Annotated in this window: 96 protein-coding genes, 1 pseudogene and 1 riboswitch (1 of these 98 running past the window's edge); of the genes and pseudogenes, 48 read left to right on the top strand and 49 right to left on the bottom strand. The window is 74.2% G+C overall.

Annotated features, from left to right (window positions below):
• Positions 1-121: 121 nt before the first annotated feature.
• Positions 122-610 carry a ribonuclease E activity regulator RraA gene (rraA, locus tag ACFSHS_RS21190; protein WP_376880536.1) on the bottom strand — a complete coding sequence of 163 codons (489 nt, stop codon included), beginning with the start codon at positions 608-610 and terminating at the stop codon, positions 122-124.
• A gap of 81 nt (positions 611-691) precedes the next feature.
• Between rraA and ACFSHS_RS21185 the strand changes: the two genes are divergently transcribed.
• Positions 692-1,882: an MFS transporter gene (locus ACFSHS_RS21185; protein ID WP_376880534.1), complete on the top strand. Its 1,191-nt coding sequence runs from the start codon at positions 692-694 to the stop codon at positions 1,880-1,882.
• Here the strand turns inward: ACFSHS_RS21185 and ACFSHS_RS21180 are convergent.
• From ACFSHS_RS21180 to ACFSHS_RS21165, 4 genes are read right to left on the bottom strand one after another with little or no spacing between them, the layout of a single operon-like run.
• Positions 1,879-2,976 carry an isocitrate/isopropylmalate dehydrogenase family protein gene (locus ACFSHS_RS21180; RefSeq protein ID WP_376880532.1) on the bottom strand — a complete coding sequence of 366 codons (1,098 nt, stop codon included), beginning with the start codon at positions 2,974-2,976 and terminating at the stop codon, positions 1,879-1,881. The two genes, ACFSHS_RS21185 and ACFSHS_RS21180, sit on opposite strands and share 4 nt — an antisense overlap.
• A 13-nt stretch (positions 2,977-2,989) precedes the next feature.
• The gene (locus ACFSHS_RS21175) at positions 2,990-4,402 is read right to left on the bottom strand and encodes an NAD-dependent succinate-semialdehyde dehydrogenase (protein ID WP_376880529.1); all 1,413 of its coding nucleotides are present in this window, start codon (positions 4,400-4,402) and stop codon (positions 2,990-2,992) included.
• A complete protein-coding gene (locus tag ACFSHS_RS21170; RefSeq protein ID WP_376880527.1) occupies positions 4,399-4,872 on the bottom strand; it encodes a cupin domain-containing protein in 474 nt (157 codons plus the stop codon). The genes ACFSHS_RS21175 and ACFSHS_RS21170 overlap by 4 nt, the downstream gene beginning before the upstream one ends.
• On the bottom strand, positions 4,869-5,186 hold the full coding sequence (locus ACFSHS_RS21165; RefSeq protein ID WP_376880524.1) for a putative quinol monooxygenase: 318 nt from the start codon (positions 5,184-5,186) through the stop codon (positions 4,869-4,871). Before ACFSHS_RS21165 ends, ACFSHS_RS21170 begins: the two co-directional genes overlap by 4 nt.
• Before the next feature lie 83 nt (positions 5,187-5,269).
• Here ACFSHS_RS21165 and ACFSHS_RS21160 point away from each other — a divergent pair, with 83 nt between their 5' ends.
• Both ACFSHS_RS21160 and ACFSHS_RS21155 read left to right on the top strand, forming a co-directional pair.
• Complete coding sequence (locus tag ACFSHS_RS21160) at positions 5,270-6,331, top strand: Ldh family oxidoreductase (protein ID WP_376880522.1); 1,062 nt, start codon at positions 5,270-5,272, stop codon at positions 6,329-6,331.
• Positions 6,328-7,056 (top strand): GntR family transcriptional regulator, encoded by a 729-nt coding sequence (locus ACFSHS_RS21155; RefSeq protein ID WP_376880520.1) that lies wholly within the window; start codon positions 6,328-6,330, stop codon positions 7,054-7,056. Before ACFSHS_RS21160 ends, ACFSHS_RS21155 begins: the two co-directional genes overlap by 4 nt.
• Positions 7,057-7,115: 59 nt before the next feature.
• Here the strand turns inward: ACFSHS_RS21155 and ACFSHS_RS21150 are convergent, their stop codons facing one another.
• From ACFSHS_RS21150 to ACFSHS_RS21140, 3 genes are all read right to left on the bottom strand, one after another.
• Positions 7,116-7,511, bottom strand: a complete 396-nt coding sequence (locus ACFSHS_RS21150; RefSeq protein ID WP_376880518.1) for a universal stress protein — start codon at positions 7,509-7,511, stop codon at positions 7,116-7,118.
• A 152-nt stretch (positions 7,512-7,663) separates the two neighbouring features.
• The gene (locus ACFSHS_RS21145) at positions 7,664-8,365 is read right to left on the bottom strand and encodes a response regulator (RefSeq protein ID WP_376880515.1); all 702 of its coding nucleotides are present in this window, start codon (positions 8,363-8,365) and stop codon (positions 7,664-7,666) included.
• Positions 8,362-9,966 carry a sensor histidine kinase gene (locus tag ACFSHS_RS21140; protein WP_376880512.1) on the bottom strand — a complete coding sequence of 535 codons (1,605 nt, stop codon included), beginning with the start codon at positions 9,964-9,966 and terminating at the stop codon, positions 8,362-8,364. The genes ACFSHS_RS21145 and ACFSHS_RS21140 overlap by 4 nt, the downstream gene beginning before the upstream one ends.
• A gap of 186 nt (positions 9,967-10,152) precedes the next feature.
• On the opposite strand from ACFSHS_RS21140, the gene ACFSHS_RS21135 reads away from it, so the two are divergent.
• The 8 genes from ACFSHS_RS21135 (at position 10,153) to ACFSHS_RS21100 (ending at position 19,387) form a co-directional block, all read left to right on the top strand.
• Entirely contained in the window at positions 10,153-11,166 is a 1,014-nt protein-coding gene (locus ACFSHS_RS21135; RefSeq protein ID WP_376880510.1) for a Bug family tripartite tricarboxylate transporter substrate binding protein, read from the top strand.
• Complete coding sequence (locus ACFSHS_RS21130; RefSeq protein WP_376880508.1) at positions 11,163-11,675, top strand: tripartite tricarboxylate transporter TctB family protein; 513 nt, start codon at positions 11,163-11,165, stop codon at positions 11,673-11,675. Before ACFSHS_RS21135 ends, ACFSHS_RS21130 begins: the two co-directional genes overlap by 4 nt.
• Positions 11,675-13,309 (top strand): tripartite tricarboxylate transporter permease, encoded by a 1,635-nt coding sequence (locus ACFSHS_RS21125; protein WP_376880506.1) that lies wholly within the window; start codon positions 11,675-11,677, stop codon positions 13,307-13,309. The genes ACFSHS_RS21130 and ACFSHS_RS21125 overlap by 1 nt, the downstream gene beginning before the upstream one ends.
• 122 nt (positions 13,310-13,431) lie before the next feature.
• Complete coding sequence (locus tag ACFSHS_RS21120) at positions 13,432-14,118, top strand: gamma-glutamyl-gamma-aminobutyrate hydrolase family protein (RefSeq protein ID WP_376880503.1); 687 nt, start codon at positions 13,432-13,434, stop codon at positions 14,116-14,118.
• A 105-nt stretch (positions 14,119-14,223) separates the two neighbouring features.
• The gene (locus ACFSHS_RS21115; RefSeq protein ID WP_376880501.1) at positions 14,224-15,777 is read left to right on the top strand and encodes an amino acid permease; all 1,554 of its coding nucleotides are present in this window, start codon (positions 14,224-14,226) and stop codon (positions 15,775-15,777) included.
• 4 nt (positions 15,778-15,781) lie between these two features.
• The gene (locus tag ACFSHS_RS21110) at positions 15,782-17,158 is read left to right on the top strand and encodes a glutamine synthetase family protein (protein WP_376880498.1); all 1,377 of its coding nucleotides are present in this window, start codon (positions 15,782-15,784) and stop codon (positions 17,156-17,158) included.
• 73 nt (positions 17,159-17,231) lie between these two features.
• Positions 17,232-18,602 carry an aldehyde dehydrogenase family protein gene (locus ACFSHS_RS21105; protein ID WP_376880495.1) on the top strand — a complete coding sequence of 457 codons (1,371 nt, stop codon included), beginning with the start codon at positions 17,232-17,234 and terminating at the stop codon, positions 18,600-18,602.
• 2 nt (positions 18,603-18,604) lie between these two features.
• Positions 18,605-19,387, top strand: a complete 783-nt coding sequence (locus tag ACFSHS_RS21100; protein WP_458199562.1) for a 3-oxoacyl-ACP reductase — start codon at positions 18,605-18,607, stop codon at positions 19,385-19,387.
• 27 nt (positions 19,388-19,414) lie between these two features.
• On the opposite strand, the gene ACFSHS_RS21095 is transcribed toward ACFSHS_RS21100, so the two are convergent.
• The 3 genes from ACFSHS_RS21095 to ACFSHS_RS21085 all read right to left on the bottom strand — a co-directional run bounded on the left by ACFSHS_RS21095 (position 19,415) and on the right by ACFSHS_RS21085 (position 22,356).
• Positions 19,415-20,779 (bottom strand): MFS transporter, encoded by a 1,365-nt coding sequence (locus tag ACFSHS_RS21095; RefSeq protein ID WP_376880492.1) that lies wholly within the window; start codon positions 20,777-20,779, stop codon positions 19,415-19,417.
• Between the two features lie 174 nt (positions 20,780-20,953).
• Complete coding sequence (locus tag ACFSHS_RS21090) at positions 20,954-21,853, bottom strand: SDR family NAD(P)-dependent oxidoreductase (protein WP_376880490.1); 900 nt, start codon at positions 21,851-21,853, stop codon at positions 20,954-20,956.
• 89 nt (positions 21,854-21,942) lie between these two features.
• A complete protein-coding gene (locus ACFSHS_RS21085; RefSeq protein WP_376880487.1) occupies positions 21,943-22,356 on the bottom strand; it encodes a hypothetical protein in 414 nt (137 codons plus the stop codon).
• A 139-nt stretch (positions 22,357-22,495) separates the two neighbouring features.
• On the opposite strand from ACFSHS_RS21085, the gene ACFSHS_RS21080 reads away from it, so the two are divergent.
• The 5 genes from ACFSHS_RS21080 to ACFSHS_RS21060 all read left to right on the top strand — a co-directional run bounded on the left by ACFSHS_RS21080 (position 22,496) and on the right by ACFSHS_RS21060 (position 25,365).
• The gene (locus ACFSHS_RS21080) at positions 22,496-23,188 is read left to right on the top strand and encodes a hypothetical protein (protein WP_376880484.1); all 693 of its coding nucleotides are present in this window, start codon (positions 22,496-22,498) and stop codon (positions 23,186-23,188) included.
• Between the two features lie 95 nt (positions 23,189-23,283).
• Positions 23,284-23,553 (top strand): DUF2277 domain-containing protein, encoded by a 270-nt coding sequence (locus ACFSHS_RS21075; protein ID WP_376880482.1) that lies wholly within the window; start codon positions 23,284-23,286, stop codon positions 23,551-23,553.
• An 88-nt stretch (positions 23,554-23,641) separates the two neighbouring features.
• Positions 23,642-24,187, top strand: coding sequence for a hypothetical protein (locus ACFSHS_RS21070; RefSeq protein WP_376880480.1), 546 nt, complete (start codon positions 23,642-23,644; stop codon positions 24,185-24,187).
• Between the two features lie 154 nt (positions 24,188-24,341).
• Entirely contained in the window at positions 24,342-24,860 is a 519-nt protein-coding gene (locus ACFSHS_RS21065; protein WP_376880477.1) for a DUF6328 family protein, read from the top strand.
• A 46-nt stretch (positions 24,861-24,906) separates the two neighbouring features.
• Positions 24,907-25,365 carry a GNAT family N-acetyltransferase gene (locus ACFSHS_RS21060; RefSeq protein WP_376880475.1) on the top strand — a complete coding sequence of 153 codons (459 nt, stop codon included), beginning with the start codon at positions 24,907-24,909 and terminating at the stop codon, positions 25,363-25,365.
• On the opposite strand, the gene ACFSHS_RS21055 is transcribed toward ACFSHS_RS21060, so the two are convergent.
• Positions 25,314-26,357: a Brp/Blh family beta-carotene 15,15'-dioxygenase gene (locus tag ACFSHS_RS21055; RefSeq protein ID WP_376880473.1), complete on the bottom strand. Its 1,044-nt coding sequence runs from the start codon at positions 26,355-26,357 to the stop codon at positions 25,314-25,316. The two genes, ACFSHS_RS21060 and ACFSHS_RS21055, sit on opposite strands and share 52 nt — an antisense overlap.
• Before the next feature lie 2 nt (positions 26,358-26,359).
• Positions 26,360-27,280, bottom strand: coding sequence for a bacteriorhodopsin (locus ACFSHS_RS21050; RefSeq protein ID WP_376880471.1), 921 nt, complete (start codon positions 27,278-27,280; stop codon positions 26,360-26,362).
• Between the two features lie 122 nt (positions 27,281-27,402).
• Here ACFSHS_RS21050 and ACFSHS_RS21045 point away from each other — a divergent pair, with 122 nt between their 5' ends.
• The 4 genes from ACFSHS_RS21045 (at position 27,403) to ACFSHS_RS21030 (ending at position 28,992) form a co-directional block, all read left to right on the top strand.
• The gene (locus ACFSHS_RS21045) at positions 27,403-27,717 is read left to right on the top strand and encodes a hypothetical protein (protein WP_376880468.1); all 315 of its coding nucleotides are present in this window, start codon (positions 27,403-27,405) and stop codon (positions 27,715-27,717) included.
• A gap of 122 nt (positions 27,718-27,839) precedes the next feature.
• Positions 27,840-28,064 (top strand): hypothetical protein, encoded by a 225-nt coding sequence (locus ACFSHS_RS21040; protein ID WP_376880466.1) that lies wholly within the window; start codon positions 27,840-27,842, stop codon positions 28,062-28,064.
• Positions 28,065-28,081: 17 nt separating this feature from the next.
• The gene (locus ACFSHS_RS21035) at positions 28,082-28,510 is read left to right on the top strand and encodes a MarR family winged helix-turn-helix transcriptional regulator (RefSeq protein WP_376880463.1); all 429 of its coding nucleotides are present in this window, start codon (positions 28,082-28,084) and stop codon (positions 28,508-28,510) included.
• A gap of 104 nt (positions 28,511-28,614) precedes the next feature.
• Entirely contained in the window at positions 28,615-28,992 is a 378-nt protein-coding gene (locus tag ACFSHS_RS21030; RefSeq protein WP_376880460.1) for a hypothetical protein, read from the top strand.
• Here the strand turns inward: ACFSHS_RS21030 and ACFSHS_RS21025 are convergent.
• Both ACFSHS_RS21025 and ACFSHS_RS21020 read right to left on the bottom strand, forming a co-directional pair.
• Positions 28,977-30,272 (bottom strand): RNA polymerase sigma factor, encoded by a 1,296-nt coding sequence (locus ACFSHS_RS21025; protein WP_376880458.1) that lies wholly within the window; start codon positions 30,270-30,272, stop codon positions 28,977-28,979. The genes ACFSHS_RS21030 and ACFSHS_RS21025 overlap by 16 nt on opposite strands.
• Entirely contained in the window at positions 30,272-30,697 is a 426-nt protein-coding gene (locus tag ACFSHS_RS21020; RefSeq protein WP_376880455.1) for a YciI family protein, read from the bottom strand. Before ACFSHS_RS21020 ends, ACFSHS_RS21025 begins: the two co-directional genes overlap by 1 nt.
• Before the next feature lie 242 nt (positions 30,698-30,939).
• On the opposite strand from ACFSHS_RS21020, the gene ACFSHS_RS21015 reads away from it, so the two are divergent.
• Positions 30,940-31,335, top strand: coding sequence for a PaaI family thioesterase (locus ACFSHS_RS21015; RefSeq protein ID WP_376880452.1), 396 nt, complete (start codon positions 30,940-30,942; stop codon positions 31,333-31,335).
• Between the two features lie 72 nt (positions 31,336-31,407).
• Here the strand turns inward: ACFSHS_RS21015 and ACFSHS_RS21010 are convergent, their stop codons facing one another.
• From ACFSHS_RS21010 to ACFSHS_RS20995, 4 genes are all read right to left on the bottom strand, one after another.
• On the bottom strand, positions 31,408-31,575 hold the full coding sequence (locus ACFSHS_RS21010; RefSeq protein ID WP_376880450.1) for a hypothetical protein: 168 nt from the start codon (positions 31,573-31,575) through the stop codon (positions 31,408-31,410).
• A 488-nt stretch (positions 31,576-32,063) separates the two neighbouring features.
• Positions 32,064-32,474 (bottom strand): hypothetical protein, encoded by a 411-nt coding sequence (locus tag ACFSHS_RS21005; RefSeq protein WP_376880447.1) that lies wholly within the window; start codon positions 32,472-32,474, stop codon positions 32,064-32,066.
• 254 nt (positions 32,475-32,728) lie between these two features.
• On the bottom strand, positions 32,729-33,703 hold the full coding sequence (locus tag ACFSHS_RS21000; RefSeq protein ID WP_376880445.1) for a ferritin-like domain-containing protein: 975 nt from the start codon (positions 33,701-33,703) through the stop codon (positions 32,729-32,731).
• 216 nt (positions 33,704-33,919) lie between these two features.
• Positions 33,920-34,678: a TetR/AcrR family transcriptional regulator gene (locus tag ACFSHS_RS20995; protein ID WP_376880443.1), complete on the bottom strand. Its 759-nt coding sequence runs from the start codon at positions 34,676-34,678 to the stop codon at positions 33,920-33,922.
• 103 nt (positions 34,679-34,781) lie between these two features.
• On the opposite strand from ACFSHS_RS20995, the gene ACFSHS_RS20990 reads away from it, so the two are divergent.
• Positions 34,782-36,998 carry an MMPL family transporter gene (locus ACFSHS_RS20990; RefSeq protein WP_376880441.1) on the top strand — a complete coding sequence of 739 codons (2,217 nt, stop codon included), beginning with the start codon at positions 34,782-34,784 and terminating at the stop codon, positions 36,996-36,998.
• Positions 36,999-37,066: 68 nt separating this feature from the next.
• Here the strand turns inward: ACFSHS_RS20990 and ACFSHS_RS20985 are convergent, their stop codons facing one another.
• Both ACFSHS_RS20985 and ACFSHS_RS20980 read right to left on the bottom strand, forming a co-directional pair.
• A complete protein-coding gene (locus tag ACFSHS_RS20985; protein ID WP_376880438.1) occupies positions 37,067-37,270 on the bottom strand; it encodes a hypothetical protein in 204 nt (67 codons plus the stop codon).
• 145 nt (positions 37,271-37,415) lie between these two features.
• Entirely contained in the window at positions 37,416-37,889 is a 474-nt protein-coding gene (locus ACFSHS_RS20980; protein ID WP_376880436.1) for an NUDIX hydrolase, read from the bottom strand.
• A gap of 58 nt (positions 37,890-37,947) precedes the next feature.
• Here ACFSHS_RS20980 and ACFSHS_RS20975 point away from each other — a divergent pair, with 58 nt between their 5' ends.
• Entirely contained in the window at positions 37,948-39,204 is a 1,257-nt protein-coding gene (locus ACFSHS_RS20975) for a hypothetical protein (RefSeq protein ID WP_376880434.1), read from the top strand.
• Positions 39,205-39,336: 132 nt separating this feature from the next.
• On the opposite strand, the gene ACFSHS_RS20970 is transcribed toward ACFSHS_RS20975, so the two are convergent.
• The 3 genes from ACFSHS_RS20970 to ACFSHS_RS20960 all read right to left on the bottom strand — a co-directional run bounded on the left by ACFSHS_RS20970 (position 39,337) and on the right by ACFSHS_RS20960 (position 42,075).
• Positions 39,337-39,861, bottom strand: coding sequence for a DUF4234 domain-containing protein (locus tag ACFSHS_RS20970; protein WP_376880432.1), 525 nt, complete (start codon positions 39,859-39,861; stop codon positions 39,337-39,339).
• 147 nt (positions 39,862-40,008) lie between these two features.
• Positions 40,009-40,797, bottom strand: a complete 789-nt coding sequence (locus tag ACFSHS_RS20965; protein ID WP_376880430.1) for an enoyl-CoA hydratase/isomerase family protein — start codon at positions 40,795-40,797, stop codon at positions 40,009-40,011.
• Between the two features lie 36 nt (positions 40,798-40,833).
• Positions 40,834-42,075 (bottom strand): 3'-5' exonuclease, encoded by a 1,242-nt coding sequence (locus tag ACFSHS_RS20960; protein ID WP_376880427.1) that lies wholly within the window; start codon positions 42,073-42,075, stop codon positions 40,834-40,836.
• Positions 42,076-42,466: 391 nt separating this feature from the next.
• Here ACFSHS_RS20960 and ACFSHS_RS20955 point away from each other — a divergent pair, with 391 nt between their 5' ends.
• The 10 genes from ACFSHS_RS20955 (at position 42,467) to ACFSHS_RS20910 (ending at position 56,096) form a co-directional block, all read left to right on the top strand.
• On the top strand, positions 42,467-48,445 hold the full coding sequence (locus ACFSHS_RS20955) for a DUF4011 domain-containing protein (RefSeq protein ID WP_376880424.1): 5,979 nt from the start codon (positions 42,467-42,469) through the stop codon (positions 48,443-48,445).
• A gap of 171 nt (positions 48,446-48,616) precedes the next feature.
• The gene (locus tag ACFSHS_RS20950; RefSeq protein ID WP_376880422.1) at positions 48,617-49,129 is read left to right on the top strand and encodes a hypothetical protein; all 513 of its coding nucleotides are present in this window, start codon (positions 48,617-48,619) and stop codon (positions 49,127-49,129) included.
• 10 nt (positions 49,130-49,139) lie between these two features.
• A complete protein-coding gene (locus ACFSHS_RS20945) occupies positions 49,140-49,688 on the top strand; it encodes an RNA polymerase sigma factor (RefSeq protein WP_376880419.1) in 549 nt (182 codons plus the stop codon).
• A complete protein-coding gene (locus tag ACFSHS_RS20940; RefSeq protein ID WP_376880417.1) occupies positions 49,685-50,530 on the top strand; it encodes a cupin domain-containing protein in 846 nt (281 codons plus the stop codon). Before ACFSHS_RS20945 ends, ACFSHS_RS20940 begins: the two co-directional genes overlap by 4 nt.
• The gene (locus ACFSHS_RS20935) at positions 50,527-51,405 is read left to right on the top strand and encodes an ABC transporter ATP-binding protein (RefSeq protein WP_376880414.1); all 879 of its coding nucleotides are present in this window, start codon (positions 50,527-50,529) and stop codon (positions 51,403-51,405) included. The genes ACFSHS_RS20940 and ACFSHS_RS20935 overlap by 4 nt, the downstream gene beginning before the upstream one ends.
• Entirely contained in the window at positions 51,402-52,208 is an 807-nt protein-coding gene (locus tag ACFSHS_RS20930; protein ID WP_376880412.1) for a hypothetical protein, read from the top strand. The genes ACFSHS_RS20935 and ACFSHS_RS20930 overlap by 4 nt, the downstream gene beginning before the upstream one ends.
• The gene (locus ACFSHS_RS20925) at positions 52,190-53,023 is read left to right on the top strand and encodes a hypothetical protein (RefSeq protein ID WP_376880410.1); all 834 of its coding nucleotides are present in this window, start codon (positions 52,190-52,192) and stop codon (positions 53,021-53,023) included. Before ACFSHS_RS20930 ends, ACFSHS_RS20925 begins: the two co-directional genes overlap by 19 nt.
• Positions 53,020-53,811: a hypothetical protein gene (locus ACFSHS_RS20920; protein ID WP_376880407.1), complete on the top strand. Its 792-nt coding sequence runs from the start codon at positions 53,020-53,022 to the stop codon at positions 53,809-53,811. The genes ACFSHS_RS20925 and ACFSHS_RS20920 overlap by 4 nt, the downstream gene beginning before the upstream one ends.
• A complete protein-coding gene (locus ACFSHS_RS20915; RefSeq protein ID WP_376880405.1) occupies positions 53,808-54,215 on the top strand; it encodes a nuclear transport factor 2 family protein in 408 nt (135 codons plus the stop codon). The genes ACFSHS_RS20920 and ACFSHS_RS20915 overlap by 4 nt, the downstream gene beginning before the upstream one ends.
• A gap of 180 nt (positions 54,216-54,395) precedes the next feature.
• Positions 54,396-56,096, top strand: coding sequence for a PHA/PHB synthase family protein (locus ACFSHS_RS20910; RefSeq protein ID WP_376880402.1), 1,701 nt, complete (start codon positions 54,396-54,398; stop codon positions 56,094-56,096).
• 7 nt (positions 56,097-56,103) lie between these two features.
• Here the strand turns inward: ACFSHS_RS20910 and ACFSHS_RS20905 are convergent, their stop codons facing one another.
• Both ACFSHS_RS20905 and ACFSHS_RS20900 read right to left on the bottom strand, forming a co-directional pair.
• Complete coding sequence (locus ACFSHS_RS20905) at positions 56,104-58,314, bottom strand: SpoIIE family protein phosphatase (protein ID WP_376880400.1); 2,211 nt, start codon at positions 58,312-58,314, stop codon at positions 56,104-56,106.
• A gap of 10 nt (positions 58,315-58,324) precedes the next feature.
• Positions 58,325-58,687, bottom strand: a complete 363-nt coding sequence (locus ACFSHS_RS20900) for an STAS domain-containing protein (protein WP_376880397.1) — start codon at positions 58,685-58,687, stop codon at positions 58,325-58,327.
• A gap of 73 nt (positions 58,688-58,760) precedes the next feature.
• On the opposite strand from ACFSHS_RS20900, the gene ACFSHS_RS20895 reads away from it, so the two are divergent.
• Positions 58,761-59,189, top strand: a complete 429-nt coding sequence (locus tag ACFSHS_RS20895; RefSeq protein WP_376880395.1) for an ATP-binding protein — start codon at positions 58,761-58,763, stop codon at positions 59,187-59,189.
• A 39-nt stretch (positions 59,190-59,228) separates the two neighbouring features.
• Here ACFSHS_RS20895 and ACFSHS_RS20890 read toward each other — a convergent pair whose 3' ends face one another.
• The 3 genes from ACFSHS_RS20890 to ACFSHS_RS20880 are packed head-to-tail and all read right to left on the bottom strand — an operon-like array spanning position 59,229 to position 60,453.
• The gene (locus tag ACFSHS_RS20890; protein WP_376880392.1) at positions 59,229-59,627 is read right to left on the bottom strand and encodes a type II toxin-antitoxin system VapC family toxin; all 399 of its coding nucleotides are present in this window, start codon (positions 59,625-59,627) and stop codon (positions 59,229-59,231) included.
• A complete protein-coding gene (locus ACFSHS_RS20885) occupies positions 59,624-59,860 on the bottom strand; it encodes a FitA-like ribbon-helix-helix domain-containing protein (protein ID WP_376880390.1) in 237 nt (78 codons plus the stop codon). The genes ACFSHS_RS20890 and ACFSHS_RS20885 overlap by 4 nt, the downstream gene beginning before the upstream one ends.
• Positions 59,861-59,913: 53 nt before the next feature.
• Positions 59,914-60,453: a flavodoxin family protein gene (locus ACFSHS_RS20880; RefSeq protein ID WP_376880389.1), complete on the bottom strand. Its 540-nt coding sequence runs from the start codon at positions 60,451-60,453 to the stop codon at positions 59,914-59,916.
• Positions 60,454-60,553: 100 nt separating this feature from the next.
• On the opposite strand from ACFSHS_RS20880, the gene ilvA reads away from it, so the two are divergent.
• Positions 60,554-61,846 (top strand): threonine ammonia-lyase IlvA, encoded by a 1,293-nt coding sequence (gene ilvA, locus ACFSHS_RS20875; RefSeq protein ID WP_376880386.1) that lies wholly within the window; start codon positions 60,554-60,556, stop codon positions 61,844-61,846.
• Between the two features lie 50 nt (positions 61,847-61,896).
• Here ilvA and ACFSHS_RS20870 read toward each other — a convergent pair whose 3' ends face one another.
• The 3 genes from ACFSHS_RS20870 to ACFSHS_RS20860 form a co-directional block, all read right to left on the bottom strand.
• On the bottom strand, positions 61,897-62,967 hold the full coding sequence (locus ACFSHS_RS20870; protein WP_376880384.1) for a hypothetical protein: 1,071 nt from the start codon (positions 62,965-62,967) through the stop codon (positions 61,897-61,899).
• 109 nt (positions 62,968-63,076) lie between these two features.
• Positions 63,077-63,775: a maleylpyruvate isomerase family mycothiol-dependent enzyme gene (locus ACFSHS_RS20865; protein ID WP_376880381.1), complete on the bottom strand. Its 699-nt coding sequence runs from the start codon at positions 63,773-63,775 to the stop codon at positions 63,077-63,079.
• 141 nt (positions 63,776-63,916) lie between these two features.
• Positions 63,917-64,135 (bottom strand): hypothetical protein, encoded by a 219-nt coding sequence (locus tag ACFSHS_RS20860; protein ID WP_376880379.1) that lies wholly within the window; start codon positions 64,133-64,135, stop codon positions 63,917-63,919.
• A gap of 429 nt (positions 64,136-64,564) precedes the next feature.
• Positions 64,565-64,654: riboswitch (cyclic di-AMP (ydaO/yuaA leader) on the top strand.
• 32 nt (positions 64,655-64,686) lie between these two features.
• Here ACFSHS_RS20860 and ACFSHS_RS20855 point away from each other — a divergent pair.
• Both ACFSHS_RS20855 and ACFSHS_RS20850 read left to right on the top strand, forming a co-directional pair.
• Complete coding sequence (locus ACFSHS_RS20855; protein ID WP_376880376.1) at positions 64,687-65,196, top strand: C40 family peptidase; 510 nt, start codon at positions 64,687-64,689, stop codon at positions 65,194-65,196.
• A gap of 90 nt (positions 65,197-65,286) precedes the next feature.
• Positions 65,287-68,526, top strand: a complete 3,240-nt coding sequence (locus ACFSHS_RS20850) for a BTAD domain-containing putative transcriptional regulator (RefSeq protein WP_376880373.1) — start codon at positions 65,287-65,289, stop codon at positions 68,524-68,526.
• Here the strand turns inward: ACFSHS_RS20850 and ACFSHS_RS20845 are convergent.
• Complete coding sequence (locus tag ACFSHS_RS20845; protein ID WP_376880370.1) at positions 68,523-69,221, bottom strand: hemerythrin domain-containing protein; 699 nt, start codon at positions 69,219-69,221, stop codon at positions 68,523-68,525. The two genes, ACFSHS_RS20850 and ACFSHS_RS20845, sit on opposite strands and share 4 nt — an antisense overlap.
• Positions 69,222-69,400: 179 nt before the next feature.
• On the opposite strand from ACFSHS_RS20845, the gene ACFSHS_RS20840 reads away from it, so the two are divergent.
• Positions 69,401-70,024: a hypothetical protein gene (locus tag ACFSHS_RS20840; RefSeq protein WP_376880368.1), complete on the top strand. Its 624-nt coding sequence runs from the start codon at positions 69,401-69,403 to the stop codon at positions 70,022-70,024.
• Positions 70,025-70,122: 98 nt separating this feature from the next.
• Here ACFSHS_RS20840 and ACFSHS_RS20835 read toward each other — a convergent pair whose 3' ends face one another.
• The 3 genes from ACFSHS_RS20835 to ACFSHS_RS20825 form a co-directional block, all read right to left on the bottom strand.
• Positions 70,123-71,073, bottom strand: coding sequence for a D-2-hydroxyacid dehydrogenase family protein (locus tag ACFSHS_RS20835; protein WP_376880365.1), 951 nt, complete (start codon positions 71,071-71,073; stop codon positions 70,123-70,125).
• Between the two features lie 89 nt (positions 71,074-71,162).
• Positions 71,163-71,318, bottom strand: coding sequence for a hypothetical protein (locus ACFSHS_RS20830; RefSeq protein WP_376880363.1), 156 nt, complete (start codon positions 71,316-71,318; stop codon positions 71,163-71,165).
• Positions 71,319-71,472: 154 nt separating this feature from the next.
• Entirely contained in the window at positions 71,473-72,678 is a 1,206-nt protein-coding gene (locus tag ACFSHS_RS20825) for an HNH endonuclease signature motif containing protein (protein ID WP_376880360.1), read from the bottom strand.
• Between the two features lie 140 nt (positions 72,679-72,818).
• Here ACFSHS_RS20825 and ACFSHS_RS20820 point away from each other — a divergent pair, with 140 nt between their 5' ends.
• Positions 72,819-73,718 carry an SMP-30/gluconolactonase/LRE family protein gene (locus tag ACFSHS_RS20820; protein ID WP_376880358.1) on the top strand — a complete coding sequence of 300 codons (900 nt, stop codon included), beginning with the start codon at positions 72,819-72,821 and terminating at the stop codon, positions 73,716-73,718.
• A 64-nt stretch (positions 73,719-73,782) separates the two neighbouring features.
• Here ACFSHS_RS20820 and ACFSHS_RS20815 read toward each other — a convergent pair whose 3' ends face one another.
• The 3 genes from ACFSHS_RS20815 to ACFSHS_RS20805 form a co-directional block, all read right to left on the bottom strand.
• Positions 73,783-75,273 (bottom strand): amidase, encoded by a 1,491-nt coding sequence (locus ACFSHS_RS20815; protein ID WP_376880355.1) that lies wholly within the window; start codon positions 75,271-75,273, stop codon positions 73,783-73,785.
• Positions 75,270-76,334 carry a class I SAM-dependent methyltransferase gene (locus ACFSHS_RS20810; protein WP_376880353.1) on the bottom strand — a complete coding sequence of 355 codons (1,065 nt, stop codon included), beginning with the start codon at positions 76,332-76,334 and terminating at the stop codon, positions 75,270-75,272. The genes ACFSHS_RS20815 and ACFSHS_RS20810 overlap by 4 nt, the downstream gene beginning before the upstream one ends.
• A 74-nt stretch (positions 76,335-76,408) precedes the next feature.
• Positions 76,409-79,564, bottom strand: a complete 3,156-nt coding sequence (locus tag ACFSHS_RS20805; protein ID WP_376880351.1) for an ATP-binding protein — start codon at positions 79,562-79,564, stop codon at positions 76,409-76,411.
• 151 nt (positions 79,565-79,715) lie between these two features.
• Here ACFSHS_RS20805 and ACFSHS_RS20800 point away from each other — a divergent pair, with 151 nt between their 5' ends.
• Together ACFSHS_RS20800 and ACFSHS_RS20795 are read left to right on the top strand one after the other, a co-directional pair.
• Positions 79,716-80,399, top strand: coding sequence for an SMP-30/gluconolactonase/LRE family protein (locus ACFSHS_RS20800; RefSeq protein WP_376880348.1), 684 nt, complete (start codon positions 79,716-79,718; stop codon positions 80,397-80,399).
• Positions 80,396-80,683 carry an SMP-30/gluconolactonase/LRE family protein gene (locus ACFSHS_RS20795; protein WP_376880346.1) on the top strand — a complete coding sequence of 96 codons (288 nt, stop codon included), beginning with the start codon at positions 80,396-80,398 and terminating at the stop codon, positions 80,681-80,683. Before ACFSHS_RS20800 ends, ACFSHS_RS20795 begins: the two co-directional genes overlap by 4 nt.
• Here ACFSHS_RS20795 and ACFSHS_RS20790 read toward each other — a convergent pair.
• The 6 genes from ACFSHS_RS20790 to ACFSHS_RS20765 form a co-directional block, all read right to left on the bottom strand.
• The gene (locus ACFSHS_RS20790) at positions 80,674-81,153 is read right to left on the bottom strand and encodes a (2Fe-2S)-binding protein (protein ID WP_376880344.1); all 480 of its coding nucleotides are present in this window, start codon (positions 81,151-81,153) and stop codon (positions 80,674-80,676) included. The genes ACFSHS_RS20795 and ACFSHS_RS20790 overlap by 10 nt on opposite strands.
• Positions 81,150-83,450, bottom strand: coding sequence for a xanthine dehydrogenase family protein molybdopterin-binding subunit (locus tag ACFSHS_RS20785; protein ID WP_376880342.1), 2,301 nt, complete (start codon positions 83,448-83,450; stop codon positions 81,150-81,152). Before ACFSHS_RS20785 ends, ACFSHS_RS20790 begins: the two co-directional genes overlap by 4 nt.
• Before the next feature lie 8 nt (positions 83,451-83,458).
• Positions 83,459-84,328, bottom strand: coding sequence for an FAD binding domain-containing protein (locus ACFSHS_RS20780; protein ID WP_376880340.1), 870 nt, complete (start codon positions 84,326-84,328; stop codon positions 83,459-83,461).
• A 13-nt stretch (positions 84,329-84,341) separates the two neighbouring features.
• The gene (locus ACFSHS_RS20775; protein WP_376880337.1) at positions 84,342-85,589 is read right to left on the bottom strand and encodes an NRAMP family divalent metal transporter; all 1,248 of its coding nucleotides are present in this window, start codon (positions 85,587-85,589) and stop codon (positions 84,342-84,344) included.
• 92 nt (positions 85,590-85,681) lie between these two features.
• Positions 85,682-86,524, bottom strand: a complete 843-nt coding sequence (locus tag ACFSHS_RS20770) for a polysaccharide deacetylase family protein (RefSeq protein ID WP_376880335.1) — start codon at positions 86,522-86,524, stop codon at positions 85,682-85,684.
• Positions 86,521-87,207, bottom strand: a complete 687-nt coding sequence (locus ACFSHS_RS20765) for a GntR family transcriptional regulator (protein ID WP_376880333.1) — start codon at positions 87,205-87,207, stop codon at positions 86,521-86,523. Before ACFSHS_RS20765 ends, ACFSHS_RS20770 begins: the two co-directional genes overlap by 4 nt.
• Before the next feature lie 66 nt (positions 87,208-87,273).
• Between ACFSHS_RS20765 and ACFSHS_RS20760 the strand changes: the two genes are divergently transcribed.
• The 5 genes from ACFSHS_RS20760 (at position 87,274) to ACFSHS_RS20740 (ending at position 92,089) form a co-directional block, all read left to right on the top strand.
• On the top strand, positions 87,274-88,167 hold the full coding sequence (locus ACFSHS_RS20760) for a fumarylacetoacetate hydrolase family protein (protein WP_376880331.1): 894 nt from the start codon (positions 87,274-87,276) through the stop codon (positions 88,165-88,167).
• Between the two features lie 35 nt (positions 88,168-88,202).
• The gene (locus tag ACFSHS_RS20755) at positions 88,203-88,919 is read left to right on the top strand and encodes a hypothetical protein (RefSeq protein WP_376880328.1); all 717 of its coding nucleotides are present in this window, start codon (positions 88,203-88,205) and stop codon (positions 88,917-88,919) included.
• Between the two features lie 58 nt (positions 88,920-88,977).
• Positions 88,978-89,496 carry an HAD domain-containing protein gene (locus ACFSHS_RS20750; protein WP_376880324.1) on the top strand — a complete coding sequence of 173 codons (519 nt, stop codon included), beginning with the start codon at positions 88,978-88,980 and terminating at the stop codon, positions 89,494-89,496.
• 395 nt (positions 89,497-89,891) lie between these two features.
• Entirely contained in the window at positions 89,892-90,677 is a 786-nt protein-coding gene (locus ACFSHS_RS20745) for a transglycosylase domain-containing protein (protein WP_376880322.1), read from the top strand.
• Positions 90,678-90,706: 29 nt separating this feature from the next.
• Positions 90,707-92,089, top strand: coding sequence for an ADP-ribosylglycohydrolase family protein (locus tag ACFSHS_RS20740; RefSeq protein WP_376880320.1), 1,383 nt, complete (start codon positions 90,707-90,709; stop codon positions 92,087-92,089).
• Between the two features lie 6 nt (positions 92,090-92,095).
• Here ACFSHS_RS20740 and ACFSHS_RS20735 read toward each other — a convergent pair whose 3' ends face one another.
• Positions 92,096-92,266 carry a hypothetical protein gene (locus ACFSHS_RS20735; protein ID WP_376880317.1) on the bottom strand — a complete coding sequence of 57 codons (171 nt, stop codon included), beginning with the start codon at positions 92,264-92,266 and terminating at the stop codon, positions 92,096-92,098.
• Positions 92,267-92,511: 245 nt separating this feature from the next.
• Between ACFSHS_RS20735 and ACFSHS_RS20730 the strand changes: the two genes are divergently transcribed.
• Complete coding sequence (locus ACFSHS_RS20730) at positions 92,512-93,414, top strand: HNH endonuclease (RefSeq protein ID WP_376880314.1); 903 nt, start codon at positions 92,512-92,514, stop codon at positions 93,412-93,414.
• A complete protein-coding gene (locus tag ACFSHS_RS20725) occupies positions 93,411-93,986 on the top strand; it encodes a very short patch repair endonuclease (protein ID WP_376880311.1) in 576 nt (191 codons plus the stop codon). Before ACFSHS_RS20730 ends, ACFSHS_RS20725 begins: the two co-directional genes overlap by 4 nt.
• 365 nt (positions 93,987-94,351) lie before the next feature.
• Here the strand turns inward: ACFSHS_RS20725 and ACFSHS_RS20720 are convergent, their stop codons facing one another.
• The 3 genes and pseudogenes from ACFSHS_RS20720 to ACFSHS_RS20710 form a co-directional block, all read right to left on the bottom strand.
• Positions 94,352-95,143, bottom strand: coding sequence for an enoyl-CoA hydratase/isomerase family protein (locus ACFSHS_RS20720; RefSeq protein ID WP_376880309.1), 792 nt, complete (start codon positions 95,141-95,143; stop codon positions 94,352-94,354).
• Positions 95,144-95,200: 57 nt separating this feature from the next.
• Entirely contained in the window at positions 95,201-97,129 is a 1,929-nt protein-coding gene (locus tag ACFSHS_RS20715; RefSeq protein ID WP_376880306.1) for a DEAD/DEAH box helicase, read from the bottom strand.
• Between the two features lie 55 nt (positions 97,130-97,184).
• A pseudogene (locus ACFSHS_RS20710) lies at positions 97,185-97,201 on the bottom strand (TM0106 family RecB-like putative nuclease) (its annotated part continues 1,099 nt past the right edge of the window); the annotation flags it as partial.

Genomic DNA, 97,201 nt, shown 5'->3' with positions numbered 1-97,201 from the left:
GCCGGTCCGGAACCGGCCACCGAACCGGCGCCCCCGACGCCGGCGGAGCTCACTGCCGGCCGCACCCACCGGCTGACCCGTCTCCTCCGCCGGGGCTGACATCCCGCCGGGTTCCGGCCCGTCAGGTCCCGGCGGGCGCCTCCGGCAGCACGACGATCCCGTCGCGGTCGGCGCACAGCCACGCGCCCTCCCGGAAGGTCACGCCGGCGAAGACGACCGACCGGCCCGCCTGTCCCGAGTGCAGCCCCCGCTCGCTCTTGCGCGGGAACGCACCGAGCGCACGGATGCCCAGGGGCTGTTCGGCGAGCTCGTCGGCGTCCCGGATGTATCCGTACACGACCAGGCCGGCCCAGCCGTTGGCCGCGGCGGAGACGGCGAGGTTCCCGCCGACCAGGCCGCAGCGCCGCGATCCCCCGCCGTCCACGACCAGCACGCGGCCCTCGCCCGGGCTCTCGACCGCCTGCTTGATCAGCGTGTTGTCCTCGAAGACCTTCAGCGTGGTGATCGGCCCGGCGAACCGGAGGTTGCCGCCGAAGATCTGGAACACCGGGTCGCAGACCTGGATCTCGGGGTGTGCGTCGCACAGGTCGGTGGTGGCGGGGGTGGTCATCCGGCCATCCTGCCGCCCCGGCCCGGGGGGCGTGCCCGGCCGGTGCCGACCGGCGCCCGCCGCAGCCCATAGATTTCCGTCGTGACTTCGGGGGAACGGGCGCCGGGCGGACGGCGACTGCTCGTGCTGCTCCTGCTGCACTCGGCGCTCACCCAGGTGATCACCTTCGTCCTGCGGCCCACGTCGGCGTACCGGGCACTCGAACTGGACGTGCCCGCCGCCTGGCTGGGCGCGCTCACCGCCTCCTTCGCCGTCGTTCCCCTGGTGCTGGCCGTGCCGTCGGGTCAGGCGACCGACCGCTTCGGGGAGCGGCGGGTGATGCTCGTCGGGGCGGTGCTCATGGCGGCGTCCGGCGCGGTGTTCGCGACCGAGCGCGGAGGCGCGGCGGGGCTGGTCGTGGGCAGCGTCGTCCTGGGCACCGGGCACCTGCTGTCGGTGGTCGGGCAGCAGGCGGCGGTGGCGAACTCGGCGGGCCCGGGCCGGTTCGACACGGCGTTCGGCTACTACACGTTCGCCGCATCGCTGGGGCAGGCCGCCGGGCCGGCCCTCATCACGCTGATCGGCGGCAGCGGGGCACTCCCCGACACGACCCCGATCTTCCTCACCGCCACGGCGCTGGGGGTGGTGCTGCTGGTCTGCACGGCATTCCTGCGGATGCCGGCCCGGGAACGGGCCGTCGGCGCGGCGGAGAGCGGCGGCATGGGCGTCCTGCTGCGTCTGCCCGGGCTGCTGCGGGCCCTGCTGATCAGCTGCGTCGTGCTCGCGGCCGTGGACATCACCCTCGTCTACCTACCGGCGCTCGGCAGTGATCGCGGCCTGGCCGCGGGCGTGGTGGGTCTCCTGCTGACGCTGCGCGCCGTCGCCTCGATGACCTCGCGCCTGTTCCTGGGTCACCTGGTGCGGCTGGTCGGCCGGCGCCGGCTGATGATCGTCAGCGTGGCCCTGTCGGCGGGGTCGATGGCGGTCCTCGCCGTTCCCATGCCGACGCTGGCGATGGCGGCGGTCGTGGTCCTGCTGGGCCTGGGCCTGGGCGTCGGTCAGCCGCTCACCATGTCCTGGCTGGCCGAGGTGGCACCGGCCGGTCTGCGGGGACGGGCGATGTCGCTGCGGCTCACCGGCAACCGGCTGGGCCAGGTGCTCATCCCGAGCGCGGTCGGCCTGGTGGCCGCCGGGGTGGGCGCGGCCGGGGTGCTGGCGGCCACCGCCGGGGCCCTCGCGGCCGTCGCGGTCGCGGCCCGCCGGCTGGCCGTGGACGGCGGTCCGGGCACCTAGTTCCGTGCAGGAGCCGCCGCAGCGATCCGCCCGACCAGGGCGTCGGTGAACTCGCCGGTCGAGGCCTCGCCGCCCAGGTCCCGCGTGCTGACCCCGCCGCGGACCGCCGCCCGGACACCGTCCTCCACCCGCACCGCGGCGTCGACCGCCCGCTGGTCGCCGTGCCGGCGGCCCAGCCAGTCGAGCAGCATGCCGGCGGACAGCATCATCGCGATCGGGTTCGCCAGTCCCTCGCCGGCGATGTCGGGCGCGGACCCGTGCGCGGCCTGCGCCATGCACCGGTCGTCCGAGGCGTTGATCGACGGGGCCATCCCCAGCGAGCCGGCCAGCTCGCCGGCCATGTCGGAGAGGATGTCGCCGAACATGTTCTCGGCCACCAGCACGTCGAAGGCCGCCGCGCGCCGCAGCAGGTGCACCGTCATCGCGTCGATGTGGAAGTCGTCCACCACGACGTCGGGATAGCCCTCCGCGACCTCCAGGCAGATCCGCTTGAACAGCCCGGAGCTCAGCTGCAGGACGTTCGCCTTGTGGACGATCGTCAGCCTCTTCCGCCGGCGCCGCGCCAGGTCGAACGCGGCCCGGGCGATGCGCTCGACCGCCGGCCGGGTGAAGACGCCGTGGCAGATCGCCACGTCGGCCGTGGGCATGAACTCGCCCGTGCCGGCGTGGGTGTTGCGGTCGGCGTAGAAGCCCTCGGTGTTCTCGCGGACGATCACCAGGTCCGTGTCGGGCGCGATCGCCGTCCCGCTGCCGAATCCGCGGGCGGGGCGGATGTTCGCGTACAGGTCGAAGTGCTTGCGGATGGCCCCGCTCGGGTTCAGCTGGCTCCGGAACGGCTCGGGGTAGGCGGCGCTGTCGTGCGGCCCCAGCAGCCAGCCGTCCATGCCGGCCAGCGCCTCGAGGGTCGCCGGCGGGATGGCGCTGCCGTGCTCCTCGATGGCCGAGGCGCCGAGCGGCAGCTCCTGCCAGTCGACGGGATCGGCGCCCGCCGCGGCGAGGGCGGCGTCGACCACCCGCACGGACGCGGGGACGATCTCGGGCCCGATGCCGTCGCCCAGCATCACGCCCAGGCGGTAGCGGCGGTTCGTGGTCATCTCTCTCCTCGGGCTACTCGGACGCGGGGGCGGTGACGGCGGGCTCGTCCAGGACCCACCAGGTGCGGACGTTGACGAACTCGCGGATGCCGGCCGCGGCCAGCTCCCGGCCGTAGCCGCTGGCGCGGGTGCCGCCGAAGGGCAGGCGGACGTCGGAGGCGACGACGGCGTTGACGAAGACCGCGCCCGACCGGATCCGCCGCGCCACGGCGATCCCCCGCTCCGGATCGGCCGTCCACACGCTCGCGCCGAGGCCGAACCGGGTGTCGTTGGCGACGCGGACGGCCTCGTCGTCCCCGTCGGCCACGATCACCGTGGCGACCGGGCCGAAGATCTCCTCGTCGTAGGCCGGCTGACCGGGCGCGACGTCGGCGAGCACGGTGGGCGCGTAGAAGGTGCCCGGGCCGTCGAGCCGGCGGCCGCCGGCCAGCAGCCGGGCGCCCTTCGCGACCGAGGCCTCGACCTGCCGGTGCACGCCGTCCAGGAGGTCCGCGCGGGCCATCGGGCCGACGTCGGTGCCGGGCGCCTCCGGATCGCCGACGGTGAGCGACTCCACCTCGGCGACCAGCAGCCGGGTGAACTCCTCGGCGCCGGACGCCTCGACGACGAACCGCTTCGGCGAGATGCAGCTCTGGCCGGCGTTGAGGTAACGACCCCGGGCGGCCATGGCGGCGACCCGCGGCAGGTCGGCGTCGGCCAGGACGACGAACGGGTCCGAGCCGCCCAGCTCGAGCACCGACTTCTTGATCGCGTCGCCCGCGGCGGAGCCGACGGCGCGGCCGGCCCGCTCGCTGCCGGTGATGGTGACGGCGCCGATGCGCGGGTCGCCGATCAGCCGGCGGGTGACGGCCGGGACGTCCGGCTCCGCGATCACCAGAGCCGCGAACAGCCCGTCCGGTGCGCCGGCGTCGGCCAGGACGCGCTGCACCGCCAGTGCGCAGCCGGTGGTGTTGGGCGAGTGCTTGAGCAGCGCGGCGTTGCCGGCCATCAGCGCCGGGGCGGCGAACCGGAGCACCTGCCACAGCGGGAAGTTCCACGGCATGACGGCGAGGACGACTCCGACCGGCTCGTAGCCGATCCAGCTGCGGTCGGCGGAGGTGGCCACCGGCTCGTCGGCGAGGAACTCCCCCGCGTGGCCGGCGTAGTAGTCGCACGCCGTCGCGCACTTCTCCACCTCGGCGCGGGACTCGGCCAGCGGCTTGCCCATCTCGCGGGTGACCAGGAGCGCGAGCTGCTCGACGTCGGCCCGCAGGATCTCTGCCGTGCGGCGGAGGACGGCGGCCCGCTCGGGGTACGGCAGCGCCGCCCAGTCGACCTGCGCGGCGGCCGCCCGGTCCAGGGCGGCGTCGACGTCGGCGTCGGAGAAGGCCGGGTACTCGGCCAGGCGTTCCCCGGTCGCGGGGTTCACGGTGACGACGGTGCTCATGCCGACGTGGCGCTGTCGCCCTGGCGCACGGGTCCAGCGCCGCGGTCGCTGTCGGACAGGTGCTCGAACGTCTCACCGGTGGCGGTGATCGTGCGGGTGACATCGCGGCCGCCGTAGACCCAGTAGATCGTCATCGACCCCTCGCCGCGATTGCGGAAGCAGTGCGGGACGCCGGCGGGCACCCAGGTGGCCTGGCCGGCGACGAGGTCGAACTCGTCGTCACCGACGACGGCGGTGGCCTCGCCCTCGAAGACCAGGACGGTCTCCTCGACGTTGTGCGAGTGCAGCGGGATGCCGGTGCCCGGCGAGAACACCGTCATCCCGGTGGTGACCCGGTTCTCCGCGCAGTTCCACTTGCCGACGAACGGGATGGTGACGACACCGTTGCCGCGGTTGAAGCGCTCGATGTGCTCCGGTCGCAGGACCATCGACGGCGGGGCCGGCTGGCCGGAGGGGCCGGCGGCGGTCATGCGGACACCTCCGACGTGTGCGTGGACAGCAGCTCGCCGGCCGTGTTGACCTGGCTGCCGGGGACGAGCACGCGCTCGGCGACCTGCCGCCACCGCGCGAAGTGCGGGGACGCCTTGTGGGCCTCGAAGGCCTCGGCGTCGGTGTAGAGCTCGTACAGGAAGAAGCGGTTCCCGTCGGCGGCGACCGCCGAGACGTCGAAGCGCAGGCACCCCGGTTCGTCGCGCACGGAGGCCTCGGCGTTCGCCGCCATACCGGCGAGGAACTCCTCCCGCGCGCCGGGGCGCACCTGCATCTGGACCACCAGGCTGAACATTCGCCGTTCTCCGCTTCTGTCGGGGTAGCTGTATGCCGTACTGTATACAGCAACAAGTACAGCTGAGCGCGCAAGGGGTCGACATGCAGGAAGCACGGATCGCGCCGCCCACCCTCCGGGACTTCGGGACGCGGGTGCTCTCCTCGCTGGGCGTCCCGGCCGAGGACGGCGCCCTCGTCGCCGACAGCCTCGTCCATGCCGATCTCTGGGGGCACCAGTCGCACGGTTTCCTGCGCCTGCCCTGGTACGCCGCCCGGCTGCGGTCCGGGGCGATGCGCGCCGTCACCGACCCGGCGGTCCTCTCCGACACCGGGCCGCTCGTGCTCCTCGACGGCCGCGACGGGATCGGTCAGGTGCTCACCGAGCGCGCCCGCCGGCTCGCCGTGGAGCGGGCGCGCACCCACGGGGTGGGCGTGGTCGGGGTGCGCAACTCCAACCACTTCGGCACGGCCATGTACTTCACCCGCCGGGCCGCGCGGGACGGGCTCGTCGCCGTCCTCACGACCAACGCGAGCCCGGCGATGGCGCCCTGGGGCGGGCGGGAGAAGGTCCTGGGCACCAACCCGTGGTCGATCGCGGCACCCGGGCCCGACGGCCGCGTCGTCGTGGTGGACATCGCGAACACCGCGGTGGCCCGGGGCAAGATCTACCTGGCGAGGAACCGCGGCGCGGCCATCCCGGAGACCTGGGCCCTCACCGCGGACGGGGCGCCGACCACGGACCCGGCGGAGGGGGTGCTGGGCGTGATCCTGCCCATGGCCGGGCACAAGGGGTACGCGATCACCTTCCTCATGGACGTGCTGTCGGGCGCCCTGACCGGCAGCGCCGTCGGCACCGGGGTGCACGGCCCGTACGAGGCCGGCGAACGCAGCGGCTGCGGGCACCTCTTCCTCGCCCTCGACCCCGATGCCTTCGGCGACCGGGCCGGGTACGAGGCGCGGGTGCGGCAGCTGATCGACGAGGTGAAGGCCGTTCCGCTGGCCCAGGGCTTCGACGAGGTGTTGTACCCCGGCGAGCTGGAGGACCGCGCCGAGGCGGCGAATCTCGCCGCCGGCGGGGTCGTGCTGGCCGAGCAGTCCCTGTCCGACCTGCGTGCGCTGGCCGCCGAGGCGGGGGTGCCCTTCCCGGCGGAGGAGGACCGATGACCGCTGCGTCCGAGGGTGTCGAGGCCCACGCCGGCAGGACCGACGTCAGCAAGGCCGATCTGGTGCACCGCCGGCTCAAGGAGGAGATCGAGCTCGGCGAGCTGGCGCCCGGCACGCCGCTGTCGGAGCTCGGGCTCGTCGAGCGCATGGGCGCATCCCGGACCCCCGTGCGGGAGGCGCTGCGCCGGCTGGCCGCCGAGGGCCTGGTGGACCTGGTGCCCCGGCAGGGCGCCCGGGTGTCGCGCGTCTCGCTGCGGAGCGTCCGCGATCTGTTCGACTTCCGCGGGCTGCTCGAACCGGCGGCGATGCGTCAGGCCACCGAGGCCGCGGCGGCCGACCCGGAGCTGCGCCGGGCCTTCGCCTCGATGCGGACCGAGTTCACCCGCATCGCGCGCCGGGCCCCCTCGCAGGCACGCTCGCGCGCCTTCTACGACCTGGCCGACCGGTTCGACTGGGCGATCATCGGCGCCACCCGCAACGAGCACCTGCGGCGCACGATCGCCGAGCTGCGGCCGCACACCGCGCGGCTGCGGAACCTCTCGCACGTCGACCCGCAGCGCGTCGAGGTCTCGGTCGGCGAGCACCTGCGCATGTGCGACGCCCTGCTGGCCGGGGACGCTGACGGCGCGGCGGCCGCGATCGCCGAGCACCTGGCGCAGAGCCTCGAGACGATCTTCCGCAACCTCGCGCGGGGTCCGGGCGAGGGCCTGGACCTCCTCGGCTGAGGAAGGACCTCGTCTCCCCCACCCTGCGCACGCTCAGGCCGGGACCCGGGACAGGGGCTCTAGGAGGAAGCCTTCACCGCCAGCACCGGGCAGTGCGCGTCGAGCAGGACCCGCTGCGCCTGGCTGCCGGTGATCAGCTTGCCGGTGGGGGTGCGCCGGCGCAGGCCGATCACGATCAGGCTCGCCTTGACCCGGTCGGCGATGTCGACGAGCTCGTCGGACGCCTCGTGCCCGCTGACGTGCTGGTCGATCTCGTACACCACCCCGGCGCCGTCGAGCTTCGCGCGCACGGCGGCGAGGGCCTCCTCCGAGGCGAACCGGCTGTCGACCAGGGAGTCGCCGCGCGAGGTGTTGACCACGTGCAACGGCTCCTCCCGCAGACGCGCCTCGCTGATGGCGGCGGTCAGCGCCGCCTCCCCCTCCGGTGTGGGGACGTAGCCCACGACGATCGTCATGCGGGCAGCGTCGCCGACCGCGGGGACGGCGTCAGCATTGCGGACCTAACGGACGTTTCGGTCGTTGCGTCCACGCCGGGAAGGTGTCATCGGATGGCCCCCGCGGAGTCACGCCGCGAGCGTGCGAGCGGTGAGGGGCAGGTGGTCCTCCGTCAGCCCGGCCGGCGCTGTCCCCGCAGGGTGAACCGGCGCTCCGGCCGGCCCGCGGTCCCGTACCGCTGCCGCACGTCGGCCTCCTGCAGGGCGACCAGCTGCTCCAGGTAGCGCCGGGCGCTGACCCGGGCCAGCCCGGTCCGTTCGCTGCACTCGGTGGCGGAGAGCCCCTCCCCGCCGGCGGCGGCGAGCGTCGCCCGCACCAGCTGCAGCGTCTCGGGCGCGATGCCCTTGGGCGTCGGCGGCCCGGCCGGCCGGTCCGCGGAGCCGCGGGAGAGGCCGAACAACCGGTCGACGTCGACCTGACCGGCCTCCTCGAGCTCGCCGAGGTCCTCGCGCAGGGCGGCGTAGTCGCGCAGCCGCGCCGCGAACGTCGCCCGGTCGAAGGGCTTGACCAGGTAGTGGAGGACGCCGCCGTGCAGGGCACTGCGGATGCTCTCGACGTCGCGGGCCGCGCTGATCACCAGCACGTCGACCTGGGACCCGCTCGCCCGCAGCCGCCGGAGCACCTCCAGGCCGGTCATGTCCGGCAGGTAGACGTCGAGCAGCACCAGGTCCGGCCGCAGGCGCTCGACCTCCTCCAGCGCCTGGGCGCCCGTGGACGCCGTGCCGACGACCTCGAAGCCGGGGAGCGCCGTCACGAACCCGGCGTGGACCTTCGCGACCATGAAGTCGTCGTCGACGATGAGGACGCCGATCATGCGTCCACCAGCGCGCCGTCGACCGTCTCGGGATCGGCGGGCAGCCGGGCGGTGAACGTGGATCCGCCCGTCGAGCTCGCCGTCACGTCCCCGCCCCGGCGGGTGCACACCAGGTGCACGAGCGAGAGCCCGATGCCGCGCTCCCCCTGGCCACCGGCCTTGGTGGACACCCCGCGGCGGAAGATCTCCCGCTCCATGCCCGGGGGCACGCCCGGGCCGGAATCCCGCACCACCACGTCGACGTCCCCGTCGACCAGCCCGAGGCCGACCTCCACCCAGCGCTGCGGCGCGGTGGACGCTGCGTCCAGCGCGTTGTCCACGAGGTTGCCGACGACGGTGGCGACGTCGCTGCTGAGCTGGTCGCCGAGGACCGGGAGGGCCGACTCCGGCGCGATCCGCAGGTCGACGCCGAGCTCCGCGGCCTGGCTGGCCTTGGCGATGAGCAGCGCCGCGACCGAGGGGTCCCGCACGGCCGCGGTGACCTCGCTGCTGAACTCCGACCGGCTGGAGCTGACCCGGTGCACGAACCGCACTGCCTCCTCCGCCTCGCCCAGCTCGATGAGGCCGGCGATGGTGTGCAGCCGGTTGTCGAACTCGTGGGCCTGGGCGCGCAGGGTGTCCGTGACGTGCCGGGTGAGGTCCAGCTCGCGCCGCAGCTCCAGCAGCTCGGTGCGGTCCCGCAGGGTCGTGACCGAGCCGATCGGCCGCCCCCGGCTGGAGATGGGCAGGCGGTTGAGGATCAGCACCCGGCCGGCGCTGGGCACCGGGCGGTCACGCTCCACGTCCGAGGAGAGCAGGGCGTCGAGCAGCTCCTCCCCCACCCCGAGCTCGGTCAGCGTGCGGCCGATGGCGTCGCCGGGGATGCGCAGCAGCCGGATGGCCTCGTCGTTGACGAGGGTCACCCGCCCGCGCAGGTCCAGCCCGACGATGCCCTCGCGGATGCCGTGCAGCATGGCATCCCGGTGCTCGACCAGGCCGGCGATCTCCAGTGGCTCCAGGCCCAGCGTCTGCCGCTTCACCCGGCGGGCGACGAGCAGCGATCCCCCGATGCCGAGCGCGCTGGCCAGCCCGAGATAGGTGAGCAGGTTCGGGGCCGCGGCGGCCAGCCCGTCGAGCACCGAGGGATAGCGACGGGTGACCACGACGAAGGCGGCGGCCTCCCGCCGGGGTCCGGTCAGCACCGGCACCATGGCGACGGCGGCCGGGCTGCCGGCGACCTCGCGCTCCCCCAGCCATGCCCGGCCGGTGAGGACGGTGCTGTCACCAACGGGGTACCGGTCCCCGAGCTGCGCCGGGTCCGCGCTGGCGATGACGGTGCGGTCGGCGAGTGCCACCACGACCGACTCGGAGCCGGAGACGCTGCGCGTGCTCTCGGCGGCGATCCGGACGTAGGCCACGCCACGCTCGGCCACCGCCTCGCGGAAGATGCGGGCGTTGGCCAAGGTCTCGGCGACGGCCAGGGCCCGCCGCCCCTCCGTCTCCTCCGCCCGCTGGGTCGACTGGGCGACGGTCACGGCGGCGACGCCGGCGAGCACCACGCAGATGATGACCACCTGCAGCGCCAGCAACTGGCCGGCCAGGGAGAGCCGCCGCCGGGTCACCTGCGTCTCCTGACGTCACGAGGGAGGAACGGACGGGATGCGGCCAGTCCAGCACGGCCGCGGCGCCGGCCGGGCGTGGACACAAGGACCACAAAGCTCATTGCGCACTCAAGGGTGACACGGCCCACTCCCGTCGCCATCTTTCCTTCAAACGGCGGGAACCCGCCGGACACACAGGAGGACACAATGCGCACTGCTTCCCTGCGGAAGCTCACCGTCGGCGCCCTCAGCGGGCTCGCCGCCGGGCTCGTGCTCACCGGGTGCGGCACCACCGCCGAGGGCGGCTCGGCGTCCGAGGGCGGCGGCGAGGGCCCGATCAGCGGCCTGCGGCTGATGGTCCCGAACTCCCCCGGCAGCGGGTACGACACGACCGGCCGCGAGGTCGCCAAGGTCCTGGAGGAGGAGGAGCTGGCCGCCAACATCGAGGTGTTCAACCTCGAGGGCGCGGGCGGCACCGTCGGCCTGCAGCGCCTGGTCAACGAGGAGGGCAACGCCGAGCTGCTCATGCAGATGGGGCTCGGCGTCGTCGGCGCCCAGTTCAGCAACCAGTCCGAGGCGACCCTCGACCAGACGACCCCGATCGCCAAGCTGATCGAGGAGGCCGAGGCGATCGTCGTCCCCGGCGACTCCCCGTTCCAGTCGATCGACGACCTGGTCACGGCGTGGAAGGCCGACCCGGGCAACACCCCCGTCGGCGGCGCCTCCAACCCGGGTGGCCCCGACCACCTGACCCCGATGCTCCTGGCGCAGGAGGTCGGCGTGAAGCCGGCCGACGTCAACTACGTGCCCTACGACGGCGGCGGCGAGCTGCTGGCCGGCATCCTCGGCGGGGACGTGGCCTTCGCCGCGACCGGCGTCGGTGAGGTGACCGAGTCCGCCGCGGCCGGTGACGTCCGCATCCTCGCGGTCACCAGCGAGGAGCCCGTCGAGGGGGTCGACGCCCCGACCCTGACCGAGGAGGGCGTGGACCTGGTCTTCGCCAACTGGCGCGGGATCGTGGCCGCCCCGGGCATCTCCGACGAGGACCGGCAGCGCTTCGTCGACGCCATCGAGGAGATGCACGGCAGCGACGCCTGGCAGCAGGTCCTGGAGGACCAGGGCTGGACCGACGCCTTCCTCACCGGTGACGAGTTCGGCGACTTCCTCACCGAGGAGAGCGAGCGGGTCCAGTCCGTCATGAGCGAGCTGGGCCTGGCATGAGTTCTGCCGCTCCCGGCGGCGCCAAGGAACAGGGCCGCTCCGAACTCGGGGTGGCCCTGTTCCTGGGGGCGCTCGGTGTCCTCGTCGTCGTGCAGGCGCTGCTCCTGCCGGAGAGCCGGATCGCCCGCGGTCCGGTCGGCCCGGCAGCGGTGCCGCTGGTCGTCGGCGGCCTGCTCGTGGTCGTCGCCGTCTTCCTGGCCGTCGACGTCTGGCGGGGTGGCCGCGGCGAGCCGGAGGGCGGCGAGGACATCGAGCTCACCGGCCGCAGCGACTGGACGACGATCGCGCTCCTGGCGGCGGCGTTCGTCGCCAACGCCCTGCTGATCGAGCCGCTCGGCTGGCCGATCTCCGGGGCGATCCTGTTCTGGGGCTCGGCGTTCGCGCTGGGCAGCCGGCACTACGTCCGCGACGCGATCATCGCCGTCGTCCTTGGCGTCGGCTCCTGGTACCTGTTCGTCCTCGGCCTGGGCATCGCCCTTCCCGTGGGCATCCTGAGGGGGATCCTCTGATGGGCGCGCTGACCGATCTGGCGGGCGGGTTCGCGACCGCCCTGACGCCGACGAACCTCATGTTCGCGCTGCTGGGTGTGCTGCTGGGCACCGCGATCGGCGTGCTGCCGGGCATCGGCCCGGCCATGACGGTCGCGCTGCTGCTGCCGCTGACCCGCAGCCTGGACGTCACCAGCGCCATCATCATGTTCGCCGGCATCTACTACGGCGGCATGTACGGCGGATCCACCACCTCGATCCTGCTGAACACCCCCGGCGAGAGCGCGTCGGTGGTCACCGCGATCGAGGGCAACAAGATGGCCCGGGCGGGCCGCGCGGCCCAGGCCCTGGCCACCGCCGCGATCGGCTCTTTCGTCGCCGGCACCATCGCCACGCTCCTGCTCGCGCTGGTCGCCCCCACCGTCGCCGACCTGGCCGTCGAGGTCTCGCCCGCCGACACCTTCGCCATCATGGTGCTCGCGTTCATCGCGGTGACCTCGGTCCTCGGCAGCTCCCGGGTCCGCGGGCTGGCCGCCCTGGGCCTCGGGCTCACGATCGGGCTCATCGGCATCGACCGCACCTCCGGGCAGCAGCGGCTCACCTTCGGCATCCCGCAGCTCGCCGACGGCATCGACGTGATCGTCGTGGCGGTCGGGCTGTTCGCCGTCGGCGAGGCGCTGTGGACGGCGGCCCACCTGCGCCGCCGGCCGATCGACGTCATCCCGGTGGGCAACCCCCGGATGAGCGGCGAGGACTGGCGGCGCTCCTGGAAGCCGTGGCTGCGCGGCACCGCGATCGGCTTCCCCTTCGGCGCCGTCCCCGCCGGTGGCGCGGAGATCCCGACGTTCCTCTCCTACGTCACCGAGAAGCGCCTGTCCAAGAAGCCCGAGGAGTTCGGCAAGGGCGCCATCGAGGGCGTCGCGGGCCCGGAGGCGACGAACAACGCCTCCGCCGCGGGCGGTCTGGTCCCCCTGCTGACCCTGGGCATCCCGACGACGGCGACGGCCGCGGTCATGCTGTACGCGATCCAGAGCTACGGGATCGAGCCCGGGCCCCGGCTGTTCGAGACCGAGCCGGAGCTGGTGTGGGGCCTGATCGCCAGCCTCTTCATCGGCAACACGGCGCTGCTGCTGCTCAACCTGCCGCTGGCACCGCTGTGGGCCCGGCTGCTGCGGATCCCCCGCTCGTACCTCTACGCGGGGATCCTCTTCTTCGCCAGCCTGGGGGCCTACGCGGCCAACGCCTCGTCGTTCGACCTGATCCTGCTGCTGGTGATCGGCGCCCTGGGGTTCACGATGCGGCGGTACGGGTTGCCGCTGCTTCCGGCCATCATCGGCGTCATCCTCGGCCCCTACGCGGAGGAGGAGCTCCGCCAGGCGCTGCAGATCAGCAACGGCCAGCTCGACGGGCTCGTCACGCCGATGTCGACGATCGTCTACGTGATCGTCGCGCTGGTCCTGCTCTGGCCGCTGGTCCGCCTGGCGCTGCCCCGCAAGGCGGCGGTGCCGGTGCTGGCGGAGGCGGTGCACGAGATCGAGGAGGCGCACCACCACACCGGGCTCACCACCGCCGTCTCGGTGGAGCGGCACGTCGGCGACCACGTCGGCGACCCGGCCGGCAGGAAGCCCGACTCCGGGGAGCCGAGCGGCCCCTGAGGTCGGTGTGCCTGCGTGCACGGAGCGGAGGCCGGGGGCGCAGGAGACTGCGTTCCCGGCCTCCGTGCCGTCGCACGGGGCAGACTGACCGTCATGGACCACGGCCGCGAGCAAGGGGTCTCATGCGCCCGCTGATCGGCATCACCACCTACCGCGAGACGGCGCAGTGGGGCACCTGGCACGTGCCCGCGGTGCTGCTGCCGGCCTCCTACGCGGACGCCGTCGCCGAGGCCGGCGGGGAGCCCGTGCTGCTGCCGACGGGCGCGGTCAGCGCCGCGGTGGTCGACCGGCTGGACGGGCTGGTCGTCGCCGGCGGCGCCGACGTCGACCCCGCGCGTTACGGCCAGTCGGCGGGGCCGCACACCACCGTCGTCCGGCCCGAGCGTGACGAGTCCGAGCTCACCGCGCTGCGGGCCGCCCTCGACCGCGACCTGCCGGTGCTGGCCATCTGCCGCGGCATGCAGCTGCTCAACGTGGCGCTCGGCGGCGACCTCGTCCAGCACCTGCCCGACGTCGAGAACACCGGGACGCACGATCCCGGCCCGGGGCGGTACCAGCAGCGGCAGGTGCGCACGCAGCCCGGGACACGGCTGCACCAGCTGCTGGGCGCGACGGCGCCCGTGGCCTGCCACCACCACCAGGCGGTCGCCCGGATCGCGCCGGAGCTGACGCCGTCCGCCTGGGCCGAGGACGGCGTGGTGGAGGCGGTCGAGGCGGCCGACCGGAGGTTCTGCCTCGGGGTGCAGTGGCACCCGGAGGAAGGGCTGGACCACCGCTTGTTCGCAGCCCACGTGGCAGCCGCGCGGTAGCGGGCCGGGAAACTACCGCGTCCAGATCTTGTGCGGGGCGAACGCGCAGCTCTAGGGTCCGGTCCCCCACCCGGGACCAGCGAGCCGCCTGAAGGTAGGACCCGCATGAGCACCAGTGAGCCTGTGACCCGCGCCGACGAGCCGGCGCAGCACGACAGCGACACACAGCGGCTCCACCAGCTCGGGTACGCCCAGGAGCTCGCCCGGCACATGTCCGGGTTCTCGAACTTCGCGGTCTCCTTCACGATCATCTCGATCCTGTCCGGCTGCCTGACGCTGTACGCGTTCGGGCTGAACACCGGTGGGCCGGCCGTCATCGTCTGGGGTTGGCCGATCGTCGGGCTGATGACCCTCTTCGTCGGCCTGGCCATGGCGGAGGTCTGCTCGAGCTTCCCCACGGCCGGCGGCCTGTACTACTGGGCGGCCAAGCTGGCGAAGAAGAACAGTGCCGCGTGGTCGTGGTTCACCGGCTGGTTCAACTTCCTCGGCCAGGTCGCCGTGACCGCCGGCATCGACTTCGGCGCCGCCTTCTTCCTCAACGCGTTCCTGGACCTGCAGTTCGGCTTCGATACCCGGCCGTGGCACACGATCCTGCTCTTCGGCCTGATCCTGCTGGTCCACGGCGCGATTAACCAGTTCGGCGTCCGCATCGTGGCACTGCTCAACGACGTCAGCGTCTGGTGGCACGTCGTCGGCGTCGCGGTCATCGTCGGCGTCCTCGCGTTCGTCCCTGACAGCCACCAGTCCGCGTCCTTCGTGTTCACCGAGTTCGTGAACAACACCGGCTGGCAGTCCGGTCTCTACGTCGCGCTGATCGGGCTGCTGCTCGCGCAGTACACCCTCACCGGGTACGACGCCTCGGCGCACATGACCGAGGAGACGAGGGACGCGTCGGTCTCGGGGCCGCGCGGCATCGTCATGTCGATCGTCGTCTCGGTGATCGCCGGCTGGGTGCTGCTGGTCGGACTCACGTTCGCCATCCAGAGCTACGACAACGCGCTGGCGGCCCCCGACACCGGCGTCCCGCCGGCGCAGATCTTCGTCGACGCGGTGGGTGTCACGGGCGGGAAGCTGCTGCTGCTCATCGCCATCGGCGCCCAGCTGTTCTGCGGCATGGCGTCGGTCACCGCCAACTCGCGGATGATCTACGCGTTCTCGCGCGACGGTGCGCTGCCCGCCTCGCACCTGTGGCACCGCATCAACCCCCGCACCCGGACGCCGACCAACGCGATCTGGCTCGCCGCGGGCGGCGCCTTCCTGCTCGGACTGCCCTACCTGTGGAACGTGACCGCGTACGCGGCGGTCACGTCGATCGCCGTGATCGGGCTGTACATCGCCTACGTGCTCCCGACCTTCCTCCGGCTGCGCCAGGGCGACGACTTCGAACGGGGCCCCTGGCACCTCGGCCGGTGGAGCCGGCCGATCGGCATCATCGCCGTCACCTGGGTGGCCTTCATCACCGTGCTGTTCATGCTCCCCCAGGTCAGCCCGGTCACGGCCGAGACCTTCAACTACACGCCCGTCGCCGTCCTGGTGGTGCTCGGTTTCGCCGGGATCTGGTGGGTCGTGTCGGCCCGCACGTGGTTCACCGGCCCGAAGGTCCAGGGCTCGCCGGAGGAGCTGGCCGCGGCGGAGCGGGAACTGGAGAGCCTTGCCTGATCAGATGCGGCCTGACGCCCCTCGTCCGGCCCTCACCGTCGAGGACCTGCGCCGGCAGGTGGACCACGGTGACGTGGACACCGTCCTGGTCGCGTTCACCGACATGCAGGGCCGCCTGCAGGGCAAGCGGCTGCACGCCCGGTACTTCCTGGACGTCGTCCTGGAGCACGCCACCGAGGGGTGCAACTACCTGCTCGCCGTCGACGTCGACATGAACACCGTCGAGGGCTACGCGATGTCGTCGTGGTCGACCGGCTACGGCGACTTCGTGATGCAACCCGACCTGTCGACCCTGCGGCGGGTGCCCTGGAACCCCGGCACGGCGATGGTGCTGGCCGACCTCCGCTGGGAGGACGGCAGCCCGGTCGTCGCGTCCCCACGCCAGGTGCTCGCCCGGCAGACCCAGCGCCTGGCCGACGCCGGGATGCGGGCCTACGTCGGCACCGAGCTCGAGTTCATCGTCTTCCGGAACACCTACGAGCAGGCGTGGGACGCCGGCTACCGCGACCTGACGCCGGCCAACCAGTACAACGTCGACTACTCCGTCCTGGGCACCGCGCGGATCGAGCCGCTCCTGCGGCGCATCCGCAACGACATGACCGGCGCCGGCCTGGTCGTCGAGTCGGCCAAGGGCGAGTGCAACCTGGGCCAGCACGAGATCGCCTTCCGCTACGACGAGGCGTGCCGCACCTGCGACGGCCACGTCGTCTACAAGAACGGCGCCAAGGAGATCGCCGCCCAGGAGGGCATGGCGCTGACCTTCATGGCGAAGTACGACGCGCGCGAGGGCAACTCGTGCCACATCCACTGCAGCTTCCGGGGCACCGACGGGTCGCTGGTCATGGCCGACGACGGCGCCCCCGACGGCCTGTCCGACGTCGGCCGGTCCTTCGTCGCCGGGCAGCTCCGGTACATGCGCGAACTGACCCTGCTCCTCGCACCCAACATCAACTCCTACAAGCGCTACGTCGAGGGCTCGTTCGCCCCGACGGCGCTCCGCTGGGGCCGCGACAACCGCACGTGCGCGTTCCGCCTCGTCGGCCACGGGGCCTCCCTGCGGCTGGAGAACCGGATCCCGGGCGGTGACGTGAACCCCTACCTCGCCACGGCGGCCGTGGTCGCCGCGGGGCTGGCCGGGATCGAGGAGCAGCTGGAGCTGGAGCCGGCCCACGAGGGCAACGCCTACGGCGACCCGGACGCCGAGCACGTGCCGACCGGCCTCGGCGAGGCGCTGGACCTCTGGCGGGGCAGCGAGTTCGCCCGCACTACATTCGGCGACGACGTGGTCGACCACTACGCGAACATGGCCGCCGTCGAGCTGGCCGCCTTCGGCCGGGCGGTCACCGACTGGGAGCGCATCCGGGGGTTCGAGCGGTTGTGAGGGAGCTCGCGAGCTCACCGACCAGCACGGCAGCGCCGCGGACGCGGGCGACGAGCGCCAGCGAGGAGCAGGAGTGAGCAGCACGTCCTACGACGTCGTCAACCCGGCCACCGAGGAGGTCCTCACCACCGTCCCACTGGCGGACGTCGCCGCGACGGATGCGGCCGTGGCCCGGGCCCGGCGGGCGTTCGACTCCTGGCGTCAGGTGGCGCCGTCCGACCGGGGCCGCCTCCTGCGCCGGTTCGCGGAGCAGGTCGAGGACCACCTCGAGGAACTGGCCCGGCTGGAGGTGCGCAACGCCGGGCACACGATCGGCAACGCCCGCTGGGAGGCGGGCAACGTGCGCGACGTCCTGACCTACTACAGCGCGGCGCCCGAGCGGCTGCTCGGCAAGCAGATCCCCGTGGCCGGCGGCGTGGACATCACCTTCCACGAGCCGCTGGGCGTCGTCGGCGTGATCGTGCCCTGGAACTTCCCGATGCCGATCGCCGGATGGGCGTTCGCACCTGCTCTCGCCGCCGGCAACACGGTCGTGCTCAAGCCCGCCGAGCTCACCCCGCTGACGGCGATGCGCCTGGCCGAGCTGGCCACGGAGGCGGGACTGCCGGAGGACGTGTTCACGGTGCTCCCGGGCAGGGGCTCGGTCGTCGGGCAACGGCTCGTGGAGCACCCCGACGTGCGCAAGATCGTCTTCACCGGCTCCACGGCGGTCGGCAAGGGCGTGATGGCCGGCTGCGCCCAGCGGGTCAAGCGGGTGACCCTGGAGCTCGGCGGCAAGAGCGCCAACGTCGTCTTCGCCGACGCAGACCTGGAGAAGGCCGCGGCGAGCGCGCCCTACGCCGTCTTCGACAACGCCGGGCAGGACTGCTGCGCCCGCTCCCGGATCCTCGTGCAGCGATCGGCCTACGACCGGTTCATGGACCTGCTGGAGCCGGCGGTCAAGGGCGTGCGGGTCGAGGACCCGGGGCTGGACACCGCCGAGATGGGGCCGCTGATCAGCCGCGGCCAGTGGGAGCGGGTCGCCTCCTACGTCCCCGACGACGCGCCGGTGGCCTTCCGCGGCAGCGTGCCCGACGGCCCCGGCTTCTGGTTCCCGCCGACGGTGCTCGCACCGGTCGATCCGAGCGACCGTGCGGTCACCGAGGAGATCTTCGGCCCCGTCGTCGCCGTCGTGCCGTTCGAGGACGAGGCGGACGCGATCGGCATGGCCAACCAGGGCGAGTACGGGCTGTCCGGGTCGATCTGGACGCGCGACCTCGGTCGGGCGCTGCGGGTCTCCCGCGGCATCGAGGCCGGCAACCTGTCGGTCAACAGCAACTCGTCGGTGCGCTACTCCACGCCGTTCGGCGGCTTCAAGCAGTCCGGTCTCGGCCGCGAGCTCGGGCCGGACGCGCTGCACTCCTTCACCGACGAGAAGAACGTGTTCCTGGCGACGGAGGGCTGACGGTGGACGAACAGGCAGTGGTGCGGCGGCTGGTGGGCCGCGTCGCGGTGGTGACCGGCGGCGGCAGCGGCATCGGGCTGGCAAGCGTGCGCCGCCTCGCCGCGGAGGGCGCGCACGTCGTCGTCGGCGACGTCGACCCCGAGGCGGGCAAGACCGCCGCGGACGAGGTCGGCGGGCTGTTCGTCCAGGTCGACGTCACCTCGCCCGAGCAGGTCGACGCGCTGTTCCAGGCGGCCGTCGACACGTTCGGCGGTCTGGACGTCGCGTTCAACAACGCCGGCATCTCCCCGCCGGACGACGATTCCATCCTGGTCACCGGCCTCGACGCCTGGCGCCGGGTCCAGGAGGTGAACCTGACGTCGGTCTACCTCTGCTGCAAGGCCGCCATCCCGCACATGCAGGCGCGTGGGCGCGGCTCGATCATCAACACGGCGTCGTTCGTGGCGCGCATGGGCGCGGCGACCTCGCAGATCTCCTACACGGCGTCGAAGGGCGGCGTGCTCGCGATGTCCCGGGAGCTCGGCGTGCAGTTCGCGCGCGAGGGCATCAGGGTCAACGCGCTGTCACCGGGGCCGGTGAACACCCCGCTGCTCCAGGAGCTCTTCGCGAAGGACCCGGAGCGGGCGGCCCGCCGCCTCGTGCACATCCCGATGGGCCGGTTCGCCGAAGCTGACGAGATCGCGGCCGCCGTCGCCTTCCTCGCCTCGGACGACTCCTCGTTCATCACCGCGTCCGAGTTCCTGGTGGACGGCGGGATCAGCGGCGCCTACGTGACGCCGGTCTGAGCCACCGGCGGTTCGGACGAACCGCCGTCAGCGGGTCGGCGGCTCGGGGATCAGCGCTTGCAGATCGCGCACGTAGACGCCGGTCCCGTGCCCGAAACCGGACACCACGGGCTGGAGCCGGACGCCGACGGTGGCGACGGCCCGGTCGAGCAGGGTCCGCGGCCGGGGCATCCGGACCCGCTCCCCGGAGACGGTGAGCACGAGGACGGCGGCCACCACAGCCAGGACCGCGACCGAGCCGACCGCGACGGGCAGGCCGGCGGCATCGGCGAGCAGACCGATCGCGGGCGGACCACCGAGCAGCCCCGTGTAGCCCACGGTGGTGGCCAGCGCGATGCCCCGGGCGCCACCGAGCAGGCCGGCGCGGCCGATCGCCAGCGGGAAGACGTTGGCCAGGCCCAGTCCCACGAGCACGAAGCCGGCCAACGCGACCGCGAGCGAGGACGTGGTCACTGCCGCGACGGCACCCGCCGCGGCCAGCAGCGCACCGCCGACCAGGAGCCGCCGCTCCCCCATCGCCTGGAGGAGACGGCTCCCGGCCAGCCGGCCGCAGGCCATCGCGAGGGAGAAGCCGGCGTACCCGGCGGCGGCCACGGCGGCCGGCGCGCCCAGGTGCTCGCGCAGCAGCAGCGCGCCCCAGTCGGTCAGCGCGCCCTCGCCGAACGCGGTGCAGCCCGCGATCGCGCCGAGCACCACGAGCACCGCCGTCGGCCGGCGCGTCGCCCCGCCCGGGCGGGTGGCCGCATCGGGGGCCGCGCCCCGGCCGGCGCCGACGAGGGCGGGCAGGGCCCAGGCGCTGACGAACAGGCCCGCCGCGGCGACGAGCGCCAGGTGCCCGGCCACGCCGAGCACCGACGAGACCGCGCCGCCGACGAGCGCCCCGGCGAGCCCGCCAAGGCTGAAGCCGGCGTGCAGTCCGGAGAGGATCGGCCGGCCGACGCTCGCCTCCACCTGCACCCCGACGGCGTTGGCCGCGACGTTGACCATGCCGGTGGCGGCGCCGAAGGCGAAGAGGGCGACGCACAGGGCGGTCACCGAGGACACCAGCCCCGGCAGGAGGGCGGCCGCCGACACCGCGACCGCACCGGCGGCGCTCACCGGCCCGGCGCCGAACCGGGCGCACCAGGCGCCCGTGAAGCGCATGCAGACCAGCGCCCCGAGGGACAGGCAGAGGAGCGCGATCCCGAGCGTGCTGTGACCGGCGCCGACGTGGGCTGCGACGTCCGGCACCCGGGCGGCCCAGCTGCCGAAGACCGCGCCGTCGAGCACGAACAGGGCGGTGACGGCGGCACGGAGCCGCGCGACGGACGGCGGGGGGACGCGGGTGGCGGCCGACCGGACACGGCCGGGAACCGGCACGCGGGCGCGCGGCAGCAGGGACAGGGCGGGCATGGCGGACCTCTCGAAGACGCCGGCCACTCGCGTCTTCGGGAGGTGGCCTGGAGGCGGGGGACGGAGCACACGACCTCGGGCACCCGTCTCCACGGTGACAGGCATCGGGAGCCGTCGCCGCTCCACGAGCCCGTCCGACGGGGTGAGTGTGCCCACTCCCCCGTCACAGGAACCTCAGATGCTCCGCCAGCGCCCTTCCGTCGCGTTCCCGGCGGGGTTGGACTCGAAGACGTTGCCCTCGGTCGGCGGCACGTCGTCGTTCGCGACGGCCATGCGCTGGAAGAGCGGCCCGACCAGCACGTCGAAGACCCCCGGCACGAGCCGGAAACCGAGAGTGATCAGCGGGTTGAACAGGCCCGCCTGCACCACCCTGCGGGGCCGGTCCAAGGTCGACAGGACCGCCCGGGCCACCCGCTGCGGCGAGTACACCGGCGGCGGCGGCCGGCCCGTGCTGCCGGTCCAGGTCGCCCCCTGGAAGTAGATGGGCGTGTCCACGCCTCCCGGCTGGACGGCCGACACCGAGATGCCCGGCTCGTCCCGGGTCTCCTGCTGGAGGACGCGGATGAGGCCGAGCTGGCCCCACTTGGCGGTGACGTAGCTGCCCATCAGCGGTGCGGCGATGTTGCCGAGCAGCGAGTTGACGACGACGAGGTGGCCGGCGCCCTGCGTGCGGAACACCGGCAGGACCGCTCGCGCCACGTTCGCCGTGCCGTGCAGGGACACGTCGACGACCTGCTCGTACACCTCACACGGCAGGTCCTCGATGCGGCCGTAGGCCATCACCTGCGCCGAGTGGACGACGACGTCCAGGCCGCCGAACTCGGTGACCGCGTCGTCGACGGCGGCCTGGACCGCGTCCGGGTCGGTGACGTCCGCGGGCCGGACCAGCGCGGCCCCCGCCCCGGCGGCCAGCGCCTCTGCCGCTGCTTCCTCCAGGGACTCGCGGGCGCGGGCGACCAGGACCAGGCGCGCCCCCCGGCCGGCCAGCTGGACGGCCGTCGCGCGCCCGATACCGCTGGAGGCACCGGTGACGAGAACCGTCTGCGGGCGCTCGGGATCCGTCGGTGTGGGCACGGGCTCAGCTCCTCGGGGCCGGACGGGGGGCGATCGACCCGCCCGCCTCGGCTCGGCGTTCCCGGGCCGCTACCCCGGTGCCCGCCCCGTCATGCCGACGGCGCACGACCGATCTCGTCGAGCAGCGCCAGGAGCCACGTCGGCCCGGCCACCGCGGTACCCGCCGGCAGGCGCGCGCGCAGCCCGCGGTCGGCGGTGACGACGAGCAGCGCGACGGCGTCGGCCACCAGCCGCGCGGCGCACGCGGCGAGGGCGTCGTCGCCGCTGCCGGTCGCCCTCTCCACCCGCACGCCGGCGGGTGCCGGCACGTCCCGGGCCGCGCCCTCGACGACCGCGACCACGCCGTCGCAGACGACCCCTTCCCCGTCCGGTCCCGCGATGCGGCGACCGGGCAGCCCGGCGAGACGGTCGAGAAGCCGTCCGGCCGCGCCGACGCGGTCGCGCCACCAGCCGTCCGGACGCGCACCGACGACGTTGGCCGCGTCGACCAGCAGCACGGTCACGTCCGTCCTCCGTCCGGGTGGCGTTGATCACCCGGACGGGCGACCGCGCTCCCTCGTCGTTTGCTCCCGGCTCCCGGCGGCAACCGGCATCCGGATCGCAGGGGTTCCACACAGACGCACCGGCACGAAGGAGATCCAGATGGCCGGCACCGACCACACCAAGCATGACGGCAGCCAGCACGACCCGACGCGTGAGATCCGGCGCGAGGCCACGGCGCCCATCCCGGCCGAGGGCGCCACGGCGCCCATCCCGGCCGAGGGCGCCACGGCGCCGCGCGGCACGGCCCGCGAGGCGGTGGCCGCCCAGCGCGCCGTGTTCGGCGGGATCAAGTGGGGGGCGGCGTTCTTCGGCTGGCTGTCGGCCAACGGCCTGGCCGTGCTGCTGGTGGCCATCCTGTCGGCGGCCGGGGTCGCCCTCGGCCTGGCCCAGGGCGTCGACAGCGCCGACGAGGCCGCCGAGCAGGTGGAGACGCTGGGCATCGGCGGCGGGATCGCCGTCCTCGTCGTCCTGTTCGTCGCCTACCTGGCCGGTGGGTACGTCGCCGGGCGCATGGCCCGGTTCGACGGCGCCCGCCAGGGGATGGCGGTCTGGCTGATCGGGCTGCTCGTCGTCCTGGTGCTGGCCGCGGCCGGCGCCCTCCTCGGCGCGCAGTACAACGTGCTGCAGCAGCTGAACCTGCCGCGCATCCCGGTCGACGAGGGCACGGCCACCACCGCCGCGATCGTCACGCTCGTGGCCATCCTCGTGGTCACGCTCCTCGGCGCGCTGATCGGCGGCAAGACCGGCGAGCGGTACCACCGCAAGGTCGACCGCGCCGGCTTCGACGCCTGAGGAAGGACCCCCTGCCCGTCCAGGGCACCGCCCCGAGCGTGCGAGCGGGGAGAGGGACGGGGTCCTTCCGGGGCTCCTTTCCATACGCTGCGGGCATGTGCCGGAACATCCGCCCGCTGTCGAACTTCGAGCCGCCGGCGACCCACGACGAGATCCAGGCCGCGGCCCTCCAGTACGTGCGCAAGATCAGCGGCACGACCCGGCCGTCCCGGGTCAACGCCGAGGCGTTCGACCGGGCCGTGGCCGAGGTCGCCGCCGCCTCGACGCGGCTGCTCGACGCCCTCGTGACCACCGCCCCGCCCAAGGACCGCGAGGTGGAGGCGGCGAAGGCCCGGCAGCGGGCGGCCCTGCGCTACGGCACCTGAGAGCCGGCCGGCGGTTGCGGGCAACCGGCATGACGCCGGACGCCCGGGGTAGGGAGGGCGGACCCCACCCCTTTTCGAGGAGTTCGCCATGGCCCGCAACACCCTGTCCCGCACGCTGCACGACCTCGGTCTGTCCGCATGGTTCGGCGGCACGCTCGCCAACGCGGTCGCCCTGAACGCCGCCGCGGGCGAGGCCGGGACCGATTCGGCGACCGGCCGGGTGGCCAACGCCGGCTGGGACCGATGGACGCCGGTCAACGCCGTGGCCATCGGCGCCCACCTTGTCGGCAGCGTGGGCCAGCTGCGGGCCAACAAGCAGCGCGTGGCCGCCCAGGAGGGCGTCGCCGGCATGTCGACCCTCAAGACGCTGGTCACCGCCGCTGCCCTCGGCGCGACCGCGTACAGCCGGGTCCTCGGCAAGCGGGTCTCGCTGGCCGGCTCCGTGCCGTCCAAGTCGGGCACGAAGCCGAGCAAGCGGACCAAGGCCGTCCAGGCCGACGTCGCGGCAGCCCAGCAGCAGCTGGACACGCTGCAGTGGGTCATCCCCGCCCTCACCGGCACGCTCGTGGCCATCAGCTCCTACGCCGGTGAGCAGCAGCGTCCCAGTGAGGTGGCCAAGGGCGTCACCGGCTGACGCCGCTCCCCCCGGCCCGGGGGTCGACCTGTCGTCGGATCGAGTGGTCGACCTGTCACCCGTCCGCGGCCGGCCGCGTGCGAGCGCCGGCGGCCGGGGCGTACCGTCCTCGGTCGCCGGGGCACCCGGCCCCGGCCCGGGTGGAGGGGTGGCCATGCCCGAGGCGGACGGCCGGCCTGCGGGACGGGCGGGCGGCGGCGAGACACGGCAGGAGCGGATCAACCGCGAGCTGATCGAACTGCTCAACGAGCTGCGCGTGGCACTGCCCGGCGTGCAGTTCCTCTTCGCCTTCCTGCTGATCGTCCCGTTCTCGCAGGCGGCCGACCGGATCAGCGACTTCCAGCGGGACGTGTACTACGCCGCACTGCTGTCGGCGGCGGTCGCCACCGCCCTGCTCATCGCGCCGGCCGCCCAGCACCGGGTGCTCTTCCGGCAGCACGACAAGGAGGGCCTGCTCCGCCGTAGCAACCAGTCCGCCTTCGCCGGGCTCCTCGCTCTGGCGCTGGCGATCTGCTCGGCCATCCTGATGGTGGTGGACGTGCTGTTCTCGCGGACGCAGGCCTGGGTGACGGCCGGGACCGCCGCCGCCCTGCTGTTGTGGTGGTGGGTCCTGGTCCCCTTCTGGAAGCGCTCGCGGAACCAGCAGGACGAGCCCGACGAGCCCGACGACTGAGGGGGCGTCCGCCGGTGCGCCGGCCGGGGTGGGCTAGAACTCCTGCATGAGCGCCAGCACCCCCACCGACCCCTTCGTCCTGCGCCGGGCACGGTTCGCCGAGCTGACGCCGTTCGAGGTGTATGCGCTGTGCCGGCTGCGGGTGGACGTCTTCGTCGTCGAGCAGGAGTGCCCGTATCCGGAGCTGGACGGCCGCGACACCGAGCCCGCCACCGTGCACGTGTGGCTGGAGTCGGACGGCGAGGTGGCCGCGACGATCCGGGTCCTGGACGACGGGGCGACCCGGGCCATCGGCCGGGTCGCCACCGCGGCGCCCTTCCGGGGCCGGGGCCTGGCGGCCCGGCTGATGGCCGAGGGCATCGCGATGTGCGAGGGACTCCCCATCACGTTGGGCGCGCAGGCACACCTGGAGAACTGGTACGGGCAGTTCGGCTTCCGGCGCAACGGACCTGGCTACGTCGAGGACGGCATCCCGCACGTGCCCATGCGCCGAGAGCCCGCCTGATCGACCGTCGCCCGGTCCGACCACGCGACGACGAGCACGTGCGGCACCGTGAGCGCGGCCAGGAGCGGCAGGTCGGTGGCCACGAGGCCGCGCCAGCCGCCGGCCCACGACCAGAGGCAGACCAGCACGACCCCGACCGCGCCGGTCGGGCCGGCGGCGACCAGGGCGAACCGGCGCATCGGCCGGCCGAGCACTCCGGCCGCGAGCTCGGCGGCGTTGGCCGGGTCCTCGGCGACGACCCGCGCGACGTGCCGCAGGGAGTGCCAGGCCCCGAAGTACACGCCGAACGCGGCCAGGGGCGGCACGACGACGGCCAGGGCCGTCAGCACGGCGACGTCGACGGCCTCCAGCCACCGGCGCCGCCGGGCCCGGGTGGCCGCCAGCACCGCCGCAGCACCGACGCTCGCCACCAGGACGACGGAGGTGCCGGCGCCGGGCGGACCGCCCCATCCCGGAGCCACGGCGGCGGTCAGCGCGGCCACGTCACCGGCGGGGGCGTCGAGCCCCCGGAGCAGCGGCACCAGGAGGACGACGGCGCCGAGGATGAGCGAGGCCGCCGGCCGCGGACGCACCGGCCGCCCGGCACGCAGGTCGGCGAACGCGGTCTCGCCGCTGCCGAAGTGCCACACCGAGAGGAGCACGAAGACCGCGAGCGACGGGCCGGGCGCCGCCCGGAAGACGAGATACGCCACGGCGGCCAGAGCGGCGTACCCGAGGCCGAACGACGCCAGCCGGGCCGGGCGCCAGCCCAGCCGCCAGGCGGGCACCAGGTGGTCGACCGCACCGTGCGGGAGGCCGAGGAGCAGCCCGGCGACCAGCACCGTCCAGGAGGCGGCACCCCAGCCGCCGGGGACCACGAGCTCCACCGCCAGGACCGCTCCGGCGAGGGCCAGGGACAGCCGCGTGGCGGCACGGGCCGGGGCCGCGAATCGATCGCCGACGCCGCCGACGGCCTCCGGGCCGGCGTCCGCGGCGGTGGACCGCTCCGGCACGGTCAGCGCCGGGCGCGGCCGGCGTCCTCGCCCAGCAGCGCGGCGAGCACGGACGGCGACACCCGGCCCAGCTCGGGCAGCACCGCGTCGCTCTTGTGGACGTGGCTGGACCACACCGGCTCCGGATGGGTGTCGATGCCCTTGACCACGTCCTCGGCGGTGCGGAGCTTGGCGACCTTGTGCGTCAGGACGCCGAACCCGACCTTGGCGATCACGTCGGCGACGGAGTAGCCGACCTGCATCGCCGTGAACCACGCCGGGGTGACGTCGACGAAGACCGGGATGGCGTAGACCAGCGGGTACACCCCGAAGCTGCTCAGGAGCAGGACGGTCGCGTTGCGCAGGCTGGCCGCGGCCTCGGCGCCCATGGTGGGCAGCGACGCGCGCACGGCACCGATGAGCGCGACGTACAGGTAGACGAAGAAGGCCGTGCTGATCAGGCCCCACACCACCAGCGCCGTGGCGTCACGCCCCTCGGACAGCACCTGCGAGCCCATGTACCCGGTGACGATCATCAGGAAGGCCGCGGCCATGGTGGTGAAGCGCAACTTGCGCGCCGCGGCGCCGGCGACGGAGCAGACGGCGAGCAGCTCGACGGTCAGCAGGGGGACGGTGATCGACCAGTCGATGTACCGGGTGCCCAGCGTCGTCCGCGCCTCCTCGTTGGGGACGTAGACCTCGCCCTCGAGGCGGAAGCCGGTGTCCCAGTCGATGTAGAGGATCAGATAGGCCACCATCGCCACGCCGGCCAGGCAGAGGCCGGCCAGGACGGAGGGCCGGTAGCGCGGCGACACCTCGTCCTTGCTGTTCCACGAGTAGACGAAGTAGGCGAACAAGGCGAAGCCCGCGCCCAGGATCGCCAGCTGGACGACGTCGTAGAGACCCAGGGGCATCGTCTGCAACTCGGGCGTGGGGGTATCCATGGGGGGGCTCCGTGGCGAGAGGGGACTGCGAACCCGGCCCGGACCCGTGCGACCCGGCCCGGTCGACCGGCCCTACCCCCGGTCGGGACGCGCAACCGGGGCCGCGCACGGAGAGGACGAGGATGACGGGCGTGGACGCGCGGACGGAGCTGCTCGCTGCGGCCGACCGGCTCGAGCAGCTGGCCGCCCGCACCACCGGTGGGGACTGGCAGCTGGGCGGCCTGCTCGCCACCCGACCGGAGGTGGTGGCCCACACCGGCGACGGCGGCGTCGAGCACGTCGCCGAGGGCCGAGCGCGGACGGGAGCGTGGATCGCCGCCCTCTCCCCCGCTCTCGCCGCACCGCTGGCGGAGTGGCTGCGCGCCGCGGCCCGGGCCGAGCGGGTCGAGCCCGCGGCGGCCGCTGTGGCGCGGGCCCTCCTGCGCCGACTGGCCTGAGCCCTCCCCGTGATCGGGCCCCCTCCGTCGGCGGGCCACGGCGGGCGAACGCGTGGTCGTCGACGTCCCGACAGCTGCGGTGGGGTCGCCGCGCCCACGGCGGAGCGCGCAACATCGGCCGCGTGGACGACGACCCGGTGGACGGCATCGCGCTCTGCTCGGCGAAGGGGTGCCGGGAGCGGGCCCGGTGGCGGCTGGTCTGGAACAACCCCCGCGTGCACACGCCCGACCGCGAGAAGGTCTGGGCCGCCTGCGACGGGCACCGCGAAGCGCTGTCGCACCACCTGGCGATCCGCGCGTTCCTGCGCCGCGTCGAGCCGTACGACGATGAGGCGTCTAACGCTTAGATGCCTAAGGTGACTCCATGACCGGCTCCGACGAGTCCCTGAGCCTGCTGATCGGCCGCGTCGCCAAGGAGCTGGGCCGGGCGTTCGACGACGTGCTCGTCGCCGCCGGCGGGTCGACCCCGACGTGGCAGGTGCTGCGCGCGCTGTCCACCGGGCAGCACCGGACGCAGGCGGATCTCGCCGCGGCCATCGGCGTCCGCCAGCCGACCCTCACCCACCACCTCGACACGCTCGAGCGGGCCGGCCTCGTGATCCGCGAGCGGGAGACCGCCAACCGCCGCGTCCAGCGCGTCACTGTGACGGAATCCGGCGAACACCTGTTCCTGCGGCTGCGACGGGCCGCGGCCTCGTTCGACGGCCGGCTGCGGGCGGGCCTGGACGACGCGGACGTCGCGGAGCTCCGGCGCCTGCTGGCGCAGCTCGCCGAGAACGCGCGGCCCGACTGAACTCCCGTGACCGGCGAGGTGGCCGACTGCCGATGGCTGGACGGGCGGCACCGCGGGGCGGCACCGCCGTTCCGCGGACGCCGGCCCGGGTGCACGCTGACCGGATGCGCCAGGCGTTCGCCCACACCGCCGTCCTCGTCCTGGAGGACGGCGGCGACGAACGCACCCCGGGTGGGGCGATCACCCTGGCCCTGTGCGGCAGCTGGTCGCACGACCCACCGTGCCCGCTGGCGCCGCACCACACCCGCGTCCACCGGGCCGGCGGGGAGCTCACGCTCCGCCTGCTGTTCGCCGCGGAGCCCGGCGACGAGGAGCGCGTCCGCAGCGTGGTCGACGGAGTGCTCGCCCGCGGCTGGGGCGACTCCCCCGACGGCAGCCGTACGACGTGGGAGCTGGTGGAGTCGTACGCCTCGTCGGTGCTCCCGGAGGAGGAGGCGCACGCCCGGCGGCTGGTCCGGAGCGGAGGTCAGGCGCCGACCTGACGGGCGCACGCCTCGGCGCGGCCGATCAGCACTCCCCGCTCCCGCTCGTTGCGGGTGAGCGTCGCCGCCCGCTGGAACTCGGCGCGCGCCTCGTCGCGCCGTCCCAGTTGCTCGAGCAGGTCGCCGCGGACGGTCGGGAGCAGGTGGTAGCCCTGCAGTGCCGGGACGTCGGCGAGGGCCTCGACGAGCTCCAGCCCAGCGGCCGGGCCGTAGGCGCGGGACACCGCGACGGCGCGGTTGAGCTCCACGACCGGTGAGGGCGAGAGCTCCGCGAGCGCCTCGTAGAGGGCGGCGATGCGGGGCCAGTCGGTGTCCTCGACCGTGGCGGCGCGGGCGTGGCAGGCGGCGATCGCGGCCTGGAGGGCGTACGGCCCGAGGCCGGCCCCGGCCCGCTCGGCCCGTTCCAGCTCGGCGAGGCCCCGGCCGATGAGGGTGCGGTCCCAGCGGGCGCGGTCCTGGTCGGCCAGCAGCACCGGCTCCCCGGAGGGCCCGACGCGCGCCCGCAGCCGCGAGGCCTGGATCTCCATGAGCGCCACCAGGCCGTGCACCTCCGACTCCCCGGGGGTGAGCCCGGCGAGGATGCGCCCCAGCCGGAGAGCCTCCTGGCACAGCGCCGGGCGCACCCACTCCTGTCCCGAGGTGGCGGAATAGCCCTCGTTGAAGATCAGGTAGACGACCTCGAGCACCGACCCGAGGCGGGCGGTGAATTCCGCGCCGGCCGGCACCTCGAACGGCACGCGGGCCGCCGTCAACGTGCGCTTGGCCCGGACGATCCGCTGGGCCACGGTCGACTCGGCGACCAGGAAGGCGCGGGCGATCTCGTCGGTGGTCAGGCCGCCGACCAGCCGCAGGGTCAGCGCCACCCGCGCCTCGCGTGAGAGCACCGGGTGGCAGGAGATGAGGACCAGTCGCAGGACGTCGTCCTCGACCACCTCGTCGAGGGCGGCGGCCCAGTCCGGGTCCTCCTGCTCCCGCTGCACCAGCTCCCGGCCGAGCTCGGCCGTCTTGCGCTGCAGGTTCTCCGTCCGCCGGAAGGTGTCGATCGCGCGGTGCTTGGCCGCCGCCATGAGCCAGGCCCCCGGCTTGTCGGGCACGCCGGCCTCGGGCCACTTCTCCAGCGCGGCCACCAGGGCGTCCTGGGCCAGCTCCTCCGCCAGCCCGACGTCACCGGTCACCCGGGTGAGGGCACCGACGATGCGGGCCGACTCCATGCGCCAGACGGCGTCGACGACGCGGTGCACCGCGGTCGCCGACGCCGTCCGGGCGGGCGCTTCCGGCATCAGGAGCCGTGCTGGGCGGCGGTGGTCGCCCGGATCCGCGCCTCCTGTTCGCGCAGCTCGGGAGTGAACGCGTCGCCGAAGTCGTCGTCCGAGAACACCTGCCGGATCTCGACCTCGCCGTCGCGGAACGGCGCCTTCTTCACCCACTCGATGCACTCCTCGCGGGAGGACACCTCGAGGATCCAGAAGCCGGCGACCAGTTCCTTGGTCTCGGCGAACGGCCCGTCGACGACCGTCGCCCGGTTGTCCTTGTCGAAGCGGACGCGTGCACCCTTCGAGCTCGGGTGCAGGCCCTCCCCCGCGAGCATGACGCCGGCCTTGGCCAGCTCCTCGTTGTAGGCGCCCATCTCGGCGAGTTCCTGCTCGGTGGGCATGACGCCCTTCTCGCTGTCCTCGTTGCTCTTGACGATCACCATGAAGCGCATTTCCCGATCCCCTCTGTCGTGTGCTGCTCGGTGAACGGAGGCCGGTCGTCCGGGACCGGCGCGGACCCCGCTCTACTCACCCGTCGAACGACCCTCGCCCGGATCGACACCACTCCACAAGATTTTCTCCGGCGCCGTCCTCCGGCCCGGCCGGTGGGGCCGTTCGGCGCCGGAGGTCCACGACCACGCGTCCACCGGTCCCACGGTGCGTGCCCTCCGCTCCGCCGGGTAGGGCAGGCGGCGTGAGCGACGACGGAGCAGGCAGCGTGGCGGCGGGCGGATTCGCGGAGCGACTGGGCGCGCGGGCGGAGGTGGCCGACGACGGCTCGGCACGGATGTCCTTCACCGCCCGGGAGGAGCACCTCAACCAGGCCGGCACGCTGCACGGCGGAGTGCTGGCGACCCTCGTCGACACGGCCATGGGCACCGCAGTCCGGTCCACCGTCGACGACGGCGACGTGCCGGCCACCAGCCAGCTGACCGTCACCTACCTGCGCCCGGGCAAGCCCGGGGAGCTCACCGTCACCGCGCGGGTCCGCACTCGTGGCGAGCACCTGACGGTCACCGAGGCCGACGTCGAGCAGGAGGGCCGCAGCCTGGCCCACGCCGTCGCGACGTTCGCCCTGCTGCACCGCTGACGGCCACGAGGTCAGCCGAACGCGTGCGCCCGAGTCAGGTGAGCGGTCGCGGGCCGCTGAGCTGACCGGCGCTCACCTGCCGATCTGACTGACCAGCAGGATGAAGGCGAAGATGACCAGGATGATCCCCACGATGATCGCGGGGATCAGGATGCGGCCCCGCCGGCGCCCGGCCTCGGTGGGCCCGCCCTGGCGGTCGCGGGGCTGGTCGCGGTCGGGCGTGCCATCGGTCGTCGACATGGGAACTCCTCCGCGGGGGTCGGCCCGGACAGGGGCCGCCGTCGGCTGCTGCGCTTCTCATGCCCCGACAGCCGGGGGCTACGCATCCACGGCACGGGACCTCGGGACGGCACGAATCGCCGACGATGCCCCGTGCGGGGGACGCGCGGAACCGGCACGGGTGGGTAGCGTCAGGGGGCACCATCTCTGCTGCCTGGGAGGCACCCCGTCGCCACATGGTCCGGACGCTGCGCCGAAGCCCCGCTGGGCTGCCCCTGCCGGGGTGACCAGACCATCCACGAGGAACGGTCCAAGGAGATCAGCGAGGCCCGGGCCCATGCCCGGGAGACCGTCGACTGCCCGGAGTGCGGCGCGCCCACGTCGCCGCTGAGCATCGTCACCTGGGGGCACTGCCGGGCCTGCCGGACGGCGCAGTCGCGGGAGATGTACCCGCTCCGCTGGTGAGCGGCCCCGGTCGCCCGGACCGGACCGCTGGATCCCGCCGCGGATCAGCGGGAGGGACGGGCGCCGGCCAGCTCCCGCGCCGAGGCGGCGGCGTCGTCGTCGAGCGTGCGGGTGATGGCGTCCTGGAAGGCGTCGTACGCGGCGTCGGGGCTGGTTCCCAGCGCCGAGCCGATCTGGTCCCAGTCGGCACCGCCACGCAGGGCCGCCCGGATGCCGATCAGCTGGCTGTCGTGGGCCTTGCGGGAGACCACCTCGCCCAGGGCCAGCAGCTCCAACGCCTCGTAGGTGTCCAGCGAGGTGTCGATGGACATCAGGGAGCTCCAGTCGTCGTCGTCGGTGACCTGCGCGGTGTTCAGCGCGGTGTCCCCGCTGTCGCGGCGGCTGAGGAAGTCCAGGCGCGTTGCGGCCGTCGTCAGGGAGAACTCCGCCTCCAGGGCCTCGGGCGTGATGCTCATGGCCCGAGACTTCCCCGCCGGCGCCGGACCGCCAAACCCCCGCTCCGCGTGACGTTCCCGACCGGACCCGGGCCGGGCGGGGCGCTACGCACCGGACAGACCCGGACACGGGAAGGGCCCGCACCCCGACCAGGGTGCGGGCCCTTTCGGCCCCCTCCGCGCCCCGCCCCGAGACTGCGGGCGGTAGGAGGAGTCAGGCCCCCTCCCCGGCCCGCCCCCGAGCCTGCGAGGAGTGGGAAGGAGGGGCTCCTTTCTCAGCTGTCGACGCCCACGGCTTCCTTGGCCAGGGCGGCCAGCTGGGTCTGCGCCGCGCTGGCGACGTTGGACCGGTTCTTGTGGGTCTCCTCGTACCGGATGATCACCTGGATGTCGCGCGGCGTCCGCAGGCCCTTGATGGCCTTGACGGCGTCACTGACGGACAGGTTGTCGTAGTTCTTGATCGGCAGCTCGTCGGCGGAGACGTCGCCGAGGTCCTCACGGGCGGACTTGGCCGCCTGCGCGGCGTCGCGGTTGCCCTCGCGCTGCGCGATCTGCTCGGCGCGACGCAGCGAGGCGCTGCGGCCGGCGGTGAGCGTCTCGCGGACGGCCTCGGTCAGCGCGTGCGCCCGGTCGGTGACGGCGGCGAAGCGGCCGGAGGTCTCCTCACCGGCGTGCTTCACCGAGTTCACGGCGTTGTTCACCGTGTTGGCCCAGAAGCGGACGGGGGCGTTGACCGCCCGGGCCACGCCACCGGCGACCTTCTGCACCGGGGTCGGGACGAGAGCGGCGGGACCGCCCATGGCCTCCTCGGCGAGGACGACGGTCAGCCACTCGACGGTCGCCTTGTGGGCGTCGATGAGCTTCTCGGCGAGCTGACGGACCTTGATCTCGCCGGCCTGGTCGGCGAGGACCTTCAGGTAGGTGGCGCGGTCGAGCAGCTGGTGCTCGAGCTGCAGGTCGGTGAGCAGGGCCTCCTCGACGGGCGCGGCCTGCTCGAAGGTGGCCTTGATGACGGCCGACAGGCGGCCGACCGTCGGGGTCACGACGTCCGGCACGCCACCGAGGGCGCGCAGCTGCTCGGTGATCTCGAGGCTGCGGGCGGCGGCGTTGTCGGCGTTCTGGGTGAGCTCGCGGCGGACGGCGTCGGTGCGGGCCTGCGAGACGCGGGTGCGTGCGACCTGCTCCTCGGTCTGCGTGAGCAGGACGAGGGCGCGCAGCTGGTTGATGAGCTTGCTGTTGCTGTCGGTCATGACGGGGGACAACTCCAGAGATCGGGGATGACCTGACGGGTTCGTGCATGCCCCGCGTCCGCGGGGTGCTAACTCCAGCAAGCGTATTGCTAGCAGTGACCCTCGTCACCTTCTCTCGCCGCGCGCACCCGGCCGCGGGCTGGCCCACGACAGCAGCGAGACCCCAGGGGTGCACAACCCCGCGGTCGGGCAGTGCAGCCGCCGGCCACCCGGGGATCAGCCCCCCTGGGGCGGCCGGTACTCGTCGGCGACGCCCAGGACCTCGCCGAGCGCCCGCAGCTCCGCCTCGAACATGGGCTCGGCGTCATCCAGCGCGAAGCGCAGGTGGCCGAAGACCTCCATGCAGACCATGCCGTACAGCCGGATCCAGCAGGAGAGGAACACCGACATCACGCCCAGCGGCAGGGCGACCGGCAGCTTCGTGCACCAGTTGCGCAGCTGGACCTGCAGCTGGGGGTCCAGCTCGTCGTCGGCCGGGACCGGGAAGCCCTGCTCGAGGTAGATCCGCGCGACGAGCGCCGCGAAGACGCCGCCGAAGCGCCGGCTGGCCACCTGCTGGGGGCGCTCGCCGTCCCCGTGCATGGACGCGGGATCGAGCACCCGCTCCCCCGCGCTGCCGAACAGCAGCCCGAACTCGGCGTGATGGGTGGTCGCCCAGCGGCGGAAGGCGCGGGACACGCTGAGCAGCTGGAAACCGGGGGTGGCGGGATCGGCGGCGTCGCGCACCTCCTCCAGCGTGTCGGTGAGCTCGTCGTAGAGGTCGGCGACGACGTGCTCGACGAGGTCCTCGCGGCTGGCGAAGTAGCGGTAGAGACCCGGCGCGGTCATCCCCATCTCACGGGCGACCGCCCGCAGCGCCAGGCCGTCGACGCCCTGCTCGACCAGCACCCGGCGAGCCGTCGCCTTGATCTCACGCACGGTGTCGGCACGCGCGCGGTCGCGGCGGCTCAGCGGTCCGGCTGGCAGTTCGCTCATGGCTCCCTGGCATTCCCCTTGACAACGGTGAACGGTGTAAGCAAAGTGACCGCCGTTAGCTAACACCGTTTACGTCTGCGACGACGCTAGCACTGGAGACGCCATGTTCGAGGCCCTCGGCCGAGTGATGTACCGCCGTCGCCGCTGGGTGGTGGCGCTGACCGTCGCCTTCCTGGCCTTCGCCGGGATCTGGGGCACCGGGGTCTTCGGCGCGATGACCAGTGGCGGGTTCGACGACCCGGGCAGCGAGAGCACGCGGGCCTTCCAGGTGGCCGAGCGGGAGCTGGGCCGCGGTGGCGGCGACGTCGTCGTCCTGTACTCCAGCGACGAGCTCACCGTCGACGACCCGGCGTACGCGTCCGCGGTGGAGCAGAGCCTCGCCGCGCTGCCCGACGAGGTGGTCGAGGAGGCGGTGACCTTCTTCGGCACCGGCGCCCCGCAGCTGGTGAGCGAGGACCGCCGCTCGACCTACGCCGTCCTCACCCTGGCCGGCGACCCCGACCAGCGCACCGAGGGGCTGGAGCGGATCGAGGACGAGCTCACCGCCCAGCACCTGGACGAGCAGGGCCTGGAGACGCAGATCGGCGGCGGGACGACGATCAACCGCGACATCGACGAGCGGGTCAGCGCCGACATCGCCCGTGCCGAGACCATCTCCATGCCGATCCTCGCGGTGCTGCTCGTCGTCATCTTCGGCAGCCTCGCGGCGGCCGCTCTGCCGCTGGCCATCGGCGTCACCGCGATCCTGGGTGCCTTCACGGCGCTGCGCGGGTTCTCGATGGTCACCGACGTGTCGATCTTCGCCGTCAACATCGTCACCATCGTCGGCCTGGGCCTGGCCATCGACTACGGCCTGTTCGTGGTCAGCCGGTTCCGCGAGGAGATCCGTCGGCAGCCCGACACAGAGACGGCGCTGGCCCGCACGATGGCCACCGCCGGGCGCACGGTCGCCGTCTCCGGCATGACCGTGGCGATCTCGCTGGCCGGGCTGCTGATCTTCCCGCAGGTGTTCCTCCGCTCCATGGGCTTCGGCGGGATGAGCGCGGTGCTGATCGCGATGCTCGCCGCCCTCACGTTGCTGCCGGCGCTGCTGGCGATGCTCGGACCGAGGGTGGACGCGCTGTCGGTGCGGCCGTGGCTGCGCCGGGTCTTCGGCCGCGCGCCGCGTGCGACCACCGACGAGCAGGGCGCCTGGGCCCGGATCGCGCACAGCGTCATGCGGCGACCGGTGATCTACACCGTCGTCGTCACCGCCGTCCTCGTCGTCCTGGCGCTGCCGTTCCTGCGGGTGCAGTTCGGCGGGATCGACGAGCGGGCCCTGCCCGAGGGGACCGAGAGCCGGGTGGTCGCGGAGACGATCAGGGCCGAGTTCCCCACCAGCGAGGACGGCCCCATCGACGCCGTCGTGACGCTGCCCGGCGCGGTGGACTCGCCCGCCGGCGGTGCGGCGCTGCAGGACTACGTCGACGCGGTGGCCGCGGTGCCCGGCGTGGAGGGGGCGACGGTCGTCGACGCGGCCGGGAACACCGCACACGTCGACATCGCCTACGCCGGCGACCCGCTGTCGGCCGACGCCCGCGAACTGGTCGACGACGTCCGCGCCGTCCCCGCCCCGGACGGCGGGCAGGCGCTGGTCGGCGGGCAGAGCGCGGAGCTGAAGGACCTGCTCGACAGCCTCGCCGCGCTGCTGCCCTGGATGGCCGTGTTCGTGGTGGCGACGACGTTCGTGCTGCTGTTCCTGGCATTCGGCTCGCTCGTGCTGCCAATCAAGGCCGTGGTCATGAACGTGCTGTCGCTCGGGGCCTCGTTCGGCGCGCTCGTGTGGATCTTCCAGGAGGGCAACCTCTCCGGCTTCCTCGACTTCACACCGACCGGTTTCATCGAGGCCACCCAGCCGATCCTGGTGCTGGCGATCGTCTTCGGGCTCTCGATGGACTACGAGGTGTTCCTCATGTCGCGGATCCGGGAGCAGTACGACCTCACCGGCGACAACACGACCGCCGTCGCCACGGGCCTGCAGCGGACCGGCGGCATCATCACCAGCGCGGCCCTGCTGCTGCTCGTCGTGATCGGCGCGTTCTCGCTGTCGGGGATCACCTTCATCAAGATGATCGGCGTCGCGATGCTCATCGCGATCGTCGTGGACGCCACCGTCGTCCGGATCCTGCTGGTGCCCGCCACCATGCGGCTGCTGGGCCGGGCCAACTGGTGGGCACCGGGGCCGCTCGGCCGGCTCTACGCCCGCTACGGCATCCGTGAGTCCGACGACGGTGAGCCGGGGACCGAGCGCCGCGAACCGGCCCTCGCCGGCACCCGCTGACACCACCCCGCGCAGCTCTCGGTACCGAGAGCTGCGCGGGGTGCCTCCGCTTCCGGTACCGGAAGCGGTCAGACCGTCGCGGGGGACCCGTTCTCGGCCGACCGCCGGGGGTGCACCCGGAACCGGAGGACCGGCTGGGTGTCGTCGTCCTGGAGGTGCTGCGGGGCCAGGCGGACCCGGCGGGCCGGCAGCGGGGACGGCGGCAGGAGCTTCCCGCAGCCGACGCAGTACCGGCCGCGCTGCTCGACGGCGTCGCAGTGCTGGCACGTCATGGCGCCTCCTCGAACTCGGACGTCCCCCGTGGGCGCGTCGAGCGGACCTTCCCAGCCCGGGAGCCGGTGGACCCGCCGGTTCCACGCGGTTGGGACGACCTGTGACCGGACTGTCACCAAACCTGCGCGGCGTCGCGTCCGGCGGTCATCCCCGGCGGCGGGCGAGCTGGTCGCGCAGGCGGTCGAGGAACGGCACCTGGCCGGCGACCAGCTTCGACCGCGCCTCCTCCAGGCCGAACCAGGCGGCCCGGTCGATCTCGGGGAACTCCTGCAGCCGGCCCGAGCGCGGCGGCCACTCGAGCGCGAAGGTGTTGCTGCGCGCAGCCGTGGCGTCCAGATCCCCTTCGGCCGCCCACACCGCCAGCACCTTGCCGCTGGTCACCCGCAGCTCCCCCAGCGGGGCGGGTTGCCCGGCGGGAGGGGGCGAGCCCAGCTCCTCCTCGAACTCGCGCCGCGCGACGGAGAGCGGGTCCTCGTCCGGGCCGTGCTCGCCCTTGGGGATCGACCAGCCGCCGTCGTCCCTCCTCGCCCAGAACGGCCCGCCCATGTGACCGAGCAGCACCTCCGGGCCCCCGGGCCGCAGCCGGTACAGCAGGAGACCCGCGCTCGTCCTCGGCATCGCTCCATCGTGCGGGCTGCCGCCGACGGTGCGCGCGCCGCGGGGTACACCTGTCCGCATGACCGGTCGGCGGCTGGCAGCCGTCCCCCTGGCGGCCTGCCTCCTGCTGGCGGTCAGCGGCTGCCCCGCGGACGGCGGGCCGCCCGAGCCGTCGGCGACCTCGGCCGCGCCGCGGCCGGCGCTGCCGACCACCGCCTCTACCGACCTCCCTCCCTACGGCGGCCCGCCGGCCGGTGCGCCGGCGAGCGTGGGTCCGCTCACCCGGGTCCGCGCGGCCGTCGACCTGACGCCGGCCACACCGGGCGTCTTCGCGCGGCTGGTGTCCGCCGTCGCGACACCCGACGGCGGGGCGTACGCGTTGCTGAGCCCGGCCGACCGCGCCGCGCCGCAGTCCCTGGTGAGCGTGGCGGGGAACGCCGTCGCGGGCACCGTGCCCCTCCCCCGCGTCGACGACGTCTGGGGCATGCACCTGCTGGCCGGCGGCTCGGTGGCGGTCGCGGGGCGGCTCGGCGACGAGGGCTACGGCGTGCGCGTGGTGGACCCGGCGACCGGCGCGGTCCGGACGACGGTCGTGGCACCCGCCGGCGACGGCGACCGGGCGGCGGACGGCCGGGCGGCGCTGCTGGTCGGCGCGTCGACGCTGTACCTGTTCTTCTCCGTCGAGCGCGACGACGGGACCAGCGACGTGCTGGCCTCGGTCGACGCGGCGACCGGGCAGGTGCTCGAGGTCCGGGACGTCGGCGAGGACGTCGCGGCCGCGTCGCGGTACCCCGTCGGCGGGCAGCTGGCGGGGCTGGTCGCCCGGCCCGACGGCGGCGCGACGCTGGTCTTCGACGCCTCCCCGACCGACGTCGCCGAGGACCGCATCCCGACCGTCCTCACCTTCGACGCCGACCTGGCGCCGGTGGGCGAGCCGGTGCGGGTGACCGACCTGGCGGAGGGCGCGGAGACCCAGTCGGTCGCCGGTGCCCCCGACGGGACGGTGTTCCTCGTGGTGGCGGTGCGCGACGGCGCGTGGATCCTCGGCGTGCAGGACGGCGGGGGCGCGGGCCCGCTGCTGGCCCAGCTGGAGGACCGCGTCTACGGCTACGCCCTGGCGGTGGAGCCGGCGCAGGTGTGGGCGGTGCTGCCGGCGCCGACGGGCGCGCTCGCCGTCGACCTCACCACCGGCCAGACGCGGGGGCCGCTGCCGGTCGGCTGTGCGCCGCGGCTGGACGTGCGCGACCTCTATCCCGCGCCCGGCGGCGCGCTGATGATCGGCGAGTGCGACACCCCGCGGGAGGACACCCAGCTGCTGTGGTTCCTCGCCCCATGAGTTGCCGCCCCGTGAGTTGCCGCCCCGTGAGTTGCCGCCCCGTGAGTTGCCGCCCCGTGAGTTGCCGCCCCGTGAGTTGCCGCCCCGTGGGCGGGCCGGGCGACCGGTCGCGGCGGCCCGGCCCGGCGGAGCTCAGCGGGCGCCGAGGCTGCGCCAGTAGGCGTTGAGGGCGCCGTTGGTCTTCACGAACCAGACGATCGGGCCGACGAGGAGCAGGAAGCCCGGGATCACCCAGAGGCCGGTGAGGCCGCTGACCGGCCTGGCCTGTCCCCGGCGCTCGTAGAGCCCGCCGACCTCGTGGCTGAGCAGGAACGGCGACGCGACGCCCACGAACAGCGCGAGGACCAGTCCGAGGACGCCGCCGATGCCCTCGCCGCTGTGCCGCTTCATCTCCTCGTGGTTGGCGAAGTAGTAGTACAGCGAGTAGATGCCGAAGGTCACGACGCACAGCAGGATGGCCACGCCGGTGCCGCGGACCTTCCCGATCGGGCCGGTGGGCCGGGCGTGCTGCGCGTACGCCGGGGCGCCGGGCATGGGCTGGAAGCCCTGGGGCTGCGGAACGCCGTACGGCGGCTGGACCTGGCCGTAGGGCGGGCCGTAGGGCTGGCCCCGGGTCGGGTCCTGCTGCGGCGCCGAGTAGTTGCCTGTGGTGGTCATGCCCGCTCTCTCGTTCCTGGCCCGGCCGGTCCGGGGAGTGAGCGGAACGTAGGGGACCCGCTACGCCGTCGTCCGGACGCGGAGGTGCAGTCGCGTCACGGGTCGTCCCTCGCCTCACCGGCGCCCCATCCGTCCCGTCCGCGCTGCTCAGCGGCCGGTCCACCGCGGCGGGCGCTTCTCCAGGTAGGCGGCGATGCCCTCCCTGCGGTCCTCGCTGAGGTAGGGGTTGGGGCCGACGTCGAGCCGCAGCGCCTGCCAGAGCGGGAGCTCCAGGCCCTTGACGGCGGTCTCCTTCATCCGGCGGACGCTGATCGGTGCGTTGGCGGCGATCCGCTCGGCCAGCCCCAGCGCCGCGGGCAGGACGTCGTCGACGATCCGGTTGACCAGCCCCCACCGTTCGGCGTCCTCGCTGGTCACGTACTCGCCGGTCAGGAGCATCTCCATCGCGATGCCCATGGGGATGCGCTTGGGCAGGACGACGGAGCCGAAGTTGGCGCCCATGCCGATGGTCGCCTCCGGCAACCCGAGCCTGATGCCGGGCGCGGCGACGCGCAGGTCGCAGGCCAGGGCGAGCTCGAAGCCGCCGGCGACGGCCGCACCCTGCAGCGCCGCGACGACCGGCACCGGCGTCTCGGTCACGACCTCGAACAGCGAGCGGGTGGGCCGGTTCATCGGCGGGCGGAAGCGCTCGCCGCGCTGATCGCGCTCGCGGATCTCCTTGAGGTCGAATCCGGCGCAGAACGCGGGGCCGTTGCCGGTCAGCACGATCGCCCGCACGTCGCCGTCCTCCGCGCTGGAGAGCAGCTCCTCGATGAGGTCGGCCTGCAGGGCCGAGGAGAGCGCGTTGCGGCGCTCGGGGCGGTCGAGGGTGAGCACGCGGACGTGCCCGCGCCGCTCGACGACCAGTCCGGACTCGTGGCGGATCGGCTCGCTCATACCTGCAACCTCACGGCTGCGGGCGCCGTCGGCAAGTCACCGCAGGCGTGCGGCCAGCAGGTCCTGGGGCGAGGTGGGGCGCAGGTCGTCGAAGAAGTCGGCCAGGCCGAGACCGCTGGCGACCGTCTTCAGCTGCCGCAGCTCGGCCGTGGTGAGGATGACGCCCTCGAGCGCGGTCGCCCGCAGGTGGTCCAGGCAGCGCCGGTGCAGCGCCAGCACCTGCTCGGCCCCCAGGCCGGCCGATCCGCCCAGCCGGAGCAGGTGCTGCGCCTCGCCGCCGACGATGCGGCCCTCGGCGAGGGCCAGGACGAGGGCGTCCAGGTAGCGCTGCGCGTCGGCCTGCGGCGCCTCCACGACCGACCGCGGCAGCCGGGCCACCATCGAGGCCAGCCAGCCGTCGCCGCCCGTGCGCGGCTCCCCGGCCCGGATCCGGGGTGCCGCGCCCCGGTGGAGCTCCGGCAGAGCGCGCAGGCCAGTGAGGTAGCGGGGCGGAGTGCCCATTCCGCCCAGCAGCCGGGGCAGCAGGGCGGCGACGGTCCGGGCGTCGGCCCGTGCGGTGTGCGCGTCGTCGGCCGGGACGCCGGCAGCGCGCGCCAGGGTGGGCAGCCGGGAGTCGGGGGTCCGCATGGTCCGGCGGGCCAGCCAGAGCGCGCACAGCGCGGGGTTGAGCGGGAGGGCGACGTCCATCCGGGCCAGCTCGGCGGCGAGGAACCGCTCCACGAAGGCCGCGTTGTGCGCGACGACGACGGCGCCCTCCATGCGCGCCAGCACCTCGCCGGCGACCTCCTCGAACGTCGGGGCGTCGAGGACGTCGCTGTTGGCGATGCCGTGCACGAACAGCGGACCGACGTCGCGGCCGGGATCGATCAGCGTGGCGTACTCGTCCTCGACGCGGCCGCGGGCGTCGACGCGGACGACCGCGATCTCGACGATCCGGTCGCCCTTGGCCGGGGAGAGCCCGGTCGTCTCGATGGCGAGCACGGCGTAGGGCGCCTCGACGGGGAGGCCGGAGGCGTCGCCGCCGTACTGGAACAGCCCGCCGCGCAGTCCCGGCTCGGCGAAGGCCAGGGGCCCGTCGGGCTCGGCGACCGGAACCGGCGTGCGACGGGCGGGAACGGCGGGGGTCCGGGACGCGCCCGCGGCCTGCCGCTTCCTCGCCGCCCGCTTCCTCGCCGCCCGCCGGCTCGACGACCGCTCGGCGAGGAAGAGGGCGGCCAGCAGGCCCAGTCCGGTGGCCACCAGCACACCGACCAGGACCTCGATCGGGACCCCGAACATCCACCCTCCGTCCACGTGACGCGCACCCTCCGCGGGCCGGGGATGGAACCCGGCCGGCGACTCGCAGAGGGGCCATCGGCAGCATCCGGCCCGACCGGCACCGTCGGGCACCGGCGCCGCCGCGACGCGCCGCAGGAGTCACATCCGTCGCGGGCGTCGCGGGTCAGGAGGCGCCGGCGCTCCAGCCGCGGCCCTCGGCACGGTCCAGGCACACGAGATGGCGTACACCGGTTGCGCGGGTCCGCGCGATCGGCAGACGTCGCGCCGCACCGCACCGGCCGCGGCCGCCGGATCTGTGATCCGGGGCAACGAACCGCCGCATGCGTCACACGCGCCTCTCGCGTCAGGGACCATGGAGTGACCGTTCACTCGCACCCGGTAGACAGGTGGCATGGAGAGCACTGCCGACATCCAGGTGGACGACGTCGTCGTCCCGCGGGCGGCGGTCTCCATCGACGTCACGTCCACGCCCGTGCTGAGCTACGCGCTGGCCCACAACCGCGTCCCGGTCGTCTCCCGTCTGGCGATCACCAACCCGGGCGGCCCGGTGCGTGCCGCGCGGGTGCGGCTGGGCATCCGCGACGCCGAGGGCCCGATCGCGCAGACCGTCGAGCTGCTCGCGGACCTCGACGAGGGCCGGACGACGGTGCTGACCGACCTGGGCCTGGTCATGGACCCCGGCGCGATGCTGCACGTCGAGGAGCAGCGGCCCGGCGTGGTCGAGGTCGAGGTGCTGGCCGACGGCCCGGACGGCGGGACGGTGGTGCTCGGCGAGACCAGCCGTGTCGTGCAGGTGCTGGCCGCCCAGCAGTGGCTGGCCACTCCCCTGCCGCTGGCGCTGGAGATGCTCGCCGCCCACGTGATGCCCAACCACCCGGCGGTTCCCGCGGTGGTCGGCGAGGCGGCCGACGTGCTGGCGCAGAGGACCGGCCGCGGCACGATCCAGGGCTACGCCGAGGGCCCGGAGCGGGTCGACGAGATCGTCACGGCGATCGCCGCCGTCCTGCAGCGCCGCGGCATCCGCTACAGCGAGCCGCCGGTCAGCTGGTCCGACCTCGGCCAGCAGGTCCGCTCGCCCGGCGACGTCCTCACCTGGCGGGTGGGCACCCCGCTGGACACGGTCGTCCTCATGGCCGCCGCCCTGGAGCAGGCCGGCATCCGGCCGCTGCTCTGGCTCGCCGGGGGCGGGGACGGGGAGTCAGTCGGCGGGAGGGTGGGGGGATCACACGCGTTCCTCGGCTACTGGCGGGAGGAGCGCAGCGCGGAGAGCGCCGCGACCACCGACGCCGCCGCCCTGGTCAACCTTGTCGACCTCGGGCTCATCCGCCTGGTCGAGACCACGCTGCTCACGAGCATGGGCGAGCCCGGCGCGGACCTGCACACACCCGTCCACACCGCGTGGCTGACCGGCGGGCTGGACCACATCCTCGGCGTCACCGACGTCCACCGGGCCCGCAAGGACGGCATCTTCCCCCTGCCGGCCCGGGCCCGCGACGAGGACGGCGTCCTCCAGGTCGTCGAGTACCGGCCGGCGCTGCACAGCGCGCAGGCGCCCCCGCTGCCCCCGGTCCCGGTGCCGAGCAGCCGGCCCGAGGCGCCGCCGCGGGTGCAGCAGTGGAAGAACGCGCTGCTCGACCTCAGCCTGCGCAACCGGCTGATCAACTACACCGAGCGGTCCGGGCTGGCGCTCACCGTGCCGGGCCCGGCGCTGGGCATCCTCGAGAACGTCGTCCACGACGGGGCACCGGTGACCCTGCTGCCGGCCGACCAGCTGGCCGAGGTGCAGAAGGAGCGGGGCCTGACCAGCGCCCGCGAGCTGCCGCAGGAGCAGCTGACGGAGCTGCTGGTCGAACGGCGGGAGGTGCACGCCGACGTCACCACCGGCGGTTACCTGCCGAGGCTGCGCAACCTCGCCTACAAGGCGAAGACGGTGCTGGAGGAGACCGGCGCCAACAACCTGTACCTGGCGCTGGGCTCCCTGGTGTGGGAGCTCGACGGGCGGCCGCTGCGCAGCCCGCTGGTGCTCATCCCCGTCGTCCTCACGCCCGTGGGCCGCACCGGCTCCTACCGGCTGGCGCTGGACGAGTCGGGCTCCAGCACGCCGAACTACTGCCTCCTGGAGAAGCTGCGCCAGCTGCACGGGCTGACCGTCCCGACGCTCACCGAGGCCGTCGACGGCACGCTCGACCTCGACGCCGCCTTCGAGGCGGTGCGCACGGCGCTGGTCGGCCACGGCCTGCCCTACCGCGTCGAGCCGACCGCCGACCTCGCGATCCTGCAGTTCGCGAAGTTCCGTCTGTGGAAGGACCTCGACGAGCACTGGGCCGACTTCACCGACAACCCGCTGGTGCACCACCTGGTGCACGAGCCGACCGAGGCCTTCGAGGACCCGGCGCGCGACCTGGGCGGCTACGTCGACCTCGACGAGCTGGCCGCCGAGCTGCCGGCCTCCGCCGACGCCTCGCAGCTGCGCGCGATCGCCGAGGCCGCCGCCGGCCGCACCTTCGTGCTGGAGGGCCCGCCCGGCACCGGCAAGTCGCAGACGATCACCAACCTGCTCACCCGCGCGGTGGCCGAGGGCAAGCGGGTGCTGTTCGTCGCCGAGAAGCGCGCGGCGCTGGACGTCGTGGCCAGGCGGCTGGACTCGGTCGGCATGGGCATGTTCGCCCTCGACCTGCACGACAAGGGCTCGCGCGCGTCGATGGTGCGGGCGCAGATCCGGCTGGCGCTGGAGCACGCGGTCGCCGTCGACGAGCAGGGCCTGGCGACCGACGGCGAGACGCTGCGGTCGGCCCGGCGGACGCTGGCCCGCTACGCCGACCGGCTGCACGACGACAACGCCGCGGGGCTGTCGCTGTACTCGGCCCGGACGTCGGAGCTCGCCGCCGGCACCGACGTCGAGCCGCTGCCCGTGCCGCTGCCCTTCGTGGCCAACGCCTCGGCGGAGGTGCTCCGGTCGGTGCGCGCGGCCCTCGCGCTGCTGCCCGACATCGCCGACCTGACCCGGCCCTCGCCCCGGCACCCCTGGGCCTTCGTCGACAGCCCGGCGATCGACCTGCCCGCCACCCTGGCCGCCGCCGCCGCGGTGGACGCCGCGGTGCGCGAGGTGTCGGCCGTCCCGGAGCTGTCCGGCGTGCTGCGCCGGGCGCGCACCGCCGACGAGCTCGACGCGCTGGTGCACGTCCTCGGCGGCCCCGGGATCGGGCTCGACGTCATCGACGAGACGTTCACCGACTTCTGGACGGCGGCGACGTCGGCGGTCCTCGGTGAGGTCGCCGCCTTCACCGCCTTCCGCCACCCCGGCCTCGACGTCTGCACCCCCGAGGCGCTGCAGCTGCCGCTGGCCGAGATCTACGTCGCCGCGCAGACCGCCGCGGCCTCGTCGTGGTGGGGCCGGCGGCGCAAGCTCGTCGCCGTCCGCGACCGGCTCGCGCCCTACCTGCGCCCCGAGGCGAAGGTGAAGCCGAAGGACGTGCCCGCCGTCGTCGAGAACCTCTGGCGGGTGCAGACCGCGGTGCAGGCGATCGCCGGCCGCGCCGGCTCCATCCCCGGGCTGTCGGTCCCCGAGGGCTGGAACCCCTTCCTCGACGGCGACCTGCTGGCCGCGCAGGTGCAGTGGCTGCGCGGGGCGGGGGCCGCGGTCGACGGCGCCTCCCCCTTCCACGTCCAGCTGCGCAAGCTGATCGTCGCGGGGCTCCCCGCGGGCACCGCCGCGGTCGAGGCGGTGGCCCGGCTGCGGGACGCCGTCACCGCCCTGGTCGGCGAGTGCCGGGCGAGCTCGGACCGGCTGGCCGACTGGGCCGGGGACGACGGCCTCGTGCTCCGCTGGTCGATGACCCGCCCCGAGCGCGGTGTGGACAACCTGATGTCGCTGCGCCGCTGGGTCTCCTTCCTCGACACGCTGGAACCGCTGCGGCACGCCGGCCTCTTCGACGCGCGCACGCTGCTGGTCACCGGCGCCGTCCGCGCCGACGACGCCGTCCGCGCGTTCGACCGCGGGGTGGCGGCCGCGTCGGTGGCCGAGCGGCTGGACGCCACCGGCCTCGACGTGTTCGACGCGCGGGCCCACGAGAAGTCGATCCGGCGGTTCATCACCGCCTCCCGCGCGGTCCGCGCCCACCTGACCTCGGCGCTGCCGGCGCGGGTGCTGGCGGCGCGGCCCTTCGACGCGGCGTCGGGGTCGGGGCAGGTGGGCGCGCTGCAGCGCGAGCTCGCCAAGCAGCGCCGCGGGCTCGGCGTCCGGCAGCTGCTGGCCCAGTACGGCGAGCTGATCACCCAGGTGATGCCGTGCGTGCTCGTCTCGCCGGACTCGGTGGCGCGCTTCTTCCCCGCCGTCTCCGGGCTGTTCGACCTGGTGGTCTTCGACGAGGCGTCGCAGATCCGGGTGGCCGACGCCGTGGGTGCGCTGGGCCGGGCCAAGGCCGCCGTCGTGGTGGGCGACAGCAGGCAGATGCCGCCGACCTCGTTCGCCGAGCCGTCGTCGGTGTCCGACGAGGCCGGTGACCTGGCCGAGACCGCGGTGGAGGACGAGGAGTCGATCCTCTCCGAGTGCGTGCAGGCGCGGGTGCCGCGGCAGTGGCTGTCGTGGCACTACCGCAGCCAGGACGAGTCGCTGATCGCCTTCTCCAACGCCCAGTACTACGGCAACCGGCTGTCGTCGTTCCCGGCGCCCACGCACGGGCGGCCCTCGGCGGAGCCCGACGGGCGCGGCGTCTCGCTGGTGCGGGTGCCCGGGACCTTCCACCGCTCGGGTGCCGGCCGGCTGCTGCGCACCAACCCGATCGAGGCCAAGGCGATCGTCGCGGAGATCCGCCGGCGGTTCGACGCGGTGCCGACGTGGGCGGGCGCCGACGCCGTCCCGTCGATCGGCGTCGTCACCTTCAACGCCCAGCAGCGGGCCTACATCGAGACGCTGCTCCGCGACGCCGACGACGACCGGCTGGCCCAGGCGCTCGACCGCACCGACGGCGAGGGCCTGTTCGTGAAGAACCTGGAGAACGTGCAGGGCGACGAGCGCGACGTCGTCTTCTTCTCCACCGGGTTCTCCCCCACCGCCTCCGGCGAGCTGCCGCTGAACTTCGGGCCGCTGAACCGGACCGGCGGGGAGCGGCGGCTGAACGTCGCGGTGACCCGGGCCCGCCGCCAGGTCGTGGTGTTCTCGTCGTTCGACCCCGAGCAGCTACGGGGCGAGGAGACGTCGTCGGTCGGCATCAAGCACCTGCGGGCCTACCTCGACATGGCCGCGCAGGGCACCGACGTGCTGCCCCGCGACGCCCGCTCGTCGGCGGTGGTGGACCGCCACCGCGAGGAGATCGCGGTGGCCCTGCGCGAGCGCGGGCTCGTGGTCCGCAGCGACGTCGGCCTCTCCGACTTCAAGGTGGACCTGGCCGTCGCCCGGCCCGAGGACCCGGAGTCGCCGGTGATGGCGGTGCTGCTGGACGGGCCCGCGTGGGCGCGCCGGGGCACCGTCGGCGACCGCGACGGCCTGCCGCGCGAGCTGCTCGGCGACCTGCTGCGCTGGCCGGTCGTCGAGCGGGTGTGGCTCCCCTCGTGGCTGGCCGACCGGACCGCCGTGCTCGACGAGCTGGTAGCCGCGGTCGACGCCGTGCCCAGCGCCGCGCCGGTGGAGCCGATCCCGCTGCCGACGGCGGCGGTCGAGTCGTTCAAGGGCGAGTCGTTCAAGGGCGAGTCCTTCAAGGGCGAGTCCTTCAAGGGTGTGGCGGCGCTGCGCTCGGCGGTGACCGCGTCGGTCGCCGTCCCGGCGGTGACCACCCCGGCGCGGAAGCCGGCCGCCCCGAGGAAGCCGGCCGGCCCGGCCGCGATGGACGGCGAGATCCCGTTCGTGCCGTGGCTGCCCAAGCCCGCCGGGGACAAGACGGTGCTCGACGAGCTGCCGGCGTCGAAGGCGGCCCGGTCGGTGCGCCGGGTGCTGACCGCGGGGATCAAGGCCGAGGGGCCGATCCACGTCGACCGGCTGGCCAAGCTCACCGTGAACGCCTTCGGGCTGAACCGGGCGTCGGAGAGCCGCAAGAAGGCGCTGCTGTCGCTGCTGCCGCCGTCGGTGGTGTCCGGTGACCACCTGTGGCCCGAGGGCGTCACCCCCGAGAGCTACACCGGGTTCCGCCGGCAGACGTCGAGCACGGACCGGCCGATCGACCACGTCGCTCCGGAGGAGATCGGCAACGCCATGGCGGCGCTGTGCCGGGCCGGCGCCGGGATGATGGCCGACGAGCTGCTCACCCAGACGGCGGCGGTCTTCGGCTACAAGCGGCGGACACCGGCCATCACCCCCCAGCTCGAGGCCGCGCTCGAGCTGGCGCTGCACCGGGGCCGCCTGGTCGAGCAGCCCAACGGGATGCTGACCGTCTGAGTCGGCGACGGCCCCGGCCGGACGTCGGTCGGCGGAGTCCCGGCGTCCGGCTGGACCCGTCGGCATCTCGCCGACGCGTTCGCGGTCCATGCGGCGACCCGTGAACCGGTGCGCCCGGTCCTGGCGACAGGGATGGTGACCGACCACCATGCCTCGGAGGAGACACACACCATGGACCGCCGCCAGTCCCGCACCACCCGGACCGCCGTCGCGCTGGGCGCCGCTGCCCTGCTCGTCGCCCTCGGCAGCCCGCAGGCAGCCGCGGGAGAGGTGGTCCGGGCCAAGGGCTCCTTCTCCCCCTCCGGGCCGGCCTGGACCTACGACGGCGTCGTCCCCTCCGGCGCGACCGCCGCCGTCCACGCCGTCGAGATCCCCAGCCGAGGCACGATCGCGACCCTGCACGTGCGCGGCTTCCCGGCGAGCACGGAGTTCATGGTGCACGCACACACCGGCGGGTGCGGCAGCGACCCGGCGGCCTCGCAAGGCCACTACCAGGACCAGGTCGGTGGCCCTGTCGACGACGTCAACGAGCTCTGGCTGGGGTTCACGACCACCCGGGCCGGTACCGGTTTCGCCAAGGCCGCCGTCGACTGGCACTTCCGGGAGGGCGAGGCGAACTCGCTCACGTTCCACGACCCCAGCCGCAACGGCAAGCGGGTGGCCTGCCTGCCCGTGGCCTTCTGAGGTCCCCGCCGTGCCGTCCGACCCGAGCGCTCTCCAGGACGCCGACCTGGTCACCGCCCTCGCCGGCGGTGACCGGTCGGCCCTGGCCGAGCTCTACGCCCGGCACGCCCCCTGGCTCGTGCTCCGCCTGACCCGGCGCTGCGCCGACCGCAGCCTGGTGGACGAGGTGGTGCAGGACACCTTCGTCGCCGTCTGGCGCGGCGCGGGCCGCTGGGACGGCCGAGGCGAGGTCGCCGCGTGGATCTGGGGCATCGGCATCCGCCGCCTGCTCGACGCCCTCCGGCGCCGACCCGCACCGATGACGGCCTGGGACGAGTGGCACCAGGACGAGACGCAGCTGCAGGAGTCGGCCGAGGAGCGGGTGCTGCTCGCGGTGCAGTACGGGGATCTCGGCGGCGCCCTGGACCGGCTGTCCCCCGAGCTGCGCGCGGTCGTCCAGGCGACCGTGCTCGACGGCCTCACCACCCGCGAGGCCGCACGCCTGCTGGGGATCCCCAGCGGCACCGTGAAGACCCGCATGATGCGCGCGAAGGCGCAGCTGAGGGAGGCGCTGGCATGAGCACGTCCGCCCACGACGCGATGGGGGCCTGGCACGTCGACCCGGCGCTGCTCGGCCGGTACGCGAGCGGAACCCTCGGGGGCAGCGCCGCGGTCTCCGTCGAGACCCACGTGCTCGGGTGCGCGAGCTGCCGGGCCGCGCTGGTGCCGGCGGTCGACCCGGCCCGCCTGAGCGCCCTCTGGGTCGAGGTGGTGGACCGGATCGACGCCCCGCGCCCCACCCCCGTCGAGCGGCTGCTGGTGCGGCTGGGAGTGCACGAGGCCACCGCCCGACTGATCGCCGCGGCCCCGTCCCTCACCGTCTCCTGGCTCGGTTCGCTCGGACTGGCGCTGCTGTTCGCCGTGCTCGCCTCCGACGCCGGCGACAAGGGGCTCCTGCTCTTCCTCGCCCTGGCCCCCGTCCTGCCCGTCGCGGGGGTCGCGGCCGCCTACGGCCGGGGGGTCGACCCGACGTACGACGTCGGCGCTGCCGCGCCGTACTCGACGTTCCGGTTGCTGCTGCTGCGGTCGAGCGCCGTGCTTGCCTCCAGCCTGCTGCTGATCGGGACGGGGGCCGTCCTCCTCCCGGTCGACGGCTGGCTGGCGGCGGCCTGGCTGCTGCCCTCGCTGGCCCTGACCGCGACCACGCTCGCGGCGTCGACGCGGGTCCAGCCGGCCGTCGCCGCCGGCGTCGTCGTGGCCGCCTGGCTGCTGGCCGTCCTCACCGCCGCACGGTCCACCGGGAGTGCGTACGCCGCCTTCGGAGGGAACGCGCAGCTGGCCTGCACCACCCTCCTGGTCCTGTCCGTCCTCGTCCTCGTCCACCGCGGCCGTACCGCCGCAGACCCGCAGGAGCGCTCGTGAACCCGATCCCCGGCCCCGCCGCCGTCGTCGTCGACGAGGTCACGAAGTCCTTCGGCCGCACCCGGGCATTGGCCGGCGTCTCCTTCACCGCGAGCACGGGGGTGACGGGCCTGCTCGGCCCCAACGGTGCGGGCAAGACCACCCTGCTCCGGATGCTGGCCACCGTCCTCGGGCCCGACCAGGGCCGCCTCCGGCTGCTCGGCCGTGACCCCGCCGACTCCGAGGAGCGCCTGGAGATACGCCGGCGGCTGGGCTACCTGCCGCAGGAGCCGGGGTTCCACCGCGGCTTCACCGCATTCGAGTTCGTCGACTACGTGGCGATCCTCAAGGAGATGACCGACCGGCGGGAGCGGCACGACGAGGTCCGCCGGGTGCTCGCCGAGGTGGGCCTGGAGTCGGTCAGCGGCAAGCGGATCCGGGCCCTCTCCGGCGGCATGCGCCGCCGCGTGGGCCTGGCCCAGGCGCTGCTGGGCGATCCCGAGCTGCTGGTCCTCGACGAGCCGACGGTGGGCCTGGACCCGGAGCAGCGGCTCCGGTTCCGCGAGCTGATCTCGCGGGCGGCCGAGGGCCGGTGCGTGATCCTGTCGACGCACCAGACCGAGGACGTCGCCGCGCTGTGCAACGCGATCGTCGTCGTCCGGGCAGGGCGCACCCTGTTCAGCGGCACGCCCGCCGAGCTCGTGGCCACGGCCGCCGGCCGCGTGTGGCTGGACGACGCCCGCTCCCCCGACGCGCACCTCGCCTGGCGCACCGGGACCGGGCAGCACCGCAACATCGGCGAGGTTCCCCCGCCGGGAGCCCAGCTCGTCCCGCCGACGGTGGAGGACGCCTACCTGCTCCTGCTCGGCGACGAATCCGTGGCGGTGCCGGCGTGAGCGCCCCGGCGGACACGATGGGGAGGACGGCGGTCCGGAGGGGACCTCGGCCGGTCTGGGCCGTCCTCGGGCGTGGCGAGTTGCGCCGGCTGCTCCTGCACCCGGTCCTGCTCGGCTGCCTGGCGTTCATGGTGGTCGTGTTCGGCATCGACGGAGGCGCCGGCCCCCGGGACGCCTACCTCATGACCACGGGCGGGCTGAGCTTCCTGCTCGGGCCGTTCACCTTCTTCGCCGCCAACCTGCTCGCCTCCCGCGATCGGCGGCACGGTGCGGAGGAGTGGCTGTCCTCGCTGCCGGCCGCTCGCGACCGGCGCACCGGTGCGCTCCTGCTGGCCTGTGCCGGTCCGGCCGCGGTCAGCCTGGTCTTCGCCCTGGTCCTGTGGGCCTGGTACGCCGCCGCGGACTCGCTCGTACGGGCTCCGTCGGTGCTCGAGGTCTCCAGCGGGGCGCTCGTCGTGCTCGGCGGCGGTCTGCTCGGGGTGATGGTGGCCCGCTGGGCACCCTGGCCCGGGGCGGCAGCCCTGGTCATGGTCGGGCTGGTGGCCTTCCACCTGCGGGTGGCCGAGCGGGCTCAGTTGCTCGGCGCCTACGTGGAGTTCCCCCGTTGGGGCGCGACGCCGACCGAGTGGGCCGGTGTCATCGACGGCTCGCGCGCCTGGCACGTGGGGTACCTCGCCGGCCTCTGCGCCATGGCGGCCATCGGCGCGCTGCTGGTCGACGTCCGCCGCAAGCGGCGGCTATTCCTGGTCGGTGTCGTCGTAACCGCGTGCACGGTGCTCGCCGGATGGGCGCAGCTGCCGTGACGACCACCGCCTCCACCCCGGGGGCCACCGTGCCGTCGGCGCCGGTGGCGGCCGTCGCCCTCCGGATCGCCGTCGGGGAGGCCCGCCGCATCGCGACCGGCCCGCTCGTGCTCGCCGGCGCCGGCCTGTACTGCGCGATGGTGACCGTCGCCTCCGGGCAGGGGCCGGGCAGCGGCTACGACGGGCTCCTCACCGGTCCCACGTTCTTCATCGGTGTCTTCACGTACTTCGCCGCCCACCTGGCTGCCTCCCGCCCGCGCCGCGACGGCTGCCAGGACGAGCACACGTCGATGCCGGCGCCGGCGGTGGCCCGCACCGCCGGACTGTGCCTGGCCGCCTTCGGACCCGCCCTGCTCAGCGTTGCCCTGATGGGCCTGATCTCGGCGTGGTACGCGGCCGGGCGGCTGGACCTGCCGGTGTGGCCGTCGGCCGGCGAGCTCGCCGCCGGGCCGCTCACCGTCGTGGGCGGTGCGCTGCTCGGCGTCCTGGTCGCGCGGTGGCTGCCGTTCCCGACCGCGCCGGTGCTGGTGATGGTTGCCGTCGTCGCGACGACCTTGGCGCTCAACGAGGGCTGGTCCGGGCGCTACGCCCTGCTGTCGCCCTACGCGACGTTCAGCGTCTTCGTGCCGGACGGGTCCTGGGGCGGGCACACCGCGGGCTCGCCGGCGTGGCACGCGGTGTACCTGGCGGCCCTCTGCGGCATGGCCGCCGCCGGAGCCGTGCTGCGGGACGCACGCCGGCCGGCCGTGCCGTTCGTCGCGGGCGTGGCCTCCTTCCTCGTGGCCGTGGTGGCGGGAGCGGCGCAGCTGCCATGAACGCCCCCGTACCGCAGGTCGCCGTGGCCGGTGCCCGGATCCGTCAGCTGCCCCTGCTGGTCCGGCCGTACCTGCGCGCGGTCCGGTGGCAGCCGTCGCTCGGTGCCGCCGCGCTGGCCGCCCTGCTCGTGGGATGGAAGGCCGACGACCTCGCCGAGCCGGGGACGGGGACGCTGGTCCTGCGCGGCGTGGCGGTCCTGCTCGGGCTGGGGGCGGCGTTCCTGCTGGACGACGCGGCGGCGGACACGCTCGCGTCGTCACCGACCAGCCTTGCCTGGCGTCGGTCCTCGCGCCTGGTGGTGGCGGCGGCGCTGGCCGGCGTCCCGTGGGTCCTCGCGGTCGTCTGGGTGGACACGAGGGCCGGGTCCCTGCCGATCGCGGGCCTCAGCATCGAGTTCACGGCGATGCTCGCCCTCGCCCTCGCCGCGGCCGCGGGCATCGCGCGGTGGACCGACACCCGCGAGCCGGGCGTTCTCGCCGCCCCGGTCACCTCGGGGCTCGTGCTGGTGATCGTCCGGCTGCCCGAGCGGTGGGCGCTGCTGGTCGGCCCCGGCCCGATGTGGGCGGCGGCGCACCAGCGGTGGACGCTCGTGCTCGTGACCGCCGTACTCCTGCTGCTCTGGTGCAACCGTGACCCGGCACGGACCGCGCCGGTGCGGGTCACCGCGGGCAGCGGGGCCGCCCGGCACGGGGGTGTCGGCGGCACGACGCAGGCGTGTCTGTCCCCGGACCTGATCGACGGGCATCCTGATCGGCGATATCTTCATCGACGCAGAGGCCGACCATGAACCGGACCATCGCCCGCCTGCGGGACGCGATCAACCGGCACGACCCGGAGGCCATGGCGGCGTTGTTCGCTCCGGACTACCGCAGCGAGCAGCCGCTGCACCCCGCCCGCGGCTTCAGCGGCAAGGCGCAGGTCGCCGCCAACTGGACGCAGATGTTCGCCGGCGTGCCCGACCTCCGGGCGGGGATCGTCAAGGAGACGACCGAGGGCACGACGTCGTGGACGGAATGGGTCTGGCGCGGCGCGCACCGGGACGGGACCCCGTTCCTCATGAAGGGCGTCACCGTGATGGGCGTGCGCGACGACGGGCTGATCGCCTGGGCCCGGCTGTACGTGGAGCCGGTCGAGCAGCACAGCGCGCCCATCGACGAGGCCGTGCGGCAGCTGTCCGGGACCGGCGGCTGACCGGGGCGGGTCGGGCCCGCCCGTCGCCCGGCCACCCCGCGCACGCCCGTCGTCGGTCATGGGCGCCGGCAGGTTACCCGCCGGTTGTGACGAGGTCGGCAGGATGAACAGGGCCGAAAGCCCTGGGCACGGGCGGAGAGCCCTCCTAGCGTCGGAACGCGACCCGACCTTGGAGGTTGCGTGACCGCCCTGCTGACGTCGCCCGACGTACCGCCCACCGACATCCCGCCCCCGTCCGACGACCCGGCGCCCACGGAGCGCGGCGGAGTGGGCGAGGCGGGCAGCGGGATCGCCGGTACCCGCGTGGTCGCCGGTACCCGCGCGGTCGCCGAGGAGGCCCTCCGCCTCGGCCGGGACCTCGGCTCGATCGTCCGCGGCACCGACCACATCGCGCCGGCGCCGAAGGACGCGCGCTTCGCCGACCCGGCGTGGACCTCGAACCCGGCCTACCGGCGGATCGGGCAGGCCTACCTGGCGTGGGGCTCGACGCTGGACCGGCTGGTCGACCGGTACGAGTCCGCCGGCGCGGACTGGCGGGACGTGGAGCGGGCGCGGTTCGCCGTGCGGGCGCTGACCAGCGGGATGGCCCCCACGAACACGCTGCCGGGCAACCCGGCTGCCCTCAAGCGCGCCATCGAGACGGGCGGCCTCAGCGTGCTGCGGGGCATGGGGCGCGTGCTCGAGGACCTGCGGCACAACGGCGGCATGCCCGCGCAGACCGACCGCTCGGCCTTCGCGGTGGGCCGCGACCTGGGGACCACCAAGGGGTCGGTGGTCTACCGCGACGACGTCATCGAGCTCATCCAGTACTCGCCGGCGACGGCGCGGGTGCGGGAGCGGCCCCTGGTCATCGTGCCGCCGCCGATCGGCCGCTTCTACTTCCTGGACCTCCGGCCGGGCCGCAGCTTCGTCGAGCACGCGGTCTCCCAGGGGCTGCAGGTCTTCATGATCAGCTGGCGGAACCCGACGCGGAAGCAGGCGAGCTGGGACCTCGACACCTACGCCGAGCGGGTGCGCCGGGCGGTGGGTGTGGCACGGGAGGTCACGGGGTCTCCCGACGTCAACACCCTCGGCTTCTGCGCCGGCGGCATCATCCAGACGACGCTGCTCAACCACCTGGCGGCCATCGGGGACCGGAGCGTGCACAGCGCGGCGTACGCCGTCACCCTGCTGGACTTCGACTCGCCGGCGCCCCTCGGCGCCTTCTCCGGCCGACGGCTGCTGGACCTCGCCCGGCTGTCCTCCCGCGCGCGGGGCGTGATCACGGCCCGCGCGATGGGCTCGGTCTTCTCCTGGATGCGCCCGGACGACCTGGTCTTCAACTACGTCGTGAACCAGTGGCTGATGGGCGAGGCCCCGCCGGCGTTCGACATCCTCGCGTGGAACGCCGACGGCACCAACCTGCCGGCGGCGCTGCACGACCAGTTCCTGCAGATCTTCCGCGACAACGCGCTGGTCCGGCCCGGTGCGATGACCGTGCTCGGGACACCCGTCGACCTGGCGAGCATCACGGTGCCGACCTACGTCACGGGCGCGCTCACCGACCACCTGACGCCGTGGACCGGCTGCTACCGGACCACGCAGCTGCTGTCGGGGCCGAGCACCTTCGTGCTCAGTTCCAGCGGGCACATCCAGAGCCTGGTGAACCCGCCGGGCAACCCGAAGGCGTCCTACTTCACCGGCGGCGAGGCCGGACCGGACCCCGAGGACTGGCGGGCCACCGCCGAGCGGCACTCGGGCAGCTGGTGGGAGTCGTGGGCGCCGTGGACGGTGGAGCGCTCCGGCGACCTGGTCGACGCCCCGGCGGCCCTCGGCAGCGCCGCTCACCCGCCGCGCGAGGCGGCGCCCGGCTGCTACGTGCGCGACGAGGTGCCCGCCTGACGGCTGCTCAGGTGCGGGCGATGCCGACCAGCGTCACGTCGTCCGACCCGGGCGGGTCGAAGGCCGCCAGCACGGCGTCGAGCAGCCGGGACGGGTCGGCCGGACCGGTCGCCACGAGGTCGCGCAGGCCGTCCAGGGCGGCGGCCAGGTCCTGACCCCGGCGCTCGACCAGCCCGTCGCTGTAGAGCAGCAGCCGGTCCGCGCCGGACAGGCGGACGCGGGTCTCCGGGTACCGGGCGGTCTCGAGCACACCCAGCGCCGGGCCCCGGCCCGCGGTCAGGTAGCCGGTCGCGGTCGACGAGGCGTGCAGCACCGGCAGGTGGCCGGCGTTCGCGACGACGACCGCGCCGGTGCCCGGGTCGACCTCGGCGACGACGGCCGTGGCGAGCTCTCCGGGCAGCAGCGCGGCCACCACCTCGTTGAGGCCGTCGAGCGCTGCGGCCGGGCCGTCGGCGCGCAGCAGGTGGGCCCGCAGCGCGTGCCGCAGCTGCGCGGTGACGGCGGCCGCCGCGAGGCCGTGGCCGGCGACGTCGCCGACGACGACCGACACCCGCCCGCCGGGCAGCGGGACGATGTCGTACCAGTCGCCACCGACGACGTCCTCGGCGCTGGGACGGTACCGCGCGGCGAGCTCCACCCCCGGCACCTTCGGCAGCTCGTCGAGCAGCAGGGTGCGCTGGAGGGTGGTGGCGAGCCGGTTGTCCTCCTGCGCGGCGCTCAGCGCGGCGGCGGTCAGGTGGCCCGCCAGCGCCCGGGCCGCCGCGACCTCGTGCTCCCGCCAGGGCTGCGCCGTCTCGCGGACCGTCTCGCTCCAGCTGGCGAAGGACGACCGCGGGCTCAGCCGCGGGCCGGAGTCCGTCTCCGCCACCTTCGACTGGTACGGGTTGCCGCCCCAGGTGACCTCCCGCAGCACCTCGGGGCGGAACCAGGCGACGAAGTCCCCGGTGCCCCCGCCGACCTCGACGGCCAGCACGCCGCTGGCGACGCCCGCCAGGTCCGCCGCCCCGGGGACGACGCGGCTGACCGCGTCGGTGGCGGTGGTGCCCGACGCCAGCAGGGCGCCCACCAGCGGGACGATCCGGTCGGCCGGCGGCGTCGTCCCGAGCAGGTGCAGCCGTCCGTTGATGCGCACGGCCGCGCCCGACGCGGGCAGGAGGTCCAGCGCGGTCACCTCGCCGTCGGTCAACGCCGCACCGAGCCCCCGCGGGCGCCGTCCGACGACCGCGGCCAGCTGCGCCTGCCGCTCGGCGACCGCGACGACGTCGCCCTGCTCTCCCGCCGACACCTTGGTGTGCAGCAGCAGGGACGCCGTCCGGCCGAGGAACTCCGCCGCGATGCGATCGGCGTAGGAGGGGCGGTGCGGACCGGCGTAGTGGTGGCAGGCGACGAGTCCCCACAGCCGGCCACGGTCGATGAGCGAGATCGACATCGAGGCGACCACGCCCATGTTGGCCAGGTACTCCAGGTGCACCGGTGAGACGCTGCGCAGCATCGCGCCGGAGAGGTCCAGCGGCCGGCCGGTGGACGGGGTGGTCGGCGGGTCCAGCGGCACCGGGCGGTAGGCCGCGTCGGGGATGAGCCGCATCCAGTTCGTCGCGTACAGCGCCCGCGCCTGGGCCGGGATGTCGGCGGCCGGGTACCGCAGGCCGAGGAAGGGCTCGAGGTCGGGACGCCGGTCCTCGGCGATCACCTCGCCGTTCCACTCGGGGTCGAAGCGGTAGACCATGACGCGGTCGAAGCCGAGCAGCGCCCGGACGTCGCAGGCCAGCACGTCGGTGAGCTCGTCGAGCGTCGCCGACGACGACAGTCGCTGGAGGACGGTCGGCAGGCGCCGGTGCCAGGCCGCACCCGCCTGCTCGGCCCCGGGAACGGGCTCCCACTCGGTGACCAGCAGCCCGTCGGCCCGGTGCAGGACGACGTCGACCTCGGCGCCGGCCATCCGCACGCGCAGCGGGTTGACCTCGGCGAGGTCGCCGGTCAGGCCGGCGCGCAGGCGGGCGGTGTCGGCGGCCCCGAGCAGCGCGTCGAGGGAGGCGCCGGCGACCGGCCGCCCGAACAGCTCGGCGGCGTTGGCGGAGGCCACGACGACGGCGAGGTCGTGCTCGGTGACGGCGAGCAGGACACCGTGCGGCTGGACGGCCCCGGGGATCGCGATCGGCTCGTCGGCGCAGCGGAGCAGGGCCTGCTCGATCGAGGCGGCGGGCTCGGTGGCGCTCACCCTCGCGAGGTCACGGGCGTGCTTCCCGCTCGAGGCCGGAGGGGATGTCGGAAACGGACCCGACGAGCGGCACGACCGAGCCGAGCTCCAGCAGGTCGATGGGCAGCCGCACGGCCCGGTTGGCCTCGGGAGCCACCACGTGCAGCGGAACGCCGGCGGCCGCGACCTTCCGCGCGGTGCGCACCAGCTCGCGGGCGCCCGAGGAGTCCATGAACACGGTGGGGGTGAGGTCGACGACGAGGGCGGCGGGTCCGGCGGCGAGCACGGTCTCCACGGCGACGGCGAGATCGGGGGCGGACGCGATGTCGAGTTCGCCCCGTACGGTGAGGGCCGGACGCCCGGCGACGGTCGTGCGCTCCACGTCGAACAGCACGAGACGGCTCCCTCGTCGGCGGCATCCTGCTCCGCGAGGGTAACGGCACCGATCTGCGAGGGGATGAGCCGCCGTGGACATCGCCTTCAGCGTCCGGCTGCCGGTGGACGCCCAGAGCGTCCCCCTGGCCCGTGGTCTGGTCCGGCAGGCCCTCCAGTACCTCGGCGTAGCGGGCGACTGGATCGACGAGGTCCTGCTCGCGCTCACCGAGGCGTGCGCGAACGTCGTCCGGCACGCCGCGGAGCACGCCGAGTACCAGGTCGACGTCACCATCGACGACCACGTCTGCCGGATCACCGTGCTCGACGACGGAGGCGGCTTGGACCCGGCGGCGGTCGCGGCCGAGCGGCCCGCGTCACCGCTGGACGGCGGCCGGGGCCTGGTCCTCATGCGGGCGCTGGTCGACCGCCTCGACTTCCGGGAGACCGAGGACGGCCGGCACGGCGTCGTCCTGGAGAAGCAGCTGGTCACCTCACCGCGGCTGCGCCTGCTGCCGACCTGATCGCGCGCGGCCGCCGACCGCGCTGGTGCGCGCGGCGGCTCACTCGGGGGGCAGCAGGAACGAGCAGGTCGGCCCGTCGGCCTTCGCCAGCCGGCGGTCGAGCGTCACCAGGGGTGCGGCCAGTTCCTCGGCGAGGGCCACGTACGCCGCGTCGTACGCCGTCACGTCCGGATGCAGGGCCCACGCCCGGCCGGCCAGCGTCTCGAAGGCGACGGTCCGGATGCGCATCTGCACGAGCTCGTCATGGATGAGCGCAGCCACGTCGCGCGCGAGATGTCCGGCAAGGACACTCCGCCGGAGAACGTTGGACACCTCGACGTGGATGTGGGCCGGCGCCATCAAGGTCTGCCCCCGCATGGCATCGCACGACCATTCCCCGTCGGATCGCTCGCTGACCAGCGCCGCGACGACCGCGGAAGAGTCGATCACGACCGTCATGCGCGGTCGCGGTCCTTCGCGTCGAGTATGAACTCGGTGGACACGTGCGTGTGCGTAGTGCGCAGACGATGGCGAACGCGGTCCCAGAGCTTCTCCGGCTCCGGCCGCTCCGCCAGTTCCTTCAGCTGCGCGCGTACGTACTCCTGCAACGACTGACCGCCGCGGGCGGCTCGCGCCGCAAGCACGTCACGGGTCTCGTCCGGCACATCGCGGATCGTCATGGACACGGGCACGCATGCGTTCTAGCAGCGCTGCCTGCACGATGCATGGCACCCGGGAAGCAGGTTCAGCCGTGGGCGTTGGCCGGGCGAGCCGCGACGAGCTCGCCGAGCGCTCGACCCCACCGGCGGGCGCGGTCCTCCTCGCCGTCGACGAGCGGACCCTTCGTGCCGCTGACGAAGAAGTGCTCGGCGGGGGCGGCGAGGTCGGCACCGAGACCGCGGAGGAGCTTCTCCTCGGTCCTCGCGGCGTGGTCGAGCTTCGTGATGAGCGTCGGCCGGTCCATGCGGGTGTCGAAGGCGGCCGCGTTGAGCGCGCGCGGGACCTGGGCGCGGTCGAGCCACTCGTGCAGTCCCGACCGGGTGTCGGGGATCCGGGCGCCGTGGTCCCTGACCGCGCCCTCCCGGGTGGCCGGCCGGGGCATGCCGAAGGCGTGGTTGGGGCCGCCGACGACGAGCATCCGCACGTCGGCCGGCACCTGCGCCGGCGCCTCCCGCGCCGAGACCACGTCGACGGGCAGCCGGGTCGCCAGCCCCTCGGCGATGGCCAGCGCGATCTGCCTGGCGTCGCCGAACACCGACTCGTACACGACCAGGGCTCGGGTCATGGGTCGCTCACCGCCTCGTCGCCGGACTCCCGAGGGCGCCGACGGTAGAGCCGGACTCCCCGCCGTGGGGCGCCTCGCGTCGTGGCCCAGGATTGTCACCGTGAGCACTCCGGTCCCCGCCACCGCTCCGAGCACCGCACCCAGCACGGACGCCTTTCCAGCCGGCGTCCGCGAGGCCGCGCACCGGCTCGCCGGGGTGGCGGAGCGCACGCCGCTGCAGCGCAACGCGCGGCTGTCCGCGCTCACCGGCGCCGACGTCCGGCTCAAGCGGGAGGACTTGCAGGTCGGCCGCTCGTACAAGATCCGGGGCGCCTACAACACGATCAGCCGGCTGGACGACGCCGCGCGCAGCGCCGGCGTCGTCTGCGCGAGCGCCGGCAACCACGGGCAGGGCGTGGCCTACGCCTGCCGCGCGCTGCAGGTGCGCGGGCACGTGTTCGTGCCGGGGACGACGCCGCGGCAGAAGCGGGAGCGGATCGCCGCGCTCGGCGGCGACATGGTCGAGCTGGTCGTCACCGGCGACTCCTACGACGAGGCGGCCGCCGCGGCGTCGGTGCGCGCGGCGACGACCGGCGCCACCCTCGTGCCGGCTTTCGACGCGCTGTCGACCGTGACCGGGCAGGCGACGGTCGCCGTGGAGATCCTCGAGCAGCTGGGGTCGGCGCCCGACGTCGTCGTCTTGCCGGTCGGTGGCGGCGGGCTGCTGGCCGGCTGCGGCACCTGGCTGCGCATCCACTCCCCCGGCACCCGGCTGGTCGGCGTGGAGCCGGCGGGCGCGGCGAGCATGGCCGCCGCCCTCGCCGCCGGGCAGCCGGTCGAGCTGCCCGAGATCGACACGTTCGTCGACGGCGCCGCCGTCCGCCGGGCCGGGGCGGTCACCTATCCGCTGGTGCGCGACTGCGGCGCCGAGCTGCTCGCCGTGCCGGAGGGGCAGATCTGCACGGAGATGCTCGACCTGTACCAGGTCGAGGGGGTCATCGCCGAACCCGCGGGCGCGCTGGCGTCGGCGGCGCTCAGCGGCGAGGTGGTGCGGGTCGAGCCCGGCCAGACCGTCGTGGGCGTGCTGTCGGGTGGCAACAACGACGTCATGCGTTACGCCGAGGTGGTCGAGCGGTCGCTGGTGCACCGGGGGCTCAAGCACTACTTCCTGGTCGAGTTCCCGCAGGAGCCCGGGGCGCTGCGCCGCTTCCTCGACGAGGTGCTGGGGCCCGACGACGACATCGTGCTGTTCGAGTACGTGAAGCGGGACAACCGCGAGACCGGCGCCGCGCTGACCGGCATCGAGCTGGGCTCGGCGGAGGGGCTCGCCGGGCTGCTCTCGAGGATCGAGGCGAGTCCCCTGCGCATCCAGCACGTCGCCCCGGGTACGACCGCGTACCGGTTCCTGGTCTGAGGAAGCAGCACACGCGCCGTCGCGGTCGGCGGCCAGGGCTCGGCGGCCGATCAACGACCCCGGTCCTGACGTCGTCGTGCGCCGGCGACACGGGACCGACCTGGCCGTGGTCGGGGGATGCGTCGTGCGTCCACCGGTGCGCGAGCCCGGGCCTCGTCGCCGCTCCCTCTGCTCCTTCTCAGTCGGCCACTCACGGCGACGAACCGCGCCAATATCCATCTCCGGAGCCGCGCGGCCACCGCGAGCGCGATGACACCGACGACGTAGGGCAGCAACGGCCAGGTGGAAAGGTCGTAGAGCCTCTCGCCGAACGGGCTGCGCAGCCAGGTGCCCAGCAGCGCGACGGTGACCTCGTCCGTCGAGTCGTCGACCGGCACGACCGAGCGGGCGATGCCGCCTTCGTCCGCGGTGAGGATCTCCTCGTCCGCCGGCGGCGTCGTGGCCGCCACCGCTGCACGGGGCGCCAGCAGGATCGCCGACGACTCGGAGCGTGGGACCAGCTCCACGCCGAGCACCGGCACCTGCGGGACCTCGAACACGGCCCGCGTGACCCCGAGGCGACGTTCCTCCACTGTCACCACGGTGCCCCGGACGAAGACCGGCGTGCCGTCGACCATCCGCTCGAGCTGCCACCCGGTTCCCAGTGGCAGGCGGTGCAGCAGCTCGACCACGTCCGCGCCCGACAGCCCGCCGTGGTCGTGCAGTCCCTGGATCGCCGCATCGTCCACGCGGATCTCCTCGCGCACCTCCCAGCCCCTCGGAGCGAGTCGGGCCGTCGCCTCGTACGGCACGGTGACCTGTGGTGGCGACGGGACGATGCCCGGGGAAGCGTCGCGATCCCTCAACAGCTGCGTGGCGGAGATCGCGGCCGTGATGGCGGCAGCCGCGACGGCGAGCACGCGCTTCGCGCCGCGGAGGGAGCGCTGAGGTCGGTCGTCGTCCCGCGGACCACGCCGCCACCTCCCGACGCCGGCCTCGAACAGGGCCACAGCGGCGACTCCTGCGAGAAGGCCCGTCGCGACCGCGGGCCGGAGCAGCGAGAGGACGGCCACCAGCAGGACGGTGACCCCGACGACGGCCAGCAGAGCCAGCCGGACCAGTCGCACACGACGCGGTGCCATCGCGCTCCCCGCCTCGCCTCCTCGGCGCAGCACCGGTCGTACCCCGGTCGCGCGGCGTCAGGCATCCGCGACCGAGCGACGTCCCTCGAGGGCTGCTTCCAGCGGCGACCTAGAGCCAGGCGGGCGGCGGCGGGACCTCGCCGCTGAGCCCGGAGGCGTCGGAGCGGGTCAGCCAGGCGGCGACCGCGGCCACCGGACCCTCGACCGTCCGGCCGCCGCTCCCCCACGTCCGGCCGGCGTCGGTCGCGACGACCGTGACGTCCGGCGCCTGCTCGCGGGCGGCGAACAGCCCGAGGACGTCGTCGACGAGCGCTGCGCAGAACTCGGCCGGAACGTCGGCGAAGGAGAGTCCGCCGCGCAGGTCGACGCCGTGCACCCACACCTCCTTGGCCCGCATCCACGGCACCGCGGACGCCGGCACGGTCACGCCCTGGCCGTTGCGCACCTCTGCCGTCCAGGCGCCTGCGGGCATGACCTCGACGGCCTGCGCGAGCCGTTCGCGGGCCGCGGCGTGGTCGCGGCGCAGCTCGGCCGGGGGCAGCGCGGCGGTCGCCTCGATGCCGGCGTCGCGGGCCGCACGGGAGGGGTACATCGGCGTCTCGACGCCGGTGCGGGCCCAGGTGAGCAGGTTGACCAGCGCGTCGGCGTTGCGGGCCAGGTGCGCGACGACGTGGGCGCGCGACCACCCGGGCAGGTGCGACTCCGCGGACAGCTCCTCGTCGCTGAACTCGTGGACGAGGCGCGACACGACGCGCTCCCCCTCGGTCCACCAGCGGAGCGCCTGCTCGGAAGCGGGGGTCGTCGTCACGGTCGCCGAATCTAGCCCGGTCGTGCACCGAGCGATCGCCCGCGGGACGGGGTCACGAGCCGCACGGGACCCGAGTGAGCCGCACCCGTGTCGCAGCACCTCGAACCCCGGTCATCGCCATAGCTTCCGGGGCGGTGCGGGTCAGCCCGTGGGGCCGGTCGGGTCCGGTCCGCCGGCGGCCTTGCTGTCGGCGCCGCCGTCCGGGACATGGGTGACGTCGCCGGACATGCCGCCCTGCGCCGCCCGCGGCGACTGGTCGTCGTCCGCCGTCACCTGTCCCTTCTCGGGCCGCTCCCCGGGCAGGCCCTCGTCCTGGCCCGGGTCGTTGACGCCGCCGTAGGGACGTCCGGTCTCGGTCATCGCTCCACTCCCGTTCGTCGGAGTCGCGCACTGGCTCCCCGGTGATAGCCGCGAGGGCGCCGGCGCAACCCGGGACGACGCGTCCCGGGCGTGTCCGTCGGGAGTGCCGGCGGCGCTGCCTGGCGGCGTCGGTCACCCACCGTTCCGCCGCGCCGCTCGGGCACCGATTACGTACGGCAACCGTTACCGCGCGTAACAGCCCGCCCTGCTCCGGGGCGCACCGGGATCGGACCAGGTCAGGGAGGCGGCGCCGCGGGAAGGTGCTCTCCCCGCGTCGGCAGCGGGGCTCCGCCGACCCGTTCGCGCGCCTCTGCGGACCTCCGCGCCGCGCCCTAGCGTCTTCGCCGTCCGAGCGGGCCCCCCTCGTCACGCACCTCGTGACTCCCGCCGGACGCCGCCGAACCGGCCTCCCGCAGCAGCGGGCGCCGGACCGGGGACCCACCGAAGTACCGGGGTGAAGCGCGCGCCGATCGGCCGCGCCGGGCGAGTTCCCCGCCCGAACCCGACAGCTAACTCGGTAGGCGGCACAGGAGAACAGGAGAACGTCGTCGATGACGACTACAGCCATGCCCATGTCCCGCTCGCTCCGCCGCGCCGCCGTCGTGCTCGTCGCCGGTGCGGGGGTCGCGCTCAGCCCCCTGCCGGCCCAGGCCTCCTCGGGCGCTCCCACCACCGCCACGGTCGCGGCGGCACCGGTCGCCGCGGCGACCCCCGCCGCGCAGGTCGCCGTCGACACGGCGCTGGCCCAGCAGGGCGACCCCTACGTCTGGGGCGGGAGCGGCCCCGACTCGTTCGACTGCTCGGGGCTGACGCAGTACGCCTACGCGGCGGCCGGCGTGGAGCTGCCGCACTCGTCGCGCATGCAGTCGGAGCTGGGCACGCCGGTGTCGCTGGACGCGCTGCAGCCGGGTGACCTGGTGTTCTTCTACAGCCCGGTCAGCCACGTCGGGATGTACATCGGGAACGGGCAGATGGTGCACGCGCCGACGTCCGGCGACGTCGTCAAGGTCGTGGACCTGGCGAACATGCCGGGCGCGGTCTCGGCCCGCAGGGTCGCCTGACGCACGGGTGCCCCGGCCGCCCGGCCGGGGCACCCGCCCACCCGGATGTGCTCCCGCCGGCCCCGGGGTGTGGGTTAGGTTTCGCGCGCCATGGCTGCCCCTGACGTCCCGCCGGTCGAGGTGTCGGTCCTGGGGCCGTTGCGGGTGACCGTCGGCGGTGCCGCCGCCGCGCTGGGTGGGCCACGGCAGCGCTCGGTCCTCGCCCGGCTCGCCGTGGCCGGTGGCCACGTCGTCTCGACCGACCGGATCATCGAGGACCTGTGGGAGGGCGAGCCGCCGCCCAAGGCACTCGCGTCCCTGCAGGTGCACGTGTCGCACCTGCGCCGCGCCCTCGAACCCGGCCGCCGCACGCGCACCGCGGCCGCGACGCTGGTCAGCCGCCCGCCGGGCTACGCCCTGCAGCTCCCCCGGGAGGCGGTGGACGCCTGGCGGTTCGAGGACCTCCTCGCCCGCGCCCAGGGGGAACCGGCGGCCGTCCGTCGCCGCCTGCTGGACGACGCCCTGGCCTGCTGGTCGGGGCCCGCCTACGCCGAGGTCGCCGACACGTCGTGGGCCGCCCCGGAAGTCGCCCGGCTGGAGGAGCTGCGGCTGGTCGCGCGGGAGAGCCGGGCGGACGCCGACCTCGAGCTCGGTCGTGCGGTCGCCGTCGTCCCCGAGCTGGAGCGCCTCCTGCACGACCACCCTGCCCGGGAGCGGTCGGTGCGCCTGCTGGTGCTCGCGCTGTACCGGAGCGGCCGGCAGGGCGACGCGCTCGGCGTGCTCCGGCGGGCCCGCGAGCACCTGGCCGAGGAGCTGGGGGTCGACCCGGGCCGCGAGCTGCGCGAGCTCGAGGCAGCGGTGCTCGACCACGACCCGTCCCTCGACGCCGGGCCGGCGTCCGCGCCCGCCGCCCCGGCGCCCGCCGCTCCTCCCCTCGCGCCGGCCGCCTCCGTCGGCCGGACCGCCCAGCTCGACCAGCTGCTCGCCGCCGCCGGCGAGGCGCGGCGCGGAGCGCGGGTGGTCTGGATCGGCGGCGAGGCCGGCGCGGGCAAGACCACGCTCGTCGAGGCCGCGGCCGCGGCGCTCCGGCAGCAGGGCTGGCGGGCGGCCTGGGGCCGCTGTCCCGAGGTGGAGGGCGCTCCCCCGGCCTGGCCGTGGACCGAGGTGGTCCGCGCCCTGGGCGACGCGGGTCTCCCGGACGCCGACAGCGCCTTCTGGCTGGCCCGCGCGGTGGCCGACCGGCTGACGAGGGCGGCGCGCGAGCACCCGCTGCTCGTGGTGCTGGACGACGTCCACCGGGCGGACGAGCTGACCCTGCAGCTGCTGCGCCAGGTGGTCGGCGAGCTGGCCGGCGAGCCCCTGCTGGTGCTCGCTCCCTTCCGGACCACCGAGGACGGTGACGCGCTGCGGGCCGCCCGGGCCGCGCTGACCGCGGCCAGCGCGGCGCACCTGTTGCTGGACGGGCTCGACGAGGCAGGGGTGGCCGCCCTGGCTCGGGACCACGGGCTCGCCGACGTCTCGCACGAAGTCGTCGCGCTGCTGCGCGAGCGGACCGGCGGCAATCCCCTGTTCGTGCGGGAGCTGACCCGGCTGATCGTGTCCGAGGGCACGGCCGCCGCGCGGACCAGCGTGCCGGCCGGTGTCCGGGAGGTCCTGCGGCGCCGGGTCGACCGGCTGCCCGGACCCGCGGTCACCGCGCTCCGGCAGGCCGCCGTGCTGGGCCGGGACGTCGACGTCGACCTGCTCGCCGCGGTCGCCGGCCGGGATCCCGACGAGCTGCTGGACGCGTTGGAGACCGCGGTCCTGGCCGGCCTCCTGGACGAGCCGGCGCCGGGACGGGTGCGGTTCAGCCACGCGCTCGTGCGCGACACCCTGTACGAGGACCTGCCGCTGATGCGCCGGGCGCGCGTGCACGCGGCCGCACTGAAGGTTCTGGCGACCCAGGGGGCCGACGCCACCACGCTGGCGCACCACGCGGTGGCCGCGGCGGGACCGGCGACCGCCGCCGACGCCGTTCCGCACGTGGTGGCCGCCGCGCGGGAGGCCGAGCAGCTCGGCGCGCACGCCGACGCCGCCCGCCAGTGGGCCACCGCGCTGCGGATGCACGAGCTGGCCGGGCCGCGCTCCGGCGGCGACGCGGCGCTGCTCGCGCTCCTGCTCCCGTCCATCTCCGCGCACGCGCGCGCCGGCAACGCCGTCGTGGCACGGGAGCAGCAGCGGCTGGCCGTGCGCGCGGCCGCCCGGCTGGGCCGCCGCGATCTGCACGTCGCCGCGCTGGCCGAGTGGGACGCTCCCCTGGTCTGGACCGTCCGCGACGACGGCGCCCAGGATCCGGAGCTGCTCGATCCGCTGCTCGCGCTGCTGGAGACCCCGGCCGGGGAGGACCTGCCCGACGACGTCCGTGGCCGGTTGTGGGTGGCGCTGTTCCGCGAGGTCGAGGGCGTGGACGACGCGCGCACCGAGCGCGCGAGCGCACAGGCGCTGGAGCTGGCGCGACGGGTGCCGGGAGACCTGCGGCTGCTCTGCGCGGCGCTCAACGTGCGTGCGTACGCCGCACTCGGTCCCGACCTCGCCGACCGGCGGGAGGAGCTGGCCGAGGAGCTGCTCGCGGTGGCAACGGCGGCGGGCGCGACGGACTACCAGGCGGTCGCGCACTGGCTGCTGTTCCTCGCCGCGTCGGCACGCACCGACCTCGCGGGGGCCCGCGGGCACGGCGACCGGGCCGTGGCGCTGTCGGGCAGCGGGCAGCTCGGGCACGTGCTCGGCGCCCTGGGCATCCACTACGGGGCGCTGCTGGTGCTGGCCGGGCGGTACGACGAGGGCCGGGCGCGCTACGAGGAGATCGCGGCGCGGCTGGTCGAGACCGGGCAGATGAACGGCGGCCTGCTGGCGGTGATCGGCCGCTTCGTCGCCGGCTTCGCACGCGGTGACCTGACGTCGGTGGTGGGTGACTTCGAGTGGCTGCACCGCGCGATGCCAGGAGCCCTGGGGGACGCCGTCGTCCTGACCTTCCTGGACGCCGGCCGGACGTCCGACGCGCGGGCCGCGTGGGCGACCCGCCGGCCCATCGCCCGCGACTACTACTGGCTGACCACCACGACACTGCGGGCGCACGCGGCCGCCCGGCTGGGGGACGTCCCGGCGGCGACGGAGGCGCGGGCCCAGCTGCTCCCCTGGGCCGGGCGGATCGCCGGGCTCGACTCCGGCACCCTCGTCGTCGGCCCGGTCGACGACGCGCTCGCCGCCGTCGCGGACCTGCTGGGAGACGGCCCCGCCGCCGCGGAGCACCGTGCGGGTGCGGCGGCCGTGCGCCGCCGGCTGGCCGAGCAGCTGGCCGCCGTCGGCCTCTAGGACTCAGGCACCGAAGAGACCCAGGCACCGAAGACCCGGCGCTCCCGCCGGCGGAACGGCGGCACGAGGACGGCGAGCAGCAGCCGCAGCGCGAGCCCGCCCTCGGCGGCGATCCTCCGGTACTCGTCCGGCGTGGTGACGGCGGCGACGCGGGGCGCCTCGAACGACAGCCTCGCGCGCGTGCGGATCCGCGCCTCGACGGCGGTCCAGTCGCCGACCGACACGTACTCCTCGACGGCCGGGAGGACGGTGGCCTCCTCGTCGGCGATGTGCTCGTCGAGGACGTCGCGGAGCTCGGCCAGCTCGACGGCCAGGGCGGTGGCGGCGTCCTCAGACGCGGGGCGGGCGGCGAAGGCGCGAGCGGCGGCGCGGAGCCGGGCCAGCAGCGGGTCGAGCGCGGCGTGGTCGTCGCTGAGCTCGGCGAGGTCGACGTGGGTTCCGGCGGAGGCGGCGAGCACCGGCCACAGGACGTCGTCCTCCGCGGAGTGGTGGGAGTGGATCGAGTCGCAGAAGTCGGCGACGTACCGGCCGATCGCGGTGCCGCGGGCGGGGTCGGCGGTCGCGGTTCCGGCGGCCAGGGCCTCGGCGAGCGCGGTGAGGCGGCGGGCGTCGCGCAGCATGGCGCGGTGGGCGAGGCGCATGCCGAGGGTGTCGGGGCGCGGGTCGCCCTCGGTGCGCGGGGTGACGGTGCTCATCGGGTTCCTCCCGGACGGCGTGCTGACGCCGGGGACGGTGCGCGGCCCGTCTTTCCGCCGAGTTGTCGCCGGTCATGCCCGGCCGACAAGTCGACGACAAGTGACCGGTAACCGGGCGCGGCCAGTGTCGTCGCCGGACCGGTCATCCCGACCGGCGCGACTCAGAACGAGGGAACGAAGTGACCACCACGCTCTCCGCCGGGCCGGTTCCCACTGCTCCGGCGTCCGTCCGTGACCACCGCCCGGGCCACCGGTTCCGGGCCCTGACCATGGTCGCCGGGGGCTCGCTGTTCGCCGTCGGCAACCTGCTGCACCCGCTGACGCACGACGACACCGCCCACGAGTCGCCGACCTGGGTCGCCGCGCACGTCGTGTTCGGCATCGGCGCGGTGCTGCTGGCCGCCTCGATGCCCGTGCTCACCCGGCGCTTCGCGGCCTCCCGGACCGGCCTCGCCGGGCTGGGCATCACCTGGCTCGGCATGGTGCTTATCCCCGGCGGCGCGGTCATGGAGGCGTTCGTGCGGCCGCTGTTCGACCACCACGGCTTCGCCGCGGTCGAGGAGGCGACGCTCGCGTTCACGATGATCGCCGGCTTCTCCAACCTGATCGGGCCGGCGCTGATCACGATCGCGGCGATCCGCAACCGGCTGCTGCCGCTGTGGGTGAGCCTGTCGTTCAGCGGCATCACGGTGGGGGCGCTGCTCTACCCGGTGCTGCCGAAGGAGGGCTACGGGATCATCCCGGGCACGGTCCTCTTCGGGATCGGCATGGCGGTCGCAGGGTGGTTGTCCCGCTCCGAGTGACCCCACCGGAGCCGGCACCGGGACTCCCCCGGTGCCGGCTCCCGCGCGTCACCGCCGCCGTCGCGGGTGGGTGAGCTGCCGGCTGACGAAGACGTGGCTCACGTGAGGACCCGGATCGGTGCACCGGCGAGGAAGGCGGCGACGTCCTCGACCGCCTCCCGGTAGAAGACCTCGTAGGTGCCGCGGGTGACGTAGCCCAGGTGCGGGGTGAGGACGGCGCGGCGCAGCTCCCGCAGCGGGTGGTCGCGCGGCAGCGGCTCCTGGTCGTAGACGTCGATGCCGGCGCCGGCGATCCGGTCGGTGCGGAGGACGTCGATGAGCGCCTTCTCGTCGACGATCGGGCCGCGGCTGGTGTTGACGAATACGGCGGTGTGCTTCATCAGCGCGAAGTCGTCGGCGGTGATGAGGCCGCGGGTGCGCTTGGACCAGAGCAGGTGCACGGTGACGACGTCGGCTGTGGCGAACAGCTCGTCCTTCTCGACGCGGCGGGCGCCGTGCTCGGCGGCGCGCTCGTCGGTGAGGTTCTGGCTCCAGGCGATGACGTCCATGCCGAAGGCCTGGCCGACCCGGGCGACCTGGCTGCCGATCCGGCCGAGGCCGATCACGCCGAGGGTGTGGCCGGCGAGGTCGCCGCCGATGGTCTGCTGCCAGCCGCCGGCGCGCACGGAGGCGTCCTCCTGCGGGATGTGGCGGAGGGTGGCGAGGATCAGGCCCCAGCTGAGCTCGGGCGTGGCCGTGGGGTGGGACGCGGTGCCGCACACGGTGATGCCCCGCTCGGTGGCGGCCTCGACGTCGATGGACTTGTTCCGCATGCCGGTGGTGACGAGCAGCTTCAGGTCGGGCAGCCGCTCGAGGACGTCCCGGCCGAACCTGGTGCGCTCGCGCATGGCGATGACGACGTCGAAGGTGCGCAGGCGGGCGACGAGGGCGTCGGGGTCGGCGACGGAGTCGTGGAACTCGACGACCTCGGCGGGTTCGGGCAGCTGCGACCAGTCGGTGAAGGTGTGGGCCACGGATTGGTAGTCGTCGAGGACGGCGATGCGGTGCACGGGTTCGGTCTAGCGCACGTGCGGCCGGCGCGCGACAGACGACGGCCCCCGCCCGCGGGGGGCGGGCGAGGGCCGGTGTGCCGTGGGGGTCAGTAGCCGCGGGTGCGGCCGGTGCCACCCTTGTTCTTGTTCTGGAAGTCCGCGATCATCTTCTTGATCTTGGCCTGGTTGTGCGGCTTGCGGGCCTCCTGCAGCACCTTCGCCGCGACACCCGACGCGATGAGCTTCCGGATCATGCCTGCCATGTTTCGCCTCCTCGTAGTCCGACTGACTTCCTCCGTGCCCCGACGAACGGTCGGCCAACCGCAGGGGTGCCCGCTCTCAGCCGATCGGGCGGGAACGGGGCGGCGGACGCGTCAGAACCAGCCCAGCTCGACGGCCTGGGCGCCGCCTCGTGGATCAGACCAGGAGGGGCGTGCCGATGACGATCTCGCTGTGGTCGGGGCGGAAGGTTCGCCATCGTCCGCCGGGATCTCGCTGGACGCGGAAGCCGTGGTGGACCTTGGTGTGGTGGCGTTCGCACAGCAGCGCCGAGTTCTCCAGCGAGGTGTCGCCGCCGTCGATCCAGTGCTGCAGGTGGTGGACGTCGCACCAGTGGGTCGGGGCGGCGCAGCCGGCGAACACGCAGCCTCGGTCGCGCAGTTCCGTCGCCCGCCGGAGGTGGGGCGGGACGACGCGGTGGGTGCGGCCCAGGTCCAGCGGGGTGCCCTCGGGGCCGAACACCACTCGGCTGATGTTCCCGTCGCAGGCCAGCCAGCGGGCCCGGGCCGCGGAGATGCCGGCGCCGAACCCGGTCTCGGCGGCGCCCGGGCCGGTGGCGGGGTCGACCAGGTCGGCCAGGTCGATGCGCACGATCACGTGCGGCTTGACCGTGCGCAGCAGCGGCAGGTCGCCGGCGGCCAGGGCGTTGTCGGCCAGCTGCACCAGTGCGTCGGCCAGCTGCTGGGCGCGGGTGCGCCGATCGCCCCGGGGCCGGTCGGCCTGGGTGATCGCCTCCAGGGCCGCTTGCAGCTTCTCTCCACCCACCGCGTCCAGCTGTCCGCGCAGGACGACCGTGCCGTCGGCGAACGTCGCCAGGGTCAGCGACCGTTCCTCGGTGGGGTCCGGTTCGGGGCCGTCGGGGTCCAGGCAGGCCAGGTAGTGGTGCACCACCCGGGCCAGCTGCTGCAGGGGCCGCTCGGCGGCGACGGCGGTGAGGATCGCGTCGACCTCGGCCAGGTCGACGCCCTGCGCCCGCGCCGCCCGCCGGCGGTCCTCCGTCGCCACCGGGGCGATGACGGCGACCTGCTCGGCGGTGACCGCGCCGTCGGCGAACGCGGAGGCGAGCGCGGGCAGGTGCTCCAGCGCCCTGCCGTTGCGGACCAGCTGCCCGGCCGCACCCGGGCTGAGCCGGCCGTGGCCGCGCAGCCACGACCGCATCGACGTCACACCGTCGTCCTCCGGTGCCTGCTGCAGCTCCGCCGCGCGCACCGACCGGGCCAGCTGGGCATCCAGCCGGTTGCGCGCCTCCAGCAGCTCGGTGATCCGCTCCAGCTGCTGCCGCGGCCCCAGGTTGCCGACGTCCTCGGCGGCCAGGGCCTCGAGGGCCGACCGCAGCTCGCTCACCGCCACCTCCTCAACCACTCGAACAGATGTACGAATACTACCGCCCGAGAGCCCCTGCCGCAGTACGAATCCCCAGGTCAAACGCCTATGCACACGCCCGATCTCATCCTGGCGCAGCGCACCCCGTAGCCTCCGGAGCCATGGCAGATCGGCAGTTCCGGACGGTGCTGGAAGGCGGTTCGTACTTCGAGGGCCCGCGGTGGCACGACGGCGCCTGGTGGGTCTCGGACTTCTATCGGCACACGGTGAGCCGGGTGGTCCCCGGCGCCCCGGAGACCGTCGTCCTCGAGGTCGAGAACCAGCCCTCGGGGCTGGGCTGGCTGCCGGACGGCTCGCTGCTCGTCGTCTCGATGAAGGACCACCGTCTGCTGCGCCTCGCCGATGGCCAGGTGTCGACGCACGCCGACCTCTCCGCCGTCTGCGGCGGTCTGCTCAACGACATGGTGGTCGACTCGTCCGGCCGGGCGTTCGTCGGCGACTTCGGCTTCGACCTCATGGGCGGCGGCGCCCCGCGGTCGGCCTCGCTGAAGCGGGTGGATCCCGACGGCACGGTCACCGTGGTGGCCGAGGACCTGCGCTTCCCGAACGGCTCGGTGATCACTGCGGACGGCGGCACGCTGATCGTCGGCGAGACGTGGGGCAACCGCTTCACCGCCTTCGACATCGCCGCGGACGGCTCGCTGGGCAACCGGCGGGTGTGGGCGGAATGCGGCCCCGAGCCGGTGGGCGGCTCGATCGAGGAACTGCTGGGCCAGATCGTCGTCGCCCCGGACGGCTGCACGCTGGACGCCGAGGGGCACGTCTGGGTCGCCGACGGGTTCGGGTCGCGGGTCCTCCGCGTCGCACCCGGCGGCGCGATCGTCGACGAGATCGCCGCGCCCGGCGGGATGGGTGTCTACGCCTGCGCCCTGGGCGGGGACGACGGCCGGACCCTGCTGCTCTGCTGCGCACCGGACTTCTACGAGCACACGCGCGCGCCGGCACGGGACGCAGTGCTGGTGTCGAAGGAGGTCGCGGTCCCGCACGCCGGGCTGCCCTGACCCGACCGCTGCCGCCGGGTCGCCGGCGCCTCGGTCGGCCGTCGCCCGGCGATCGGACCCACCGTCACGGCGCCGCCAGGGCGAGCTCCGGGGAGGGGGCGGCGGTCGCGCTCACCGGGGGACGGTTATCGGCCCACGGCCGTGCCCGCTCGAGCTGGCCGGCCAACCGGAAGAGGGTGGCCTCGTCGCCGAACCGGCCGAGGACGTGCACGCCGACGGGCAGGCCGTCCCCGTTCCACCAGAGCGGCACCGACATCGCCGGGTTGCCGGTCACGTTGGCGACCACGGCGGGGTACTCGACCGTCGGCCCCCCGCGGCGGAGGGCACGCAGCGGGTCGTCCGGCGTCGAGACGATCTCGCCGAGCGGTACCGGTGGCGTCGACAGCGTGGGCGTCAGCCACGCGTCGAAACCGGTCAGGAAACCGGCGACCGTGCGCGCGAAGGCCTGCAACTCCTGGACGGCGAGCAGGTAGTCCGCGGCGGACACCTCCCGGCCCCGCTCCAGGAAGGCGCGGGTGCCCGGCTCGAGTTCGCCGTCCCCGGGTTCCCGCCCGGTCGCACCGGCCGCGAGCCGGAGGAACCATGCCACCGCGGCGTAGTAGCCGGTCGCGATCGCCCGGCCGACCTCAGGCGTCAGCCCGGGCAGCTGGGCCTCGACCAGCTCGTGCCCGAGGTCGCTGAGCAGTCCGGCCGCGTCCTCGACCGCAGCCACGCAGTCGGGATGGCCGGGGTGGCCGGTCGGCGTCCGCGAGGTGAAGGCGATCCGCAGGCGCCCCGGATCGGCGGCCACCTCCGACACGAACGGCCGTGTCGGCGTCGGCGCCGGGTACGGATCGCCGAGCGCCGGGCCGCTCGTCGCGTCGAGGAGGGCGGCGCTGTCCCGGACCGACCGGGTGACCGCGTGCTCGGCCATGAAGCCGCTCACCGCGTCGCCGCAGGTGGGTCCGAGGGGGTTGCGGCCACGGGTCGGCTTGAGCCCGAACACCCCGCAGGCCGAGGCGGGGAAGCGGATGGACCCGCCGAGGTCGTTGGCGTGCGCCATGGGCACCAGGCCGGCAGCGACCGCGGCGGCCGACCCGCCGCTGGACCCGCTGGTCGACCGCGTGAGGTCCCACGGGTTGCGCGTCGGCCGGTGCAGCACCGGCTCGCAGGCCGGCAGCAGGCCGAACTCGCAGGTGTTGGACCGGCCGACGACGGTCAGGCCGGCGCACCGCAGCCGGGTCACCAGCTCGGCGTCGACGCGGCCGACGGAGTCGCGCAGGAACCGCGAGCCGTTCGTCGTCCGCACGCCGGCGATCTCGACGAACAGGTCCTTGACCAGGTACGGCACGCCGGGGAACGGCACGGGAGCGGGAGGCCCGCCGCCCAGGCGGCGGCCCTCCTCCAGAGCGGAGTCGAACAGCGGCGTGACGACGGCGTTCAGCGCGGGGTCCAGCCGCTCGATCCGCTCGATCGCGGCCCCGGTCACCTCCTCGGCCGTCACCTCCCCCCGCCGGACGAGGTCGGCCTGTGCGGTGGCGTCCAGGGTCGCCAGGTCCGCGGCCAGGGCGGTCACGGCCGGGCCTCGAGCAGGATGTTGAGCGGCGCCGCGTCGGTTCCCACCCGCCGCACCCGGCCGTAGCCGGCATCGGTGAGCACCCGGCGCACCCGCGCCTCACCGGCCATGGTCCCCAGCGCGCGGGCCCCCGGCTGCGCCAGGGACGACGGCGTGCAGACCAGCGTCGAGATCGCGTAGCCGATGCGGGCGTAGGGGTTGGCGAAGTCGTCCTCGAGCCGGTCCGCGGCCAGCGGCTCGACGACGAGCACGGTGCCGTCGGGCGCCAGGGCGGAGCGGGCGTGCGCAGCGGCCGCGACCGGGTCGCCCAGGTCGTGCAGGCAGTCGGTGAAGCTGATGAGGTCGTAGCCCGCCCCCGGGAACGCCGTGGCGTCGGCGACCTCGAAGCTCACCCGCTCGGTGAGACCGGTCTCCGCGGCGGCCTTGCGGGCCGCGGTGACCGACGGCGCGTCGATGTCGAAGCCGACGAACGCCGACGCCGGGTACGCCTCGGCCAGCACGATCGTCGAGACGCCGCGGCCGGCGCCGACGTCGGCCACACGGGCCCCCCGGCGCAACCGGTCGGCCACGCCGTCCAGTGCCTCGATCCAGCTCTCGAACGCGGCGCGGTACATCGGCCGGGTGAAGTTCTCCTGCGCGTCGTTCAGCGCCGGGTGGTGGTCACCCCAGCCGACCCCGCCGCCGGTGCGGAACAGCCTCTCCACCAGGTCGACGTCGTGCCACAGCGCGATCAGTCCGGGGAAGACACCGATCAGCGACGTCGGCCCGTCGTGGGTCGCGAGGACCTGCGCCATCTCGTCGGTCAGCGTGAAGGCTCCGGAGGCGGCGTCGTACTCGACGTAGCGGGCCACGGCCATGGCGCACAGCCACTCCCGGACGTAGCGCTCGGCGGTCCCGGTGCGGGCGGCCACGTCCCGGGGGGTGACCGGCCCGGCGCCGGCCATGGCCGCCCACAGCCCGAGCCGGTCGCCGAGCACGACGAGCGGTCCGCCCAACGACACGCCGATGTCGCTGAACACGGTGCCGACCGCCTGCTCCAGCCTGCTCTGGTCGATGCTCATGCCTGGCTCCTCTCGGTCGGTGCGGATACCGGGAGGGCGGAAGACCGGACCTCACGACCTGGGAGGAACCGGCCTCACAGCCGCCAGTGGACGGCCTCGGTCGGGCGGTAGGAACAGCGGGTGCCGGTGGCGACCGACGTGCGGAGGTGCCCGCCCAGTTCCGGATGCGCCTGCTCGATGTGCCGGAGGGCGTCCCGGATGCGGGCCGTGACGGTGCTGCGCGCCCGCTCCCCCGCATCGCCGAGGCGGCGGCGCCGGCCGCCGAGGCCGCTGGCCGCCACCAGCTCGTGGACGACGGCGGCGCGCTCCTCGGTGAGGCGCGCGCCTCGTCGGGCGTCCCCGGCGGCGTCGGCCTCGGCGAGCCGGGCGTCGAGCTCGGCGATGCGCTGCCTGTAGGCCGTCCGGGCGCGGTCGTCCAGCACCGGGTCGGCGCCGACGGTGGCCAGGTGCGGCGCACCCAGGAGGTCGGCGGCGGGGATCTCGCGGCCCGGGGCGGCGAGCAGCCGGGCGAGGTCCTGCAGCCCCTTGGCGTCGCGCAGCCGGACCGTGCGGCCGGCGTAGGTCAGGTCCCAGACGTCGCCGTCGCGGCGGAAGACGTTCTCCGGTGGGCGGTCGAGGCCGGTGAGCAGCTGCCGGGCCCGCTCGCCCAGCCGGTCCAGGCCGAGCCGGTCCGCCTCCTCGGCGGCGACCCCGAGCAGCGGCCGCGCCCTGTCCCGCTGGATCCCCGTGCCGTGCGCGAGGACGGCCGCCAGCTCGACCCGGCAGCGGACGGCGTGGAGCCGGGCGGCGATCCGGTCGGCGAGCTCGGTGGCCCTCTCGAGGTGCGCGATCGCCTCGTCCGTGCGGCCCAGGGTGGCGGCGAGCAGCCCGAGCTGGAGCGCCACCGGCCCGGTGGTGAAGACGGCGCCGCCGAGCACTCCGACCGTGTCCCCTTCCGGGAGGAGCTCGTCGTACCACCGGGCGCTCGACTCCTGGTCACCCAGCGCAGCGGCGAGCTCGGCCAGCAGCGCGAACGACGCCGTCCGGCGCCATCGGTAGCCGAGCTCGTCCGGCCGCCCGAGTCCGGCGACGAGCGCGGCGGCCGCGGCGGTCTCCCCGCGCTCGAGGTGCAGGAAGGCGCGCAGGACGAAAGCGAACCCGGGCGGCGCCAGGGGGCGGCCCCGCTCCTCGGCGATCCCCATCAGGCGGGACCAGTCCCCCCGCAGCAGGCCCAGCCCGACCCACTGGCTGGACCCGACGCCCCAGGCGTCCGGTTCACCGACGTGCTCGCCGTACTCGATCGCCTCGCCGATCAGTGCGTCGGCCCGCTCCACGGGACCGGTGAGGCAGGCACGCGAGGCGCGCCGGGACAGCGCCAGGTACCGGAAGTGCGGCACCCGCAGCTCGTCGGCCAGCCGGACGAACTCGTCCAGCGCGCCCGACCAGGCCGGGTCGGCCAGCTCCAGCAGCGCGACCATCCGGGTGAACCAGGCCTCGAGCACGAGCTCCTGCTCGTCTGCCCGCCGCGCGACCTCCTCGAGCTCGTCGGTGAGCGGCAGGCGCTCGCGGGCGGTGCCCGGCCGCCACCGGACGTCGAGCTGTGCCCACAGGGCGTGCGCCAGGACGCTCGTGTCCCCCAGGTGCTGCGCCGCCCGGATCGCCTCCCGCGCGAGCGCGTCGGCGCGGGGCTCGTCCCGGGCGGGGCCGTCGGCCAGCTCGCGGGCGAGGGCGGCCAGCAGGAGGCACCGGTCGACCGGGACGTCGTCGTGGGCGAGGGCCTCCTCGAGGAGGGCGACGACGTCGGCGTGCACGACGTCGGTGGCGGTGGCCACGCGGTGCGCGCCGAGCGCGGCGGCCGCCAGCACCCCGGCGTCCCCCTCGTCCCTGGCCCGCTCGGCCGCCGCGAGGAACCGGTCGTAGGCGGCGTCGGGCCGCCCGGCGCGCCGGAGGGCGTGCGCGTACTCGACGAGCTGCGCCGGCGGCGGGGACGGGTGGAGGTCGGTCGCCCGCCGGTGGTAGTTCACCGCCTCGTCGAAGGCGCGGCGGCCGGTGGCGTCGCGGCCGGCCTCGAGCAGGGCGGCGACGGCGCGCTCCGGGTCGCCCAGCGGCAGCGCAGCGGCGCGGTGGTGGGCGGGCTCCTGGGGCGGCACGGGCCGGCCTGCGGCCCGCTGCCGCTCCAGCTCCTCGGCGACGGCGAGGTGCAGCGCGCACCGCTGTCGTGCCGGCAGCCGGGCGTAGAGGACCTCGCGGAACAGGTCGTGACCGAAGCGCGCGCGTCCGGGTGCTGCCGCGGTGACGACGCGGGCGCGCTCGGCCTCGTGCACGACGTCGAGGGCGGGCTCGGCGCGCAGCCCCGCGGCCGTGGCGGCGACGTCGACGTCGAACTCGGTCCCGACGACGGCGGCGGCGTCGAGCAGTCGACGGGTCGGGGCGGGCAGCCGGTCCAGCCGGCGCGCGACGACGTCACCCAGCACCGGAGGCAGGTCCGAGGCGCTGCCCGACTCCAGGAGGGAGGTCAGCTGCTCGACGAGGAAGGGGTTGCCGCCGCTGCGGCGGTGGAGGTCGGCGACGAGGTCGTCGGGGACGTCGGTGCCCAGCAGGGTGCGCGCCAGCGCGGACACGTCGGCCGGTTCCAGTCCGGTCAACGGCAGGAGGCGGGCCTGCTCGGCGAGCGGCGGGAGGAGCTGGTGCAGCGGGTGACCGGGCGCGGCGACGTCGAGGTCGCGGTAGGTGCCGACCACGAGGACCGGGAGGGCGCGCAGCCGGCGGGCGAGGAAGGCGAGCAGCCTGACGGAGGAGGCATCCGCCCAGTGGAGGTCGTCGAGGACGACCATCAGCGGCCGGTCCCGGGCGGCCACGTCGAGGTGCTGGGCGACCGCGTCGAAGAGGCGGAACCGCTCGGCCTGCTCGTCCCGGACGGGGGTCCCGTCGGTGTGCTCGACGGGGCCGTCCTCCAGGAGCCGGGCTCCGGAGCCGAGGTCGCGGAGGACCTGGATCCAGGGCCAGAACCCGGGCGCGCCCTCGCCGTCCCAGCAGGTGCCCCAGGCGACGCGCGCGGCCCGGTGCGCAGCCTGGTCGGCGGCCACGGTGGCGAGCGCGGTCTTGCCGATCCCGGGGTCGCCGGTGAGCATGACCAGTCCGCCGTGCCCCGCGACGGCGTCCTCCACGGCGCGCTCGAGCGCGAGCAGCGCCACGCGGCGTCCGACCAGCCGCCGTGGCGCCGGCCGCCGGGTGGAGAGCCGCGCTTCCACCGGTGGAGTATCGCGCCGCGGTGCGGTCCCGAGAGCGGGGGGCGTCGTGCCGTCGGGTCGTCGCGCACCCGGACGCCGGTGCGCGGGGCCGTCCTGGTATCGAAGGACGCGCCGACGCCCGGCTGCCTTCACCCTTCGGACCAGGAGCACGATGACCACCCAGCGACCCGCCGGCCGCAGCTTCGCCGAGCTGTTCGGCGACAGCCCCCTCCTGGAGCGGATCGGCTCCGGTTTCGACTTCACCGAAGGGCCGGTCTGGAACCCGGTGGAGGACGCCCTCTACTTCAGCGACATGCCCGGCGACGTCCGGCGGCGGTGGAGCGAGGACGACGGCGTCCGCGAGGTCCGGCGCCCCAGCAACAAGGGCAACGGGATGGCCTACGACGCCCGCGGCGGCCTGCTGGTGTGCGAGCACTCGACGAGCCGGCTGGTCCGCGAGGAGCCGGACGGGTCGACCACCGTCCTGGCGTCGCACTGGGAGGGCCGGGAGCTCAACAGCCCCAACGACGTCATCGTGACGCTGACCGGCGACGTCTACTTCACCGACCCCACCTTCGGCCGGACGGAGGGGTTCGGCGTCGCCCGGGAGCAGGAGCTGGACTTCCAGTGCGTGTACCGCATCCCCGCGGGCACCCACCGGCTGGAGCTGGTGGCCGCCGACTTCGACCAGCCCAACGGCCTCTGCATGTCGCCGGACGAGTCGGTGCTCTACGTGGACGACACCGCCCGCTTCCACGTGCGCGCCTTCCGCGTCGGACGGAGGGGCCGAGCGGCGACGGTCCCGTGCTGGCCGAGGGCCTCGGCGGCGGGGACGACGGTGTCGCCGACGGGATGAAGGCCGACTCGGAGGGCAACCTCTACGTGACCGGGCCGGGCGGGGTGTGGGTGCTCGATCCTTCCGGGAAGCATCTGGGCACGCTGGAGGTCCCGGAGGTGGTCGCGAACCTCAACTGGGGCGGGCCCGGCTGGTCGACCCTCTTCCTGACCGCCTCCACCTCGCTCTACCGGGTGCGGACGAACGCCGTGGGAGCCCCCGTCCCCAACATGCGCCGCGGCCGGTCCAGACCGGCCGACCCACCGCGGACGCGGACGGCCGCCGGCCGGGAGCCCTACCCCTGACGGAGCCGCTGGGCCGCCGCTTCCACCGCGTCCACGATCTCGCCGTAGGCCCCGCACCGGCAGATGTTGCCGGCGAGCTGCTCTCGGATCTCTTCGCGGCTGGGCTGCGGGTTGCGGTCGAGCAGCTCCTTGGCGGTCATGATCATGCCCGGGGTGCAGAAGCCGCACTGGAACGCGAAGTGCTGGACGAACGCCTCCTGCAACGGGTGCAGACCGCCGTCCTCGAGCCCTTCCACGGTCTCGACGGTCGCGCCGTCGCTGAGCACCGCGAGCCGGACGCACGTCGCCACGGCCCGCCCGTCGACGAGCACGGTGCAGGTCCCGCACACCCCCTGCCCGCAGCTCTCCCGGGCGCCGTTCAGGGCCAGCCGCTCGCGGAGGACCTCGAGCAGGGTCTCCCCCGGGTCGACGCGGAACTCCTGCTCCGTGCCGTTGACGGTCAGGGACAGGCGCTGTTCGGCACTGGTCATGAGGAACCTCCGGCGGCGCGGATCGCGGACAGGACCCGCTCGGCGGTCAGGGGAAGGGCGGTGAGATCGGCGCCGGTGGCGTCCTGGATGGCGTTGGCGATGGCCGGTGACACCGCGAAGGTGCCGGTCTCGCCCACGCCCTTCGCGCCGTACGGGCCGTCGCGCTGCGGCACCTCGACGATGACGGCCTCCATGGGAGGGACGTCGAGGATGCCCGGCACCTTGTAGAAGCCGAGTCCCGGCGAGGTCGACTGCCCCTCGTCGTAGCGCAGCTCCTCCGACATGGTCATGCCGAACTGCATCACGGCACCGCCGGTGAGCTGGGTCCGCACGAGTTCGGGGTTCAGCGCGCGCCCGGCGTCACCGACGATGACGAGCCGGTTCACCGTGACCCGTCCGGTCTCCGTGTCCACCTCGACGTCGGCACCGGCGGCGCCCGACATCCAGAACGCCGCCGCTCGCTCGCTCTGACCGGTGTCCAGGTTCGGCGGGTCGTAGTCCGGCGTGAACTCGCTGGCCTCGGTGATGTGGCCTGCCTGGATGCCGAGCCGGGACACCATCACGTCGCGGAAGGACACCCGCGGTCCTCCGCCGCGGACCAGCACCTCGCCCGCATGGATGTCGAGGTCGTCGACCGGGACGTCGAGCATCTGCGCCGCCGCCTCGAGCAGGCGGGCGCGCACGGCCCTTGCCGCGGCGACGACCGCGTTGCCGACGTGGAAGGTCGACCGCGACCCGAGGGTCCCGGTGTCGTAGGGCGTGGTGTCGGTGTCGGCGTGGCTGACCCGCACCCGCCCGTCGGGCAGCCCGAGGGCTTCGGCGGTCAGCTGCGCCATCACCGTCGCAGACCCTTGGCCGACGTCCACGGTCGGGCACATGACCGACGCGCTGCCGTCGGCGTTGAGACGCACCACGGCGCCGGACGTCGACGGCGTCACCACGGCCTTCATGGCGATGCCGACGCCGCGACCCCGGCGGACGGGCCCGCTACCGGGGTCGAGGGGGCGGTCCCACTCCATCGCGCGGGCCAGCTCCTCGAGCACCTCCTCGTTCGCGGTGTCCTGGAGCACCGTGCCGGTGTGGTGCACCCCTCCGCGCCGCAGCAGGTTGCGGCGGCGGAAGTCCACGGGGTCCATGCCGAGCTCGCGCGCCATGAGGTCGGTGTGCCGTTCGTACGCCCAGGCCACCTGCGGCACGCCGAACCCACGCATCGCGCCGGCCGGCGGGAGGTTCGTGTAGACGGCTCGGGAGTCGATCCACACGTTGTCGATGTCGTACGGACCGGCTGCGGTGAGGCCCGACTTCTGCGTCACCCGCGGACCGATGTCGGCGTACGCGCCGCCGTTCCACCACGCCTCCACCTTGCGGGCGCGGATGACGCCGTCGGCGTCCACGCCGCTGGTCACTCTGATCGTGCTGGCGTGCCGGGTGATCGTCAGGAAGGTCTCTTCCATGGACAGGGCCAGCCGCACCGGCCGGCCGGTGATCACCGCGCAGGCAGCGACCAGCGGCTCGAGCTTGGGGTAGAGCTTGGCCCCGAAGCCGCCCCCGAGGAACGTCGTGCGGATCTGCACCATGGCCTCCGGCAGCTCGAAGAGCCGGGCGACCTCGAGCCGCACGATCGAGGGGTTCTGCGTCGCGGAGTCGATGATGAGGCCGCCGTCGTCGGCCACCCGGCCGATCGCCACGACCGGCTCCAGCGGGGCGTGCGCGATCGCCGGCGTGGTGAAGGTGTGGGTGAAGACGTGCGGGAGCGCGGCGAACGCCGCGTCGACGTCCCCTCGGCGCAGCCGGTACTCCAGCGCCACGTTGGTGGCGCGCCGGCCGGACAGGTGCTTGAGGTCGGCGAACGTGCCGCCCGGGCGCAGCTCGTCGTGCACGAGGGGCGCATCCGGCGCGCACGCTTCCACGGCGTCGAAGACCGCGGGCAGCTCCTCGTAGCTCACGTCGACGAGGGCCGCCGCCTCCTCCGCCGTGCGCGCGTCGCGGGCCAGGACGGCGACCACCGGCTCGCCGATGAACCGCACCTTGTCCAGCGCCAGCACCGGCTGATCGTGGAACGCCGGGCCGAAGTACGGGTGCGGCAGGACCTTCCGGATGTCCTCGCCGGTGATCACGGCGTGGACGCCGGGCACCGCCCGGGCCGCCTCGACGTCGATGCCGGTGATGGTCGCGTGCGCGACGAGACTGCGCACCACCCGTGCCTCGAGCATCCCGGGCACGCTCATGTTGTGGACGTACGACACGCGCCCGGTGGTCTTGGCGCGTCCCTCGATCCGCGTCGCGGACTGTCCCACGTGGGTCTTCATGACGGGTTCAGTGCCCTCTCCAGCAGCCGCCGGGTGCTCACGCGCACGACGGTCTGCTTGTAGTCGGCGCTGCCGAACTGGTCGGACGCGTAGTCCAGCCCGTCGGCGGCGGCCTCGGCGCAGTGGGCGAGATGCTCCGCGGTGGGCCGCGCGCCCACCAGCATGCTTTCGGCGTCCGTACGTCGCTCGGCGCGGTCGGTGACCGCCCCGACCGCCACGGCCGCCGTCCGGACGACGCCGTCCTGCGTGCTGATCGACACGGCGACCCCCGCCGCCGGCCAGTCCTCCACAGTGCGCGCGGTGGTCTTCGTGTAGCCCCCGACCACCCCGGGCGCTCGGGGAGGGATGCGTACCGCGGTGATGAGCTCACCGGCGCGGAGCGTGGTCTCGTAGTAGCCGCTGAGCACGTCGTCGAGCGGCCGCACGAAGTCGCCGTCCGGTCCGGTGCCCTCGATCTGCGCGTCGAGCGCCAGCAGGACCGGCGGCAGGTCCTGGTGCGGGTCGGCGTGGGCGAGGTGCCCGCCGATGGTGGCGGTGTTGCGGATGCGGACGCTGGCCACCCGACCCAGGGCCGACACCAGCACCGGGGCCTGCTCCGCCACGAGCGCGGAGGTCTCCAGGTCGCGCAGCGTGGCCAGGGCACCGAGGCGCAGTCCGCCGTCCGCCGTCCGCTGGATCCCGCCCAGCTCCTCCCGGAGCCCGCCCAGGTCGACGAGGGGGCCGGGCGGGGCGAAACCGGAGCGGAGCAGCAGGGTCAGGGCGATCCCGCCGGCGACCGGCCGGGCGTCCTCGTCGTCGACGAGGACGGCCACGGCGTCGGCCACCTGCGCGGGTCGGGTGTACGTGCACCCCCGGGGAACGAGCACGGGTCTGCTCCTCTCAGAGCGTGACGTACCAGAAGCGGACGGCGGCGGCGATGGCCACCAGCAGGCTGAACGCCAGGCCGGCGTTCAGCAGCGGGCCGGCCTTGTGCTCGCCCATCAGCGACTTCTTGTTCGCCAGGTACCACCAGGTGGCGATGCCGATCGGCATGAAGGTGCTGTTGAAGGCCGCGCCCCAGGAGACCCAGACGAAGGGATCCCACCCGAAGAACGGGATCGAGATGCCGACCGCCAGGACGACGGCCTGGACGAGCTTGAAGCGCGTCTCGGTCATCCGGACCGGCCAGCGCACGAGGTCGCTGACGACGTAGCCGGCCACGCTGGTCTGCACGACGGCCGTGGTCAGGACGGCGCCGAGCAGTCCCACCGCGAACAGCACGGCGCTGAGGTCACCGGTCACCGGCCGGAGGGACTCCGCTGCCGCGACCGCGCTCGTCGCCGGGATGCCCTGCGCGTACAGCGTCGAGCCGACCACGATGATCACCGCGAAGGAGACGAAGGTCAGCATGACGTTGATTAACCCGGTCTCGAACCGGATGAGCGGCAGCCGCTCGACACCCCACCCGCGGGCGATGCTCCCGTAGCCCTGGATGGTCGGGACGTTGATGGCCAGCGCGGACCCCAGCACGGCGGTGAAAAGCAGCACGGAGGTCGCGTCGGACGGGAGGGTGAAGGTGAACATCTCGCCGACGCCGCCCCAGTCGATCGGGACGACGAACAGGGCCACCAGGTAGGTGGCGGCGAGGATGTAGAGGAAGAACTGCAGCAGCTTCTCGATCACGCGGCTGCGGCCGGGCAGCAGCGCCATGAGCGCCACGACGATGACGAACGCCACGCCCCACGCGCGGACACCCAGCGCCGGGAAGAGCAGCTGCAGCGCGGCGGCGCCGAGCACGACCTGGACGGTGTGGAAGACCAGGTTGACCAGCAGGATCGCCACACCGTTGGCCCAGGCGATCACGGGGTGGACCTCGTCCCGCATCACCGCGATGGGATTCCGGCCCGAGACGACCGAGATCTTGACGCAGGCGTAGCCGGCGGCCCAGATCGCGATGACGGCCGGGATGATCACCCAACCGAAGACGAAGCCGGTGGCGGCGGCCAGGATGACCGCGTTGGTCACCGACGCGCCGCCGATGTTCAGCCCGCCGGCGAGCCAGGCCGGACCGGACTCTTTGAAGTAGTAGCCGTACCGGGCCAGGCGGCCGGACGGCGCCTGACCCTGCAACTCCGTGGAAGTGCTCACGCGCTTACCTCCTTGCAGCGTGGACGCCGTCGTCGCACGCGGTGGACGGCCGGCCGCGGGTGCGGGGCCGCTGCTACCTGCTGCGGAACCGCTCAGCGGGTCTGCTTCCCATTGGTGCGGAACCACTCCGCGTACTCGCGGCGGGTGGGGGCCCAGATCTCGGGACGACGAGCCACCTCGGCGCAGATCTCGTCGAAGACCCAGGCGCCGTAGGGACGGCCGAAGACATGCGCGTGGACCGTGACGTCGAGGTGCGCGACGCCCTGCTCGTGGCGCTCGGTCCAGGCGAGGGTGTCGGCGAATGTCTCGAGGAGGCGCCGCGGCTGCTGCCCGTGCTTCATGTACACCGGCAGGTCGTTGACGTCCATGGTGAACGGCAGCCAGACCAGGTCGCCGGTGTCGTCGCGCAGGTAGGGCTGGTCGCGGTCGAAGACGTCGGAGAACCACTGGAGGCCGGACTCGGCGAGCAACCTCCCGGTGTTCTCGCTCGGCGTGCAGCGCGGGCTGAGCCAGCCGTGCAGCGCATCCCGCCCGACGACGTCACCGAGACGATCGAGCGTCTTGTCGAGGTTGGCCTTCTCCTCCTCGGCGCTGAGCAGCGCCGGGATGATGTTCTGCGCGTAGGAGTGCGGGGCGATCTCGTGCCCGGCGCCCTGGGCGGCCTTCAGCGACTCCGGGTTCAGCTCGGCGATCCGGCCGCTGGTGAACAACGTGGCCTGCACGCCCTGCCGGTCGAGGCTCTCCAGCAGTCGCCAGATGCCGACCCGCCAGCCGTACTCACCGAACGAGGCGGCGTTGGTGTCGAAGACGCCGGCCGGCAGCGGGTTGCCCATCGGGCCGAGGCCGGGAGCGGCCCCCTCGGACCACGCCTCGTAGGCGATGTTGAGCAGGACGACGGTGGTCTTGCCGTCGGGCAGGGTCAAGGGCTGCGTCACGGCAGGGCCACCGCGTCGGTCGTCGCCGTCCGGGCGGCGCGTTCGTCGTCTTCCATGAGCGCTGCGACCAGGTCGTCGCCGACGCGGAGCTTGTGCTGGCAGGCCAGGCGCGAGGCGAGCTCGCCGTCACGGGCGCGGAGGGCGGCCAGGATGGCGCGGTGCTCCTCGTTGGAGCGGTGCAGCCGCTCGGGGTGCAGCCGCATGACGGTGACCATGCCGACGTGGCCGTCCCAGACGTTGGAGATCAGGTCCTGCAGCCGCCGGTACGGGCAGGCGGAGAAGACCAGCTCGTGGAACTCGCGGTTGAGCGCGCTGAAGCCGGTGACGTCCTCGGTGCTCAGCACGTCGTCCATCTGCTCGATCAGCTGCTCGAGCTGGGCCAGCGTCTCGTCGTCGACGAAGTCGGCCGCCGCGCCGGTGGCGGCACCCTCGAGGTTGGCGCGGATCAGGTAGGCCTCGCGCACCTCGTCGGGCCGGTAGATGCGCACCTGGGCGCCGCGGTACGGGGCGATCTCGATGAGGTCGTCGCCCTCGAGGCTGCGCAGGGCCTCGCGCACCGGGATGTCGCTGCAGCCGAACTCCTCCGAGAGCCGACGTACGACAAGCCGGTGCCCGGGTGCCAGCTCGCCGGCGAGGATCCGCCGGCGCAGCTCTTGATAGATCTCCGAGGATCGCAGCGCCATGTCCCGAAATATATGATCTGATTGTCGGTGTGGCAAGGGCCACACTTCGATCGACAGGAGCTGGCAATGCGCCTCGTGACGTACTCCGACGGAACCGGCAGCCGCGTGGGCGTGCGGCGGGACGGCGAGGTCGTGCCGCTCGGTGCGGCCGGGACCTCGCTGACCGACCTCCCCCTCGGCGACGTCGCTGCACTGCGGCGACTGGCGGAGGGCGACGGCGGGGGCGTGCCCGCCGGGTCGGTCGAACTCCTCGCTCCGGTCCGGCCGAGCGGGTGTGTGTACTGCGTGGGCTGGAACTACCTCGACCACTTCGCGGAGGGCCACGCGGCGGGTGGCCACAAGGTGGAGGAGATGCCGGCGCACCCGACCTTCTTCTTCCGCGCACCGGCCACGGTGGTCGGTCCGGGCGAGGACATCCCGATCGACCCCCGCCTGTCGCCGCAGCTCGACTACGAGGCCGAGATCGCGGTGGTGATCGGCCGTGGCGGGCGCAACGTCCCCGAGGACCGCGCGTGGGAGCACGTGCTCGGGCTCACCCTGGCGAACGACGTGACCGTGCGGGACATCCAGCGCCGGCACGGCAACCAGTGGTCGAAGGGCAAGAGCATCGACGGCACCTGTCCGCTCGGGCCGGAGATCGTCACGCTCGACGAGGTGGGCGACCTGTCGCAGGTGAAGATCACCTGCACCGTCAACGGCGAGCTCCGCCAGAGCGCGACCCTCGGCCAGATGGCCTTCCCGATCCCGCGGATCCTGAGCGAGCTGTCGGCCGGCATGACACTGCGCTCCGGCGACGTCGTCCTCACCGGCACACCGTCGGGTGTTGGGTACGCGCGCAAGCCACCGGCCTTCCTGACCGCTGGGGACGAGGTGGTCGTGGCCGCGACAGGACTCGGCGAGCTGCGCAACCGCGTCGTCGAGGCGGACCTGACCTCGTACGTGCGGTCCGCCGCCGACTGACCGCGCGGCGCCCCCTGCCGAGGAGAGTGGCCATCGTGAGCGAAGCAGGCCCCAGCGCCTGGACCTCGGGACGGCGACCGGGTCTGCTGGGGCAGGCACTGATGCTCTACGCGGTGGACGTCGCTCCGGAGGACACCGCCCGGTTCGCCGTCTGGTACGTGCACGAGCACCTGCCGGAGCGGGTGGCCGTGCCGGGGTTCCTGCGCGGTCGGCGTTACGTGCGGATCGATGGGCCGGGGCAGCAGCACCTCACCCTCTACGACGCCCGCGACACGGCGGTCTTCTCGTCCCCGGAGTACCTCGCTCGACTGGACGACCCCACCCCGCTGACCCGCGAGGTGGTGCGGACCTTCCGCCGTCCGCACCGCGCGGTGCTTTCGGTCCTGTTCTCCCACGGGGCGACGACGGGACGCCGCCTGGCCATGCTCCAGCTGCCCGCGGCCGACCCGGCGCAGTTGCACCGCTGGGTCGAGGACGACCTCGCTCCCACGGTGCTGACCCACCCCGACGTCTACGGCCTGCACCTCGCGGTGGTGGACGCCGGTGCCACGGCCGCGAAGTCGGCGACGGCCGAGGGGCGGGACGCGGCCGAGGAGGTGGACGAGGCGTGCGTGCTGCTGGTCGACGGGACGGACGTCGTCGGCGAGGCGGCACGCCGTGCCGCCGCCCGGTGCGCGGAGCTCGGGTTCACCGAGGCGCCTCCCGATGCGACCGTGTACGAGCTGGTCGTGACGCTGCTGCCGACCGGTTGAGCGACTGCGATTGCGTCGGCCGGAGCGAGGAACCGGTGCCGGCGGGTAGGACGACGTCGTGGCCACTCCCCCACCGGTCCTGCTGCTGGACGTCGACGGCGTGCTCAACGCCGTCTGCCGCGAGCTGCCGGAGGGCTGGCGGCGCGGGACCTTCAACGGCTACGTGCTGTCGTGGGACCCGACGGTGACCGCCCGGCTGCGCGAGTGGCACGAGTCGGGCCGGGTGGAGCTGCAGTGGCTGACGACGTGGACGGAGCGGGCCGACCAGCTGCTGGCCGAGCCGATGGGACTCCCCCGGGGCCTGCGGACCCACCGCCGGGAAGGCATGCTGCCCACCGGCTTCGGCGGGGAGTGGCGGGGTGTGTCGGGGTGGTGGAAGCTGGCCGCCGCCCGGGCGGTCGCCGAGGCCGAACCCGGCCGGCGCATCGTGTGGATCGACGACGACCTCGCCGTGCAGGCCGAGGACACCAGCGAGTGGCTGGCCGCCAACGGGCAGGTGCTGGTGGTGGCCCCGGACCTCGTCAGGGGGCTGACCCACGCCGAGCTGGACCGGGTGGAGGCCTGGCTCGACGCCTGATCCTCAGGGGGCTCACAGGAAGTCGCCGTACCCTTGCCCGTTCCGACGCCGATCACGGGAGCAACCGCCGCATGGCCTCCTTCGACCCGGACGCCCGGACGACCCGCCGGTTCCGCCGTCGGCCGGCGGACACGCAGCCTCAGCCGCGCCACGAGCCGTTCGACCGTCCCCGGTTCGACCGGCCCCCGCCCGCCGGCAACGACTGGTACGGCGCCCCGCCGGACTCAGCCCGTCCGCCGGTGGAGGAGAGGCCCCGCTACCCGTGGCCCCCGGCGGCGCCTCGGGGTCCCTTCCCGCCGGTGCCGCCCGAGCGGCCCGTCCCGCCGGCTCGGCGCGGTCGGCTCCGCCGTCGCGACCGTATGGGTCGGCGGCCCCGTCGTCGACTGCTCCGCCGCGTGGTCACGGTGCTGGCCGCGCTCGGCGTCGTCCAGGCGCTGGTCGTGCTGTCTCTGCGCTGGGTCGACCCGCCGACGACGGCCTTCATGGCGGCCAACCCCGACGGCGCCATCCAGCAGTCGGTGCCGGTCGAGCACGTCTCCCGCAACTTCCTCGCCGCGGTCATCGCGCACGAGGACTCGCAGCTCCCGTACCGACCCGGCGCCTTCGACTGGGACGTGCTGTGGGGCCGCGCGTACGCCCACATGATCGGCGAGGAGGATCCCTCCGGGTCCACGATCCCGCAGCAGATGGCCAAGAACCTGTTCCTCAACCAGGAGCTGAGCGCCGGGCGCAAGGCGGTCGAGGCGGGGATCGCCATGGAGATGGCCGCGCTGATCGACGACCGCCGCATGCTCGAGCTCTACGTCAACTACGCGCAGTTCGGGCCGACCATCTACGGGGTCTGCGCGGCCGGCTGGTACTACTTCGACTCCCCGCCGGCCGAGCTGTCCGAGGCGGAGGCCGTGCAGCTGGTGGGCCTGCTCCCCTCCCCCGGGCACGTCCAGCGCGCGCCCGGCGGCGGCATGGACTTCGAGGTGGACGACGGCCTGGGCTGGCTGTCCCGCTCGCACGTGATCAACGCGCAGAACCGGGTGCCCGCCTGGATCGACCGGCTCGGTTTCAAGCCGGTCGAGGACGTCGGCATCGAGGGACTCGCGTCCGAGCAGGAGCCGTCGGACGACGACTGCTCGACCCGTCCTGAGGAGGTCGCGGAGCTGATCGCGGCGGAAGGCACCGCCTGACGGCTGGCACTCCTGGCACTGTGGCGGGCATGCATCGCTCCCACCGCGTGGCCGGCGCGCTGGTCGGCTCGGCCGTCGGAGACGCGCTCGGGGCGCCGTTCGAGTTCGGCCCGCCCGGACAGTTCTCCGCCCGCTTCCCGGTGCCCGCGCGCGGCGCGAAGACGGAGATGTGCAGCGGCGGGCCGGTGGACCGCGAGCCGGGCGAGTTCACCGACGACACGCAGATGGCATTGCTCGTGGCGCAGTCGCTGCTCGCGAACGACGGACTGGACGAGGCGGATCTGTTCGACCGGTTCGTGCGCTGGGCGGAGGCGGAGCCGCCGGACATCGGCGCACAGACCCGCGCCGTTCTCCGCTGCGGGGCCGTCGCCGCGGCCGAGCACTTCGCGACGACGGGTCGTGCGGCGGGCAACGGCTCGCTGATGCGGGCGACGCCGGCCGCGATCTGGTTCTCCCGGTTCGGCACCGAGGCGACGATGGACGCCGCCCGGCGGATCTCGGCGCTGACCCACGGCGACCCGGCGGCTGGCGAGGGCTGCGCGATCTTCTCCGAGCTGATGCGTGTGGCGCTGGACGGCGGGGACCCGCTGGAGGCTGTTCCTTCGGCTCTTGCGTTGGTCGCTGACGAGCGCCGGGAGCGGTGGGCGACAGTGCTGGCGCCGTCGTGGACGCCGGCGGACGCGACGGAGTCGAACCGCGCGGTGTGGCCGACGCTCGGCCAGGCGGTGTGGGGGCTGCGGCGCGGGCGCGACTTCGCCGAGGTGATGCGGCTGATCATCGATCTGGGAGGGGACACCGACACCGTGGCGTGCGTCGCCGGCGGTCTGGCCGGTGCGGTGTACGGGATGGGCGGCATCCCGATGCGCTGGTCGTCCGCGGTGCACGGGCGGGTGCCCGGCTTCGGCGACCAGCGCTGGGGGCTGGCCGACCTGCAGGAGCTGGCGGCCGCGCTCGACGGCAAGCCGCTGGTGAAGTACGAGCCCGGGGTGATCTCGCGGATCGGTCCGACGGAGGTGCTGCCGGGCATCTGGGCGGGCAACCTCGACGGCGCCCGGTACAGCGCGGAGGACTTCGCGGTGATCTCGCTGTGCCGGCTCGGCGACCCGTTCCCGCACGAGGTGCACCGCATGGCCTACGTGGCGGACAACGAGTGGAACCACGACCTCGACGCCGTGCTGGCCGACGTCCTCGACGACCTGGCCGCGCTACGGGCCGATGGGCGCCGCGTACTTGTGCACTGCCACGGCGGCGCCTCGCGCACCGGACTCGTGCTGCGCGGCTGGCTGGTGCGCGAGAAGGGGATGTCGGTGGAGGAAGCGACGGCTCACGTCGCCGAGCGCTGGCCGCACCTCGGCCTGTGGAACGCCAGCTTCACCGCCGCTCTGGAGCGGCTGCGTCCCGCGGAGGGCTGACGCGCGTCAGCGGGCCTGGGTGCTTCGGGGCGGAACTGCCGGCGTCCCGGGTCGGGCCGGCGCGAAGTCGGGGACGAAACGCTGCGTCGGCTCCAGCTCGCCGGTGTCGGGAGCGGCGTGCCGCCCGATCCGGGGCATCGCGAACTCGGCGGTCTCGTCGGTGAAGTGCTTGGCCACGGCCCCACGGTACGAAGCAGAACGGGTCCAGTGGTGCACGTGCCGAGGCGTCCCGGACAGATGGGGCCGGAGAGGCCAATGTGGTTGATATGTCGACTTCTCGACATGCGCCGGGTCGATCCGACGTCGTACCGCCTCCCTCGCGTGGCCTGGGGGCCGCCGCGATGCGCGACAGGGTCGCTTAGCCCCTCAGCTACGTTGTCTCGTACCGGACACAGCCCGGCTGTCCGGAAGCGGGGGGCGACATGCTGGACGACGCACAGGTGCGGACGGCGATGTTCACCCATCTGGAGCGACTCACTGCGCTGCACCCGGAGGGCGCAACGTCCGCGGCGATCAACCACTTCAGCGTTGCGGGACAGCCGCTGAAACTGGTCGTCCAGCCGGGCATCTGGAAGCCAGCTTCTCTTGAGGCCGCGCTGACAATCCGGACGACCTACACGGCCCCGAACCAGCCGCCTCCCTACGAGGACGCCATCGCTCCGGGCGGGCTTGTGAAGTACGCCTACCGCGGGACGGATTCGAACCACTCCGACAACCGGGCGCTTCGGACGGCGATGCAGCAGCGGCGGCCGCTGGCGTACTTCATCGGCGTGGCGAAGAGCGTCTACCAAGCGCAGTTCCCCGTCTACGTTGTGGCCGAGCACCCCGAGGAACGCGCGTTCCTCATCGCGATTGACCAAGCACAGCGCCTCATGGACCCTGATTCCTTCGGGTCGTTGCCCGAGGACGGGCGGTCCTACTTCGAGCGCTTGGTTCGCGCCCGTCTGCACCAGCCGGTGTTCCGCGCCCGGGTGCTGCAGGCTTACGAGAAGCAGTGCGCGATGTGCCGCTTGCAGCACACGGACCTGCTCGACGCCGCGCACATCATCCGGGACTCGGACGAAGGCGGCCTACCGGTGGTGCCGAACGGGCTAAGCCTCTGCAAGATCCATCACGCGGCCTACGACCGGAACATCATCGGCGTACGTCCGGATCTCGTCGTCCAGGTACGGCGCGACGTGCTCATCGAGATCGACGGACCGATGCTCAAGCACGGCATCCAGGCGATGCACGGCGTCCGACTGACGGTGCCGCGCCACCCCGCGGCACGCCCCGACTCCGAGCGCCTAGAGCAGCGGTACGACGAGTTCCTCGCAACTGGGTGATCCATGGTGAAGCGCTCACCCTGACCGGGAAACCGTCGGCGGCTGCTGGTACCTCATGGCCGTGGAGTTCCGCCGTGGAGTTCCGCCGTGAAGTTCCCCCGTGGCGAAGGTTGACCCAGCAAGCCTGGATCCCGGACCGCATCCCGGCGCCAGCAGCGCCGAGGTCGCGCGGCGTGAGCAAGCTGCGTCGACGCGACAGCAAGCCGGAAATGGCGGTCCGCAGATTGCTGTACGCGCGAGGCTTGCGGTACCGCGTCTGCTTCCGAGTGCCCGGCCAACGGCGCAGGACGATCGACATTGCCTTCGTCGGGGCGCGGTTGGCTGTCTACATCGACGGCTGCTTCTGGCATGGCTGCCCCGAACACGCCCACCTCCCGAAGGTCAATGCCGGCTGGTGGACCCGGAAGATCGCCATGAACCAGGCTCGTGATGCGGCGGCCAACGGGCAGCTGGCCGGTCTTGGGTGGACTGTCCTGCGGTTCTGGGAACACGAAGATCCCGAGGACGTCGTGCGCCAGGTCGTCGCAACCTTCGAGAGCGCGCGCACTCGGAGGCCGGCCTCGACGAGATAGCGGGACACGCGGCTTGCTGCGGCCAGCTCCCGGACGGGTTAACGGAACGCGTTGCAGCATGCTCGACGTCCAGCAGCGCGCAGGGCTACGCCGGGTCCGTCGCCCTCGTCGTCCACCTCAGGACCGCCTCGAGGAAACCGTCGAGCGGGTTCCCCGACCAGGGCCTCGTCCTTCACGGCGACCGCGACCGCTTGGCACCGAGCGCGGCCCGCGAGCTGAACGCGCGCGAGGGACGGCCGGTTCCGCAGCGTCCCCGGTGCGCGCAGCTTCGTCTGGAGGCGCCCGACGCCTGGTACCCGTCGATCGCCGAACGCGCATGGGTCCCGCCGCTCCCCGGGTGACCCCTGCGGGAGACGTCGGGGAGGTTAGCCGGCGGACCGCCGCATCGACCACATCTGAGCCGGGCGCTCGTACTGCATGGCGACGTCCCAGCTCACCGCGCCGTTGACGACCTCCTTGCGAAAGTTCCCCACCGCCACTCGGGCGAGCTCCGGGTCGGCGGCGACACGAGTCGCCAACTCGATTGCGCGGTCCTCGACGGCTGCATCCTCGACCGACTCCCAGGCAAGCCCGAGCTCGACGGCCTTGTCCCCGTTGATCTCCTCACCGAACAGCGCCATCGCAGCCGCAGCTTCGCGGCCGATCAGCCGAGAGAGGATGACGAAGTGCCCCCCGCCCGGGTGCATTCCGCGCTTCAAGAAACCGGCCAGCAGACGGGCATCGCGCGCGACGATCCGCAGGTCCGCCGCGAGGAGCATGTTCATTCCGGCACCGACAGCGGAACCACGCACGGCAGCCACCGTCGGCACCTTCACCTGGCCCAGTCGGTAGAAGGAGTCGTAGATCTTGCCCATGCCTTCGTAGGCCTCGGGTGCCGCCGGATCCTTGCCGGCCGAGGTGAGCGTCTGGATGTCCCCGCCCGCGCAGAACGACTTCCCCACCGCCCGGATCACCAACGCGCCTACCGCCGGCTTGGCGTCCACCTCGTCGAACGTCGCGATCAGCTCGTCGGCCATCGTCGGCGTCAACGCGTTGCGCCGGTCCGGGGCGTTCAGCGTCACGATCGCGACGCCGCCCTCCACCTCGAGCAGCACCTCACCGGATCCGGCCACGAGCCCACCCTTCCTGTCGAGCGGACCGGCCACGACGCCGGTCACCACTGTCTGACAGGCATCAGACCACGCGCGCGGACCCGACCGCGCACGCGGTCGGGACTACGCGACGAGCGTCGCCGACTCCACCAGCCGGCACAGCGCGTTCACCTTGCGCAGCTCGTCCGGCGTCCGCACCGGCGCGTCCAGCAGCTCTGGGCTCAGCACCACGACGGCCAGCGCCTGTGCTCGTGACACCGCCACGTTCAGCCGGTTCAGGTCGTACAGGAACGACACACCCCGCGGCGCCTCGTCGGCGCTCGTGCTGGTCATCGAGTAGATCACGACCGGGGCCTCCTGCCCCTGGAACTTGTCCACGGTGCCGACCCGCGCACCGTCGGGCAGCGACGCCTTGATCAGCGCGACCTGCACGTTGTACGGCGCCACCACCAGCACATCCGCAGGCCCGATCGGCGCCTCCGCCCCCAGGTGGTTCCGCCACGTCGAGCCCTGCACCGACTGCCACAGCCGCGCGACGGCGTCGGCCTCCTGCGGGCTCCTGTCCGCGCACGTCAGCTCGTGCTCGAGCGGCAGCACCCGCAGGCCACTCCCCGCCAGCGGCCCCTCCCCCAGCACCGCCACCCGGTCCCGGCCGTCCGCCGCCTCCAGCCGGCCCTCGTACGCCAGATCGGAGACGAACCGCGTCAGGTCCGGGTGCATCCGGTACGAGCGGTCGAGGAACACCCCGCGCTTCGCCGGGATGGTGGCGTGCCCGTCGAGCAGGTGCTCCAGCGCCGACGCCCCTGACTCCCCCGGGTGCACCGCCTGGCTCGGTTGGGCCAGCTGCTGCGGGTCGCCCAGCAGCACAATCGACCGCGCACCTCGCGCCACCGCGACCGCGTTGGCCAGCGAGAACTGCCCGGCCTCGTCGACCACCAGCACGTCGACGGCCTCGACCACGTCGGCCCGCGTCCAGAACCACGCCGTCCCACCGACCAGGTTCACGTCGCCGCTCACCAACGCCGACGCCACGAACCCGTTGTCCGAGGACCACGCCACGTCGTCGGAGCCGCAGTGCTGGCTCTCGTCACACTTCTGCAGCGCCGGCCGCCCGACCGCCTTCAGCAGGTTGCCAATGACCGCGTGCGAGGTGGCCGTGACGCCGACCTTCTTCCCCGCGTCCAGCAGCTCCCGGATCAACGCCGCGGCCGCCGTCGTCTTGCCGCTCCCCGGCGGGCCCTGGATCGCCAGGACCTCGCCGTCCAGCGCCCGGCCGAGCCGCACGATCGCGTCGGTCGTCGTCTCGCCCTCGCGCAGCTGCGTTCCCGCGGGAACGCGCCGCTCGACCAGCGCCTGACCGAGACAGTCGCGGCCGGCCAGCACGTCCTCCCCCGTCGCCTGGATCGCCTCGCGCAGGCTCCCGGTGTTCAGCGGCCCGGCCGGCCCGAGCCCGCGCGGCCGCGGCGCCTCGGCGGCCGTCGCCTTCAGCACCAGCCGCCCGGCGGTGACGTCCAGATCGAAGACCGTGCCCGCCTTCTTCGCGGTGTCCACGTCGAGCGCGTCCTCCCCGGCGGACACCTTCGTGTCCTGCACCGGGAACGAGTACTCGTAGAGGTGGCTCCGCTTCTCCGGCCCGAGGTACCGCTCGAAGGACAGCCCGCCCAGCGCGGTGCCGTCCCGCTCCAGCTCCTCCGCGTCCAGGTCCTGCAGCCGGTAGACCTCCCACCAGGCCGGGCGGTCCTCGCGGCGGTGCCACCCGACGAGGTCGCCGAGCAGCCCGTGCCCGGCCTCGTGCAGGCGGGAAGCCAGCTCCAGCTCGGCGGCCTGCGCCTGCGTCACCTTGGCGTCCGGCGCCTGCACCTCGACGACGGGCCGCGGCAGCGACCCGTGCAGCGCCTCCAGCTCGGCGCGCTGCTGCTCCAGCCAGTCGTGCAGCTCGCGGGTCGAGTCGACGTCCTCCTTGTTGTACGACTCGATCGCGGCCAGCTTCGCGGCGTCGCCGTCGACCAGCCACTGCTCGTACACGAGCACGCTGCCGAGCCCGCTGGCCACCTGGCGCGTAGTGGTAGACGTGCATCGACGAATCTGCCTCCGCCGCGGCGACGATCCGGTCGATCAGGTCGG

The sequence above is a fragment of the Blastococcus deserti genome (genome assembly GCF_042682525.1).
GTDB classification, from domain to species: domain Bacteria; phylum Actinomycetota; class Actinomycetes; order Mycobacteriales; family Geodermatophilaceae; genus Blastococcus_B; species Blastococcus_B deserti.
Note: the sequence above shows the minus strand (reverse complement) of the source record. Positions and strands in the feature narration are given on the sequence as shown.

What these genes read in the sequence shown, in the direction of transcription:
- ACFSHS_RS20795 (WP_376880346.1), top strand. Translation starts at nt 80,396, where the DNA reads ATGAAGGCCGACTCGGAGGGCAACCTCTACGTGACCGGGCCGGGCGGG.
- ACFSHS_RS20925 (WP_376880410.1), top strand. Translation starts at nt 52,190, where the DNA reads ATGGGCGCAGCTGCCGTGACGACCACCGCCTCCACCCCGGGGGCCACC.
- ACFSHS_RS20950 (WP_376880422.1), top strand. Translation starts at nt 48,617, where the DNA reads ATGGACCGCCGCCAGTCCCGCACCACCCGGACCGCCGTCGCGCTGGGC.
- ACFSHS_RS21065 (WP_376880477.1), top strand. Translation starts at nt 24,342, where the DNA reads ATGCCCGAGGCGGACGGCCGGCCTGCGGGACGGGCGGGCGGCGGCGAG.
- ACFSHS_RS21170 (WP_376880527.1), bottom strand. Translation starts at nt 4,872, where the DNA reads ATGACCGCCGCCGGCCCCTCCGGCCAGCCGGCCCCGCCGTCGATGGTC.
- ACFSHS_RS20820 (WP_376880358.1), top strand. Translation starts at nt 72,819, where the DNA reads ATGGCAGATCGGCAGTTCCGGACGGTGCTGGAAGGCGGTTCGTACTTC.
- ACFSHS_RS20880 (WP_376880389.1), bottom strand. Translation starts at nt 60,453, where the DNA reads ATGACCCGAGCCCTGGTCGTGTACGAGTCGGTGTTCGGCGACGCCAGG.
- ACFSHS_RS21000 (WP_376880445.1), bottom strand. Translation starts at nt 33,703, where the DNA reads ATGACCGACAGCAACAGCAAGCTCATCAACCAGCTGCGCGCCCTCGTC.
- ACFSHS_RS21030 (WP_376880460.1), top strand. Translation starts at nt 28,615, where the DNA reads ATGCGCCAGGCGTTCGCCCACACCGCCGTCCTCGTCCTGGAGGACGGC.
- ACFSHS_RS21160 (WP_376880522.1), top strand. Translation starts at nt 5,270, where the DNA reads ATGCAGGAAGCACGGATCGCGCCGCCCACCCTCCGGGACTTCGGGACG.
- ACFSHS_RS20975 (WP_376880434.1), top strand. Translation starts at nt 37,948, where the DNA reads ATGACCGGTCGGCGGCTGGCAGCCGTCCCCCTGGCGGCCTGCCTCCTG.
- ACFSHS_RS20995 (WP_376880443.1), bottom strand. Translation starts at nt 34,678, where the DNA reads ATGAGCGAACTGCCAGCCGGACCGCTGAGCCGCCGCGACCGCGCGCGT.
- ACFSHS_RS20850 (WP_376880373.1), top strand. Translation starts at nt 65,287, where the DNA reads ATGGCTGCCCCTGACGTCCCGCCGGTCGAGGTGTCGGTCCTGGGGCCG.
- ACFSHS_RS20855 (WP_376880376.1), top strand. Translation starts at nt 64,687, where the DNA reads ATGACGACTACAGCCATGCCCATGTCCCGCTCGCTCCGCCGCGCCGCC.
- ACFSHS_RS21125 (WP_376880506.1), top strand. Translation starts at nt 11,675, where the DNA reads ATGGGCGCGCTGACCGATCTGGCGGGCGGGTTCGCGACCGCCCTGACG.
- ACFSHS_RS20845 (WP_376880370.1), bottom strand. Translation starts at nt 69,221, where the DNA reads ATGAGCACCGTCACCCCGCGCACCGAGGGCGACCCGCGCCCCGACACC.
- ACFSHS_RS20990 (WP_376880441.1), top strand. Translation starts at nt 34,782, where the DNA reads ATGTTCGAGGCCCTCGGCCGAGTGATGTACCGCCGTCGCCGCTGGGTG.
- ACFSHS_RS20765 (WP_376880333.1), bottom strand. Translation starts at nt 87,207, where the DNA reads ATGGCGCTGCGATCCTCGGAGATCTATCAAGAGCTGCGCCGGCGGATC.
- ACFSHS_RS20830 (WP_376880363.1), bottom strand. Translation starts at nt 71,318, where the DNA reads ATGGCAGGCATGATCCGGAAGCTCATCGCGTCGGGTGTCGCGGCGAAG.
- ACFSHS_RS21070 (WP_376880480.1), top strand. Translation starts at nt 23,642, where the DNA reads ATGGCCCGCAACACCCTGTCCCGCACGCTGCACGACCTCGGTCTGTCC.
- ACFSHS_RS20890 (WP_376880392.1), bottom strand. Translation starts at nt 59,627, where the DNA reads ATGACGGTCGTGATCGACTCTTCCGCGGTCGTCGCGGCGCTGGTCAGC.
- ACFSHS_RS20965 (WP_376880430.1), bottom strand. Translation starts at nt 40,797, where the DNA reads ATGAGCGAGCCGATCCGCCACGAGTCCGGACTGGTCGTCGAGCGGCGC.
- ACFSHS_RS21130 (WP_376880508.1), top strand. Translation starts at nt 11,163, where the DNA reads ATGAGTTCTGCCGCTCCCGGCGGCGCCAAGGAACAGGGCCGCTCCGAA.
- ACFSHS_RS21180 (WP_376880532.1), bottom strand. Translation starts at nt 2,976, where the DNA reads ATGACCACGAACCGCCGCTACCGCCTGGGCGTGATGCTGGGCGACGGC.
- ACFSHS_RS21020 (WP_376880455.1), bottom strand. Translation starts at nt 30,697, where the DNA reads ATGCGCTTCATGGTGATCGTCAAGAGCAACGAGGACAGCGAGAAGGGC.
- ACFSHS_RS21080 (WP_376880484.1), top strand. Translation starts at nt 22,496, where the DNA reads ATGGCCGGCACCGACCACACCAAGCATGACGGCAGCCAGCACGACCCG.
- ACFSHS_RS21075 (WP_376880482.1), top strand. Translation starts at nt 23,284, where the DNA reads ATGTGCCGGAACATCCGCCCGCTGTCGAACTTCGAGCCGCCGGCGACC.
- ACFSHS_RS20915 (WP_376880405.1), top strand. Translation starts at nt 53,808, where the DNA reads ATGAACCGGACCATCGCCCGCCTGCGGGACGCGATCAACCGGCACGAC.
- ACFSHS_RS21050 (WP_376880471.1), bottom strand. Translation starts at nt 27,280, where the DNA reads ATGGATACCCCCACGCCCGAGTTGCAGACGATGCCCCTGGGTCTCTAC.
- ACFSHS_RS21025 (WP_376880458.1), bottom strand. Translation starts at nt 30,272, where the DNA reads ATGCCGGAAGCGCCCGCCCGGACGGCGTCGGCGACCGCGGTGCACCGC.
- ACFSHS_RS20790 (WP_376880344.1), bottom strand. Translation starts at nt 81,153, where the DNA reads ATGACCAGTGCCGAACAGCGCCTGTCCCTGACCGTCAACGGCACGGAG.
- ACFSHS_RS21095 (WP_376880492.1), bottom strand. Translation starts at nt 20,779, where the DNA reads ATGCCCGCCCTGTCCCTGCTGCCGCGCGCCCGCGTGCCGGTTCCCGGC.
- ACFSHS_RS21060 (WP_376880475.1), top strand. Translation starts at nt 24,907, where the DNA reads ATGAGCGCCAGCACCCCCACCGACCCCTTCGTCCTGCGCCGGGCACGG.
- ACFSHS_RS21175 (WP_376880529.1), bottom strand. Translation starts at nt 4,402, where the DNA reads ATGAGCACCGTCGTCACCGTGAACCCCGCGACCGGGGAACGCCTGGCC.
- ACFSHS_RS21120 (WP_376880503.1), top strand. Translation starts at nt 13,432, where the DNA reads ATGCGCCCGCTGATCGGCATCACCACCTACCGCGAGACGGCGCAGTGG.
- ACFSHS_RS20960 (WP_376880427.1), bottom strand. Translation starts at nt 42,075, where the DNA reads ATGTTCGGGGTCCCGATCGAGGTCCTGGTCGGTGTGCTGGTGGCCACC.
- ACFSHS_RS20980 (WP_376880436.1), bottom strand. Translation starts at nt 37,889, where the DNA reads ATGCCGAGGACGAGCGCGGGTCTCCTGCTGTACCGGCTGCGGCCCGGG.
- ACFSHS_RS20920 (WP_376880407.1), top strand. Translation starts at nt 53,020, where the DNA reads ATGAACGCCCCCGTACCGCAGGTCGCCGTGGCCGGTGCCCGGATCCGT.
- ACFSHS_RS21005 (WP_376880447.1), bottom strand. Translation starts at nt 32,474, where the DNA reads ATGAGCATCACGCCCGAGGCCCTGGAGGCGGAGTTCTCCCTGACGACG.
- ACFSHS_RS20870 (WP_376880384.1), bottom strand. Translation starts at nt 62,967, where the DNA reads ATGGCACCGCGTCGTGTGCGACTGGTCCGGCTGGCTCTGCTGGCCGTC.
- ACFSHS_RS20940 (WP_376880417.1), top strand. Translation starts at nt 49,685, where the DNA reads ATGAGCACGTCCGCCCACGACGCGATGGGGGCCTGGCACGTCGACCCG.
- ACFSHS_RS20955 (WP_376880424.1), top strand. Translation starts at nt 42,467, where the DNA reads ATGGAGAGCACTGCCGACATCCAGGTGGACGACGTCGTCGTCCCGCGG.
- ACFSHS_RS20740 (WP_376880320.1), top strand. Translation starts at nt 90,707, where the DNA reads ATGCATCGCTCCCACCGCGTGGCCGGCGCGCTGGTCGGCTCGGCCGTC.
- ACFSHS_RS21155 (WP_376880520.1), top strand. Translation starts at nt 6,328, where the DNA reads ATGACCGCTGCGTCCGAGGGTGTCGAGGCCCACGCCGGCAGGACCGAC.
- ACFSHS_RS20860 (WP_376880379.1), bottom strand. Translation starts at nt 64,135, where the DNA reads ATGACCGAGACCGGACGTCCCTACGGCGGCGTCAACGACCCGGGCCAG.
- ACFSHS_RS20800 (WP_376880348.1), top strand. Translation starts at nt 79,716, where the DNA reads ATGACCACCCAGCGACCCGCCGGCCGCAGCTTCGCCGAGCTGTTCGGC.
- rraA (WP_376880536.1), bottom strand. Translation starts at nt 610, where the DNA reads ATGACCACCCCCGCCACCACCGACCTGTGCGACGCACACCCCGAGATC.
- ACFSHS_RS21115 (WP_376880501.1), top strand. Translation starts at nt 14,224, where the DNA reads ATGAGCACCAGTGAGCCTGTGACCCGCGCCGACGAGCCGGCGCAGCAC.
- ACFSHS_RS21110 (WP_376880498.1), top strand. Translation starts at nt 15,782, where the DNA reads ATGCGGCCTGACGCCCCTCGTCCGGCCCTCACCGTCGAGGACCTGCGC.
- ACFSHS_RS21035 (WP_376880463.1), top strand. Translation starts at nt 28,082, where the DNA reads ATGACCGGCTCCGACGAGTCCCTGAGCCTGCTGATCGGCCGCGTCGCC.
- ACFSHS_RS21165 (WP_376880524.1), bottom strand. Translation starts at nt 5,186, where the DNA reads ATGTTCAGCCTGGTGGTCCAGATGCAGGTGCGCCCCGGCGCGCGGGAG.
- ACFSHS_RS21145 (WP_376880515.1), bottom strand. Translation starts at nt 8,365, where the DNA reads ATGATCGGCGTCCTCATCGTCGACGACGACTTCATGGTCGCGAAGGTC.
- ACFSHS_RS20985 (WP_376880438.1), bottom strand. Translation starts at nt 37,270, where the DNA reads ATGACGTGCCAGCACTGCGACGCCGTCGAGCAGCGCGGCCGGTACTGC.
- ACFSHS_RS20730 (WP_376880314.1), top strand. Translation starts at nt 92,512, where the DNA reads ATGCTGGACGACGCACAGGTGCGGACGGCGATGTTCACCCATCTGGAG.
- ACFSHS_RS20760 (WP_376880331.1), top strand. Translation starts at nt 87,274, where the DNA reads ATGCGCCTCGTGACGTACTCCGACGGAACCGGCAGCCGCGTGGGCGTG.
- ACFSHS_RS21010 (WP_376880450.1), bottom strand. Translation starts at nt 31,575, where the DNA reads ATGTCGACGACCGATGGCACGCCCGACCGCGACCAGCCCCGCGACCGC.
- ACFSHS_RS21045 (WP_376880468.1), top strand. Translation starts at nt 27,403, where the DNA reads ATGACGGGCGTGGACGCGCGGACGGAGCTGCTCGCTGCGGCCGACCGG.
- ACFSHS_RS21150 (WP_376880518.1), bottom strand. Translation starts at nt 7,511, where the DNA reads ATGACGATCGTCGTGGGCTACGTCCCCACACCGGAGGGGGAGGCGGCG.
- ACFSHS_RS20810 (WP_376880353.1), bottom strand. Translation starts at nt 76,334, where the DNA reads ATGAGCATCGACCAGAGCAGGCTGGAGCAGGCGGTCGGCACCGTGTTC.
- ACFSHS_RS21135 (WP_376880510.1), top strand. Translation starts at nt 10,153, where the DNA reads ATGCGCACTGCTTCCCTGCGGAAGCTCACCGTCGGCGCCCTCAGCGGG.
- ACFSHS_RS20970 (WP_376880432.1), bottom strand. Translation starts at nt 39,861, where the DNA reads ATGACCACCACAGGCAACTACTCGGCGCCGCAGCAGGACCCGACCCGG.